Raw genomic sequence first — 115343 nt, forward strand, 5'->3', positions numbered from 1 at the left:
TGTCCGGTTTGGTGTTGTCAATGCCATTGGCCATCACCAAAAGGATGCGGGTGGCGGCATTGGACTGGAAAATGTAAGACGAAGGCTTGATTTGTTGTTTCCCGGTAAACACCGGCTGGAAATAAAGCAGACTACCGATATATTTGAGGTTGAACTGGAGATCAACAAATGACTACCGGAAAAACAATAGCATGTGTAGTGGTCGATGATGAGCCTTTGGCGCTAAAGCTCATAGCAGACTATGTGCAAAAGACCCCGTTCCTGCAGTTGCGGGAGCAAACGGGCAGTCCTATGCGGGCCATCGAGTTGGTGCAGCAGGGAGAAGCGGAACTGTTGTTTCTTGATATTCAAATGCCCGAACTTACCGGATTGCAGTTAATGAAGATCGTGGGGCATAAATGTAAAGTGATCATCACTACAGCCTATACCGACTATGCCATGGATGGATATGAATTTGATGTGGTGGATTACCTGCTGAAGCCAATAACATTCGATCGATTTCTCGTAGCCGCTCATAAGGTAAGGGAAAGAATGCTTAACGAACCGGTAGCCCCGCTTCAGGAGGCCACGCCTTCGCCGGCCCCTTCCTCTCCCGGCTATATTTTTGTAAAAACTGAGTATAAGATCCAGAAAATAGACCTTACCAGCATACTCTACCTCGAAGGATTACGGGATTATGTGGCCTTCTACACCCAGAGCGGTAAGGTACTCACGCTGCAAAGCTTGCGTAGCTTCCAGGACCAGTTGCCCGAACTTCAATTTATGCGGGTGCACAAATCGTATCTCATAGCACTCGATAAGATCGAGTTCATTGAACGCAACCGGATCATCATTGCCGGCAATTATATTCCCATTGGCGAAACTTACCAGGATGCTTTTCTCCAAAGGTTGAATATCCGTTGAGTGCAACTGCGACCAATGGGTGTTTAGGAGGCTCTTCGGCTTACAGCTATCAGCTGCCGGTTAAGCCAGCTCCCCCAGTACGCGTCTTTATTTCTTCTCCAATAACCACCAGCGGCGTTTACCGTTTCTGATCTTGTAATTCTTTTGAATATAAGTTTGAATGTGGTGCATGGCCTCATCGACACTATCAGTGAGCAGCACGAGGTTGAGGTCTTCCCGGGCTATGGTGCCCTGTGTGGCCATGTATTCAAGATAATCCCACAGTTCGGCATGGTATTCCTTTCCAAACAGCACAATGGGGAACTGGGTGATGGTCTTTGTTTGTACCAGGGTCAGGGTCTCAAAGAATTCATCGAGTGTGCCGAAGCCGCCTGGCATAATGATGAATGCATAAGAATACTTTACCAGGATAACCTTGCGTACGAAAAAGTATTCGAAGGTGATCGATTTGTGCAGGAAGGGATTGGCATTTTGTTCGAAAGGGAGGCGGATGTTGCAGCCGACAGAATTACCGCCTGTTTCAAAAGCGCCTCTGTTGGCTGCTTCCATGATGCCGGGGCCTCCCCCGGTCATGGTGGTAAAGCCCGTTGCGGCGATCCTTTGCCCAAATTCCCTTGCTTTTTCATAATAGATATGGTCTTCTTTGAACCTTGCCGAGCCAAAAACGGTTATACAAGGCCCCAGGAAATGGAGGTTGCGGAACCCCTTGATGAACTGGGTAAAGACTTTCCACGCAAAGGTCAATTCATAGGTACGTGGCTTCGGTCCGTCCAGGTACACATGTTCTTTGGGTGGGATGATAGGCTTAATGCCGGTTTTTGCTGATGATGCTTCCATATCAATACTGTAAATTGCTCTCTCAAAAGTAAAAATAAATACCCATGCGTATCGTCAGCTATAATGTAAATGGCATCCGCGCGGCCATGAACAAGGGACTTATCGACTGGTTAAAAACGAATCCTGCTGATATCATTTGCCTCCAGGAGACCAAAGCGCACAAGGATAATGTTGATCACAGACAATTCACCGACCTGAAGTACTACGACTACTGGTTCAGCGCCCAGAAGAAGGGATACAGCGGTGTAGCTGTTTTTACCAAGATCAAACCCGACAACGTGGTGTATGGAACGGGTCACCAGGTGAGTGATGACGAAGGACGTGTGATACAGCTTGATTTTGGTGACCTGCGCCTGATCAATGCTTATTTCCCTTCCGGCACCAGCGGCGATGAGCGGCAGACCTATAAATACCAATGGCTGGATGAATTCTATCAATATGTGCATGAGCTGCGCGCGAAGATCCCCCAGTTGATCCTGTGCGGAGATTATAATATTGCGCATAAAGAGATCGATATCCATGACCCGAAAGGCAACAAGAACTCCTCAGGATTTTTACCCGATGAGCGGGCCTGGATGGATAAGTTTCTCGGCAGTGGCTGGATCGATACTTTCCGCGAGTTGCATCCGGAGCCGCACCGCTATAGCTGGTGGAGCCAGCGTTTTCCATCGGTAAGAGCACAGAACAAAGGATGGCGCATCGACTATATCAATGCTACGGAACCCTTGCGCAAACGGGTGAAGGCATCTGACATTTATCCCGATGTTAAACACAGCGATCATTGCCCTGTGTACCTGGAATTAAAATAATTTAATGCCCATGTATATATACAACATCACTTCTTTCGTTCATTGGAGCATCCATGAATCGTGGTTACAATGGATGAAGGAAAAACGAATGCCGGCTTTTGTAGCGACTGGATGTTTCAATAGTTATCAGCTGGTAAAAGTGCTGGGTACGGACGAAACCGAAGGGCTTACTTATGCGGCGCAGTATTTTTGCGGTAGCAAAGACGACTATTTACGATTCACTGAAAACCATGAACCTTCTTTTCAACAGGAGGCACGAAACAAGTGGGGTGATTATTGTATGTCATTCAACACGTTGATGGAGGCTGTGAAATGAGTGTGGAAAAAAAATTTAACAGTTCTCCAATGGAAAAAGTAGTCCATTCGGCCGAAACCCTTTGCTGTACAGCATTTCAGGTCAAGCGGCGTGAAACATAGGCTGACACTGCGTTTCAGCGAATGACATTGCAAAAAGAAGTTTGTCCGAATGTACTGAGATGCCGTAAAATCCTTGCCCCAAGCGGATTATAGCTATTTGGCAATTGTTAATTTTAAGGGATAATAATTTTGTTTCATTGAAAAAGCGACTAAATTTGTCGTGCTTAAATTTTAAAACATTACACTATGAACAAAGCTGAATTAATCGCAAAGATTGCAGACGACGCTGGTATCACCAAGACCCAAGCTAATGCTACTTTGGATTCTTTTGTTGAAGCTGTTACCAAGACACTGAAAGGTGGTGGTAAAGTAACTTTAGTTGGTTTCGGTACTTTCTCTGTATCTAAGAGAGCTGCCCGTAATGGTCGTAATCCTCAAACTGGTGCGGTTATCAAGATCAAGGCTAAGAAAGTTGCCCGCTTTAAGGCTGGTAAAGAGCTGCAAGCTAAATTATAATTGCTGCACCCAACGCATTAAAGGCTCCGATACAACGCTCACCGTGGTGAGCCAGCCGTACCGGAGCTTTTTTTTACGCCATAGTTTCCCGGATGGGGCCGGGCGGCCGGCAGGCTACAATAAATAAAGCGTTTTGTTTGACCTGACCGAAGCCTTATTTTTGCACTTTATTTTACTTATTAAAAGCTAATAACATGGGCAGAGGTGATAAAAAAACCAAGAAGGGAAAGACTTTCAAAGGTTCTTATGGCAAAAGCAGGCCTGCAAGAACAAAGAAAGCTGCAGCTCCCAAGAAAGAAGGTAAATAGTTGATCCGTTGATTGGTTAATAAGTTAGGGCGGTTCCCGTTTTGGCTTATCAACCTTTCAACCCCTCAACTCTCCTCCCTGTTACGACATGGCGCAACCCTCCCCTGCGCCATTAATTATTTTTAGCCCGATCGTTACGTAACAGACCCGGTTAAAGCCAGGCAGGCTACCCGGCGTTCCCGGCTCGCCTTATCGTCTCCTATTTCTTTATTCTATTCTTATTATTTGTAGAGTGGTCCCCCCTATTATGGTGCCAGTCTCTCCATGATCCAGGTTCCCTGGCCATCTTTCGTGTAGGATAATCTATCGTGTAAGCGACTGGGACGCCCCTGCCAGAACTCTATATGGGTGGGCTTTATGCGATATCCACCCCAGTGGGCAGGGCGCAGGATTGGCTTTGAACGGAACACTTCGCGGTATTTAAGGTCTTCCGCATCGAGCCATTCGCGGCTTTCTATGACCTGGCTTTGGGGGGAGGCCCAGGCGCCGATGCGGCTTCCCTCGGGGCGACTATTGTAATATTCATCGCTTTCCGCATCGCTTACCCGCTCTACGATGCCGCCGATGCGCACCTGCCGCTCGAGCTCTTTCCAGAAGAATACGAGGGAGGCGTGGGGGTTTTCTTCGAGTTGATGCCCTTTTGCGCTGGTATAGTTGGTAAAGAACACAAATCCATTTACATCATATTCTTTCAGCAGCACTATCCGTGCATCGGGGATGCCATTGGCTGTGGCGGTAGCGAGGGTCATGGCATTTACCTCGTCTATTTCGGCAGCGATTGCTTCCTGCCACCATTGGCCGAACTGTTCGATGGGGTCTTTATTAGCTTCCTTTTCGGTGAAAGCTTTCAGTTTATAGTCTTTACGGATATCTGCAATGGATGACATGGCTATTGTATAGATTAGGCTACAAAATTAGTCGTTCGGAGGGAATGTGCAGTAGTTGGCCTGATCAGGTGGGGGTATGAGTTTGGTCAGGCGAGTGGTGAAATGATCAACCCTTCTTACGGTCTTCGTCTTTGTCGTTCGACAGCTTTGAGAGGAGCGTTTCGATCTCGCTGATGCGTTTAAGCTGGATATCGAGCTTTTTGTTGTGCTCGGCTACCTGCTGCAGGTCGGTATTGAGCTCTTCGAGGTAGTTGACCTTCTTCAACAATTGCTGGCGCTGAAAGTTCGATTCGCGGAGTTTATCTTCCGTATCGGCGAGCAGCCTGGCGAGGCGCTGGTGCTCTTCGAGCATGTTTACCTGTTTCATTTTGAGCTCGTCGAACTCGCGGGTAATCTTGAAATAGGCTTGTTGCAGCTCTTCGTATTCATAACCCTTGTGCTGCGGGGCGGTAGAGGATTCTATCTTATGCAGGCGATCCTGGAGCACGCTGAACTCTTCGTAGGCTTTTTCGAGGCGGCCTTTCACTTCGTTGCTCAGAATCAGCTGCTGACGCACCTGCTTCAATTCGGCCTCTCTGTCCATGAGCGCCCTGCGTGCATCGCGTAATTGGGTGCCGAGTTGATCATTGAGCTGCTGTACTTCCGCATGGCGTTGCTCCGACTCCTTCAGCATTTCGACCTGGCGCAGGAGGCGACCTATATCCTGGTTGTGCGCGAACAGGTTGTCCTGCGCATTTTTCAGCTGCGACATCAGGGTGCCGGTGGGAGAATTATCGGCTGGCTTTTCCTGCTTTTCGGCTTCGTCGGGTTGTGACGCTTCCAGGCGGGCGACTTCGGATTTTAGGTCTTCTATCTCCAGTTCGAGCAATTCACCGCTTTCTTTCGTGTCTCTGAGTTCGCGGGTAAGTTGTTCGCGCAGGTCAACTTCTTCGTAATATTTAAGGCGCCATTCATCAAGGCCACCAATGGGCTCATCGGCGAGCACAGGTCGTTCGATGGTTGCGGAGGGCAATATTTTTTTCTGGATGAGGTAGAAGTGAATGGCAAATCCGAGGATCAATGACACCAACATAAATACAATCATCTCAGTGAGACTGATGGAGTATTTAGCAGCCAGTAAAATGTTTAATAGGGTCATAGCAGTCGGAAATGTTTCCTTTACTCACAGGTTCTTACGGGATACCACATCTTTCAAGGGACTTGAACGGGAGGAAAGCATTGAAAAGACGCCGGGGTCAGGGCATAATTTCCCCGTTAAAGTAGTACGATCGCGTCAGATATACAAGCCTGCTGGCTTGATTAATTTTGCAAGGCTGGTTATCAGGATTTTACCAGTGTTCCCACCTTGTCTCCGCACACCACTTTGCGCAGGTTGCCGGCGGTATTCATGTCAAATACGATGATGGGCAGGTTGTTTTCCATGCAAAGGGTGAATGCCGTCATGTCCATTACCCGGAGGTTTTGGGAGATACATTCCTGGAAGGTAATGGTCTCGTACTTTTTGGCATTGGGATCCTTTTCGGGGTCGGCAGTATAGATACCGTCTACCCGGGTGCCTTTCAGGATCACATCAGCTTCTATTTCGATGGCCCTGAGTGAGCCGGCTGTATCGGTAGTAAAGTAAGGATTGCCGGTACCAGCACCGAAGATCACTACACGGCCTTTTTCCACGTGGCGGATAGCGCGGCGGCGGATATAAGGTTCGGCGATCTGTTCCATCTTAATAGCGCTCTGGAGGCGTGTAAATACGCCTACTTTCTCGAGCATGGCCTGCATAGCCATTCCGTTGATAACAGTCGCCAGCATGCCCATATAGTCTCCATGTGCCCGCTCGATGCCTGTTTCAGCTTCGTTCATGCCACGATAAATGTTGCCTCCACCAATTACTATGGCTACCTGTACGCCGAGGTCAACGATCTCTTTGATATCGCGTGCATAATGCTCCAGTACCGCGGGATCCATGCCGTAGCTTTTATCTCCCATCAATGATTCTCCACTCAGTTTTAACAGGATGCGTTTGTACTTGGGCAACATGTATTTATGTATATGATTAACAAAGGAAAGGGCCAGCTTTTGGCCAATTGCTGTGCAAAGAAAAGGTTTTTGGTGAATAGAAAAAAGGGGAATCGGCCAAACAAAAATGCGTCCCGGTTTGGGACGCACTTTTCCTGGTTACGGATCTTTTCTTAAATACAAACAAAACTAACTGCTGTGAGAAAAAACGCTCTTTAAGGCTATTGAGGCTGCTATTACAGGCATTTCGCAGCGGAATAAGGTTGATGGCCGGAGCAGCACCTACGGCCCGTGAAACGCCCGGAGAGATCACTTTCCCTGCTGGCTGATCCTTTGAGACTGCCATCGCCGATGCTTTTCGGGAAGCCTGTTGATGACTGGCTGCACTTTATCGATAAAAGGGTGCGATATCATAATCCGCCCGACAGGCTCACTCAATAAGTAACGCCCGGGAAATCGGTCTTTGCTTTGGAGAACTGGGTTTCCCAATCGGCGGGCCAGCCAAAGGCGATGGTTGCCTGCGCTTTAAGATTTGCGCCTGCGGCTCCGCTCCAGAAATGGATAAACTCGCCCCAGTTCAGATCGCGGCTATACCTACCCTCTCCGTTCTTTGGGAAATGGGCTGCCAGCAGGGAGAAGAACTTTGACAACACTTTGTTACCGCCGTACTTATCGTAGATGGGGTAGAACCAGTTCTTAAACCACTGCGTATTCGCCGCCGGAAAATTATCGGTAGTGCCCATCATCATGTTGAACCACCGGGTTGCGTCTGCTTCCATCTTCAAGCCTTTGTATATATCATAGATGTATATCTCCATCCACTTGCTGTCTTTCCAAAGACTAAAGGCTGGTGATCCCCTGGTGCCATGCGTGGTACTCTCTACGATGTGGCCAATTTCGTGGGCGGAGAGATCGAGATCATTTGCCGTGCCGGTTATCCAGCCATTGGCGGCATTAGAACCGCAATCGATCACGTTCTTGTTATCGTGGCCGGCATCGTAATAATAGGCCGGGTGCCCGCCCCCATACTTACCGGCATGATAGATGGCATACAGCCTTTTATCGCTACTGTATAGTTTTCCATAGGTGGCATTGCTGTACAGCCACACTTCTTTGAGAAAGGTAAAGGGCCAGGTGATGGTACGCGATACCTCGTTGTCGTAGTAAACGGCCAGCACCGTATCATAATAAACCCTGCTTACCAGTTGTTTGTGCTCGAACCAATGCTCCTGCCAGGTTTTGATGGGTGCATCGGGCGGGTCGGTTGCGGGTGGGTTTGCCGGAGGCGGGTTGTTATTACCACCACCACTCTTTTTACAGCCTGCAGCCAGCAGCAGTGGCAATAACAAAAGCCCGGTGTACAGATTGATCGGGAATCGTTTCACAGATTAAGTTAAATGGTTAATGGTATTCTCTCAGGTTGAATCTATTTTTCTTTTCCGCCAAGGGCAAAGTTGATCCCCAGCTCAAAACTTCCGTCTACATGTTCTTTGAGTCCATTGCCTGCAGAGGTATACATCGCACTGACGATGATCTTATCGGCAATCTTTAATCCAGCACCTGCAGTGATGTTCTTTGAAGTATGGTATACCCCAAATACATTAAGTTGCCTCAAAGTAAAGTTGGCGCCGGCGTCGATGATGTTATCGAAGCCCTGCATGCCACGGAAGCCTGCCCGTGGCTCTATCGTTATGTTACCATCGTTGACGATAAACTTATAACTGGCGGCTGCGAAGAAGGTGGGCCGGTTTACGATGTCTTCATTGTCTTTTTTAAAGTAGGTGACCATATTGGGGAAGGCAGCCTGCACGGTGATACGCTTATCGGTATAAGCCAATCCAACGCCCCCATCGAAGGAGATATCGTTGCCCTGGGTAAGCAGCATGTCGCCGGGATCTCCATTAAAGTTCTTTGGATCGATGCGGCGGTTGACGGCCCCCGCGGATACACCCAGGTGAACCCTTCCACCATCATTGGTTACAGGCAGGTAATAAGCATAAGTGGCCATGGCCATGCTGGTATTGATCATCCCTGCATTGTCGTTGTATACATTGATGCCGAGGTTCATCTTATTGCCGCTGCTATATTCGCCGGTGGCATACAAACTGTAGGGACTATTGGTGATGCCCGCCCATTGACGGCGATAACCTACTCCTGCTTTTATTTTGTCATCGCCTCCAACCATGGCCGGATTGGCAAGGTACTGGTTTTGAAAGAAGCTGGCCGCGAATGGGTTTTGCTGCGCGGCAGCCTTTTTGCCACTGAAGGTGATCAATGAAACCAGGATGATCACCAGGGCTGATTGTGTGTGGTTATATAGTTGTTTCATGTTCTGCATTATTTACGGTTACGAATGATGGTTAATACGCCCTGTGCAGGTGGTATGCCGGGGCCCAGCTTGATCACGTAGAGATAGGCGCCTTCGGGCAGGGGTGCGCCATTGTAGGTTCCTTCCCAGTCATTCATATAGTTCTTCTGCATGAAAACTACCCTTCCGGCGCGGTCCATGACCCGTACTTCATTATTGGGGAATGCGTTGATGTTCCAGATCACCCAGCGATCGTTCTTTCCATCGCCGTTGGGTGTGATGACATTTACCGGATCGAGGTTGTAGTTGCCTTTCAACTGGATCGTTATGGTGGCGGTGTCCTTACAACCACGGCTGTTTTTGCCCAACACCGTATAGGCGGTGTTGATGGTAGGCCTTACGGTGAGCACAGCCTGTTGCTGGCCGCTTTCGATGCCGTGTGCATTGGCCCAGGTGTAGTTTTCTGCACCCGATGCGGTGAGCTGGGCGGATTCGAGGCGGGGGATAACGACTCCTTTGTCGGACGCTATGTTCACGACGAGCGGGTTGACCACTATAGTGAAGGTACGCGTATAGGTATCGGCGCCTCCATTGTAGGTGGCTCCATTATCCTGCGCCCTTACGGTGATGGTGGCCGTGCCGCCTTTGGCTGCATTATAAGACAACTGAGCTTTCCCGTTCACGACCGGCGTAACCGACAGTTCATCGAAGAGTGTGGCATCTGAGCTGGTTACCGCAAGGGTTACCAATTGCCAGGCTTCGGCGCCGGTGGTGATGCCGGTGAGATCGAAGGTGAAAGTGGAATCGGTGGTACAGATGTCCTTGTTAGTGATGGCATCGAGTGTGGGGGCAATATTCTTACCCAGTGTGGTGACGGTTACCACGTTGCTGTAATAAGAGGTTCCGAATCCATTCTTTGCTCTTACCCGGTAATAGTAACGGGAGGCGAGGTTAAGGCCATTATCGGCATAGGTGACAATATTGGCGTTGACTGTATTGAGCGGTATGAAGTTGATGCCGTTGATGGAGCGTTCTATCTCGAAGCTGGTTTCGTTGCCCGATCTATCATCCCAGGTGAGGTTCACGGCTGTTTCGGAGAGAGCCACGCCGATGAGATTACGGGGCGTGAGTGGCAGGTTGGGATCGTAATCGGTGATGGTATCTACCACTTTGCTCCAGATGGACCTGGTACTGGCGTTGATGGCGCGTATGCGGAAATAGTATTTGAATCCGCCGAGCAGGTTGGTCACTTCGAAGGTGTTGCTGTTGGCTGGTGCCGTTCCGGCTGATTCGAAGTTGAGGCTGTCTTCGGACTTCTCGATCTCGAAGCCGGTTTCGTTGGAGGAATTGTCAGTCCATTTAAGTGTCGCTGTTATAAATGTTACAGCCGTTACATCTAAATCGGCGGGTACCTTAGGTGCGTTGGGACTCATACCCCAGATCTCGAGTTCGGATATCTGGCCCATGATATTTCCGCTGCCATTGTTTTGCAATACCAGGAGCCTGAAATAAGTATAGGCTGTGTTATTGGCGAATGCAAAGGTATAACCGGTATTGCGGCCGGCGAAGGTGACGCCGGTGCGGGAGTCGAGATCGGTCCAGCCGGCGGCCGTATCGTTGGTGCCCTGGAACTTCCAGGTTTTAGGATCGCGGCTTGCCGCATCGTTGGCGGTGGTAATGGTGTACTTGGTGACCATCCAGGGGTTCTGTGCGCGATAGCGTACCCAGTATCCATCAACAGTCATGGCACCGAAGACGAGGAACTTGGAATTGTAGTTGTTGTCAATCAATTTCAGCGACCCTTCACCAGAAGTAGGGCCACCATCGTTGTCTTTTGACACGGCGAGTACACCACCATCATCTGTTACATCGGTAAGTTGGCCGCTTTGGTTTAAGGTGGAGATGACGATCGTATTGGAATATGTTGAGTTGCCGTAGGTATTGATGGCCCGCACCCGGAACTGGTAGCTGGTATTTACCAGCAACCCGGTGGCCGCAAAGTTGAGGCGATTGGCTATCACCGAGCCTACTTTCACAAAGTCGGTACCGTTGGAGGAACGCTCTATTTCAAAGCCGCTTTCGTTGGAGGCATTGTCTTCCCAGGTCAGCAATATTTCGGAACCAGCGGTGGCGAGACCGGCAAGTACGGTGGGCGCGGCTGGTGGCAAGCCTTCGAGCAGGCGCCACTCGGACATCTGAAAATTGGTACCGCTTCCGATGGCAGAGATCGTAAGGCGATAATACTTATACACTGCCTGGTTGGCCATGGGAATATCGAAGGTCCTGGTTTCGTTGCGGCCTCCAAATGTTTCGTTGGTGCGGGTATCGATGGTGGTCCAGGCTGCGGCATCGTTGGAAGCGGCCAATATCCAGTTCTTTGGATCGCGGGTGGGGTCGTCGTTGCCCGAGGTCATGGTGTATTGTGCGGCTCGCGCGGGAGTAGTACAGGCCCACTGCATATACCAGGGAAGCTGTACGCCTCCGACGAATATCTTGGTATTGGGGTTGTTGTCGACGAGCTTGAGTGAGCCTTCGTTGGCATTGGGGCCGCCGCCGTTGTCTTGCGATACGGTGAAGGTTCCGCCGTAAGAGATAATATCCTGCGCTGCTGCCTGTAAGGAGAAAAAGATCAGTACTCCGAAGCAGGCTATTTTGATGATGCGACTAATCATGTTTGAAGGGTTTAATACTTTCTGATTGTTAGGAGATGCTGTGCTGCATCCATTTATTCCCATCCGGTATTTTGTACCAGCTTTTTGTCTACGTCTATTTCTCCCTGTGGTATGGGGAAGAGATAGTGCTTTTTCTCGAATACCCTTGTTTCGAATGGAACGACATTGTAGAAGCCTGTTCCATCGGCATTGATGTTAAGTCCATATATAGGCCCTTTATCGGTTTGATCGGCCACTTTCCAGCGGCGCGTATCGAAGTAGCGTACGTTTTCGAAAGCCAGTTCTACGCGGCGTTCTTTACGGATGGCGAGGCGCGTGGCCGCCTGATCGGCTGGTATAGGAAGCGGATCGGCGCCTACACCATATTGCGGTACACCTGCGCGTTCGCGGATGAGGTTGAGGTAATATAATGCGCGTGTATTGCCGGGCTCGGATTCGTTGAGTGCTTCCGCATAATCGAGGAATACCTGTGCCAGGCGATAGAATACGAGTGCACGGTTGCCGTTGCTCCAGTTGCCGAGGGCTACGTTCTTACGAACGATATACCCGGTGGGGCTATGATCACTGCCGGTGTTTTTGACGCCGGAGTTGCCGGAGTACTGTACGGTAGTCAGGATGGTGCCTGTATTGGTATTGAGCCAAACACTGTTGTCGTAGGTGATAGATACATAAAAACGGGGTTCGCGGTTGACCCACATGTTGTGGGTTTGGCGGGCCTGTGCATCATAAGGTGCTTTGAAGCTGCTGAAGCCTGTGGCGAGGTAACCGGAATTGGGATTGATGGTACCATCGTCATTGAAGGGGCTTTGTCCGTTGGCCATGAAGAAGGCATTGACCATGTTTTGTGTAGCTCCCAATCCGCCACCACCTTTTACTTCGTTGGCGGCGCCTGCGTGGTAGGGTGTTCTATCGTATTGTATGGTACCGATCGATGCTGAAGGACGGCCGAAGATCCATTCGTCGTTCCAGTCGTTCAACATTACGTTGCGGCATGACAGGTAGGGGCTTACTTTACCGGCTGCATCTTTATCGGTAAAGAGACTAAACTGTGAAGGAACGTATTTATCAATGAAGGCTTTTGCGGCGTCGGCTGCCAGTTTCCATTTGTTGGCGTCGTATTGGGCCGGCATGAGCGCTTTGCCATCGGCATTCTTCAGGCTGGCATAATCGGGATTGCCGTTGAAGAGCGGACTCGCCGCGAGCAACAGCGTTTGCATTTTGTAGATATGGGCTGTTGCCTGGTCGATGCGGCCTTTGTTATCGCCCTGGGTTTTGACAGGGAGATCGTTGACGGATTTGTCGAGTTCGGTGGTGATATAACTCACTACTTCATCAAATGTATTGCGTGCGAGCTGTACATCATCGAATGATGCATCGGGCGATATGGGATTTTCGCCGGTGATGGGTACGGGACCATACATACGGATGAGGTAAAAATAATAGATGGCGCGGAGGGCACGTGCTTCGGCCCCGTATTGTTTGATGAGTTGTGGGCCAAGCTCTACGCATTTGGCGACGTTGTTCATGAAATAGGAAGCATTCCGGATACCACGGTAGTAGCGCTGCCAGAAGGAGCCTACAAAGCCGGATGTGGCGTTCCAGGAGCCCAGGTTGATGTTGTTGCTGTTCACAAAATCCCAGGTGTATTTGGCTTCGTCGGAGGCGGCTGTCCAGGGGCCTGCGCCGCCGCTGGTGACGAATCGCTGGTTGCCCTCGTCGGGTATGTAGCTATACACGTTGGCCAGGAAGTCGAGGGTGGTGTTCTGACTTTCGAAAATATCGTCGGTAGTGAGGCGGTCGTCGGGCACCTGGTCGAGGAAGCCTTTCTTACAGGAGGCAATGGAGACCGCCGTTATGATCAATATATAGAGATAGAATGTCTTTTTCATAATGCAGTGTTGTTTGTATTAGAAGGTTGCCTGTAATCCAACTGAGATGGTCATCACATTGGGATAGGTGGTTCCGTTGGAGGTGTTGAGCTCGGGATCCCAGAGCTTGAATTTGCTGATGGTAAGCAGGTTGACGCCCTGTGCGAAGAAGGTGGCCGTTTTAATGCCGATCGCTTTGAGCTTGCTTACGTTGAGGCGGTATCCGAGCTCCACTGTCTTCAGGCGGAGAAAATCAATATCCTTAACCCACCAGGTGCTTGACTGAATATTGTTGGCGTTGACTGCGTTGCCGTATCCGAGGCGGGGATAGAAGGCGTTGGGGTTAGGGTTTTCTTCCGTCCAACGATCGGCAGCTACTGCGTACAGGTTGCTTCTATCGGCACCGGTGCTGTTGGAAAAGGGCAATACGCCATCGCCGGAGATGAGCCTATCGGCCTGTGATACGCCCTGGAAGAAGGTACTGAGGTATATGCGGCGATCCCACTCGAAGTTGAACCCGAAGCCGTACACGATGGCTGGTACATCACCGCGGCCGATACGTGTTTGGTCGTACGAGTCGATGATGTTATCGCCGTTGAGGTCTTTGTATTTGATATCACCTTTGCGTACGGGACCGTACGATGATTTGGGGCTTTTGGCAATCTCGTCGTCGCTTTGATAGAGGCCTTCTGCGATGAGTCCGAAGCGGGAGAGATAATTAAGCCCCCGGCGTTCCATCCACGGATATTTGGGCGTTGGGTTATCGTTCTCGATCACTTTATCCTTATTGTAGGTGAAATTGCCGCGCAGGGAGATGGAGAGGTCGCCTACATAGATGGGGGATGTTTCGATGGTCATATCGATCCCTTTGTTGTCTATGATGCCGAGGTTACCCCAGGGGCGGTTGGTGAGACCAACGAAGTTGGCGAGGCTACCGCGTTGCAGGAAGACGCCCGTTCTTCGTTCGCTGAAGAGATCGACTATAACTGATATTCTGTTGTTGAGTGTTTTGAATTCTACGCCAAGGTCCATCTTATGTGCTTCGGACCAGGTGATAGCGGTGCCATAATCGGAAATCTCCACGCCTGCCCTGCCGGCACGGTTGGTACCATAGGTATAACCTGTTGCACCGCTGTTGACGAAAGTGAGGTAACCGAAGCGCCGGCCGCCACTACCCGCTCCTACCAATCCATCGCTGAAGCGAATCTTGAGGAACTGGACTGCATTGCGCAGCGGTTTGAAGAATCTTTCGGACGACACGATCCATCCCAGACCGAATGAGGGGAAGAAGCCATATCGGTTGCTGGGCTCAAAGTTTTCGGAGCCATTGTAGCCGAAGTTGAACTCGGCGAAGTAGCGATCGCTCCAGTTGTAAGTGGCGCGACCTGCGAGACCGCGGTACCGTGATGGTATCGAGGATACGAGATCGCCTACCGATGCGTTGGTGGCATCGCTCTGGTTATATAAGAGCATACCGCTTACGTGGTGATCACCGAACTCGCGATCGTAGTTGACGCTGGTTTCGGTATAGAAACGCCTGTTGGCGGATGTCGCGTTACTAAAGGCCAGTGAATTGTTGCCCTGCCAGGTTTGGAGCAGGTTGAGCGAGCCATCGGGCTTGCGGGGGTTGACCTGATCTACATAATAGGTGTCTTCCCGTTTGGTACGGCTAAGGGTTTGGGAGTTATAGGCATCGAACGAATACATGGTGGTGACGGAGAGGCCTGGCACCCAGAAGTTGAGGTCTTGCGTGAGGCGTCCGTTGGTATACAGCTGGTTTCCGTAGGTTGACTGGAAGCCGCGTTTGGTGATATCGGCGTAGGGGTTGCGCTGATCGCCGTTGGAGCTTTGGCCGGGTACAAAATCGCCGGGGTACATGACGGGGAACAATACCGGGGTGATCTGCATGGCTTGTGCAAAGGCATCGGACGAGCTTACGCCGGGATAGTTTCCATTAGTGATATAACCTTGTATGCCGAGCTCAAAGCGGGTGGTGCTGGTGAGCTGGAGGTTAAGGTTGCTGGTGAAATTGTAGCGACGGAAGCGGGTATCGGTATTATAGCTTTCGAGGCCGTCTGTCTTCAGGAAGCCTTTCTCATCATAATAAGCGAGGGACACATAATAGTTAGCCTTCTCGGAACCACCACGTGCGCTTACGTTGAGGCGGCGGTTGTGGGACCATTTATCGAAGAGCACGTCCATCCAATCGACGTTGGGGTATACATAGGGGTCTTCGCCGGAGGCGGTTTTATCGATGTACTCCTGTGAATATTTTGGTTGAATATTGGATGCGATCATGGCTTCGTTGGTGAGCTTCATGTAGGTGACCCCGTCGGTGAGCTCGGGCTTGCGGGTAAAGGTCATGAAGCCTTCATTGTAGTTTACGTTGAAGGAGGTTTTACCGGCTCTGCCGCTTTTGGTCTTTATGAGGATCACGCCATTGGCTCCCTGCACGCCATACACGGCGGTGGCGGAGGCGTCTTTCAGGATGGTTACGGATTGAAGGTCTTCCGGGTCAAGGCTATTGATATCGCGCGGCACGCCATCGATCAATACGAGGGGGCGTGCGTCGTTGGAGGCGTTGAAGGTGGCGATGCCGCGTATCCAGATATCGGCGCCGTTGCGGCCGGGTTCGCCGCTTCGTTGTACGCCGACGACGCCGGCGATGCGTCCGGCGAGGGTTGTGCTGAGGTTGGCGACGGGTTGTTTGAGTTCTTCCACATCGACAGTAGACTGGGCACCTACGAGGCTGAGCTTTTTCTGCTTGCCGAAGCCTACTACCACTACTTCGTTGAGGCCACCCTGTGTGGCCTGCAGTACGACGTCGAGCACGATGCGCTCGCGGATGGGGATGACCTGCCGTTGGTAGCCTACATAGGTAAATTCGATCGAATCACCCTGGTTGGCCAGGATGCGAAAGAAGCCATTTACGTCGGTAATGGTGGATTTATTAGCGGGGAGGGCTGTAACTGTTACGCCCGCCAGCGACTGGTTCAGGGACTCGCTTTTAACGGTGCCGGTGATGGTGATCTCAACCGGCGTTGCTCTTTCGGGTGCGCCCGCTATCTTCTTCACGGTGCGAAGCTTAACGACTATCTGCGATTCGAGCTGAAAGAATTCGTACCGGGTGGTTGGGAATACCTGTGCCAGTACAGCTTTTAGTGGTGTGTTCTTTGCGTTGAGGGAGATGAGATCGCTACGGCCTTCGAGTATTTTCTGATCGAAGTAGAAGCTGGTTTGTGCAGCGGCTTCTATTTGTTTTACTGCGTCGGAGACAGGCGCTTTTGATAACTGGAGGGTGATCCGACGATCGAGCAGGTCCTGGTTACCGCGGGCGTTGGCGGTGAAGTTGCCGGTTAGGTATAAGAATACCGTAAGCATAAGTACCCGTTGACGTACGGGCATACGGAGGCCATGTACGTAATGTACAATTCTCTTCATAGCAGATAGTTTTTATGAAATTGTGATTGTGTACCGTGCCGCCTCACCGGCGGCAGGGATCTACCGGGTGGGGCTGGCTTTATAGTTCATGCTGTCGGCCTGCCTGATGTTGATATCGAGACTGGCTTCGAGTAGCGTTATGATCTTTTCCAGTGAAAGGTTATTGATCGTGGCGGTTACTCTTGTTTTTGCGAGTGTGGGCGCCATTGCTACATTGACTTCATATATCTGTTCCATGGTCGCCAGCACTTCGTGGAGGGGCGAGTCGTAGAACTTTACCTGTCCGGTTCGCCAGGCTAGCTGGTTGCTGCTTTCGACGACCCTGATGTTTTGACTGGCTTTGACGTAAGAGCCAGTAAGGCCTGGTGTCAGGATCGCTTCTGCTTTGTCCTTGATGGCCGTGAAGCCTACTTTACCGCTGGCTACTGCTACCGATACGGTGGTATCGGTTATGCGAACATCGAAGCTGGTTCCAAGCACCTCTACGGTGGAGCTATCCACGTGTACAATGAAAGGGTGGTCTTTGTCTTTGGCGATATCGAACCAGGCTTCGCCTTTTTCGAGCCAGACCTCTCTTTTATCTTTATCCATGCGTACGGTGTAGCGCAGCCGGGAGCTTCCGTGCAGGTATACTGTCGATCCGTCGGCCAATACCACGCTATCGCGCTGGAGCCTGGCTGTGTTTATTGTTTTAAAGGAATCTTTGTCGGGCAGCACCCATTTCCATAGTGCCAGGCCGGCGGTGATCAACAAAACAGCGGCTACCGATAATTTGGTGAAGCGGCCTATCCTTCTAACGGGGGCGGTTGGGGTTTCGGCGTCGATCCTGTCCCAGAATCTCTTTTTTTCGGTGTCGATATCATATTCCATATCTCCTGGTTCGTTGCCGGTAAACCAAATCCGCTTTACTTCTTCATAGTATGCCCTGTTTTCTTCGCTGACAGCCACCCACTGTTGTATTTCCAGTTGCAATACACTGTTGTCTGGCTGTTCTAACGAAGCCAGTATTTGTTCCAGTTTTTCGTGCTGCTCGTGCATGCTGTATATATAAGACAAATAAGGAAAGGGGTACAATTAGTGGTTGTTAAAAAAAAGTTTTTCTTTTTTTAACCGTTCCTTGATGATACGGATGGCCATGGTGAGATGGGTGTATACCGTATTGATGGAGATATTGAGGTGCTGGGCGATGTCGGGGGCGCTCATGTCGCTAAAGCGACTGAGGGTAAATACTTTGCGGCATTGGGGCGGGAGGGAATCGATGGCATGGTGTATATATTGTTCGAGTTCTTTTTCTTCGGCTTTATTCTCCAGGCGGGTATTGGTGTCCTGTATTTCGGGAAGGTGATCGGGCCTTACGATGCGGCTTTCTTTCCTGTACCGGTTGATGGCGATGTTGGCGGCTGTGCGGAAGAGATAGCTTTTGATGGAGGATTGGATGTCGATGGTGGCAGACTTTTCCCAGAGTTTGAGAAATGCTTCCTGTACGGTGTCGCGTGCGAGTTCGTGGTCGTTGAGTATATCCAGCGCTATGAGGTACATGGTATGTGAGTACCTGTCGAACAGCCAGGAAAATACGTCGCGGTCCCGGTTTCGGATGCCGTCGATGATGTTGGGCAAACAATATTCGCTCATTCAGCAGTAGTGTTGAGTCAGTTAGTTTAGTTCTATAGGAGCATGAGCAGCCATTAAATTTACTAATAAACTGTTAAGAGAAAAACGATTTAGCAAAGATTTTTCGGGAGGAATGCGGGTAGGGACGAGCTGAAGTGACGGCCCGTTTTGGGAATAAGCAGGAAGTGTGTGGGCGTGAAGGAGTTGGGGGAGGTGAGAAGGCGGCGAGTGGGAAGGCAACCCCGACATGCGTCGGGACAGCGAGGGAAGCAGTAGTTGCTGCGGAAGAAGAATGGCGGGAGGGAGATGCGTTGAGGGCTGATGACAAAAGGCAACGAGGCAGCGAGGTAGCGAGGTATCCCGACATGCGTCGGGACAACCAGGGGGAGGCAGGCTTATGATTAAGGCAGTGGTGCGTGTGATGCGAACAGGTAGGGGCAATAAAAAAGAGGCGCTATGGGCGCCCCTTTTTATATTATGTAAGAATAATGTTGGTGATTAACCCAGTGCTACTCTTTTGAATTCTGTAACCTGGAGGCCACCGTCTACGCTCTTCAGGTAGTCGCCTACGCTCTTGCCGCTGTCCTTTACGAATGGCTGGCTGGTGAGGGTGCTTTCCTTGAAGAAGGCGTTCAGTTTGCCTTCTGCGATCTTGTTGATCATTTCATCGGGCTTACCGGCCATTTTAGGATCGTTCTTGATCTGCTCGGTAACGATGGCTCTTTCCCTTTCTACAGTTGCAGCAGGCACTGAGCTTGCGTCAACAGCAACGGGGTTCATGGCAGCGATCTGCATAGCTACGTCTCTACCGGCATCGCCAGCGGCTTTGTTGAAGCCTACGAGTACACCGATACGGTTTGCACCGTGGATATAAGAAGCAACGTAGTCGGCGTCGATGCGCTCGAACTTGGTGATACCGATCTTTTCGCCGATAGAAGCGAGTTTATCGTTTACCAGGTCGGCGATCTTTGCTCCACCGATGGTTACGGTGTTGAGTTCGTCGATAGATTTTACGTTTGCGGCTACTGCTGCATCGATGATGGTTTGTGCGAAGGCAACGAAGTCGGCGTTCTTGCTCACGAAGTCGGTTTCGCAGCTAACGCAAAGGGAGATACCGGTTTTGTTGTCGGCAGTTGTTTTAGCCAGTACAACACCTTCTTTCGCTTCGCGGTCGCCACGGAGAGCGGCTACTTTTGCACCTTTTTTACGGAGCCAGTCGATGGCTGCTTCGAAATCGCCGTTGGTTTCAGTTAAGGCCTTACGACAATCCATCATACCCGCGCCAGTCATTTGGCGGAGCTTGTTAATATCAGCGGCTGTAATAGCAACAGTTGACATAAAATTTTGAAGGTTTGAGATCCCGCCAGGCGGGAATGTTTTGAAATAGGAAATGTGCCAGTGCAAATTGCTTCACAAACTTCCTGCGGCCCGTACATTTCCGGTTACTAAATTATTAAGATGGCTCAGTGTGTCCAGAATTGAGAATCCAGAAGACTGAAGGGAAATTCAGCGTTCTGGATCCTTTTATTATGGAAGGCTGATTTCCAATTATCTTCCACCACCTCTGCGGGCACCACCACCGGGTACACGACGTTTAGCGGCATGACCGCCGGGACCGCCTTGTCCACCACGGGGAGCTCCACCACGACCACCACGACCAGCTTCAGCTTCTGCTTCAGCCTGGATACGTGCTGCTTTCTTTTCCTTTTCGTCGTCTGCGTTCTCTTCTACTTCTTCGTCTTTAGCAGCCTGACGCTCGGCCAGACCTTCAGCGATTGCAGCAGTGATGTATTGTGTAATGATTGCGATAGACTTGGTTGCATCATCGTTGGAAGGGATAGCAAAGTCGACCTTGTTGGGATCGCAGTTGGTATCAACCATTCCGAAGGTGAGGATGCCAAGGCGTTTTGCCTCTGCGAGGGCGATGTGCTCATGACCGATGTCGATGATGAACAGGGCTGCAGGAACACGGCCGAGTTGTGCGATACCACCGAGAACCTTGTCCATCTTATCGCGGTCGCGACCGAGGGTGAGTTTCTCTTTTTTGGTAAGGCTTTCTGCGCTACCGTCGCCGAGCATCTTGTCGATGTTCTGCATCTTCTTCACGCTCTTACGAACGGTGTTGAAGTTGGTAAGCATACCACCCAGCCAACGTTCTGTAACGTAAGGCATGTTGATCTTCTTAGCGCACTCGGTTACGATTTCCTTGGCTTGTTTCTTAGTACCAACGAACATGATCTTCTTACCGCTACGAGCGATTTGCTTGAGGGCGGCTGCAGTTTCCTGCAGGTGTTCGGTAGTTTTATTGAGGTCGATGATGTGAATACCTTTCTTCTCAGCGAAGATGTAAGGCAACATCTTTGGGTTCCACTTCTTCCGCAGGTGTCCGAAGTGTACACCGGCCTCGAGGAGCTGCTGTTGCAATGAAGTGTTATTTTCCATTTTGATTTTTCAGCTTTTAGCTATCAGCTTACGGCCTTTAGCAATTTGATGATAATATTTCTTACAATGGCTGTTGCCGGAGGTTTGACACTTCCGGCAAGTAGCCAGGGTGTATTAACGTTTAGAGAACTGGTAGCTTCTACGCGCTTTCTTGTGACCGAATTTCTTACGTTCAACAGAACGGGGATCGCGTTTCAGAACACCTGCAGCTTTCAGCGCGGGGCGCAATTCTGCGTTCAGCTCAACGAGTGCACGGGCGATACCGAGCTTAGCGGCTTCGGCCTGACCTTTTACACCACCACCGGCTGCATTGATCTTAACATCAAATTTATCCAGGGATTGAACTGTTTTCAACGGCAGTTCTACCTGGTTTTGCAGGTATACCAGTGAAAAATATTCTTTGTAGTCTTTGTCGTTCACTGTGATCTTACCGGTTCCTTTGGTAAGGAAGATCCTTGTCACAGCTTCTTTACGACGGCCTACTGCGTTTTTCTGCTTTTCCATGTATTACGTACAATTAGAAAGTTAATGGTTGAGGTTTCTGTGCAGCGTGTTCGTGCTTGTCGCCCACGTACACAAACAATTTCTTGAACATTTTGCGACCGAGGCGGTTCTTAGGCAACATGCCTTTAACGGCGCGCTCAACCACTAATTCGGGCCTGCGTTTCAGCAGGTCTTTTGCTGTTTCGGCTTTTTGGCCACCGGGATAACCTGAGAATGTCAGGTATTCCTTGTCTTCCATTTTGTTACCGGTAAACTTTACCTTTTCGGCGTTAATAACGATAACATAATCTCCGCAATCAACATGTGGCGTATAATATGCCTTGTTCTTTCCACGAAGAACTGCAGCAATTTTAGCACACACGCGTCCCACGGTTTGATTGGTACCGTCCACAACATACCAGTTGTGTTTAACGGTAGCCGCATTCGCATGCTTGGTAGTGAAATGTAATTTGCTCATTGTAATTTGTTCTTTTTAAATGTTATCCTTCTTTTGGAAGGCCCACCGCCAACCCGGTGGAATGAAAATGGGGTGCAAAGGTAGGGAGAAGTAAAGCGTAAAACAATTATTTGGGAAGCATTTTTTTCAGCGCACCTCCCTAACTATATGATTTTCAATAAATATTTTGCATTCTTTTTTTCGAGGAGGGCTGAAAGGGGCGAAAATACTGGTGTTTTGCGAAATTGAATGGGCGAATTTCATGGGGAAAAAGGGTTGAGGGAGATGAGTTTCGAGCGGATTGGTCGGTTGGGACGTGTAGAAACCGGATGCGCTTGGTTTGCCAGAAAACCTGGACTAAGCATCCTGGTTGCGAAGATTGGAGTCTCCAACTGCCATTATTTCACTAACTTAGTTTCAGCTTCTTTAGCAGCTATTTTATGAGCCAATACAGTGCATATCCTTCTCTTCTAATCAATTCGGGCTCCCGGCTGGTGGGCATTTTAGCCCAAAAACACAGTTGCGGTTTACTCTAGCTTTACTTTAGGTTTACTCCAGGTTCACTTCAGGTTTACCCGAAACACTTAACATCCAGCTACCATCTACAAAGCGAATGGGGATCATCTATTCAGTATCTCCTCCGAGCCTCTCTTGGTTTCATCCCCTCTCCCGGACTCTTTTGCGTCAAATTGTCAGCCATGGAGATTATTATTAGTCCCTGAAACCATGTTCGTCTCAAACCCGTACATGGAGCTTTCGCCCTAATCTAATTTCTATAAAATGGCTAAGCAGATCGGCATTATTAAGCTATCGGGTATGATTGATGACCTGGTCTTTTACGAGCATCCGGAGGATGGCGCACTTGTGCGGGCGAAGGGATACAAAACGGGTGAACAGTTGGCGGCTAGGGAGAGCTTTAAACTGACCCTGGACAATGCCTCGGAATTCACGCATGCTATCAAATGCGGACAATTGCTGCGCCAGGCCTTTCATCCCCTATTATTTCCCATCGCGGACGGTAAGCTGAGCAGCCGCATGAATAAAGTGCTGCTCGAGATCATTCAACAGGACAAGGTGAGTAATGGCGGAGAGCGGGTAGCCTATGAAGGTGATCTAACCCAATTGGCCGGCTTCGAATTTAACCAGCACCTTTCGCTGAAAGACTCTCTGCTCGCGCCTTTTTCGATTGTTGAAGCTCCTGCAGAAAATATGATCCAGGTTGATATCCCCTCCTTTGTTCCACAAAAAGTGGTTCAAGCTGCGGAATATGTGAAAAATGCCAGGCTAATAAGTGGGTCGGCGATCATCGATTTCAAGCATATGCGTTATTCGAGAAACTATTGGACGACTGAAATGATCCAGCTGGATAAAGAACCAGTGAACCCGATCCGGTTTCCTTTTACGAATATCCTGGCTGCGGGGCAGGTTTTGTTTTTGGCACTCGGCCTACAGCATATTGTACACATCGATGAACTGCCCAAAAGCGATATCAGCAAACGGAAATACTGGCGGGTACGCAAGCGACGCAACGAAGACAAGCTCACTCCCTATACGGGGGCGCTTTCCATTGTGAAAGTGATTGTTGGAGATAAGCGATCATTGCCGCCCAATGAGGTAGAAGATATGGATGGGTTGGGGATTGCGTGACTCGATACACAACACAACTTTTTTGTTGTGTTTGGCTAATTTTGTAATTTACAGGGGAATTGCAAAATCAACCAATAAAAACGTGAACATATGAGGCAAAGAAATCTGAAAATAATTCGTCATAACGCAAGATGCCTTATGCGAAGTAATAAACTATCGGTCAATGGCAATTTCATTCAATTCTCAAGGAAATTTACATAAGACGATTGATTTTACGATTGAAGAAGTTTACCATCACTTTGTCACAAATTCAAGAAGAAAAAAACTACTGGATAACTCTATACCATTCTTTCGCCATTTCAGCCATTGTGGATGTACGACTGCCTATGTAGGGGGCAGCTTTGCCAGCATCAAACCAAAACCGGGGGACATTGATCTATGTTTTGATCTGAATCAGGTGGATCTGAAAAAGCTGGAATGTGTTTCCCTGACTTTTTCGACTTCAACAAACTTGGGCAGATCCGGAGAACGTTAGAGTGTCAAATCCTATACTTTGATCAGAAAAGCACTCAAATGTTTGACATGCTAAGGTTTGACAGGGACGGATTTCCTAAGGGGCTGATCAAACTAAACTTAAAAGAAATCACCACTGATGATCAAAAACGAAAAACAATATAAAATCTCTAAAAAGAAATTCACTGATACTGTTGCCGAGATAAAAAGAGTGAAAGAAGCCACAGATCAAGATCCTCTTAGAAACAAACTGTTGGTTGCAGCCTTAATGAATGTAAAGGAAAATCTTGACCATGAGATTACAGTTTATGAATCTCTAAAAAACACTCCTCCAAAAACGCTTGCAGAAAGGATGATTGCTGAATTACCTTCCATCCTCACTGAGTTCAAAATAATCACCGGGCTTACTCAAAAAGAATTCGCCGAAATCCTTGGCGTAAAGGAGCAACAACTTCAACGATACGAAGCAGACAACTTTAAAGGTGTTACCTTCAAAACTCTCCTGAAATTTCTTGATGTCCTCGGCCTCGAAATTACCATTAAGGAGACCCGCTTAAATAAAAGCAGAAAGAAGGTAGCAAGGCAAAGAAACACGCCGCAAAGACATTAAGCAGGAATCAGCAGATTCTGGTGATCTGTTCTACCCATTCAAGGTCAGCAAATAGCTTTTTTGGAAAGCTTTCCTTCCTTGCTTAATATTACAACATGTCTATCCTTCAGCTTGACAGAAATACGTTTGGCGATCCGGCGGATGCCGGTAAACTTATGTCTATCGAAGAAGCGCACCAGCTTTTAGCAGACTGGGTGCCCAACGAAAGATTGCGGCTGCACATGAAACAGGTGGCCGCCGTGATGAAAGCCTGGGCCCTCGAAAAAGAAGGCGCCGATGCCACCACCGCCCTCAAATGGGAACTGGCTGGTCTGCTACACGACGCCGATTGGGAAAAACACCCCAACGACCATTGCCGCATGATCATTGAAGAACTGGAGCGCCGACACATCGATCCCGAAGTAATTCACTGCATTGCCTCTCATGGTCCCCGGTATTTTGGCGTAGAACCCAACAATTCCATGGACAAGATGATCTATATGTTTGATGAGCTTTCCGGTTTCATCCATGCAGCTGCCCTTATTCGCCCCACGCGCTATGATGGCATGGACGCTAAGAGCATCCTGAAAAAACTCAAGACGCCGTCTTTTGCCGCCCAGGTGAACCGGGATGATATTACCGATGCCCTTTCACGGATCGACACCCCGTTGGAAGAGATCATTCAATTCATCATCGACCATCAAAAAGATGTTGCGTAATTTCGAGGCCCCAAGGCCAATCCAATTGAATTGCTTAAGCTAACGATATGAACAGACTGGTTATCGCCCTGATCATGGGTCTCATTATTTTCCTGGTACTCCCCTATCTCTATATCCCTTCCACCATCCGCAAATCGCTGATGGCCCTGGTGCCCGCGACTCCACAAGCAGCTCAACAAGCCTTACTGGATGAGAACAGGTGGAGCGCCTGGTGGCCCGACTCTGCCGGCGTAGGCAAGGGCGTTTTTACTTACAATGGCCACCAGTTTAAGCCCGGCAACAAACAGTTCTCAGCCATCGAGATCATTTCGGACCATGCCGGCGACAGCACCAAAAACATGATCGTCTTTTTCCCGTATGGCAAGGACTCCGTGCGTCTCAACTGGGAGCTAAGGGTAAAAGCGAGCCTCAACCCCGTTACCCGCATGTTGCAGGACAGGCGCGCTAAACAGCTTCAACAGGACATGAGCATTATTCTGCAACGCATCTCCTCCTATATCGGCAATCCGGACAACTTCTATGGCGTCAAGGTTGAAAAATCCAAGATCCCCGATTCACTGCTGGTGATGACGCGCAGCACTTTTGCCCAGCTACCCGATTTTCCCGCTATCTATGACCTGATCGGCAAACTGCAACAATATGCTGCCCAATCAGGTGCCATTGCCGTCAATTCACCGATGTTACACATCCGCCCATTGGATGATGGACAGGTGGAAGTGATGGTTGCACTGCCGGTCAATAAAGAGGTGAAGAGTTCTCCAACGATCGAGGCCAAGCGGATGTTTCCGGGGAATGCACTCGTAACTGAAGTGAAGGGTGGTCCCGCGACGGTTGCGCATGCTTTTAAACAACTGGAAGTTTACTTAACGGACCACCATTATACTTCTCCCGCCATTCCTTTCGAATCGCTCATTACCGACAGAATACAAGTAGCGGATACCAGCAAATGGGTGACTAAGATCTACTACCCTGTTTTTTGATGTAATGCAGGCACGGGCAGACCAGACCTGTCCGAAGTACAACGTGCATCCGATGACGGGATGTGCTGTTTGTGCAAGAAGTCGCAGGCTTTTTCTTCCCTTGTTTTATGGTGCAAAGCGCAGCACCAATGTGCTGTCGTTATTACGCGCCAGCACGTAGGCCTTTTTGCCCCCGATCATTATTTCACGGATGTGACGCACCTGCCCTTTGATGGGTTTGCCGTTGATGGGTTCGGCTGTGAAGGCGCCTTTTCCCATGTTGACAAGTACCGTACCTAAATCGGCATCATACCTTCCCATCTGGATATTGTTGTCGTAGAAATTGCCCCCTAATAAGATATCGGGCAAGGTGTCATTATTAGCTTGCAGAGCAATGGCATCTTTATACGGTGTGAGCTGCGCCTGCCAGGGCATGGCCTGCAAGTTGAATTTCAGGTTTCCCTCGTTGATCAATATCGCGTTGCTGAAATAGTCGGCCGAAAATACGGCGGCGCCTTTCAATTTTTCGGCCGTGAATATATCCTGCAGGGAAGCTTTCGCAAACTCTTCTGCATAGAGGTAACGTTTCTTCAATACCGGTATCTGGCGCTGGAGCTCGTCTTTATTGGCGAATGGGATTTCGCGCCCGCCAAGGTAATAGGTAACGACTGTCTCTTTTCTTCCGTTATCATCGAAGTCGTTGTAGTACATTCTTACCGGCTCCTGTTCTGTGGCTTTGAGACGGCTATTGAGACCGAGGTTGCCAGCGACGAGGTCGAGATCGCCATCCTGATCTACATCGACTGACTGTAAAAAATTCCACCAGCCTTTTCGTTGCGTGATCCACTGCCGGCTAAACTTCCCTTTATCATTGATGTAAGCACTGATACCATCCCATTCGAGTGACACCAGCAAATCCTGATCGCCATCATTATCGATATCGGCCCACTTTCCCTGTGTTACAAAACCTGGCTGCTGCAGGTCGGGCGCATAGGCGGCGGTTACATCTTTAAACTTACCAGTCTTATCATTTTCGAGCAGGTACGAGCGGGGCACTTTTCCAAACTCATAGGGATAAGCCCTGCCTCCAATAAACAAATCGGCATACCCATCTCCGGTGAAATCGAATGATGCTACACAGGATGCTGTGATGAAGATATCCGAAAACGCATCTGCCTTTTTGGAGAGCTGCCCCTTGCCATCATTAATGTATACCCTGGGCAGCAGGAATTCGTCTTTCCCATAATACTCATTTCCACCGCTGGCGACGACGAGGTCGGGGTATTTGTCGTTATTAACATCAACCCAGGTGGCGTCTACATCTTCAAATGTGCTATCGTTGTCGAGGGCAGGTTGGGCCGACCTAGCAAAGCGGCCTGCCTTTGTTTGCAGGAAAAGGGCATTCTTCCTGGCTTTGGATGCACCAAGGAATACATCTTCGAGCCCATCGCCATTTACATCACCTACTGCTATTGCAGGCCCTTCGGTGGACACCATGTGTGGCATCAGCGGCTCGCGGTCGAACTCTACAAAGTGATTCTCCTGGTGGCGATATTGCAATCCGGTGCTGGCAGTTACCTCTTCAGCAGGACGCAGTCCGCTGCGCTGCGCGGCGGTAAGGATGCTGTAATCAAATACCGGAAGGTTGGCGGGCTGATATGTCAGTGTGATGTGGTTCGTATCCGTCCAATGAACGGGCTGATAGCGGTTATCGGGCCAAATGACAAACATGGAGTCCACCTCTGTACTATCGAGCCCGATTTGCAGTGGTATTTCCATAGATGACAGAAAACCGCGTACCGGAAACTTCTCATAGGTGCGGATGCCTCCGTTGACGTACACGATGGCTTTGGCCCCGATGGCCTTCGTGTTGCCAGCAGCTCCTTTCAATTCTATGGACAGATAATGCTGTTGGTGTCGATCATTGCCGGTATTTCGATAGACCAGTGCGGGTTCGTCGATGTTATTGACTACGATATCAAGATCGCCGTCGTTATCAAGATCGGCGTAGAGAGCTCCATTGGAATAGGTGGGGCGGTCGTTGCTGATGCGTTTGCCTTCGTCTTCAAACGACAGCGCACCCTTATTGCGGAAGAAGCGATTGGGCAGCTTGATCTCCGGAAACTTATTGATGAGCGCCATGTCTTTTTCCTGCATTTCGCCAGCGCGGATCTTGCGCTGTATTTCGTCGTTGGAAATATAGTTGACATAGTCAATGTCGTTAAGGCGCTTGGGTATGCCGTTGGAAACAAAGAGGTCTTTGAGTCCGTCGTTGTCGAAGTCGAGCCAAAGGGGCGCCCATGACCAGTCGGTTGCATAGACGCCGGCATACAATCCTACTTCACTAAACTGTCCGTTGCAGCGGTTGTATTGCAGGGCATTGCGCGCATATTGATAATTGTACCCATGCTTGATCTTGGCATAAAATACATCGTACGCATCTTCACCGAGTGACCGCTTGAGTATGTAGGGATCAGATGGCAGCATATCGACCGAGATCACTTCTGGCCAGGCGTCGTTGTTGGCATCGGCCACATCTACGCCCATGGAAAACTGGCTGGTGTGCATGATGCTACCAGTAAGGGTATCCCGGAAGGTGCCATTGTGCTGGTTGATGTAGAGGTAATCGTTTTCGTGAAAGTCATTGCCGATATACAGGTCGGGCCAGCCATCGAGGTTGATGTCGGCCACCGCCACGCCGAGGCCATAACCAATGATGGAGCTATTGATACCAGCTTCTCGGGTAACGTTGGTGAAATGCCCATTGTCATTACGGAACATGCGATCGCCGGTGAGGGTTTCGTAGGTGCCTGCATAGGATGGGCGGGGCGCGAAGGTGCTGTTGTACCTGAGGGAGTGATTGAGGAGGTACATATCGAGATCCCCATCGAGGTCGTAGTCGAAAAACGTGGCTTGTGTGCTAAAACCGGAAAAGTCGAGTCCGTATTCCTTTGCCTGGTCTTTGTATTGCGGGATGCCATTCTCTATCTTCTGGCAAATAAGTAACTGATTGTGGCTTTGCAGGGTTTCGTAGTTGCCGACGCGGCATATGTATATATCGAGGAGTCCATCGCCATTGACATCGGCGATCGATACGCCGGTACTCCAGGCGGTATCGCGTGGAATTTTGGATTCGGCCGAGACATCTTTGAATTGAAGTTTGCCTTCGTTTAGGTATAGTTGATTGGGTTGCTGATTTGCGGCAAAAAAGAGGTCGATGCGCCCATCGTTGTTGAAATCGCCTGCGCCTACGCCGGCGCCATTGTAGAAGTACATATACTTCAACATATTAATTGCCCCTGACTGGGTGAGCTTGTTGGCGAAATGAAGGCCGGTGGTGCTGTGATCCAACACCTCGAACAGCGGGGCATTGACGCGATCTCCGGAACGGCAACCCGTTAACAGTAACAGGCAATAACCGAGGCAGGCTATCCAGGCTGTTCGAAGGTTGATCCGACTCATAGCAGCATTTATCGTTTAAACAAACATATGTGAAAAGATCGAGAATGGGAAGTGTGAGTTAATGGGGGAAAACAGGCGGTTTCAGGGAGGCGGGCAGGCTGTGCAGGACTGGCTTGCGGCGCCACTAACCAACACAAAGGCCGCCCTTTTGGAGCGGCCCTGTTATTTATCATCTGTTCTTAACGGAATTTATGCAATGAGGTGCGTGAGCAGGCCATCACGCAGCTTGGGCTCGAACCAGGTGCTTTTGGGCGGCATTACATTGCCACTGTCGGCTATATCGAACAGTTGCTGGATGGTAACGGGGTGCAGGCTGAATGCTACGGCCATTTCTCCGCTGTTGACCCTTTTTTCGAGTTCACCCAGTCCGCGGATGCCACCGACGAAGTCTATGCGCTTATCGGTACGCTGGTCTTTGATGCCAAGCCATTTGTCGAGCACATTGTTGGAGAGGATGGATACATCCAATACGCCAATGGGATCGGTGGTATAGGTTCCTTCTTTGGAAGTGAGCTTATACCACTGGCCTTTGAGGTACATGCCAAACTCGTGGAGATTGGCAGGCGCCAGGGCCGCGGACACTTTTTCTATTTTAAAATCGGCCTCGAGCTTTTGCAGGAGTTCGGCTTCTGTAAGTCCGTTGAGATCTTTCACTACCCTATTGTAGTCCATAATGTACAACTGGTTGGACGGGAACAGGGTGGTGAGGAAGTAATTCGCATCGTCGCTGGCTGCTGCGCCGAGGGCTTTGCGCACTTTAGCAGCCGAAGCTGCCCGGTGGTGACCATCGGCGATATAGGTAACCGGTACCAAGGAGGCGAAAATATCGGTGATGGCGGTGATGGTCTCATCTTTGTCGACTACCCAAATGGTATGACTGATGTTATCATCGGCTGTGAAGTTATATACGGGGTGGTTACCTGCTTTCCAATTGTCGATGATATTGTCGAGCTCTTTAACGTTGCGGTAGGCCAGGAACACATTGCCGGTTTGCGCGCCGGAGGTTTTGATGTGGTTAATGCGGTCCTGTTCTTTTTCGGGACGGGTGAACTCGTGTTTCTTAATGACGTCCTTTTCATAGTCATCCACAGAGCTGGCTGCTACGAGGCCTGTTTGGCTGCGGCCATTCATCACGAGCTGATAAATATAATAGCAGGGCTTTTCCTCCCTGAAGAGGATACCTTTCTGAATAAATGCATCGAGGTTCTCTTTTGCCTTTTCATACACCGCCGGTGTGTGGATGTCTATGTTTTCGGGAAGGTCGATCTCGGACTTGGTGATGTGCAGGAATGAACTGGCATTGCCGGCTGCTTCTTCGCGCGCTTCCTTACTGTTCAATACGTCGTAAGGGCGTGATGCTACCTGGCTGGCCTGTTCGGGTTGTGGTCTAACTGCTTTGAATGGTTGTATAGATGCCATATGGTTATCGTTGTGTTTATCCTTTACGTTGTGCAAAATCTTTCATGAGATCGGTCAATACCTTTACCCCTTCGAGTGGCATGGCATTGTAGAGTGATGCGCGGAAGCCGCCTACGGTGCGGTATCCTTTGATGCCGACCAGGTTGTTTTCCTTGCAGATGGCGAGGAACTCCTTTTCGAGGTCGGCATTGTCCATCACAAAGGTAGCATTCATTTTGCTGCGGTCTTCCTTGGCAGCGGTGCCTTTGAAGATGGGCAACTGATCGAGCGTGCTGTATAGTAATGATGCTTTTTGATCGTTGATCTTTTCGATGGCCGCTACTCCTCCCTGATCGCGCAACCAGCGCAGGGTGAGCATACATACGTACACTGCAAATACCGGTGGTGTGTTGAGCATGGACCCGTTCTCAATATGATTGCGGTAATCCATCATGACCGGCAGTTTGCGGTCTACTTTTCCCAATAGATTCTTATTGATCACTACCAGGTTTACGCCGGCTGCTCCGACATTCTTTTGTGCACCTGCATAAATAAGGTCGTATTTATTGAAATCGAGCGTGCGACTGAGGATATCACTGCTCATATCGGCTACGATGGGTACGCCCGCTTCGTAAAACGGCTGCATATCGTGCCATTGTGTACCATAGATGGTATTGTTGGTGGTGATGTGCAGGTATTTCGCTGTTTTGGGTATGATCATGTTCTTGGGCAGGTAGGAATAAGCGGCTTCTTTTGAGCTGCCCACTACTTCTACATGACCGAAGAGGCGTGCTTCCTTGATCGCTTTAGCGCCCCAGATATCGGTATCGGTATATGCGGCTATTTCGTTTTCGTTGAGCAGGTTCATGGGCACCTGGAAGAATTGGGTGGAGGCACCGCCATGCAGGAAGAGGACTTCGTGATCGGCATCGAGTTGCATCAGTTCTTTTACCAGGGAGATGGCTTCGTTCATGACTGCCTGGAATGCTTCGGTACGGTGGCCGAGTTCGAGGATGGACAATCCGGAGTTATTGAAGTTCAGGACTGCCTGTGCTGCTTGTTCAAAGACGGTTTTCGGCAATATGCTGGGGCCAGCATTGAAGTTGTAGATCGCTGATTTCACGGCTCTAATGATTTCGCTGATTAAAAAAGAAGGGCGAAGGTACTAATAGTTTCCGGTTTCCGGGTCCCCGAAAGGGGTTGTTTGGGTTCCCGGGACCATAATTCTCCATTATATACGTAGACTAATTGCCGGAAGGATGTGTCAATCGCAGCTCCGGGCAGGTGGGGCGCTGCTTTTCCATTGCAGGTTGAGGGTTTCGAACTCTTTTTCGTCGGCTTTCGTGTATTGCCTGTTGGAAAGGCGCCGCAGATCGGGCTGGCCAGCATTGACCCAGGCGGTGTACCAGCAGGAGGCTACTGCGAAGATGGACTGGCGCATACGTCGTTCGACCATTTTGTTGAGCCGCTGATCGTAATGGCGGCTGTAGGCAGCAGAATACTGGCGGGTGATGATTCCATTGCGGTCTTCGAAGGCAAACTTTTGATCGGTAGGGAATTCGTTGTTGAGCGCTTGCTCTATCCGTAATACGGTGTCGGCGGCGGCTGCACTTTCGAGGATACGGCTCCAGATGAAGTTAGCGGGTTGTTCAATGTAACTTGCTTTACCGATCCAGAGGTTCCACTCTTTTTCTGCAAACAATTCGGGGATGCGTGACTCCCAAAATCCGTGGATGCCATGTTGGCCCGTGTGCTGGCCATTGTGGTTGCTGCTCACGTGTAATGGTACATGTGCGTCGCCGATATAATGACCCAGGTCGGCCGAGAGCTTCAATATCCTTGCCTGGTCTTTTTCGCGGAATGCCTGTGTAAGACGGTGCATGTTGATCTGTATCCACCAGGGTACGATGCCGTATTTCAGGAGCGTATCCTGCGAGTATTTCTTTACGGCCGAATCCCAATTGCGGGGTAATGCCTCATAGGGCCAGGTGCCGTAGTAGTCGATATCGATATAGTGCCGCGGCCCTTCGGCTGGCAGGATGTAGCGCCGTTTATCGGGATCTACCGCGTGCTGACTGATGAAGGCACTATTGGGTTTATAAAGCACCATCATTTCGGGCGGGAGCAGGAAGATGGCGAGTTCATTGATCTTACGGTGGGCATAAAATCCCCAGCAATAACTATTATGCGCAAGGCACAACAGGAGGAGGACGCACATGGTTCTCTTCATAAGCAATATTGAATGTTGGTTTGACCTGCTGCTGTGTTTCAGTCAGGGTCTACTTCCATTTGCTACGGCCTTTGGCTTATGGGGTTATGGTGCCGAAACGGGTCTTGTTGCTTTGGGGTTATTTCTTCCCATCGTGCTCATCTTCTATGTGCGTTACCCCACCGGAGATGGCAAATTTCATGGCATCGGTAGAGCTGATATCGGTGAGCAGCCTGACGCGGTCGCGTTTTACAAAATACAGGCGGCCGGTAAAAGCATATGATTGCGGGATATACACGGCCACGTGCTCAATGAGCCCGAACTCGCTCAGTTCCTGCTGGGTTATGAAGCCTATCTGCCACACGTCGGCAGATTCTACACTTACGAGTACGGCCTGATCGAATTTACGCTTATCACCTGCAAAGGCTTCAAAGAAATCTTTCAGGGTGCTGTATATGAGCTTAATACCGGGAGTGCGCTCAAGTATTTTATCAAAAAGCTCTACGAGCCGACTGACTATGAATGATGAAGAGATGTAACCCACCAATATAACGATGAGCATTACGAGTGCAAAGCCAAGTCCGGGTATCTTAATGGTGTTACCCTCTTTATCGGCCTCTATGAGGTGCGGGAATATTTTTTGAATGAGGCTGGGCAGGATGCCATCAACAAAATTGAATAAGGCAGTTACCGCATAAATAGTGATGGCGATGGGTGCGAGGATGATCAGTCCCTGTAAGAAATACTGAAACATCTTCTTCAATACCTGCCTGGTCTTCATGTTACAATGGTGGTTTGGGGGCAAAATTACAGGCCCGGCACGAGCATCCGTGATATTATTTCATAAAAAAAGGGGGCGGAAACTTTCGTTACGTAAAAAGTTTCCATAGTTTTGATCCCGAATTTATGACTACAGAAACAAATACGAAGGTGCGGATACGCCAGAAGGCGGAGGAGCTATTTATGAAGTATGGTATTCGCAGTGTGAGCATGGATGACATTGCCAATGCATTGGGGATGAGCAAGAAAACGATCTATCAGTATTTCGTGGACAAGGACGAACTGGTGACGGCGGTAGTGGAAGCGGATGTGCAGGATATGCAGGGTGACTGTATCAAAATTCTCGAAGGTTCGAAAGATGCCATCCATGAGATCTTCCTAACGATCGATCGTCTGCTGGAGCAGTTCCGCAACATGAACCCGATGTTGATCTACGACCTGGAGAAGTTTCACATCCGTGGGTATCAAAAGTTTATGGATCATAAGAATAAGTTTTTGCTGCAGGTGATCAGGAAGAACCTGGAGCGCGGACTGGCCGAGGGTTTGTACCGCGATGACCTGAACGCAGACCTGGTGGCGAGGTTCCGGTTGGAATCGATGATGATCCCCTTCAATATTGACCTCTTCCCTCCTACCAAATTCAGCATGGCCGATGTATCGAAAGAGATCATGGAGCTGTATGTGCACGGCCTGGTTTCTCAAAAGGGCTACAAGCTAATCGTAAAATATAAAGAAGAACGTTTAAAACAAGCAAATCATGACACCTTATCGGGTAAGACGAAGTAAAAGCTTCCTGCTGCTGATGGCGACCTGCCTGTCGATGCATGCGCTGAAGGCGCAGGACAGTACCCACCTGGCGCTTTCGGCCAAAGAATGCGTGGACTACGCTATGAAGAATACTGTTCAGGTAAAGAATGCGTTGCTGGCGATCCAGATACAGCAACAAAGTAATAAAGAGATCACCTCGGCTGCGCTACCACAGGTGAGCGGCAGCGTTGATGCGAACTATTATCCCAAGGTTCCTGTACAGAGCTTTCCCAATTTCATTGCAGCCGCGACCTACGGCGTGTTGGAGCAGGAAGGTGTGAAGAACGGAACCGGAACGCCCATCATTTCGCCCAAGGATTTTGGTTTTATCCAGGCGCAATTTGGAACCAAGTATACCGGTTCGGTGGGAGTAGGTCTTTCGCAGCTGTTGTTTGACGGGCAAGTGTTTGTTGGATTACAGGCGCGGGAAGCTTCGATCAAATATGCTACCAAGACAGCCGAAGTAACGCAAGTGCAGATCAAGGCCAATGTCTACAAGGTTTATTACCAGCTGGTAGTTGGCAAGCGGCAAATAGGTACGGTCGATGCGAATATAGAACGGACCGAAAAACTCCTGCATGATACCAAGGCCTTTTACACCAATGGGTTTGCTGAAAAACTTGACGTAGACAAGGTAGAAGTAACCCTTGCCAACCTGCGCACCGAACGTGTAAAGCTTGATAATACGCTAAAGAATGGTTTACTGGGCCTTAAACTGCTGATTGGTATGCCGATCCGGAATGAGCTGACCTTAACCGATACCCTTTCGGAAGCCCAATTAAAAACAAATATCCTCGACACCTCTTACAATTATTCGGACAGGAAGGAATATGAGCAGGCAGAATGGCTGAAACGCCTGAACGAATACAATATCAAGCGTTATCAACTGAGCAAGTTGCCTACGGTGGCTTTGTTGGGCAGCTTCAGCAAGAATGCGCAGCGGAATAAGTTCAACTTTTTCGACTTCAATGAGGACTGGTTCACTACGGCCCTTATCGGGGTGAAAGTATCGGTACCCATTTTTGAGGGGCTGGCTAAGAACGCACGTATCAGCAAGGCCAGACTGGAATTGCAGCAAACGGAGAACATGATGGACGTGTTGAAACTATCGATCGACAATGAAGTTGAAACAGCAAGGACCAGCCTGCAAAGCGCTTTTGTATCGATGGATTTTCAGCAAAAGAATATGGTGCTGGCCGAGAATGTTTACAACCAGACCAAGCTGAAATATGAGCAGGGCCTGGGATCTAACCTCGAAATTACCAATGCGAATGCCGAGCTCAGAACGGCGCAGATCAACTATTACAGTGCTCTATACGACGCCATTATTGCGAAGGTGGATTTCCTGACGGCGACCGGCAAACTTTAAACCATTACAACCTCATTAATAGCTTTAAAAAACGAATCATGAAAACGATGTATAAATTATTTACGCTGGCTCTGGTGGTGTTGCTGGCTGCCTGCGGCGCCACTTCCGGCGATAAAGAGCTGGTGAAGAAAAAAGCCGAACTGGAGAAGCTAAAAGGCGAGCAAAAAGACCTGGCCAAACAGATCGACTCTTTAGAGGCTCAGATCAAAAGGATCGACCCAACCACGGTGAAAGAAGAAAAGACGAAACTGGTAGCGGTAGCAGTGATAACGCCCGCGCAATTCACACACTATATTGATCTGAAGGGTAAGATCGATGCGCAGAATATCGGCCTCGTTACGCCGCGCGGCCCTGGCGGGCTGGTGAAAGCCATTTTTGTAAAGCAAGGCGATCCGGTACGCAAGGGCCAATTGCTGATGAAACTGGATGACCCAATGACCCAACAACAGATAGAGCAGGCGAGGATCAACCTCAACCTGGCACAAACCACTTATGACCGCCGCAAGAATCTGTGGGATCAAAAGATCGGCACAGAGATCGAATTATTGAATGCCAAAGCCAATGTCGAAAATATCCAAAAACAGATCGACCTGCTGAAGGAGCAAGCTGACCTGGCCAATGTATACGCAGAAATGAGTGGTGTTGCAGATGAGGTGACCATCAAAGTAGGTGAAACATTCAGTGCAGCAACTGCCAGCATGCGTGGTATCACGATCGTGAATTCAAGCGAACTGAAAGTAGTGGCAGATGTTCCCGAAGCTTATCAGGGCCGCGTGAACACCGGCAGCAACCTGCTCATTACGCTTCCGGAACTGAATAATGATACCATCCGTACCAGGGTGAATGTTGCCGGCCGGATGATCAACCCCGATACCCGCAGCTTCCAGATCGAAGCTAAGATCTCCGCCAACAGCAAACTGCGCCCCAATCAACTGGCGATGGTACGCATCCAGGATTATCAGGCGCCCAGGGCGATCACTGTGCCCATCAGCACTTTGCAAAGTGACGAGAAAGGTAAGTTCGTGCTGGTTGCCGTGAAAGAAGGTACCAAACTGGTTGCCCGGAAGAAGAATGTAACCGTAGGAGAATTGTATGGCGACAGGCTGGAGATCAAGAGTGGATTGCAGGCAGGCGAACAGCTGATCACGGAAGGGTTCCAGGGCCTCTATGACGGTCAATTGATAACAACAGATGTGAAGTAAGCGTGGATGTGAGCGATGGACGATTCTACAATTCTTAAATCAATCTTATGAGTGTTCTGGAAAATATACAGGAGAAGTTCAAGCATTTCCGACCTACGACCTGGAGTATTAAAAATAAGACCTCTATTTACCTGGTGATGTTGATCGTAACGCTGATAGGTGTTTATCAGTTCGTGACATTACCGAAAGAGCAGTATCCCGATATCGTGATCCCTACCATTTACGTGCAAACCATACACGTTGGTAACTCACCCAAAGACATCGAGAACCTCGTAACCCAGCCCATTGAAAAGCAGATCAAGGGTATTACCGGGGCCAAGATCAATAAAGTAACGAGTACCTCCCTGCAGGATTACTCTGCCATCACCGTTGAGTTCGATACGGATGTTAAGACGGATGTTGCGTTGCGGAAAGTTAAGGATGCCGTTGATAAGGCCAAGCAGGACCTTCCTACGGATCTTACCGAAGAGCCCACGGTTATGGAGGTGAGCTTCTCGGACCAGCCCATCATGTATGTGAACGTGAGCGGCAACTTCGATGTGATGAAGCTGAAGGAATATGCCGACGATCTGCAGGACAGGCTGGAAGAGCTGCCCCAGATCAACCGCGTTGACCTGGTGGGTGCTCCTGAAAGGGAATTCCAGATCAATGTTGACAACTACCGGATGGATATTGCCGGCGTTACGTTTGACGACATTGCCAATGCGGTCTCCCGCGAGAACATGGATATTTCGGGTGGCTTGCTCGATGTAGGCGATACCAAGCGGAATCTGCAGTTGAAAGGTCAGTTCAAAACCAGCTTTGATATCGAAAAAGTGGTGGTGCGCAATTCGAAAGGCGCTCCTATCTACCTGAAAGATATTGCCACCATCAAGGATACAATCAAGGAAAAAGAAAGCTATGCCCGATTGAATGGTAAGAATGTAATCACCCTGAACATCATTAAACGTTCGGGTGAGAACCTGATCGAGACCTCGGATGATGTGAAGAAAGCCGTGAACCTAATGAAGGAGGAGCAATTTCCCAAAGAGCTGGATGTGGTGATCACGGGCGATATGAGTAAGGCTACCCGCACTTCGTTTGATGAGCTGGTGAACACGATCGTGATCGGCTTTATCCTGGTATTGCTGATCCTGATGTTCTTTATGGGTGTTACGAATGCCTTCTTCGTGGCTTTGTCGGTTCCATTGAGTATGTTCGTTGCTTTCATCTTTCTACCAGCGGCCGACCTGATCGTGGGCGCCAACGTGACCCTGAACTTCATGGTACTGTTCGCGCTGGTGTTTGGACTGGGGATCATCGTAGATGATGCCATTGTGGTGATCGAGAATACGCACCGGATCTTTGTGCAATCGAAAGGGAAGCTCACTGCCGAGAAGTCGGCCATGATGGCCGCCGGTGAAGTGTTCATTCCGGTACTCTCGGGTACAGTGACTACATTGGCTCCCTTCTTCCCCCTACTATTCTGGCCGGGTATCATTGGCAAGTTCATGATCTACCTGCCTACGATGCTGATCTTTACACTGACGGCTTCGCTGATCGTGGCATTTATCATGAACCCGGTTTTTGCCGTGGACTTCATGAACCATGACGATGATCATAAACGTCCGAAGACGGCTATCTTCAAGAGTCCGGCTTTGTGGATCGCGCTGGGCGTGGGTATCGCGCTGGATGTTTCGGGTTATACCTTCATGGGTAATCTGTTGATCTTCTTCGTGCTGATCGCCTTGCTGAATAAGTTTGTGCTGGAGGGGTTGATCCGCCGTTTCCAACACAGCTTTTTGCCCTGGCTGATGAATCACTATGAAAGCCTCTTACGTTGGGCTTTAAAAGGATGGCGCCCGGTGTGGCTGTTATTGGCCACCTTCGGCCTTTTCCTCTTCTCCTTGTTCCTGTTTGGAGCAGCGAAGGTTCCGGTAATCCTGTTCCCAACCGGTGACCCCAACCAGATCTATGTATATATGAAGTTGCCGGTAGGCACCAATGTAAATTATACCGACTCGGTGACGCGGGTATTGGAAGGCCGCGTATATAAGGTTTTGGGCATCGACAATGGTAAAACGAACCCCATTGTAGAAAGTGCCATCAGTAATGTGGCGGTGGGTGCGGGTGACCCAATGAGTGGTGACAGAAGTACGCGACCAGAGTTGGGACGTATTCAGATCTCCTTTGTAGAATATGAAAAAAGACATGGCCATTCTACGGCGCCTTATCTCGACTCTATCCGCAAGGTGGTGAAGGGCATTCCCGGCGCCGAATTGTCGGTAAGCCAGGAACAGGGCGGCCCTCCTACCGATCCACCGGTGAATATCGAGATCGCAGGTGACAATTTTGATGATATCATCAAAACAGCTGCTTCCCTGAAGAACTACCTGGATTCTATTGCCACCCCGGGCGTGGAAGAGTTAAAAATGGACGTTGACCTTACCAATCCGGAGATCACATTTACGGTTGATCGTGAGCGTGCGTTGATCGAGGGTGTTTCCTCGGCTCAGATCGGTATGGAACTGCGTACGGCATTATTTGGCCGGGAAGTTTCGAAGATCAAGGATGGTGAAGATGAGTATAAGATACAATTACGAAACCTGGAATTGCAACGGAAAAGTCTGGTCGACCTGCTGAACATGAAGATCAATTTCCGGGATATGGCGACCGGTGGTTACAAAAGTATTCCTATCAGTTCGCTGGTGAAGTTTGACCTAACCAGCACGCTGGGTAGTGTGAAACGGAAGAATCAGAAGCGCACCATTACGCTTATTTCGAATGTGCTGGAATCGCAGGGTTATAATCCGCAGGCGGTGAATGAAGAACTGGCTGTACATATTGCCGACTTCAAGAAGAAGCCTGACAATGTTACGATCCGGCAAACTGGGCAGGGTGAGCAGATGGCGGAGACCTTCAACTTCCTGACGCTTGCACTGGTAGTGGCATTAATGCTGATCCTCTTTATCCTCGTACTTCAATTCAATTCGATCAGTAAGGCGGTGATCATTTTGATGGAGATCATTTTCAGTGTGATCGGGGTTTTGATCGGCTTTGCGCTGACTGGTATGGAAGTGTCTATCGTTATGACAGGTATTGGTATCGTGGGATTGGCCGGTATTGTGGTGAAGAACGGTATCCTGGTGATCGAGTTTACGGAAGAGCTGCGCGGCCGGGGTATGAAAACCCGCGAAGCAGTGGTGGAAGCGGGTAAAACGCGTATCATCCCGGTTTTGCTGACGGCGATCGCCGCGATCCTTGGCCTGATCCCATTGGCGATTGGTTTCAATATCAACTTCCTGACATTATTCGCCGACCTCAATCCGAAGATCTTTTTCGGTGGTGACAATGCTGTGTTCTGGAAGCCGCTGGCCTGGACGATCATCTTTGGTTTGGCCTTTGCGTTCTTCATGACGCTGGTAATCGTACCGAGTATGTACCTGATTGCCGAGCGGTTGAGAAGGCCAATGCGGAAAATGTACGGCGGTAAGTGGATCTCTTTCCTGGGCATCCCTCCGTTTACCTTGCTCTTTATGCCTTTGATGCTCATTACGATGTTAAAGCATCGCTTCGACAAGGCACGCCGCAGGCGTAAACTTGCCGGAAAGAATGTAAATGAGGCATTTATCGGCAGTTGGTTTTAAGCGTCTGAGTTAATATGTGTTATAAAGGGCCCGCTTTGCTGCGGGCCCTTTTTTTGCGGCCATATTGTAATATTTCCCTGATTTTGCTACTTATATGGTATTAATCAAATGGGCAGGTTGCCCTAATTTTGAATCAAATAATTGACTTTGTATATGAAATCGAACCATGAAATAGATTACCGGATTTACGGTGAAGAGATGCAATATGTAGAAGTTGAACTGGATCCCAATGAAACGGCTATCGCTGAAAGCGGCGCTTTCATGATGATGGACGATGGCATCCAGATGCAAACCTTATTTGGCGACGGCTCTCAACCGCAGCAGGGTCTCCTTGGCAAACTGATGTCGGCGGGTAAGCGTATTTTAACGGGTGAAAGTTTGTTCATGACCGCGTTTACGAATGTGGGCCATGGCAAACGCCGTGTGAGCTTTGCCTCTCCTTACCCCGGTAAGATCATTCCATTGGACCTTTCCTTGCTGGAAGGCAAGATCGTAGCCCAAAAAGATTCGTTCCTGTGTGCTGCGAAAGGTGTTTCCATTGGCATTGAGTTGCAGAGAAAACTGGGTACCGGTTTATTTGGTGGCGAAGGCTTTATCATGCAAAAACTGGAAGGCGATGGCATGGCGTTCGTGCATGCCGGTGGTCACGTGTTTGAAAGAACATTGCAACCGGGAGAAACGCTGAAGATCGATACCGGTTGTATCGTTGCCTATACCCGCCATATCGACTACGACATCCAGTTTGTAGGTGGTATCAAGAACACCCTTTTTGGTGGTGAAGGTTTGTTCTTTGCGACTTTGCGCGGCCCCGGTAAAGTATGGCTGCAAACCTTGCCCATCAGCCGGCTGGCCGGCCGTATCCTCGCTTACGGTACTTATAAGCGTAAGGAAGAGGGAAGTATTTTGGGGGGCATCGGCAATATGCTGGATGGTGACGGTTGGAAATAATGCTTTTGGTATACATAAAGAGGCCCGGCTTGCGCATGCAAGCCGGGCCTCTTCTTATTCCTGACGGTGACTTAGTACTTGTTGCGAATATTGGTGAGAAACGCTTCTACACTTCTGCGGATATTAGCAGGACTTCCATTGTGGTTATTGACCAGCACAGAAAATACCAGCAGTTTATTCTTTTGGGTATACAGAAATCCACTCAGGGCAAGTACCCCCGACAGTGAGCCTGTTTTGGCATATATATAGCCGCTGTCCTTTTTATAATAAGCGCTGAGCGTGCCGGTACCACCGGTAGGAAAAATGCCCTTTATGCGATCCATTCCAAACTGCGTACGCATCTTATTGAGTATAGCCACAAAATCCTGTGGTGTAAACAGGTTGTAGCGGCTGAGGCCACTGCCATCCACCCAACGGGGCGCCTGTGGCAGATCGGCCAGGTCGGTTTTAAGCAGGGTGTCGATGATCTGCCGATCGCTCATGATACCGAGCTTGCGGTTGCTGACCATGAGCAGGGTTTGTTCGGCATAAAAATTATCGCTCCGGTGCATCATGGGGCGCAGCATGGAATCGGTGGGCTGCGAATGGATCACTGATGGCTGCATGCTTCTCAGCATGGGTTGCAGGCTACGGGTGGCCCTCCAATTTTTTGCCACTACTTCTTTGTGCAGGGTATCGGGCAGCAGTTCGATGGCCGATTGAATGCCATTGGTATAGAACGGTACTTCCTGTTCTTTCTTCTTTTCTACTCCCTGATTGATATGGTATACATTATCGGCCTGATCGCGCTCTACATAAAAACTTTTGTTGGCCGTATCACCACTGAAACGCACTTTCCATTCCACCTCGGGTATCGAGTAGATGGAAGGGCTGGGTGCGAACAGGGGATCGGCATTCTGCGTGGCTTCGCCGGCTTCCTGTACCCATTTTATGATATTGCCGAATACGGGCAGGGCGCTACGCTCGGCCATGTAATTTTCGTTGTAGTCGTTCCAGCTCCATCCGGAACCCAGGGCGCGTGCCTTCCAATCGGCATCGGTGATGTACAGGTTTTTGGGGCTCTTTTGCAGAAAATCAACGACTGGTTGTTTCTTAAATTCCGGATGCAGGAATGTGGGGTCGCCTGCCGGGAGAATGAATACAGCCGTATCGTTTTCGTAATAACGTATGCCGGTGAGGCTATCACCGAGGTATTTGAGCGCGGCGAAGCAGGTTACGATCTTGGTATTGGAGGCGGGTACAAAATATTTATCGGCCTGGTGGTTGTAGAGGTATTTGTTTTCCGCTACATCGTACAGGCTGATGCCAATGTGTGCCTTGCTGATGGTGGCATCCTGCAGGATCGTTTGATGCGCCTGTTTATTTATCGCCTTTTGGGTAGAACAGGCTGCAAGAAACAGCAGGGGGCCAACAATGAATCGGCTATTCTTTTTCATGGCCCCAATATACGGCAATGTGCGTTTGCTGCAGCAGGATTAATCTCTTTCCTGTGCACGCAGCCATCTTTCGGGAATCTCGTTGCGGCCGGCCAATAAATAATCTTTATATGAGCAGGGAATAAATTTCTTATCGGGTAACTGCATCCACCAGCGTCCTGTCTTTTTGCTTTGGAGGAACACGGATTCAATTTCAGCAAATGCCATGTGGAATTCATTGAAAGATTCCTTCTCCTCCACTTTGGCTTCGCGTTTGCCGCGGCTGCGGCCATCGATGAGGTACCAAAGCATATGGCTGATCTGCTTTGCCGTTAGGGATTCTTTGTCCTTTTGCGGTACATAGCCATAGATACCGATGGTATTGATGCTGGTACTCATACCAGCATATCGCATGAGGATACAGGCCTCTTCGCCATTGAGGCCGTTGGGGGTGATGGTATTGGAAGGCGCAAAGGCGTTGGCGATGGCTGATATATCGAAACTGAATAGTTGGCTGTTGCGGATAACGGGTTCCATTTCTTCGATCTGGTCTTTGACCATGCCCACGCGGAAGCAATCGAAGCGGAGTTTATCCATGGTCTCTAACATGTGCGGGTGCACATAGTAGCTTTGGAATCCGATGTGGTTGTAGTGACGGATGAAATTGGGCTCGCCGGTGAGCATCTCCATGAGGAAGTTCTTGTCGCGCTGGGGCGTATCCATGGAGAGGTCGATCAGGGCATCGACGCATGTGGCGTCGATCACCTTCTGCTGATCGGCGTACATGCCATACTGGGCGAGGGTAAGGTCGTGCGAACCGCCGAGGATGACAACGAGCTTACCCGCAGCGGTCAATTCGGCAAGTACCGTTTTAAGGGCCGCATAGGTATCCTTGAGCGATGCCCCTTTCTTAATGTTCCCTATGTCGGCAATGGAAATATCCTGGTGCCAGTAGAATAGCTGGTAGAACTCGGCCCGCACGCGGTCGGGCGCGGGTTGTGTACCCGGGGGGATAGCGGCTCCCCTGGTTTCGCCACAGCCTACCAAAACGATGTCTACGGTGGTTAAATCGGGCATTTCCTCTTCGTAAACCTGTAAAGTTTTCCCTAACTGTCCATCCTTATATGATTCATCCTGTGAAAGTACGGCCCGGTTGACGGGTTCCAGGAAATCAGCGATATTAAAAATATCCGACATGGGCGCAAGATAGAGCGAAAGTTGGAAAGTGAGAAAGCCGGTTTCCTTCATTATCTTTGCCGCCATGGAACAATTGTTACAACAGATAGCCACCTATAAGCAGGAGATTGAGGGCCTTACACATAATGGGGCCGAGGCCCTGGAAGCTTATCGTATCAAGTTTCTGGGAACGAAGGGCATCGTGAAGAACCTGTTTACGGAGATGAAGAATGTTGCTCCTGACAAGAAGAAGGAATTTGGTCTGATCCTGAATGATTTCAAGCAACTGGCGGAAGGCAAATATGAGGCGTGGAAGCTGGAAGTGGAAAGCGGTGTCAGCGCCAGTGGCCCGGCTATCGATGTAACCCTGCCGGGCGATCCGCTGCCTTTGGGTACCCGCCACCCGATCAACTTGTTCCTGAACCATGTTATCAGTATTTTCCAGCGCCTGGGATTTTCGGTTGCCGAAGGCCCAGAGATCGAAGACGACTGGCACAACTTTACCGCACTCAACCTTCCTGAGCATCACCCCGCGCGGGATATGCAGGATACCTTTTATATTCAGCAAAAGCCCGACTGGCTGCTGCGTACGCATACCAGCAATACCCAGATCAGGGCTATGGAGCAAAATCCTTTGCCCATCCGCATTATCTGTCCCGGCCGCGTATACCGGAATGAAACGGTGAGCGCCCGCAGCCATTGTTTCTTTCACCAGATCGAGGGCCTGTACATTGACGAAAATGTGTCTTTTGCCGATCTGAAGCAGACATTGTACTTCTTTGTACAGGAGATGTATGGCAAGGATATCAAGGTGCGTTTCCGCCCCAGCTATTTCCCTTTCACCGAACCCAGTGCCGAGATGGATATTCAATGCCAGATCTGCGGTGGCGAAGGCTGTGCTGTATGTAAACGTACGGGCTGGCTGGAGATACTTGGTTGCGGCATGGTACACCCGAAAGTGCTGGAAAATTGTAAGATCGACTCCAATAAATACACCGGTTTCGCTTTCGGTATGGGTATCGAGCGGCCTGCACTGTTGAAGTATGGCATCAATGATATCCGCCTGTTCAGCGAGAACGATGTCCGTTTTCTACGACAGTTTACGAGTGCGATTTGACGTTCCTATCCAATAAATCTACATGACGTTGGCTCATCCTATTCAGACTGTGTGCGTTTGTGGTGCCGGGACCATGGGTAGCGGTATCGCCCAGCTGACAGCTCAAAAAGGGTTTCATACGATATTGTATGACGTTAGCCGTGAGACGACCGACAAGGCCAGGAGTGGCCTGGAGCATTCATTGCTTCAGCTGGTGGAGAAAAAAAAGATCACAGACGAGGAAAAGACAGCTATTCTGGGCCGGCTGCGGTTTACCAATGATGTCAATGACTGTCTGGCAGATATTGTGATCGAGGCGATCGTAGAAAAAGCGCCGGTCAAAACGGCTCTCTTCAATCAATTGGCCGAGATCAACCACAGCGAGGTCATTTTCGCTACCAATACTTCTTCTCTTTCCGTGACAGACATTGCCAGTCAGGTGATGCGCCCCGAGCGGGTAGCAGGCATGCATTTTTTTAATCCTGCCCCGGTGATGAAGCTGGTGGAAGTGGTAGCTACTCCACATAGCAACGAAGCAACCTTACAATCGATCATGACGCTGGCGGAGCAACTGGGTAAAACGGCGGTACTGTGTAAGGATGCGCCGGGCTTTATCGTAAACCATGTGGCCCGCCCTTATTACCTGGAGGCATTGAAACTGGTAGAGATGGGTGTTGCGGATTTCGAGACCATTGACAATATGCTGGAAGCTACGGGTTTTAAAATGGGGCCTTTCCGCTTGATGGACCTGATCGGCAATGATATCAATTATGCCGTTAGCTGTTCGGTCTATGACCAATTGGGGCAACCGGCCCGACTGAAGCCTTCGGATATTCAGCGTGAGCGGGTAGAAAGACAGGAACTGGGCCGGAAAAGTGGGAAAGGGTATTATAATTACCCCTGACAGGGCAGGCTTTTAACGACGATCTATATTGTAATTAATTTATCGTTTTGATCAAGAAAGTATTTGTAACAGGCGGGACGGGTTTTCTTGGGGCTTATATCATCCAGGAGTTGGTTGAGCGCGGATTTGCGGTGCGAGGTCTGCGACGGAGCGCCAGGTTCCCTTTCTTTATACCGGTCAACATCATGGAGCAGGTGGAATGGGTGGAAGGCGATATTCTTGACGTGGTTTCACTGGATGAGGCCATGGAGGGCATAGACGCCGTTATTCACGCTGCTGCGAAGGTCTCTTTCGATCCCAAAGAAAAAGAGGAGCTTTTTCATATTAATATAGATGGCACTGCCAATGTGGTGAACATGGCCCTGGATAAGGGAGTGACCCGGTTTGTGCATATCAGTTCGGTGGCGGCCCTCGGCCGCACGGCCAATGGCGATCACGTTAACGAAACCAAAAAGTGGCAGGCCAGCAAACTGAATACACAATATGCCATCAGTAAATACCATGCCGAGCGTGAAGTGTGGCGTGGCATGGGTGAAGGCCTGGATGTGGTGGTGCTCAACCCCAGTACGATTTTAGGTTATGGAGACTGGAGCACTTCGAGCTGTGCCATTTTCAAGAACTCTTTCCGGGAGTTTCCGTGGTATACGAATGGCGTAAATGGTTTTGTAGATGTAAAGGATGTGGCCCGGGCAGCGGTGTTGCTGATGGAAAGCAATATCAGTACCGAGCGGTTTATCGTAAATGGCGATAACTGGTCGTTCCAGCAATTACTCAATACGATCGCCGATGGATTCGGCAAGAAAAAACCTACCCGCGAAGCGAGTCCGTTCATGGGAGAAATAGCCTGGCGGATGGAACGATTCAAATCTTTGTTCTCAGGAAAGAAACCTTTGCTTACTCAACAGAGTGCCCGGGTGGCGCAAAGTAAAACCTTCTTCGACCACCAGAAATTATTAAAGGCTTTACCCGGGTTTTCTTTCACCCCCCTGACGCAGAGCATTCAACACGCCTGTCAGCAATACCTGCAGCATCCTCAATCGCTATAACTGGCAAAGTAGTTGCATCCTTTACTTCCAACTGAGTGATTTTTATGCTATTTTAGGTTGCCCGGGCCTGTGCGCAGGTTCCATTTTTAATAGTATCCATATGAGAAAGTCCATTGCCGTTCTTCTTTTAACGTTTGTTTGTATGCTGTCTTTGGCCCAGCAAAAGGAATTTTCCGTGCTGGGCAAGGTGATCGATTCTGCTACCCGGCAGCCTTTGTTGGGCGCATCTGCCTTTTGCCAGAATACGACTCATGGTACCATTACCAATAATGAGGGCTTATTTTTCCTGCGGCTTCCCGGCGGCGGTTACGACCTTGTAATCTCTTACACAGGTTATGCCAAGTATGTTACCCGCATCAGCAGTAATCAGGTGCTGGCCGACACCCTGGTGATCGAACTTGTGAAAGAAGAAAAAACGATGACCGAGGTAGCTGTCGTAGCCAGCAATGAAGTAGCAGATGGTTTGACAAAGTATGGTTCGTTCTTTACCGACCACTTTATAGGAACAACGCCCAATGCCAGCCAGTGTGTGTTGCAGAATCCGGAAGCCCTGCGTTTTTTTTATACGAAAAAGCGCAACCGGTTAAAAGTGACTGCGAAGGAAGACCTGATCGTTAAGAACTATGCATTGGGTTATACGATCCGATATCAGCTCGACTCCTTTAGTTACGATTACAACACCAATATCAGCCAGTTTACCGGGTATCCCTTCTTTCAGGAGATGGACAGTACAGATGCTGTAGCTGAAAAGTGGATTAAGAGCCGTGCTAAAACCTACCTTGGATCGAGGCTTCATTTTATGCGGTCTATGTTTGACAGTTCGGCCAGTGAGGAGGGGTTTATTGTTGAAAAGCTGGATGATGATCCGAAAAGTGTGAAGGGAACGATCATTAAAGACCTTTATGACAGTACGGTTTATATTGCGGACAGCAATGATGTAACCATCAATTGGGCGGGCAGGTACAGAGTGAGCTATAAAACCGTGTACCCCGACAAACGATTTCTCGAAGAGCTCAAGTTGCCTGCCAATACGCGTATGCAGGTGACCCTGGTGGCAGTAACCGATGGCTTTGTGATCGAGGAGAACGGCTACTTCTATGAACAATACGATGTGATCAATACGGGCTACTGGGCCTGGAAAAAGCTGGCCGAGTTACTGCCCTACAATTACGAGTATGAGTAATTCTGTGCAACATATTAGTAAATTCTTAAGAATCCGCGACGTGTGGTTATGCGTTTTTTAGTTATCTTGGGCGTGTCATAACAGACCAAAATACTGAGCTTTAATGCCCGCTGCTGAACGCAAACCTGATCCGCATTGTACATTGAGATTGCCCGCTATTAAGGTGGCAACCAGGTACAGAATATCTATCGGGCATCAAGTTCTCCTCCTCTTCTTTATATCGCTGCCTTTCCGCTCTCTTTCGCAGGAATACAATTATGTGCATTATGATACGCGCGATGGTCTTGCGGGATCTACTGTATATGATATGTGCCAGGATAAGGATGGATTTATCTGGTTTGCTACGGAAGCCGGTCTGAGCCGGTTTGATGGTACGCGATTCAAGAACTTCACCACTGCAGATGGGCTGCCCGAGGTGGAGATCATCAAATTGTATGCTGATCATAAAGGGCGTGTATGGATTGCTCCTTTCAAGAATACGGTTTGTTACTATTATCAAGGAAAAATACATACGGCGGAAAACGATAGTTTACTACGGTTGGTGAAAATGAATGCTATTGCGCATGGTATTACGGGCGACGCAGACGGGAATATTTATTTTACGGGCAGCCAGTTTGGCTATATCCTGCAGACTCAGCCTGGCAGGGAAAAATTCTTTGACTTAAGTCAGTACAATAGGCACTTTAAATCTGGGATGAAGAATTTTGGCGATGGGAAAGGACTCCTTCTTAATAGCAATGACTCTAACTTCTTATTGAAGGACGGAACTCTTCAATATTTTATGGGTTCCCCAAATAAGAGAAAGGAGATCACCACCTATCTTACTCAAGACAAATCTTATTACAAAATCCCGTTTACAGAAACCGAGTATAACTCGCATCTCGAACGGATTGACAGTAATAAAGCATTTATGATGGTTTTGCTGGGTACCAATGATGGTGCCTTAATGATCGACACCGTTTCTCATTTGAAATTCACCGAAAAGTTTCTACCAGGCAAAAGGGTCAATATTCCACTTATTGATTTTGAGAAAAACATATGGTTTGGTACAGCAGGAGAAGGAGCTTACAAACTGGTTTCGAGAAACTTTAAAACGTACGCTTTCTCCAACAGTAAAACAGCTGAAATCTTTACCATTGAAAAACAGGGAAACAAAGTGCTGGCCGGGTCGGGTAATAACAAGTTGTATGAAGTTGAAGGAGCGAACATAAAGCCCTTTAATTTTTCAGCGTTACTCCAACATGCGGCCCGGGCAGATTCAGGTAACAGGTTACTGGCGATAAAAAAAACAAAAAAAGGAAATATCATCTTGTTGTTCGACCTGTTTACGATCAGGCGATCGCCTGCCGGCGACCGCGTAAACTATTTGTTTTCGGCCAAGAGTGTTGCAGAGGGCCCGGGCGATACCTTATTGATAGGTACGGGATCAAACGTTGTGCGGGTACGGGAAAGCGACCTGCAAATATTGGATACCATTTGGCAACGACGGTCTACTCTGGTGGCCTACTACGATGGACTTAACTACGTGGGAAATGTTGACGGGTTGTACACCGTTTCGAAAAACAAGTCTATCAATTACCTGGGCGACCGGTATCCGGCGTTGCGATACCGCATTGCAGCTTTTGCCCAACCTGCTGATGGCAGTTTGTGGGTTGCTACTTATGGCGGCGGCTTGTTGGGTTTCAAAGGAGGCCGGCTCATTTCGCACCTTACGGTAAAGCAAGGCTTATTAAGTGATATATGCCGTACGTTGTTTGCGCAGGATGAGTTTTTATGGTTAGGCACCGATAAAGGCATGAGCAAGATCAACCTCCGGCAGCCAGGCATTCGATTGCGCCATTATACCGTTGCAGACGGGTTGCCTTCGAATATGATCAATGCAATTTATGTGGACGGTAGTGAAGTTCATATAGGGTCGCCAGCCGGACTGACCACATTTGACGAAAGCCAGGTTACCAACTTTTCCCGTTCGGAACTTCGCTTGCTGGATGTTTCCTTTTCCGGAAAATCGATGCCATTGCAGCCATCTTATGAACTCGATCATAATGACAATAATTTAAGGGTAGAGTTTGCTGGTATCTCTTATAAATCAGGAGGTGATATGATGTACCGCTACCGGCTAAGTGGCCTTCGGGATGTATGGGATTCTACCCGACAAAATATCCTGGAGTATCCTTCATTACCTCCCGGTGATTATAAGCTGGAACTGATTGCGGTCAACAAATTTGGGATAGTCAGCCAGCCTATTGTTCTTTCCTTTTTGGTCAAGGCTGCTTTTTGGCAAACCTGGTGGTTCATATTCCTGATGGTGGGGCTTACCATCGGATTAACGACGGCGTTGGTGGCCTGGCGTTTCAACCTGGTGCGCCGGCGGGAGAAAGAAAAGGCGAGTTTACAGGAAAGGGTACATAAGCTGGAGCAGTTGGCCCTGTTATCGCAAATGAACCCACATTTCATCTTCAACTGCCTGAACTCCATTCAGAATTTCATTATCAAGAACGAACTGGAAACCACCAACCAATACCTTACCGAACTCGCACACCTCATCAGACAAACGATGGATTGTGCGGAGAAAGGATCTATTTCCATCCGCCAGGAGATCAAATACCTGACCCGTTATATTGAGCTGGAAAGAATGCGGTTTGGCAAATCTTTCGATTATTCTATTACCTGCGATGAGCAGGTGGATAAGGATTCGCTGCTGCTGCCGAGCATGATCCTCCAACCCTACGTGGAAAACAGCATACGGCATGGTATAAGACACAAAAAGGAGGGCCGTGGGATGATCGGCATAAAATTTAAGCAGTATGGCGCCCGACTTTTATGTATTGTGGACGATAATGGCATCGGTAGGGAGAGTGCCCGCCGACTCCGATCGCAGATCCATGTGGAGTACCAATCGAAAGGTATGACGCTGGCCGCAGAGCGGATCCAGGCTTTGAACCGTCAATATGGCGAAAAGGTCACCATCGATATTATTGACAAGGTGGATGAGCAGGGTAATCCGACAGGAACCAGGATAGAGATCAATTTTCCTTATCAAATGCTTTCTAAACTCAGTTAATTACTATGATCAGGACTGTTCTTATCGACGATGAGCCCAACAATATCGACACGTTACAGCATTTGCTGGACCGTTATTGTCCCCAGGTGCAAGTGGTTGGCCGGGCAGAAAGCGCCCAATCGGGCGTGGCGGTCATCCAATCGACACAACCCGACCTGGTATTTCTGGATATAGAAATGCCCTACGGGAATGCCTTTGACCTGCTCAACAGCCTCAACCCGATCCAGTTCGATGTCATCTTCGTTACGGCGTTCGACAACTATGCCATCAACGCCATCAGATACTCGGCCCTCGACTATTTATTAAAGCCTGTCAATATCAAAGAATTGCAGCTAGCGGTGCAAAAAGCCGCCGACCAGCTGTTGCAAAAGAATATGCATAAGCGGATCGACACTTTATTTTATAATCTGTCGACCCCCAAGAGTGCTTATCAACGGCTGGCACTCCCCACCCTTGACGGGTTGGTATTTGTGAACACAGAAGATGTTATCCGGATGGAGGCCAAGAGCAACTATACCGTTATCTATTTCAAGAATGGGTCGACCGTTACAGTGTCAAAGACCCTGAAGGAGTTTGAGGACATCCTTAGTGCAGACCAGTTCTCCAGGATCCACCATTCGCATATAATCAATCACCACTTTGTGAAAAAGTATCACCGGGGGCGGGGAGGCTATATCGAAATGGAAGATGGCACATCCATCGAGGTATCAATCCGTAAGCGGGATGAGTTCCTATCCAAGTTCGGTACTTAATAAGTGGTTACCTTATTTCAGGTTTTTGATCTTCTCCCATATTTCTGGAATGCGTTTGATCCATACAAATTCTCTTTTTTTCAGCGATGCATCTTCTGCCGGGGAACCGAAATACATTTTGCCGCCCTGCAGTGATGCCGGAACACCGCTTTGTGCGAATACAACAGCGTTGGCTCCGATCGTAAGGGTTTTGGATACACCTACCTGGCCCCACAGTATAACTCCGTCTTCGATGGTAGTGGCGCCTGCAATACCTACCTGACCAGCAAACAGGCAATTTTTGCCCACCACAGTATCGTGGCCTATGTGTATGAGGTTGTCCATTTTGGTACCTCGGCCTATGCGTGTGTCGTGACTAACGCCCCGGTCGATGGTACAGCCAGCTCCTATTTCAACGTCGTCCTCGATAACTACCCGTCCACCACTTTCCATGCGCTTGTACCAAACCTCCCTGTCTTTTTTGGTATTATAGTAAAAGGCGTCGGAACCGATGACAGTGCCTGCCTGTATAACGACATTATCACCGATAACACAATGGTCCATAATGGTGACATTGGGGAAGATGCGGCAGTTCTTACCTATGGTAACATGGTGACCGATAAAAGCGTTGGGAGCGATATAGGTTCCTTCACCAACCGTTGACTTATCACTGATCAATCCTGTGGCCGGCTGAAAGGGGCGGAAATGGCGTACAATGGTTTGATAAGCTTCGAACGGCTGGTCAACGATCAACAATGCTTTGCCATCCGGAAAACTGGTTTCCTTATTGATAATTATAAAGGTGGCTGCCGACTGAATACACTTATCATAATACTTGGGATGGTCAACGAATACCAGATCACCCTCCTCTACCTTATGAATTTCATTGATGCCTGTAACCAACCCGTTTACATTACCTACCAGTTGGGCGTTGATCAATTGTGCTATCTCTTTTACTGCTATCGGTGCCGGAAACTTCATAGTTGCTGATTTGCGCAAAGGTAGTATCGAATCCATGAAGTATAACAGGCTTGTTGAAACCTGCTTATACCAATGGTTTCATTGAGGTCGTTTGCAGCGTATGATGTTATCCATTCCAGCCAAAGGGAATCGATGGCCTATAAATTCGTTAACATACCAGGGAGCGGGGGAGGAAATCCACAGCATTAAAAAAAATGTGTATAAAATTTATGGTAAAATTTTTCCGTATAGAAGAAATTATTTTTAATATTGTGTAGGGAAATTTATTTCCCGGTACTTACTAACCCATCCACATAATAAATCTCCCGGCTCACCGGGAGATTTTTCTTTTAGTATGCTTCAGTATTTTATCATCTACAAACCATTCCAGGTACTTACCCAGTTCACATCGGAAGGCGCTAAGCGCACTTTAAAGGATTACTTCAATGTGCCGGCAGACGTGTATCCTGTTGGACGGCTCGATTACGATAGCGAGGGGTTATTGTTGCTTACCAATGATAAACAACTCAACCATCGGTTGCTGGATCCCAGGTATGCACATGAACGGGAATACTGGGTACAGGTGGAAGGTACCATAACTGTAAAGGCAACCCAGGTGCTTGCAGCTGGTGTCAGTATAACAGTTGATGGTAAGGCATACCGCACGAAGCCCTGTATCGCAAATGTCTTTGACCCGCCGCCGGCTGTGCCGGATCGTAACCCTCCTATCCGATACCGCAAATCGGTCCCGGACAGCTGGCTACGACTTATCCTTACCGAAGGAAAAAACAGGCAGGTTCGTAAAATGACTGCCCAGGCTGGCTTCCCGACCCTTAGGCTGATCCGTTACCGGATAGAGAGGCTAACGGCAGCAGGTTTACAACCTGGCGACATGCGCGAATTGACCCGCTCGGTCGTATATGAAGCCCTATTCTCTTAATTGCTCACTAACAACTATAAACTAATTCCTTACCTTGCTGTAAAATCCATAATATGCTGAAATCTATGACCGGTTTTGGAAGAGCAGAGCAAACTGTAGGTGATAAGACATTCCTTGTGGATATCAAATCACTGAATGGAAAGCAGTTTGAGCTTTCCTTAAAAATGCCTGCCTTTTTAAAGCCCTTTGAATTTGATATCCGTGCCTTGCTGTCTAAAAAGCTGGGGCGTGGTACTGTAGACTGTACCATCAGCTTGAAGGAAAGCGGTGCTGCCAAGCCAGTAAGCATCAATACTGATCTTGCCAAAGCATATTATAAACCAATCGCGGAACTTTCGAAAGAGCTGGCGCTTGACCCTGCTCATATTTTGAGTACGCTGATCAAGTTGCCGGAAGTAATTACCCCAACCGGCGAAACGTTAACACCCTCGGAATGGGAAGCTTTTGAAAAGGTGGTCGAGAGCGCCATCAACAACCTCAACACCCACAGACAGGAAGAAGGGAAGGTTCTCCAACAGGACCTGTTGCTACGCATTACCAATATCCGCAAACAGCAGGAGCAGGTGATACAGTTGGAGCCCTTACGAAAACAAAAGATCAAGGACGGCCTGGTCAAAGTGCTGGAAGAAAATGTGGGCAAGGAAAATTACGACCCCAACAGACTTGAGCAGGAACTGATCTATTATATTGAAAAGATCGACCTCACTGAAGAACAGGTTCGCCTTAAAAACCATTGCGACTATTTTGTTTCTATTCTGGAGGAACAGGATGAAAATAAGGGTAAGAAATTATCGTTCATATTGCAGGAAATTGGTCGCGAGATCAACACTACGGGTGCCAAGGCTTACGATTCCAGCATCCAAAAATGTGTGGTGATGATGAAAGACGAGATGGAAAAGGCTAAAGAACAGGTATTAAACGTACTTTAAGCTGGTGGTATGGGGGCAGCTGTCAGCCAAATCACCGGGCTGTCTCCCTTCCATCCCGACTCTTGCGACATATAGCCCGATATGTATATTTGTCTAAAATATTTTCCATTGAAAAGGACCCGCCAGTTTCGTATTCTGCCCTTTACCTTCCTCATTTCCGGCATGTTGTTGATTGCATCCTGTGCCACGGTAGATGTTTTTGAAAAGAATGTGGCTATTCCCAATCATGCCTGGAGCAGCCAGTTCACTCCCGAGATCAACTTCGACATCACCGATACAGTAAGCCTTTATAACATCTTCGTTGTGGTACGACATACCGATGCCTACCGTTATAAGAATATCTGGATGAACCTGACCATCCAGCAACCTGACAGTACCTCCAGGACAGAAAAGCTGGAGCTGCAACTGGCTACCGATAGTAAGGGCTGGCTGGGTACCGGAATGGACGACATCTACGAACACCGCATTGCCGTAACGTCCTTACAGCGCCCGGTACCTCTCAAAAGAGGCACTTATCGCTTTAAGCTTACCAATGTAATGCGCGAAGACCCATTGGAACACGTAATGAACGTGGGTATCCGGGTAGAGAAAGCGAAATAATCAACCATGGATGCCGCCTCCAAGAAAAGACTTTACTTCATCAGCTCCATTTACTGGTTCCTGCTCCTGTACGTTATAGCGGTATTGGTTTGGTGGTTCATCGCCCTCGAGATCCAGAACCGCAAAATGACGAGCTATAAACTCAATGAACTTAAACTGGACGATCCTGGTTACCAGGCCCGCTACGATCAGATCAACGAAGAGAAAAGGCGGAAAACAGCTTCCTATATCGGTGAGGGCATCACCTTCCTGGGGCTGACGCTGGTGGGGGCCTTTTTTGTTTACCGTACTTTCAGACGCCAACTTAATTTTCAGCAGCAGCAGCAGAACTTTATGATGACGGTGACCCACGAGCTGAAGACCCCGATCGCCGTAGCTAAACTAAACCTCGAAACGCTCCAAAAGCATTCTCTCGAAGAAAGCAAAAGACAAAAAGTGCTGCAGATGACGGTCACGGAAGTGAACCGCCTTAATACGCTCGTTAATAATATCCTCGTTTCGGCCCAGCTCGAAGCCGGCCGCCATCGGGTGTCGGACGAAGAACTTGACTTCTCGGACCTGGTTAAAACGAGTTTCTCCGACTTTCAACAGCGCTTTCCCGACAGAACATGGGAGCTGGATGTGGAAGCAGAGATCGACCTGAAAGGCGATCCCCTTTTATTGCAGATCCTCGTGAACAACCTGCTTGAGAATGCCATGAAGTATTCTCCCAAGGACAAGCGTATCTTCTGCAAACTTCATCAGCACGGAAAGCAGGTGATCCTGGAAGTGATCGACGAAGGACCTGGCATCCCGGATGCCGAAAAGAAAAAGGTGTTTGAAAAATTCTACCGCATCGGGAACGAAAATACCCGCACGGCAAAGGGCACCGGCCTGGGCCTGTACCTGTGTCATAAAATTGCAAAAGATCACCATGGGAATATCCGGTTGACTGATAATACTCCAACCGGCTGTACCTTTAGCGTTAGCTTTAATAAGTAAATTCCTACCATGAGTACAAGGCCGTCCATTTTGCTGGTTGAAGATGAAGAAAACCTTCATGAAGCGCTAAAACTTAACCTGGAGCTGGAAGGATATGAAGTAACCTCTGCCTTTACGGGTAGCGAAGCGCTGCAAAAGGTGCAGGATGAATACTTTGACCTGTTGATCCTCGACGTGATGTTGCCGGAGCTGGATGGCATTGCCGTTACCGAAACCATCAGGGTACAGAACAATGAAGTTCCCATCCTTATACTCAGCGCCAAGAACGCCAGCTCCGACAGGGTACTGGGGCTGAAGAAAGGAGCAGACGACTATCTGACCAAGCCCTTTAACCTGGAAGAACTGTTATTGCGTGTGCAAAAGCTGATCGATAAGAACAAGAAGATGCTGGACAAAGATTCGGTGGGTGACACTTACAGTTTTGGTGACAACGTGATCGACTTTAAAGCGCAGGAGGCGACGACCAAAGATGGGGAACGTATTCAGTTAAGCAAGAAGGAAGCTATGCTGCTGAAACTGCTGATCGAGAACAAGAACGAAGTGGTGCCCCGCGAAAAGATACTGCAAACGGTGTGGGGTTACAACGTATACCCTACTACCCGAACGATCGATAACTTCATCCTTAATTTCCGCAAATACTTCGAGGCAGACAGCCGCAATCCTGAATATTTCCACTCGGTAAGAGGGGTTGGCTATAAGTACACTGAATAGTTATGCCTGCTGCATTTGTTGCAGCAGCTCCCTGCTTTGGTAGAATATCCTTTTCATATCATCCACCTGCTCGCCCGGCGTATATAACGCCCATTCACATTCATTCAACACGGCTACAAGTCCCTGTATTGTTTCGGCAGGAATCCCTTTTGCCGATAATACCTGGGCAATATTTTGTTTATTCAAGGCCGAAGGCGTTACCAGGCATTTATCGGCTATTACCTTCCAGAGGGACTGCTGTATCTCCTGGCAAAACAATCGCTTGTTGCTTTGTTGTAAGGCATCACGAGCGGCAGACAACCTTTCGTCCGGGCTGAACTCCTTTGGCGCAGGAGGAGTCGTCTCTTCGGTTTTGGCAACGGGCGGTTTTGGCTGTCGCTTGATTTTCCGGATCTGCCACGACTGGTAAAATATCCAGCCGGCAATACCTAATACGATGGCCGCAAAGAAATACAGGTGTTTGGGAATACCTTTTTGATCGTTCATCGTAAGGCTGGTATTCCTTTCTTCCATTTCGGCTTTGCTGGCGCCTGGCAGTATCTCCATGGTTACAGGTTCGCTGGAGGCTGTTTTGTACTGTTTCAATTCCGGATCGTAGTAGGATAACTCAACAGCCGGGATGATACATTTCCCGGTGTCGGGCGCGGCAAAAGTGTATTCAAACTCTTTATTGCCTGTTAGTGGAAATACATACTTGTTCACATTTTCCCTAACGGCCGGATCGGCAGTGTCTACCCCCTTCGGCCATTGAACAGCCGGTGCCGTGAGCAGGTTAAGGTTACCAGTACCGGATATGACTACCTGTATCTTTACGAGATCACCCTGCCGGATGGGTGTTTTGGGCGCATTCACCGCCAGTGTAAATCTCCCAACTGCACCTGCGTAATGGGCAGGCTGACTATCGACAGGCACCGCCCTTATGGTCATCTCTACGGGGTCGGACTTTACAGATACCGGATAGTCAGCCGCCGTCCATCCCCCCGCTTCCGCATCCCTTTTCCGGAAATGGATCATGCCTTCCACTTCTGCGGGATCGAGGCTAAATGTTCCTTCCTGCAGCGGTATCAGTTGCACTTTACGTATTATGTTGACATAATAAGCCTTCCCTTTGTATACTTCCACCTCCTGCTTATTATCATATCCATCTACCATTTCGATCACACTGAAGCCGTTTAAGGAAGGCCGTTTGGTAACCTGCGCAGTGGTGCTCAGTCTTGAATAGGCCTTGTAAACAGCCATCACGGGCTCCCCTACGAAGCAGCTTGTTTTATTGACTTCTGTGCGCAAAAAGAAATTGCGGTGAATTTCTTCGGTTACATCCTCTCCTGGTTGCAGTTCGGTAGCCGATTCCATATCAACCTCTTCCGCAGGTGAGGGATTAGCGGATGAAAGACCGGTACGCTGTATCGTGATTTTTACTGCCTCCGACTTCATTTTCCTGCCATCTATAATGGCTACTGCTCCCGGAATGGTAAAACGTCCACTACGCCTGGGGGATAGAATGACGACTTTTGAGTAAGACTCCACCAGCTTCCTGGTTTGCCCCTGTATGAGGGTGGAGCTATGGTCTTCGAAAGAACCCTCCACCCGGAAGTCGGCAAACTCTGGTATCCGGAAATCCTGTACATTCCGGGCATTTTCAATTACGTATTGAACCTGAAATGTTTGAGGGAACTGGATGGTAGCTTCATTGACCTGGGTGTAGAATTTAACCTGCCCGTTTGCGATCTGCAATCCCAAGAGGCAAACCCACAATAGTAGAGTATGTAATTTTACGCTGATAGTGAACAGTTTTTGTGCCGGCAACTGGCCGGTAGACAAATATAAATTTTGCGGCCAAGGCTTTCCTGATTTGTTGACGTTAAATGTCAGTTAAAGGATGAGCGGTTGCAGCCGGTTATAAATCACCCAGTTGGGGCCGAAGGATGATATCCTCCACACAGGCCTGTGGTGAAAGTTGAGTAGCGGCGTAAACCATGGTAACGATATCCTTTGCTTCCATGATCCGCCTGGGGTCGACACCACTCCCAGCCCAGGAATCGGTATAGGCTGCTCCCGGATACACCGCGGTGACTTTAATACCATGAGGCTTCATTTCTTCCCGCAGGTTGCGGGAAAAACCGGCCAGCGCATATTTACTGATGCTATAAGCGCCCCCGTTGGCATAGGCCTGCAGGGATGCTATAGAACACATATTAAATATGTGACCGCTTTTCTGCTGCATCATTTGAGCGATCAGGGTGCGGGTTACATGGTAGGCGCTGAAAAGGTTTACATTCAGCATGTGTTCCAGCGTTCCTTCCGGCTCATTGTGCACGCTTCCGGGATCAAAAAGTCCGGCATTGTTGATCAATACATCTACGGGAACACCAAATCCCAGGACCCAATTACCGAAGGCCTTTGCCTGCTCTTTGACCGAGAGGTCAAAGGCATTTGCTTTTATTTGTACATCGGGATAAAACCGCATCAATTCCTCTACCGTTTTATACAGTTTCGTCTCATTACGCGAACAAATGAACAGGTTATGTCCCTGAGCAGCAAATTGTTCGGCCAATGACCTGCCAAATCCTTTGGAGGCGCCTGTGATCACTACATTCATACTTTGAAATTAGGTACACGAAGGTAGAAGATGGTCCCGAGACTTCTTATTTTTGCGAAATGAAATACCAGCACCTCTTCTTTGATCTTGATCATACCCTGTGGGACTTTGAAGCCAACAGCCGCAAAACGCTGGGTGATATTTACGAAGAACTCTCGCTGCACACGAGAGGTATTCAGGATTTTGAGCTTTTCCATAAGAATTACCTGGTACACAACGATAAATTATGGGCCCGTTACCGCAACGGGTATATCAAAGTAGATGAACTTCGGTGGAAAAGGATGTGGCTAACGTTGCTCGATTTCAAGATCGGCGATGAGAAGCTGGCGCGGCAAATGGGTGAGCGTTTCCTCGAATTGCTCCCCTCCCGTAATTTATTATTCCCGCATACGATCGAAATACTGGAGTACCTGCAAGGTAAAGGCTATCATCTGCACCTGATTACCAACGGCTTTGAAAATGTTCAACATAGCAAACTCAAGAATAGTGGTATTGATGGCTATTTTAAAGAAGTGATCACTTCTGAAGGCAGTAATAGTATCAAGCCCAATAAAGAGATTTTCGAGTATGCATTCAAACGGGCAAAAGCCCTGCCTGACCAGAGTATTATGCTGGGCGACAGCATCGAGGCCGATATCGAAGGCGCCATCAATGCCGGCATCGACCAGGTTTTTGTCAACCACCTTAATACCGAAACTACTTTACAACCCACCTATACTGTTTATCACTTGCGTGAACTGGAACAGATCTTTTAAATTAGAGATAACCCCAATAAAAAATCCCGGCCTAAGGCCGGGATCAATACATTTTTGGTAAGGGATTAAGCCTTTTTGGATTTGTTTTCCTTTTTGCAGCAGGCTTTAGCTTCTTTCTTAGAACATTTCTTGTCCTTCCCGCATTTTTTGCCACCACCTTCGTGGGCAAATGCAACACCGGATACCAGAAATGCTACCATGGCAAGCGTGATGATCTTCTTCATGTTAAGTATTTTAGACTTACTAAAGATAACAATTCGGGCCGTGACTTCCAATACCCGCGGCTTGACTATTATAAAGTGGCAAGCACTGTTACACCGCCTTTTACCACTTCATTCAGCTTTACATTCACTTTAGTGCCTACTGGCAACAACAGATCCACCCGGCTGCCGAATTTAATAAATCCATATTCGGCGCTTTGTTCTACTTTTTGCCCTACAGTGAGGTAGTTAATGATCCGTTTGGCGAGGGCGCCGGCTATTTGCTTCACGAGTATTTCGCCTTTGGTATTGCGGATCACCACGGAATGACGCTCATTTTCTGTAGAGGACTTCGGGTGCCAGGCCACCAGGTATTTCCCCTTGTGGTACTGGTTGTACACTACTTCACCAGCTACAGGATTCCTGTTCTGATGAACGTTGGCGGGGCTCATGAATACGGATATCTGCAGTCTTTTGTCTTTGAAATACTCTTCATCAAAAACCTCTTCGATAACCACCACTTTACCGTCGGCGGGGCAAATGACCAATCCCTCGCCTTTGGTGAGCTGGCGGTTCGGCACCCTGAAAAACGAAATGATGAACAACAACAGGCCCAGGGTGATAATGAAGATAAGCCAGCTGAGCCAGGGAAGGCTGTAACTGATTAGGTAAAATGAAAGGAGATTTATGACAGCAAAGATGATTGCAGTAATGAGTATGCTTTTGTATCCTTCCTTGTGTATGGTCATTGAGTATAGAGTTAAGATTGCAAATGTAATTAATTAGAAATTAAAGCCTTTTTGAAGGGCTATTTCATGAATATCATCACATAGAGCCACACAAAGGGTGTTGCGATGAGCAGCGAGTCGAACCGGTCGAGGAAGCCGCCATGGCCTGGCATCAGCGTTCCGCTGTCTTTCACATTGGCCATGCGTTTTAGTTTGCTTTCCAGGAGATCGCCGGCAGTACCTGCAATAGCCGCGATGGAAGCGATGGCGACCCAATCAATGACCCTGAAAACATCGGCCCACCAACCAATGAGAGAGATCACAATCACACAAAGGATAGCTCCGCCAATAGTTCCTTCCCAGGTTTTCTTAGGGGAAATGGCCGAGAAAGGTGTTTTGCCGATCAGGGAACCAACGATGTAAGCCATGGTATCGTTGATCCAGATGGAAAAGATGAGGCCACAAGGCAGAATGGCACCAAAATCAAGGATTCCGGGGCCTTTCCCGATCATCCCATAGCAACGAAGGTCCATCATGAGGCCCCAGCTGAGTGAAATATAAACAAGGCCGAGCCCTGAAAGCCAGATATTTTTCAACCGGATATTGCCGGCAAAAAGCAACTCGATGATAGGCAACATGAACACGCAGATAAGGCCGGCAAACCATCCAAAGGCATGAAAGGAAAAATCACCAATATTAAAGGCATTGTTGGTAAAGTATAGCATGATACACCAGCCTGCCATTCTTACGCCGTATTTGTGAAAGGGCGTTATATTGTTGTATTCAGGATCTATTTTCCCGACGAGTTTCTGGTATTCGCTCCAGCATCCAAAATGAACGATAGTAAAGAGGATAAAGAAACTCCAATGGCTCCACAGCAAACCGGCCAGCATAACCACCACGAAGATGACAGCCGTTAACGATCTTGTTTTTAGAGTAGCCAGGTTTAGTGCCATGGGTGCTAAGATAGTTAAGCTATAAATTGATTGGTAGGGGTGAGATCATCTACCCGGTACACTTTTGAAAAGGTAATGGAAGATTCGCGTTTGTAATACCAGAGGATGGCCCATACCGCTGTGCCGCTGGCGATGGCAGCCAGCAGGGGAATATCAGGATTGGTATTGACAAACTGGGGTACAAAAGAAACGGCAATGACCTGGGCGGCATTGTTTACAAAATGTGCGATGATAACGGTCCACAAACTGCCGCTATACCAGTAAAGCACTCCCAATACGACACCGAGAAACATACGGGGCAAGAATCCCTGGAACTGAAGATGCAATGCCGAAAATAGAAACCCGGTTATCAGGATGCCCACCAGGGGATTGCGGGTAAGCTCTATGAGTATACGCTGAAGGGCGCCCCGGAAGAACACTTCTTCACAAATTGCCGGCAGTAACCCAATGACAATTACATTGATCAACACATCGACGGGCTTTCTCGATTTGAAAAAGGCTTCCATTTGCCCCGAGGCCTTGTTTTCCAGTTCAACCATCGAAGAAGGCAGGCTGATCCGCTGATTCAATTCGCCGAGAAAGGACACGAATGGGAATGCCAGGATTACACACAATGCTGCCAATATGTACATATTGGTATGCTCGGCTTTCTTAAACCCTAAAAAGTACATTCGTTTGCCTGTAAAAGTGTAGACCGAATACAGAAAAGTGGGTAGAACGAACAGGATCACCGAAGAAAAGGCCTGGGCCCATTTGAGCCCGGCAACTACCTTAGGATCAGCAAGATCGATTTTATTGGCGGGAGCAGGAAAGAAGGCATTCGCTGCCACCAGTACAACGGGGAAAGCCAATAAAATAGCCAGCTGCTTCCAGGGTGATTTTATACGTAAATGGCCGATCATAAACTGGTATAAACGAATATTAGTATGTAAATTTGCCGCCGCTCCGGGCCGCAAGATACGGATACGAAGTTAATTGATCCAGAATCATATACGGTTATAGGGGCTCTTTTATTATGCCATCCATCGGTCAAATATCACTTCCGGATTTTCCATTACTCCTGGCTCCCATGGAGGATGTAAGTGATCCACCATTCCGCTTCGTATGTAAGCAGAATGGAGCCGATCTGATGTACAGCGAATTCATCTCGAGCGAGGGCCTTATCCGCGACGCTATCAAGAGCCGACAGAAGCTGGACTTTTCCGAATTTGAAAGGCCATTTGGTATTCAGATTTTTGGTGGAGATGAGGAAGCGATGGCCATGAGCGCCAGGATCGTCGATACCGTGCAGCCCGACCTGGTAGACATCAACTACGGATGCCCGGTTAAGAAGGTGGTGTGCAAAGGCGCCGGCGCAGGTGTATTAAAAGACATCGACCTGATGGTGCGCCTCACCAGTGCAGTAGTTAAATCGACCAGCCTTCCGGTGACCGTCAAGACCCGACTTGGCTGGGACGACAATTCAAAGAATATCGAAGAAGTTGCCGAACGTTTGCAGGATGTAGGCATTAAAGCGCTCACCATCCACGGACGTACCCGTGCGCAGCTGTATAAAGGAGAGGCCGACTGGTCGCTGATTGGCAAGATCAAGAACAATCCACGCATCAATATTCCCATATTCGGCAACGGAGATATCGATTCGCCTCAAAAGGCATTGGCCTATAAGAATCGATATGGAGTAGATGGCATCATGATCGGCCGGGCAGCCATCGGTTACCCATGGATCTTCCGTGAGATCAAACATTACCTTCAAACCGGAGAGATACTTCCTTTGCCGACCATTGAAGAAAGGGTAGAAGTATGTCGCACCCATTTGCAAAAATCCATTGAGTGGAAAGGCGACATCGTGGGTATATTCGAAATGCGCCGCCACTACACCAATTACCTTAAAGGACTTCCCCATATCAAAGAATACCGCACCCGCCTGGTGACCGTTAAAACCAAAGAAGAGGTGGAGGGTATTCTTGAGGAAGTGAAACAGGCATTTGCCGGCATGGTACCTGAAAGACAGGTAACAGGCTTTTCTGCCGGACAGCTGGAAGAATGCGCTTATTAATCTACGTTCCTTCCCTAACTTTATTCAAATTCTATCGTATGATGGCACGCTGCATTCGGGTGATGATTTTTTCATGCTGCATGACCTTGTTGGTGGTTTCCTGTAAACCCAGAGCAAGTAAAAATCCCGAACCCGCTAGAAGCTCCAAAACGATCGTACAGCTGGATAGCACTTCGCTTATCCATGATCTGGAATACCTGTCGTCGCCGGCTTTGGAAGGCCGGGAAACCGGATCGCCCGGCAATGCGCTGGCGCAGGCTTACATAACACGCATCTTCGACTCTTTGCAACTGCAACAGCCCAATAGCGGCAGAAAGCAGGAATTTCCGATGGGGAAGCGCGAAGAGCTTATTACCGGGACAAATCTGTTGGCCATCATTCAAGGCTCAGTTCACCCCGATCAATACCTGGTTATTTCCGCGCATTATGATCATTTGGGTGAAAAGGGAGGCAAGATCTATTTTGGCGCCGACGACAATGCTTCGGGTACGGCCTGCCTGCTGGCCCTGGCGCGGTATTTTAAACTGGTGCAGCCCCGCCACTCCATCATCCTGGCTTCTTTCGATGCGGAGGAAAAAGGGCTGGTAGGCTCTTCCTGGTTCGTACATCACCTGCCGGTTGACAGTTCACGGATCTTGCTGAATGTAAACATGGACATGGTAAGCCGCAGCGATAAGCATGAGATCTATGCCAGTGGCTTTTACCACTATCCCTTCCTGCAAAAATTCGTCGACAGCATCAAACCAATCACCCCAGTAACCGTTTCGTATGGCCACGACAAACCATCGGATGGCGCTGATGACTGGACCAATCAATCGGACCACTATCCCTTTCACAAAGCCGGGATCCCGTATATCTATTTTGGAGTGGAAGACCATCCCGATTACCACCAGCCTACGGATAGCTTTGAAAAGATCGATAAGGCATTTTACTACCAGGCATGTGAAATGATCCGGGAAACGATCACCCTGCTCGACAAGCAGCAATCATTGAAGTAGGGTAAAGCTGGAAGAGAGGCAGTACCCGCGACGTTCGTTTGCCTGCGGGTTATTTCCTGTGCGGGAGCTGTTATGCCTTGAAAGCCACCAGTTTGTCAATAAACGTTTTGGCCTTTTGCCGCGCATTGAATTCTGCGCCTGCCATAATGAGGCATTGAATCACGAGCGCAACACCCAGACCCAGCCACCAGGCTCTCTCGGGTTTTGACCGATACAGCACCACCACTATAAGCCCGGCCAACAATAATACCAGTTCGCCCGTGAGGAACGATGTGATCGTTTTATAGGCCTGCTGCATGCGAGGCAGTTCCTTTTCCTTCAACTCCTGAGGGTTCATATCAAAAGCATACACATTGCGGACGCGATGGGCATCACTTCTTTTCTGAAGTGAAATGCCGATATACAATTGAAACAATCCTATGATCAGCAAAGGCAAGGCAGCTCCTTTATAGAACTGCGTGCGAAGCAACAACCAGCAAAGAATGGCTGCTATTATCGCTACAATCCCGACAATAGCCAAAATCAGCCCAACTTGTTTTTCGGCGATAAAGTATCGTTCGATATCCGTTTTTGTGAGCATATACCAGCTTTGGTGAATTATTTGGTAATCGCTGATGTAACAACTGAACTTAACGGGGATATAGATGGGTCAAAATAATGGGTCAAAATGCCCCGCTCGTTGACGAGATATTTTGAAAAATTCCAGGACGGCGCCTGTTCATTCCAACCGTTTTGTGTTTTATGGGTCAACCAGGCAAACACGGGGTTTTGATCGGCACCTTTTACAACTATGCTTTTCTTCGCCAGTGGAAAGTTTACGCCAAAATTCACCTGGCAGAAACTGGCAATCTCTTCGTCGCTGCCTTTCTCCTGTTCCTGAAAATCATTGGCAGGGAAGCCGATGATCACCAACTTATCGCCAAACTGCTCGTGTAGCTTTTGCAGGTCGGCATACTGGTTGGTGTATCCGCAATCACTGGCAGTATTGACGAGGAGTATCTTTCTGCCCCGGAAGTTTGACAATGGCAGGGCGTTTCCACTGTTAAGCGTTACCGATAGGTCATACACAGACTGGGGGGCGGACGTACCAAATTCGTTGTGCATAGCTTTGTTGTTTTTTCCGAATAACCTCGTAATTCCCATGAAAAAAGGATATACGGCCTGAAGTATCTTTTGTCTGCCTGTCATAAAGTAGCATTCTTACTGCAAATTTACCGGATGATCCATTTAAAGAGCTTAAGTCTTCCCTTAAAAGGCGGATATTTTACATTCGGGTCGAACCAGGTAGGCGTTTTCATCACCGCTTTGCGGTGACTAAATATCTCGAAACTGCTGCGCCCATGGTAAGCGCCTGTGCCACTGGCACCACGCCCGCCAAACGGCAAATGGTGATTCGTAAGGTGCCAGCTACAATTATTGATGCAGGCCCCTCCGGAAGGCACCAGGGCCACCCAGGCCTTTTGCACGGCGCTGTTGCCTGCAAAAACATAAAAAGCCAGGGGGTTGGGATGCAGGTTGATGATAGCCCTGGCTTCGTCGCGATTGGTGAACGGGATCACAGGCAGGATGGGGCCAAAGATCTCTTCCTGCATTACAAGGGAATCGTGCGCAACGTCGGCGAGGACCGTAGGCGCCAGGAATAATTCGGCTTCGTTATAATCACCGCCCTGGATGATGCGCCCACTATTCATCAGGCTCAATAATCGCCGGAACTGTTTTGCGTTAATGATCCTGCCATAATTGTAACTATTGATCGGATCGTTGGTAAAGAATTCTACCGTCGTTTCGCGAAGTGCCTGTATGAACGGTTCATAGATTGATCTATGCACCAATACATAGTCCGGCGCCACGCACATTTGGCCTGCATTGGAGAATTTTGCCAACGCTATTCGCCGGGCTGCTACTTTAATATTTGCATCGTTTTCAACCACGCACGGACTTTTACCGCCCAGCTCCAGGGTTACAGGACTTAACTGTTCAGCCGCCATTTTGTAGATCAGTTTTCCGGTGGTAGTGCTACCCGTATAAAATACATGATCAAAGCGAAAATGCTGCATCAGCGCCGGAACGACGGATGCCCCTTCTCCCTCGGTATACAGTATATATTCTTTGGGATAGGTTTCCTCGATCATCGCTTTCATAACCGCCGAGGTAGCTGGCGCAAATTCACTGGCTTTTAACACGGTGCAATTCCCCGCTGCGATGGCCCCAACCAGGGGTGTGAGCAATAATTGCAACGGATAATTCCAGGGCCCGATGATCAATACCACACCCAGCGCCTCTCTTTGCACATAACTCGTAGAGGGCAGATTGACCAGATTGGTAGGTACCTGCTGAGGCTCCATCCATCGCCGCAGGTCTTTAAGGGTTGCATTGATCTCGCTGAGTAAAAAGCCCGTTTCCGTAACCCAGCTTTCCTCAGGGCTTTTGCGCAGGTCGGCCAATAGGGCGTCGTGCAATGCTTGCTCGTACTTAAGGAGCGCTCGTTTCAGGTGCAACAATTGTTCTTTCCGGAACTTGTAAGACCCGGTAACGCCACTTTCGAAGTAGTGGCGCATTCGAAACAGCGCTTCAGTTAACCGTTCATTACTCATGGTTATAGGTCCCTTGAAATTACTCATATTTTAAGACAAACCATGAAAAAGGGTAAACCGCCCGTGTACATGGAGGTGAGCAAGCCGGCAAGGAGTATCTCCGGTGCGGGGCATACATTAATCTGCCCGAACGGGTATTCTTAATTAAGTAGCATATAAATAGAGGAGTGTAATGGAAAAAATATGGTGAAAGCTTGGGGCCGTTTGCAGTCCCTCGCTTTCACCAACAGCATAAGTAGACTTATATATGCTTAAAAATAGTGCCAAAAATGAAAGGGCTTTTCTGCTAAATCAAACACAACGGGCGACAATGGGGAATTACTGCTACATTAGGAATGATGAAGGATTGATGGCCCAATAACAATCTTGTGATACTCAACCATTAATTGAAAAGGCACCAGATACATCACCGCAACGGCGAATGTTTTGCTTACACAGGAATAAACACTGAACATGAAAATAAAATCATTTTTATTAGCTATCATCCTGCTGATAACAGCCAGCACCCTGCAGGCCAATACCCTTACAAATGGATTTGACAAAGAAAGAATTGCCAGGATGACGGAAGAAGAAAAGAAAGCGAGAGCCGAAGAGATCAGGCTTCGGGTTGAAACGATCCGCGACATGGACCGTTCTTCTTTATCCCGGGCCGAGCGCAAAGCGTTACGTCATGAAGTGAGGGATTTGAACAAGGAAGCCCGTGCTATCGGCAGGGGTGGAATTTACATTTCACTAACAGGCATCCTGATCATCATCCTGATACTGATCCTCGTCCTTTAGAACGAAAGGCATTGGCTTTACTCAAACACAAAGGCGTCGATCGGTAGGATCACCGCCTTTGTGTCCACCATAATATAGAACCGCTGATCAACAGCACAGCGATGATGATGTATCCGGTATTGCCTCCGCCTTTGGACTTTTCCTTCGGGCTATTTCCCGTAACTGAGTCATCCAGCTTACTCACGCTATAACTTGAATTGTCTTCATATGTAGCATATTCCGCAAAGAATGATTTTGCCTCCGAAGGAAGTACGTGGTCTTTAAGGCTTTCGTACTCATATTTCAACTTCAGTTTTCGGCCACCATAAACTGCCTGGGCACGCATGGTAAAGGCGGCACATTTCATATCCTCCATCATTTCAGAAAAGTTCCAATCTTCGGGCAGGTTAACAATCACTTCCTCATGATACCTCGCAGGAAAAGCCACGTAAAAGGGCATTTTCCTTTCTTTATCCTTTGGTTGTTTAAGTACGCCGCTGATCACAAAGGGAGAAAAATACACCCTCTTTTGGCCATCTTCTTTCTGCCAGAAATCTTTGATCGTATAGTATTCCCAGGTGGTAAATTTGCCTGTTTGGTCATTATCGGTATAGGTAAGGCTATCGATCGTTGCCTTTTCAAAGAACCCGGTATAAAAAGTCTGAAATGTTTTACGCATCTCAAACAGGCTGTTGCTGTTAAAATCCTCCCTTACATCGTCGGCAAAAGAACCGGAATAAGTTGTGCGAACCACCAGGCGTGCGCCGCCCGACATATCTGGTATCGAAAACTCTTCTTTGATATCTACCAGCCCTTTATTGTTTTGAGGTGGGATTGCCGTTAGCCCGTTTGTACTGTCGGAGATCACCAGGCCAAATTGATAGTCGGGATAGGTAATATCTTTCAATTTCCCTCTTTGATAAGCTATTGTAGGATCAAACCAATAAGTCTGGCCATTAAACCGCATACATACCGTTGCATGGTCAAAGGCCTTCGGTGAAGGCAACCAGTCTTTGATCGACCTTCGGTAAGAGGCGTTGATCAATACAGGAAAGGCTTCCACACCCAAATCTCTTAACATGGTACACAACAAGTAGCTTTTGTCTTTGCAATCGCCAAAACGCTGCGCCATTACTTTATCTGGATGATGGGGTTTATGCGAGCGTTCACCCATTTCTATGCCGAGGTATCGCACATCATCCTGTACAAAACGCAGGGCAGCCAATATTCGCCGCTCCATAGAAGTATCGGTAAGCCTGATCTCTTCCATTTTCTTCCGTAAAGCAGGGGTTGCCTGTTTATCAAAAGGGAACAGTCTCTTTGCCCAGTCACTCACCTCCCGCCATTCTTTGTATTCGCTAACGATCACCATGGCATATGGATCATACCATACAGGCAGGTAATCTTCCAGACGCAGCGCAGCCAATTTCTCCTGCTTCCATTCGTAAATGGTTTCGCTGCCAACCTCAGTTTTGGCGTACTGAACATCAGACAAACTGTTCCTGATGTTCAGCTCCCGTCCTTTCGGCATTATTACCCGGTAATTAAGCTGATACATGGGAATGCTGAAGGCGGTAGCAAACATGTCGGCATACCTACCCTGGAATACCGGATTGAAACCCTGGATGGAATAGCTGTACTCGACTATGTCGCCTTTTCGCACATCCTCCAAAAAAAGGACTGCCGACAGACTACCATTGTAGAGGTAGCGGTTGAGTTCGGTTTCCTGTTGGATAGTTTTGATACGATCGATCTGCAATTTGTTGATCAATTCGCCTTTTCGGATGATCCGGATGGTGTGAAAGGCTAAGGCGCTATAGGATGGATCGAAATCAATATTGATCTCGGAGGCATTCTGGACGCCCGACTCGGATATGATGCGGTAGGCACGTTTAATGTAGGTGGTTTGGCGCGCTACGGATACTTGTTTATCGAACAGGAGGTTTACATAGCCGCCTTCAGCATCCTCATCAAGTTGTGTATTGGAATATACGGGAGTGTGTATGGCAACCCAAATTGGCTCCTTCTCTACATGTGGTTTCCTGGATTGCGCCAGGGTTCGGGTTACGGGTAACAGGCTGATCAACAAAATAGCCCTTAAAAACGGGTTCATGATTACGTGGGGTTAAATAGACCTCCAAAATAATCATTTCCCGGTACTTTCACGAGCGCCCACAAACTGACTTCCTGTTTTTGCGATCCAAGAGTCGCAAACAGAGATAAATTGAACGGAAACAGACAAAAAAAGACGGGGCAGCTGGCGCCACCCCGTTTGGGGGTCATCATAGAACTATTCGTTTATTACTTCTAAAATGGTGAAAGTTCGCTTACCCGCAGGCACCTGCCAACTAACCCGGTGTCCCTTCCGGAAACCGATCAATGCGGCGCCTACCGGCGCCACCACAGATATTTTCCGTTCTTTCATATCGGCTTTATCCGGCATTACGAGCATTAGCTCCATCACCTCCTCTCTCCCATCGGCTTTGATCTTGACCCTGGAGTTCAGGCGCACTGTATCGGAAGGAAATTCATCCTTATCAACCAGCCTCGCTCGTTTCAATTCAGCTTGCAGATCCAGCGCGCTTTTCCGCTCAACCTGGGTGTTGCCATACCAATTGTTTAAATAGGAGGTCAACAATTTATAGTCATCCAGCCGGAGCACCAGCTGAGTATTTGTCGTTTGCATGTATTTCTTTTTTGTCGTTCACAATTCAGGTAAACCTGTTGGCTTACCTGCCTTTCATAAAAATGCGATAGCGCACGTAGGCCGATCTATGGCGCTGTCCACGCCATTGTTCATCCAATTCCGGTTCAATCGAATAACGCGTTGAGCGCGGTACACGGGTTCGCACTGACGGAGCGCGATCCCTTCTTTTGGGAAGCTTGCTGATCACGCCCATCAACAAGGGAAGCGTGATCAATAAAAGCCAATAGTATTGAGCGCTGGATACAAATCCATATTTAATAATGACACCATTCAGTATCATCAGCAGTACGAGGTACAGGCTATCGCCTTCGCCCGACTTATTTTTCTTCGCCATAACTGGTAGTGTTTAAGTCAGCGTAACCCCGGCATGTATAGCATACACCAAACACCACCTATTATGATGGTTTGTTTTGTGGAATGCACCGGCTACTAACCCGGGCCGGTAACAGACATGCCAGCATTACCAATGAATGATGTGATACAGGTGTAAACTGATCACCGCCAATAAATAATCTTAGGAAGTACCTAACCCCAGCCTGGGTAGCAGAAAAGGCCGGGGACTAATTATGAAAGTCCTTACAGGTGGGAAAATAATTCGACTTCTTACCGAAATTAAAGCGCAGGCTCGCACAAAGCGTTTGTGCTTCAAGCAATTGCTGCTTGCAGAATTGAGCCGATATATGTTTCAATGCGCCTGACATGTTATAAAGATAACAAAAATAGATCAAAGGCGGCAGATAACCGGCACACCCGCTTCCATTGATGTTAAAATCACTATAAAAGACGATCGTTTCGTATCTTTTGCACATGAAACGCGTTTTTGCAACCTGCACCTTCCTACTGGCAATTATTTTCGCGACCGGCCAGCAAAAAACCGATCCCTGGCTTGAACAGCTTCTTCGGCAAAAGGCTTCTCCGGCCTTGCTCAATGTTTTAAATAAACCCGATAGCTTTCAATATCAACTCATCTATACCCGCATCGACCGCGATAAAAATAACCGCCCCCAACTCAAACATTTTTTTCTCCATGTCGATAAGGACCGGTATTTCAATCCTGCCTCTATGGTAAAAATGCCGACTGCTTTCTGTGCCCTGGAAAAGCTGAATGAAATGAGCAAGGCCGGCGTAAACAAGTATACCACCATGTTTATCGACAGCAGCTTCGATAAACAAAGCAAAGTTTGGAGCGACACTTCCGCTGTCAGCGGATTTCCATCGGTAGCTCAATACATCCGCAAGATCTTTCTCGTGAGCGACAATGATGCCTACAATCGCCTGTACGAATTCGTTGGCCAGCAAACACTCAATGAAAAATTATGGCAAAAGGGCTACAAAGACAGCCGCATCACCAGGCGTTTCGTATCGATGAATGAGGAGCAGAACCGGCACACGAACGCCATACGATTTATGGAGGACGGCCGGTTGCTGTATGAGCAGGCCGAAGCCTACAACTCCGTTCCATTCAACTTTAGCAAGCAGCTGCTCATAGGGCAGGGGCATCTAAACCGCAACGATAGCCTTATCAAGGCACCGATGGATTTTACTACTCATAACAATATGCCGCTTGAAGATCTTCAACAGATCGCGCAGTCGGTGTTGTTCCCCGAGACGGTGAAGCCCGAACAACGATTTAACCTAACGCCCGAAGATTACCAATTCCTGTACAGGTATATGTCCGAACTGCCATACGAAAGCAAACATCCCCGTTACGACACCACGGAGTTTTTTGAAAGCTATACAAAGTTCTTTTTCTTCAAAGCGGGCAGGGGCAGGATCCCTGCCAATATCAGGGCGTTCAACAAAACCGGCTGGTCGTACGGATTTCTCACCGATGTGAGTTATATCGTCGACTTCAAAAACCAGGTTGAGTTTATGCTGAGTGGAGTGATCTATACAAATAGCGATGGCATCCTTAATGATAATAAATACGAATATGAAGAGGTAGGCTATCCCTGGTTTAAAGAAACCGGACAGATATTATACCAGTACGAACTCGACCGTCCGAGAAAATACAAGCCCAACCTGAAGAAGTTTCAATTGAATTACGAGGACCAATAAATGAGCTACGCCATGATGAAGAAGTTCTATTCAAATAAACGCGTTGCACTGACTGCAATAGCCTGCATTGCCTTGCTCTCCTTTACATCGCCCGCAAGCGATGCCAGATCATGGATACGAATCAATTTATTGGGTTATTTGCCCGAAAACTCCAAAACAGCTATCTGGTGCGGTAAGCAGGATCAGATCATCACCTCCTTTTATGTAATCGAGGTCTCGACGGGCGCTACGGTTATGAAAGGTAATACGGGCCCGGCCTATGGCGCCTACGGCCCCTTTGCCCAAACCTATAGATTGAATTTCTCACGGCTAAAGCGGCCAGGTCGCTACATCATAAAAGCAGGCGACGCCATTTCTCCTGAGTTTGTCATTGGCGAAGATGTATACAAAGGGGCTGCCGATTTTTGCTTGCGGTATATGCGCCAGCAACGGAGCGGATTTAACCCCTTCCTGAAAGACTCCTGCCATACCCATGACGGCTATACCATGTATGGCCCCATGCCCGATAGCACACATATCGATGCATCCGGTGGCTGGCACGATGCCTCTGACTATTTACAATATGTTGCCACCTCAGCCAATGCAACCTGGCACTTGCTTGCCGCCTGGCGAGACTTCCCGGAGGTATTTGGAGATACTCATCAAGCTAATGGACTGGCCGGCAAAAACAACCGCGCAGATGTGCTGGATGAAGCCAAGTGGGGCCTCGATTGGCTACTGAAGATGCACCCGCGCGAGGACTGGATGTTCAACCAACTCGGCGACGACCGCGACCATGCGGGCATGCGCATACCCAAAGAAGACAGCTTTTACGGAAAGGGCTACGAGCGCCCCGTATATTTTGCTACCGGGCAACCACAAGGCCTGCTGAAGTATAAAAACAGGGCAACCGGCGTAGCATCAACGGCAGGCAAATTTGCCAGCGCTTTTGCCCTTGGCTATCAAACCATAACAAACGAAGACCAGGCCTACAAAGATCTCCTGTATCAAAGAGCCCTATCGGCCCACAAACTAGGCGTACAAAAACCCGGTGTTTGTCAAACCGCTCCGGGACGCTCCCCTTATTTCTATGAAGAGGATAACTGGACCGACGATATGGAACTTGCCACAGCCAGCCTCCATCAAATGCAACAAGCTAAAACCAGCCAGCCCGACGAGGCATTGCTGAAGACGGCCCTGCAATATGCCCGCGTAGAAAAATTAACTCCCTGGCTGGGGGGCGATACTGCCCGGCATTATCAATGGTACCCGTTTATCAACCTGGGTCATTTCGAATTGGCCAAACAATCGGAAGGCAGGCAGAAAAAAGAGTTGATCGGCTATTATAAACAGGGTATTGAAAAGGTATGGCAGAAGGCGGGCAAAAACGCCTTCCTGCGTGGCATTCCCTTTATCTGGTGCAGTAACAACCTCACCACCTCCTTTGCCATTCAATGCTATTGGTACAGGAACCTCACCGGCGACGATCAATACCTCCAGCTTGAACAGGCCAATTTCGATTGGTTATTAGGCTGCAACCCCTGGGGCACCAGCATGGTTTACGGATTGCCGGCAACCGGCGACACACCATCTGACCCACATTCGGCATTTACACACCTTAGGCAATACCCCATCGACGGCGGCCTCGTGGACGGCCCCGTATATGGAAACATTTACAAGAACCTGATCGGCATTACGCTCAACGAACCCGACGAATATGCGGCATTCCAAAGCGACCTGGTGGTTTACCATGACGACTACGGTGACTATAGCACCAATGAGCCCACTATGGATGGCACTGCTTCCCTGGTCTATTTATTCGCTGCCAAGGAACAACACAGGCCTACCCAGCCCCCGCAAACAGGTAAACCTGAAAAAAAAAAGTAAAGCCGACAAGTTACTCCGCTCCCGATAAAGGGTCCAGCATCGGTATCAGCGCTGCCCGGATTCCTACAAACAAGCCTATAACCCGGGGAGATACCAATAGTAAACAAATAGCCCTGGTATTTACCGGCGACGAGTTCGGAGACGGCGGACCCGCCATCATGAGCACCTTGGAGAAAAAAGGCATTAAGGCCTCCTTCTTTCTCACGGGGCGGTTCTATCGCAACGCCGCCCATGAATCAACCATTAAACAGTTAAAAGCAAATGGCCACTACCTTGGAGCCCATAGCGATCAACACTTATTATATTGCGATTGGAAACGAAGGGATAGTTTGCTCGTCAGCTATGAACAATTTGCAGACGACCTCAGACGCAATTATGAAGTCATGCAGGCATTTGGTGTCGGGGCGGCCGACGCCCATTACTTCCTGCCGCCCTACGAATGGTACAATGACAGCATCGTATCCTGGACAAAACAACAAGGTTTTCAACTCATTAACTACACACCCGGAACCGTTAGCCATGCCGACTACACCACTCCGGACCTTAAAAACTACCGCAGCAGCGACCAGATCCTCCAATCTATCTATTCCTATGACCAATCCTCTTCCAACGGTCTCAACGGCTTTATCCTGCTTATGCATATAGGTACCGCGCCGCAAAGGATCGACAAACTGTACAATCGCCTGAATGAATTAATTGAACACCTCACGGGTTCGGGATATCAACTGGTTCGCGTAGATCAACTCCTTGCCAAAAAGCAAACGCCCCCATAACTGCCTTGTTTCGCAAAGACAGGCCAAATTTTTTACCGTAAATCATTGAACAATATCAACCCGTTGTAGTTTTGCATTGACACCTGCCGTATACCTGCCCGGTCAGCACTTTTAACCCCAGCCCACTCAATTTGTAAGATTGGATTTGATTTAAAAGTGTAACATCATGGAAAAGGTATCTAGGCCTCAATACACGAAGAGTGGCCATGAAGCGATCTTTCACCAGTTGCGCCAGGAAGTAGGTACACTTGTAGCTCAACTGGAGCCAAAACGAAAGCCCGGTATAATGCTCAAGGCATTATTGTTCCCCATTTTGTATATACTTGTCTACACCTCCATCCTGCTCTGGGGGAATAATCCCGTGGTACTTTACGCCGGTTATATTGGCCTCGGCGTATTGCTGGTCGTTATATTCCTGAACATAATTCACGACGCCGTACACGGTACAGTATTCCGGAGCAAGCAACTCAACGAGTGGTATGTGTATCTCTTCGATCTGATGGGCGCCAACAGTTACACCTGGCGAATGCGACACGTCAGGTTTCATCATAACTACCCCAACGTAAGCGGATGGGATACCGACATCGAACAAAGCAAACTGGCCCGCATTTTTCCTTCAGATGAAAGTCTCCGGGTACACAGGTTTCAACATATTTACCTTCCATTGCTCTACCCCCTCTATTTGTTAAACTGGCTGCTGATACGGGATTTCCGGGATTTTTTTGACAAGAACAGGACCATCTGTAAACTAACCACCATCCCACGAAAGGAATACCTCAAATTATTCTTATTCAAAGGCCTCTTTCTTTTCTACCTGATTGTATTGCCCCTCTTATTATTGAATGTTGGCTGGGGCAGGACCCTGACCGGCTTTCTGCTAATGATGTTTACCGCCAGCATTTTCTCGCTGATCGTATTACTGAGTCCCCATGCTAATACCAGCTCGGAATTTCCTGAACCCGACCACAACAACCAGCTTCCTTACAACTGGATGATGCATATGTTGAAGACTACCAATGATGTGCAATCGGATAATTGGTTCACCCGGTCCTGCATGGGCTGCTTCAACTTTCACGTGGTGCACCACCTGTTCCCGAACGTAAACCATGTATATTATCCTGAAGTAACCAGCCTGTTGAAGCAATATGCGGCACGCTATGATCTACCCTACAGGTCATTTCCTTTGGGCTCATCGCTAAAGAAGCATTTTCTGCTCCTCAAGCGAAATGGAGAAGCGGAAGACATATTTGAAGAGACCATGTAACTGCAAGTCGGAGGAAACCCTAAAAAACCTTCAGGTAAGTGCGATGTAATTTATCCAGTTTGGCGCCGGTAGCAGCATGAATAGCAAGCATCTTGTCATTGAAATCGCCCACCCATGCCAGCTCAACGCCCTTCACGGTGTTTCGGGGCACCACCTCCAGTTGAAGAGATCGTATCAGAGCAGATTCAATACCATGATTTTGATACTTTTTCTTACACCCCATAATGATGATGCGTAAACGGTCGATCGTCATTGTTTTCTTGTACCATAGGAACTTAAGCTTACCCCAAAGATTAAGCTTTCCGTTTACATGTTTCAGCACCTGGTTAATATCGGGCAAGCAAAGAACACAAGCAATGGGCTCGTCGTTGTAGTAAGCAAACCAGATAATGCGCTCATCCATGATCGCCTTCATTTGCCGGAATGATTCCTTAATAACGCCCATTTCGATAGGGGTAAAATTGTCGAATGTGCTCCAGGCATCATTATAGATCTCCCGGAAGTCTTCCGCATATTTGGTAAAGTTGTTCTTATCGAAGTATCGGAATGAGTACCCGGGCTTCTTCATCACCCAGTCGGCAATTTTGGTAAAGCGCTCAGTGAAGGGTACCGTTATATCGAGGTAATTGGTCAATTGGTCATACTCTTTCTCAAATCCGTATGATTCAAAAAAGGTCTGATAATAAGGCGGGTTGTAGTTCATTCCCAGGCTGGGTGGCTTGAAGCCGTCTATCAGTAATCCCCAGAATTTGTCATTCTCCCCAAAATTGATAGGCCCTTCCATTGCTTCCATGCCGTTCGATTGCAGCCAGGCTTTGGCGGTATCCAGCAATAGGAACGCAGCCTTGGTATCATTGATGCATTCGAAGAAACCCACCCCACCGGTTGCCTGGGGGTGCTTGTAAGCCTTTTCATAATTGACGAAGGCAGCGACACGCCCGATGATCTGCCCCTGGTCATCTTGCAATAACCAACGGTTGCATACTCCATGCTCAAAATAAACATTCCGTAAAGGATCAAAAATAGCCTCCACTTCATTATCAAGCGGACTGATCCATAGGGGATCGTCTTTATAAAGCTTCTTTGGCAGATCAATGAATTGGCGGGCTGTACGGGGGCTGTTAACCTCAATCAAGTTCATTCGGCGAACTTAGCAATTATTCACCATTTTTCGTCATCGGGAATGTCCTTTGCCGACCGGTATAGCTCGCGGGTCCTGATCTTTTCCAGCTGACGCTCTACCATCAAAGCGGCAATCAGGGAGCCTGCATCGGAACCTGCCTGGTCACTCAGGGCGGCCCTGATCCGGGGCTCGCTCACATCGAGACGGTATAACAGGTTCACCAGTCCGGTAAAATCAGATAGGATCATCGCATTAATGCGGACGGCCAATTGATTCATCCATTCCTCCCAGGGCCCGTCCTCCTGAATATTAAATTCGGGCGATAGCTGTTGTTTGACCAGGAATATGTTGTCTGCTTCTGCCAAATTGAGTAAATTTAAGTAAGGTCCCAATTGCAATGGAATCAATCTTATCCGATAGAAAATGCGTTCTATTGCAGGCCTTATTGTGTTTACCTTGATCCTTATCTTCCAGGCACAGGCTCAACGCGACCATTATGCCAGCCTTAAAGGTACAGTTATTGATTCAGCCAGCCGCCAACCTGTAGAAGCCGCCACCGTTAGTGTTTTCCTCATCGCCGATTCCTCGCTCGTATCTTACGCCATTACTAATAAGAAAGGTGAATTTCTATTAAAGACAATACCGCAGGCCCGCCCCTGCCGTGTCCTCGTCTCCTACAGCGGACTTCACAGCTACGCCCAGGACTTTGTCATTGCCCCCGAAACCAAAGAACTAATCATCAATACTGTGCAGCTCCGAAAGTCGTACGCCGCCATGGAAGAAGTGATCGTTTCGGCGCAGCGCCCACCCGTCATGGTAAAAAAGGATACCCTTGAGTTCAATGCCGGATCTTTCAAAACACCCATAAACGGGGTGGTGGAAGACCTGTTGAAACAATTGCCGGGTGTTGAGGTGGATGCGGAAGGCAACATAACGGTAAACGGTAAAAAAGTAACAAAGATAACCGTTGATGGTAAGGACTTTTTTGGAAGCGATTTTAAAATTACCTCGAAGAACCTGCCACGCGATATTATCGACAAAATCCAGATCGTTGATTACAGAACAAGAGAAGCCCAATTCAATAAAACAACGACCGGCAATGAAGATAAAGCGATCAACCTCACCCTTAAAAAAGATAAAAAACGGGGATTATTTGGCCGCGCAAGTTCCGGCTATGGATCCAATGAACGGTACGAGGCAGGTGCCAGTTTAAACTATTACAAAGGTCCGATGCAACTGAGCTTTATCGGTTACGCCAATAATACCAATCGGATGAGCTTTTCTGGCGGCGATTTCTCCATGAGCAAACCGGTAAGCAGCTTCAATGGAGGGGGGAGCGGCCTGACAAAAACCAAAGCAGCCGGCCTCAACTTCAGCCAGGACATCAGCAAAAAACTGCGCATCACCGGAAGCTATTTTTTCAACAACAATGAGATAAAGAACCTAACTAATGCAAGGCGCCAGAACATACTGGCCGATAGCACCTTTTTTTATCGCTCTATCACCAATTCCAATACAGAAAATCGAAATCACCGCGTCAACATCAACCTTGAATACAAGCCCGATAGCCTCACCGACCTCTTTATCAACTCAGCGTACAACACCGGACAATCAATGGTTTCAACCGGCAATGAGGCAGCATCAACCAGCATCACAGGAGAGAAGATCAATAGTGCAGACAATGCTTTCACCAATAGTTTCAACGATCGTCAGGTATCACTCGACGCATTTGTGGGACGGCGGCTAAACAATAAGGGGAGAAGTGTTACTGTGGCTGTCAATTATAATCATGGAGCAAGAAGGCTTTTTGATACCAACAAAGGAATGACCGTTTATTATGGAGCCAATGGCGCCAATATCGAAGACACGGTCGATCAACAGGCTCCTGGAAATGCCAAAAGCAAACAAATGTCTTTGTCTACCACCTGGAATGAGCCAGTCTCACGAAAGCTGGACCTTATCCTTGGCTATAACTATATGGAAAGCCATGCTGCCTCCAACAGGGTCACTTACCTGTTCAACCCACAAACGAATGCTTATGACCTGCCCGACAGTTTGTATAGCAACGCAACAAGCACCCGCTTCATAGCGCATACACCCAATATCCGGATGGGGTATCGATCCGATAAACTAACGGCCTATCTTGGAGCAAACCTGCAGTGGCTCCAGCAGAGCAACCAGCCTGAAATATCAAAGCCCGCACGACTCCAGCGATATTCCAATATGCTTCCCAATGCCAACTTCAACTACCGCTACAGCAAAACAGGAAATATCAATTTCTCCTACAGTGGCTCAAGCCAGCAACCCTCCATCGAGCAATTACAACCGGTGCCCGACAATACCAATACGCTATATATAACACTCGGCAACCCCAACCTTAAGCCCTCTTTTTTCCACAACATGGGATTGAACTTTCAACAATACAATAGCAGTACTTACTGGAATGCAGGCGTAGGCTTTAACACAGCAAGCAATCAGATCGTGTATGAAACCTGGTTCGATAGTGTGCAATATACCCGGCCTATCAACAGCAATGGCAATTACAGCCTATCCTATAATCTGCATTTTAGCCGCAGCTGGAAGAAAAAGGACTGGTCGTTCAGGATTATTGCCGGCAGTAACGGCTTCTTTAACAGAAATGTTTCCTTTACAAACAAAGCTTTGAATATTACCCGTCTCTACCATTTTACGCAACGGATTGGCCTTACCTATACCTTTAAGGAATTGCTGACCCTGATGCCAGTCTTCATGATCCGCTACAACGACACTAAGTATTCGCAATCCCAATCGGCCGAAAACATGACCAAATCGATTACAGCCAACGCATTCCTCAACTGGCCCAAACGGTTGATCTTTGAAAACAATGTTCAATACCATTACAATAGTCGCACAGCACCGGGTTTTCCGAAGGCCGTTACCATGTGGAATATTGCGGCCAACTATCAGTTATTCAAAGACCGGCAGGGCTTGTTGCGATTCTCGGTCTACGATCTGCTGAAGCAAAGTACCAATATCTACCGCTCAACCACACCCACTTATATCGAAGACACACAGGTACAGGTGCTGCAGCAGTATTTTCTGGTCAGTTTCATCTACACCCTCAAACAGTTTCGCTGAGACCACCTCGTCAGTAAAAAGAGCCATTTAAACAAAAGGAAACATATTACTATAAATTAGTTTTGAATGATTTACGAATGGTTCGTAATATTACGGAAACTTCGTAAAGCAACATATGAGATATCTTGTACTCTCTTCCCTGTTAACTGTTCTTAGCCTCATGAGTATGGCACAGGATAAATGGACCGTCAAAGGAAAACTGGTCGATTCATCAGGCAAACAATCATTGTCGCTGGCCACGATCACCGTATTTAAAGCTAAAGACACTTCGATCATTACATACCGCCTTAGCGATCCGCAGGGCGCATTTCGGGTACCTGGGCTGCCCGGCAATATTCCCTGTCGGGTAGTGATATCGTTCTCGGGCTACCGGGTTGAGCGGAGAGAATTTGAATTAACCGATGCGAACCCGTCAATAGATCTCGGTACAATCAAAATGATCCCCAATGGACAATCGCTCGATGAAGTACTGGTTACAGCGGAGCGACCGCCGGTAACCGTGAAAAAGGATACCATAGAATTCAATGCCTCTGCTTTCAAAACTTTGCCTACCGCATTGGTCGAAGACCTGCTAAAGAAACTGCCGGGCGTAGACGTGGACGCAGAAGGCAACCTCAAAGTAAACGGCAGACCGGTAAACCGGATTTTGGTGGACGGTAAGGAATTCTTTGGCGGCGATCCCAAAGTGGCCACCCGCAACCTGCCAGCCAATGTTATCGACAAAGTACAGGTGAGCGATGACAAAGACCAACTCGACCAGGACCCGGATGTGAACAAAAGCCAGCTCGGACAGGTGATCAACCTTAAGTTGAAGAAAGCTATCAAAAAAGGATGGTTTGGTAAAGCCTATGCCGGCGCAGGAACCGATGATCGCTATGAGGCCGGTGGCATCGTAAACATGTTCCGCGATACCCTGCAGGTAAGTGTCCTGGGATTTACCAACAACCTCAACAAGGCGGGCTTCGGTTTTAAAGATATCATGTCGATGGGTGGTTTTCAACGAAATGGCGTGAATAGTATATCGATAAATTCCGATGGAGGTTTTGCGCTAAACGGAGTCAGCTTCGGAGGTATGGGCCAGGGCATCACCAAAACTACTGGCGGCGGCATTAATATCAACAACGAATTGGGCAAGAAGGTATCCCTCAACCTCCAATACTTTTATGGCCAAAACAATACCCAACTCGACCAGCTTTCCAACACACAACAGTTCATCAAAGACACAACACTTACTACCCGTAACACCACCCGTCAGGCGTCTGACGAATACACGCACAGGATTGGAGGAACCCTCCGGTGGAAATTAGACTCGCTCACCACCATCAGGTTCACTCCACAGGTTAACATCCGTAAAAACCAATCCAGCAGGCTGCTCGAATCCTGGGCAGGCAATAACTTCAGTGCACTGCTCAATGAAAGCAACAACAGGCAGCGCATCGATGGTAATGAAATAGGCTACTCACACAGCATCAACTTCAACAGGGCTTTTAAGAAAAAGGAAAGGTCCTTGTATATAGGTCAGGATCTGGCGATCGGCAACCGGACCGACGATCAGTACAATGATATCATCGATACCTTTTACCAGGCAGGCAATAAACGATCCCTTAATCAATTGCGCGACCGCGAAGCCAGCAACCTGCGGGCTTCGGTATCGTTCAACTACAACGAGCCCCTCACAAAGAAACTCGGACTTAAGTTCTCGGGCAGCGCAGAGTACTTTAAAGACAAGGATGGCCTCAACACATTTAACAAGAATGCAGCAAGCGAAGATTACAATGTGATCAATCCTGCTCTTTCCAATGAAGTAGATCGCAGCGGTACACGCACCACCATAACTACGCAACTCAACTGGAAAATAAAGAAATGGAGCATCCTGCCGGGCGTATCTTATAAAACGCTGGATATAGACAATAACTTCACGAAGAACCCGGCTATCGACCAGCAATTCAATTACCTGCTGCCGGCCCTCAATGTCAATTTCAAAGAATGGAGCTTTAGCTACAACGTCAATATCCGCGAGCCGCAGGCCACCGATCTGCAACCCGTTGTAGACAACACCAATACACTGTACCAGCAATTGGGTAATCCTTCGCTGGTGCCCACAAAAGCACACAATCTCTCGTTGTATTACAACAAATACGATCCCAAGACCTTTACATCCTACAATGTCTATTTCAACGGTAACATCAGCGATGATGCCGTGATCCGTGAACGCAGGGTAGATGAAAAAGGCGTGCAAACCACCCGCCCCATCAATACCAATGGCGTTTGGCGCATGTCGGGCAACCTGAGTGCCAACAGGCAATTCAAACTAAGAAGCGACTGGAAGCTCACCCTGAGCGCCTCGTTATGGGGCGACTATAGTCGTAATCCTGTAATTGTAAATGACAGCCGCAGTGAGGTGAAGAACTGGCGCATTCAGCCCAGTGGCAGTTGGGCATTCAACTTCAAAGACAAACTCGAATTCAATCAACGCTATTCGATCAACTGGAACAGGAGCACCTACGACAATCCGGTATTTCCTGACCTCGAAGTGGTAACGCACTACTCTTCTTCGGAAGTGGTGGTCCGCTTGCCAAAGCATTTCGTTTGGGAGAGCTCGATCGACTATACTTACAACCCGCAAACAGCGCCAGGCGTGCGTAAAAGCAATCTCCGCTGGAACGGTGGCATCAACTACCTGTTCCTCAAAGAAGAAAAAGGACAACTTAAATTATCGGTCTACGACCTCCTTAATCAAAACATCAGCGTGAGCCGCACTACCCGCGAAAACTATATTCAGGATAATCAAACCACTATCCTGCGCAGGTACTTCCTCCTCACCTTCACCTACAACATCCGCAACTTTGGAGCACCGGCGCCTCAAAAAGTAGGTGGCAGAAACAGTTTGTTTATGTTTTAACAGATAGATTTCTCATGTACCCAGGGGCCAGCCTTCCGGCTGGCCCTTTTTTATACCAGAAACCATTTCAACGTCGTTACTTTTTCGGAAGATAAGCGACCAGCTCAACCTCCAGCCTTGCTTCGTGCATAAACAGCCGGCTGATCTGTACCCAGGTAGCAGCGGGATAATCTCCTTTGTAGAATTGTTTACGGGCCGCATTATGCTGTTTCATCGCTTCGATATCGGTAGTGTACAGATTCTCTTTGACAACGTTTTGAAAAGTAGCCCCAAAGTGCTGTAAGGTTTTCTCCAAACCTGCGTACAATTGTTTTATGCCTTCGGGTGTCACCTGCCGGGCAACGGTACCTGATATATAGATCACGTTGTCGATCTTTACGGCCTGGGCATAGCCGGCAGCCGTATCCTGGGAATTGCTGCCCCAGTGAAATTTTTCCTTTACGATAGAATTGTCCTGCGCGCCGGCAGTTATCGAAATAAACAATAACGCCAGAAGGCCGGCGCCAGCCAGCTTAGAAAAATGATGCATGTTATATAGGTTTTAGAATTTCTCCATGACACCCAGCCCAAACAACGCAAAATCATACCTCGCCGGGTCGGTCTTATCCAGCTTTCGCAAATAGCTGGTCAGCTCAAGCGCTGCCAACCAATCAACCGGTTCCCGCTCCAACAGTCTGAACCGCTTGGCTACACGGGCTACATGCAAATCTATCGGACATACTAACTGAGCGGGAGAGATCCTGCGCCAAATGCCAAAATCAACTCCCCTTTCGTCGTTTCGTACCATCCACCTGAGGTACATGTTGAGCCGCTTACAGGAAGAGTTCTTTTCGGGAGATGCAATATGCTTACGGGTACGGGGAGGAACATGTTCGAGGGAGAAAAAGTAGTGATAGAACCCGATCAGGGCCTGCTCAACCGTAAGATCATCCGGTGACATCCATTTGGAAAAAGCAGTTTCCAGACTATCCTCCTGGGAATAGTGAAAATGCAGAAAGCTTACAAAATATAACAGGTCGGTGGCGTTGAAGGTCCTGTGCTTAAATGACTCGAGACGGCGTAGATCCTGTTCGGTGTGATGCAAAACGAAGTCGTGCGGGGCATTGTCCATCAGCTGCATCAGCTCTCTTGCCTTCTTAATGATCGTAGTCCGGTTACCCCAGGCAAACAGGGCGGCAAACAAACCGGCGATCTCGATATCCTGCTTTGTCGTAAACAGGTGGGGAATGCAGATCGGGTCGGCTTTGATAAAATCCGGCTGATTGTATTCGTCTGCCTTCTTATTGAAGAATACCGACAGGTCATTGGGTTTACCACTCATAGCGCAAATATCCGAAATCGTGCGTTGATTATCATTTGCCCTTATCCAACGCCATTTTCGCCGCTAATGCCGTCAGCACACTCGCCATGAACCACTTTTGCATACGTACCCAATGCGGTTTCCGGCCAAACCAAACAGCCACCCGGGCTGCCGACAACACGATCACGAAATTTACCGTAAAACTGATGAGCATCTGGGTAACACCCAATTGCAGGCTTTGGGTGAGCACACTGCCATAGGCCGGTTTAATGAACTGGGGAAAGAACGACAGGTAAAAGACCGCCACCTTGGGATTCAGGACATTGGTGAGAAAGCCCATGCGAAACAGCTTTGCAGGTTGATCAGGTGGCAGATCCTGTCGCATTTCAAATAATCCCTTGCTGCCAGGTTTAACAGCCTGCCAGGCCAGGTACAACAGGTAAACAACACCCATCGTCTTTAACACCGTGTACGCAAAGGGGATCGCAAACAGGATCGCTGTTAATCCAAACGACACGAGAATAATATGGAACAGGAAGCCGCAAACAACCCCGGCAAGGGAGATCAACCCGGCTTTCCGGCCTTGGGTGATGGAGCGCGAAATAAGATAGATCATGTTGGGGCCCGGACTGATCACCAAAACCAGGGCCGCCAATGCAAACAGCATCAGGTCATGAAAAGGTATCATAGCATAAGTTTTAGCGCCCGATCGCCTGCTCCAGGTCCAGCACCAGGTCTTCCATGTCCTCTATGCCCACACTCAACCTGATCAGGGAATCGCTCAAACCATTCTTGATCCGCTCTTCCCGCGGAATGGAAGCATGTGTCATCGAAGCAGGGTGATTGATCAGCGATTCTACGCCTCCAAGGCTCTCGGCCAGGGAGAAGATCTTTGTAGAAGTAAGCACTTTCATAGCAGTCTCCACACTATCATCTTTCAAAGTAAAACTCATCATACCACCAAAACCACGCATTTGCTTTTTGGCAATAGCATAACCAGGATGGTCTTCAAAACCACACCAGTAAACTTTACCTACCCGCGGGTGTTGCCGAAGGAACTGTGCAACCTTCTCTCCATTCTCGCAATGACGTTGCATCCTTACGTGTAATGTTTTGATGCCACGCAATACCAGGAAACAGTCCATTGGGCCGGGAACTGCTCCACAGCTTTTCTGGATAAAGTAAAGCTGCTCACGCAACGCCGGGTCATTCATCACCAACGCACCCTGAATAACATCGCTATGGCCCCCAAGATACTTTGTGGAGGAGTGCATAACAATGTCGGCACCAAAATCCAACGGATTTTGCAGGTAGGGCGAAGCGAACGTATTATCGACACACACCAACGCCTTATGTTTTTTGCCAATCGCTGTTACCGCCTCAATGTCCGTAATGTTCATCAGCGGGTTGGTTGGCGTTTCCGTCCAGATAAGCTTGGTTTTATCGGTCACTGCGGCTTCAATGGCTTTGACATCGGTCATGTCTACATAACGGAACCGGATACCGAACTTTTCAAACACTTTGGTAAACAACCGGTAAGTGCCTCCGTACAGGTCGTTGCCGGTAACCACTTCATCGCCGGGAGCCAGCAATTTCAAAACAGCATCGGTAGCAGCAACGCCGCTGCTGAAAGCAAGGCCAAACTTACCATTTTCTATCACGGCCAATGCTTCTTCGAGAGCCTTACGGGTGGGGTTTTGCGAGCGGGCATACTCAAACCCTTTGTTCTTACCAGGCGCTTCCTGTACATAGGTAGAAGTTTGGAAGATAGGCGTCATGATCGCACCGGTAGAAGGGTCCGGATGTGCACCGGCATGGATAAACTTGGTAGCTGGCTTCATAAAATCTTAATATTGGTAAAATTACGGATACAAAGATGCAGAATAATCCCTAACACGCACCAACACCACAGAATAACCTTTCAAGGCAACAAAATCTTCTCCTGTTATACCACCCGTAATTCCGGATTTCCAGTTTAACAGAAGCTTAACCTGAAACAAAAAATAAGCTGTAACATTTCTGAAACCCTCTACAGGCCTGCATTTCACCCACTACCAATAGCCTTATATCACCGACTCATCTGCGAAAATCTTCGTATTTCTTATCATGAACCTCCCGCCCCTACCAATTGGCTTGCCGTCTGTACCTGGTGCCATTACATTTGGGTTGTAATTCACAGTTACACAGTTCACCCAATAAAAATTATAGCCATGAAAAAAGTATTAATGATCATTTGCGCAGCATTTATAGGAGCTGCCGCTTATGCGTACGATCCCAACGAAAAAGTACTGAAATCCTTCCGCGAAACATTTACACAGGCAGAAGAAGTAAGGTGGGACGAATCCGACAATTATTACACAGTTAGCTTTTTAAGCGCTGGCATCCGTTCCAAAGTAAACTATGATAAAGAAGGCAATATGCTGAGCTCGATCCGTTACTATTCTCCGCAGCTGCTTCCTTTGAACATCTTCAATAAACTGAAAAAGGAAAACCCAAAAAAGAATCTCTTCGGCGTAACTGAACTCACTACCGGAAACGATGTTACCTACTACGTGAAAATGGAAGATGGTAAACATTGGTTCACACTGAAGGTAGACGAATCAGGCAATACGCAGGTGTTTGAAAAATACAGGAAAGGTTGATCAGGACCAGGTCGGCTCCCAGTCATGAAATAGTCTATCGTAGTAAGGAACCGGCCACCAGATACCTCCAATCAAAGTTTTCAGCCGCATGGGAATCCTGCGGCTGAATTTTTTTATCCAGTACGCCCCGTTTGAGAACACCCTTATTCACCAAAACGCGGCGGCCCTCCTGGATAAGTTCCATAACCTTCAAATTGCCCATCCAGGCAGCCTGCGGCGGCTCAAAGCCGATCTTAGTTTTGCTCCATACCCTGTCGGCAGGCAGCTGATCTTCCATCGCTTTCCGAAGGATCCATTTCAAATAGCCGTCTCGTATTTTATACCCTGCAGGCAGGGAAAACAAAAACACCGCCAGCTCATGAAACAGGAAAGGCAACCTTACTTCGCGTCCATGGGCCATACTATTACGGTCGGCATATTGTAGCAATTCTTCCAGTCCGTTGAGGAAAGTATTGTAGTAAAGCACACCATTCAAGGAGTGCTCGAGTGGTAGCGCATAATGCGACTGGCCAAAAGATTCAACAAAAGAGGCTGCAAGGTCTGGCAGGTGTCGCTGCTGCCTGCCTCGCTGGCGGATCAGCCATATATCGGCAAAATGAGGCAACTGCCCGGCCAGCTGCTGCTTCCACCCCCACTGCGCCGCCACGGCCGGTTGCGTAGCCTGTAGCTCATGCCGCAGCAGCTGCCTGTTACCCCGGTACAGTTCGCGCCAATACCAGGGAAAATATTTACTGTAACCGCCTATCAGCTCATCGGCCCCCTGGCCATCCAGCAATACGGTTACACCGTGTTCTTTTGCCAACCGGAAGACCCCGTATTGCGCCACCACACTGGCCGATTGAAACGGCTCCTCCTGGTGATAACAAACCCGCTCAAAATCATCAGCAAACATAGCAGCATCCGGGCTTACCGAATGGTTCAGTACACCCAGATGCCCGGCAATTCCACCAATAGCAGCCGACTCGTCGCGGGTAAAGCCGGGAAAGATAGCCGAAAAAGTATGCAGCCTGTCGGGTCCAACCCTGTTTCTGATACAGGCGATCACAGAAGCACTGTCGAGCCCTCCACTCAGGGAAGTACCTAACGGAACGTCACTGCGCAATCGTCGCTCCACAGAAAGTGACAGTAGCCCACGAAATTGCCGAATAGCCTCCGCCTCGTCCGTTACACGACTTTCGGTAGGTAAGTCGATGTCCCAATAACTATGTTCAGAAAGTTGATCTGCCCGACGATCATATATGAGGTAACACCGCGCAGGCAATTTACGGATGCCTTTATAGAACGTGGCCCCGCGATCGCCAGGGTCCTGGATATACCCTAGGGTGAGGTAGTTGAACAGCATAGCTTCATCCATCTGCCGCTCAACGCCAGCGGCCCATAACCCCTTCATTTCGCTGGCAAACACAAACTGCTGATCGCCGGTAAAATAATAGAAAGGTTTTTCGCCAAAACGGTCACGTGCCGCAAACAACTTTTGCTCCACTTCATCCCAAATGGCAAACGCAAACATGCCGTCGAACTGCTCCAGGCAGTCAGTGCCCCAGGTAGCATAGGCCGCCAGGATCACTTCTGTATCTGATTGTGATTGGAAGGTAGAACCGCTTTGTTGAAGCTTGTTTTTGATCTCGGGGTAGTTGTAAATTTCCCCGTTGAATACGATGGTATAGCGGTTAAGATAGTGCATTGGCTGTGCCCCCTGGTCGCTCAGGTCAATGACCGATAAACGGCGGTGCCCGAATCCGGCATGGCCGCCCGGCGATATCCAATACCGTTCGCCATCCGGACCACGGTGCGCAAGCACCTCGGTCATACGCATTACACGTTGTTCGGAAACCAATTCCGCACGGGAGGTTATAATACCGCTAATGCCACACATAATGGCCTAAGATACAACACTAATAGGTAAACGGAAGCTTTGCACGCACACTATCCCACTCCATGACCAGTTCGGCGCCTTCGCCCTGCTTTTCAAACTCCATGGTAAATACCTCAAAGGGATAGTTGGTTCTGTTGATGGGAATGTTGAATTTATAAGCGTCCTTGGTAGAATCGATCTTCAAACCCCAGGTGAAGAGGTCATTATTGAGCACCAGCGTCCATTTATCTTCATAGGGAATGCAATAGAGCACATACCTGCCCTTCTCTACCTTTTGCTGATCTATGACGACATCCTTGAAGAATTCGATCTCTGTAGCCTCATTCGCTCCCAGTCGCCATACACTGCCATACTTGAGCACATCGCCAAATATCGCCCTGCCACTTTTCTGCGGGCGACTGTAGATCACCCGGGCAATCAATGGCGGCTGGTTGTCTTTCGACATCTTCAGTTTTGGATAATCAACCGGGAAATAAGACATATCCATCGGCGATTTATCGACGCCCAGAGGAACCTGCTTGTCGGTTGGAGTGCCAATGACAGGATTGATCGTCACCTGATTTTTGCCCGGAGGCGGCTTCTGATCGCATCCGCCCAAAATACCCGAAAAACCTGCCAGGATAAGTAAGCCGTTGATGAAACTGGATCTGCGCATAGTAAGATTCAAAGGATCTAATTGTTCTGGAAATTAAAAGGAACAACCGCTTTCACATTATCCCATACGATAGCCAGGTTGATGCCCGTACTATCCTTTTCGAATTGCATGGTAAAAGCCTCGGCCGCCTCGGGAAGCTTCTGTGCCGGTACATCTACACGAAGCGCGTCTTTTTTGGGATCATACTGAAAAGCGCCCCAGCTGTCTGTTTCACGGTTGAAGATGATCGTCCACTTGTCCTGGTACGGAATGGCATACATCGTATACCGTCCCTTTTTCAGCCTGGTTTCCGTTCCGCACTTCACATCCTTGTAAAGCTCTATTTCTGTAGCCTCGTTGGCCCCCAAGCGCCAGATATGACCATATTCCACCAGCTCTCCAAATACCGAGCGGCCGTTTTTCAGCGGCCTGCTATAAATGATTCTCGCCATCAAAGGTTCCGATACCTTGTTCTGGATCTTGAGTACCGGATAGTTGATCGGGTAATAGATCATATCCATCGGCGACTTATCAATAGCCGGCACCTTATACTGGGCCATCGCGGCACAACACAACAACAACAGAACGGAGAGAACCTTCACATGCTTCATATCCATCATACTTTAAGCGACAAAAATAACAGATTACAGCGGAACCCCGAAGACCAATACCCCTGTTTCCGGTCAATTAAAAACGGATTAAACTATTATTTGTTATCAAAGGTTTCCAGCTGCAGCCGTACAAAGGATTTCACCTCCGGAAAAAAAGCATCATAACACACTTGAAACTCATCATAATGCCGTTCAAACAAACCGAAGGCAATCTTACTTTCGGTTAAATACGCAGACCGCCGAACCAGCCCTTCAAAACTACGGCCAATGCTTTCCGGCTCGCCGTAATGGTAGAGCCAATTGTGTTTTTTCATGTATGGAAACATCAACTGAAAGTCCCGGGGAAATATGCCAGCATATTGTTCGAGGGTACTATAGACTGTTTGCGAAAAATCAAACAGTCTGTCGTTAGAGAATTGGTTTACATCCCGCGCAAGAAAATGATCATAGACTACATCGACAAAAGCGCCACTGTACAACCGGTAATGGGGCCTGAAGACCTCTTTAGCCCTCGCAGTAGCCGGATGCTCGTCGGTAAACTGGTCAATAGCCCGGTGCAGCCGGATCCCTTGCTGAACATCCGGCGCAAAATCGAATTGCTTTTTACCCTTTACAAAATCACTGATCATGTTCCCCACCAGGATGGGAGGAATGTTGAAAGAAAGGTATGCATGCGCCAGGTAATTCACAACTGATGAATTTTGAATCGATTACATTACAATTTACTCGATTTTAACAAGCATCGGCCGACACATCTACTGTTAAAAGCGTTAAAATTTTGTGATGAATGGTAAAGCCGTCGTTTTTGTTGAAAAAACGATGATTCGATCACATCATCATGTGATCAAAGATCACCGCATTTGGGGATGCATGTGATGCATAGAATTACATGTTATTCTTTGTTAAGAAAAGAAGGCGCATACAACCGTAAAACCTGCCACCAACAGTGAACATGCTTACCATCAATGCATTCAATATGATTTAACGGAACCCGCCTGTCAACAAAACACAACATAGCTTAACCTTCCTTAACATTCACTGCCATTAATCACTATTCACTTTTCTTCGGCTATGGAGGCTTCTAATTTTGTGTTGCCTTTATCAAAAAGGCATCGATCATTAAACCAATTAAAAAAGTAAAGTCATGAAAAAGTTATTTGTTTCACTGTTGATGTTGATGAGTGTAGTAAGTTTTGCCAACACACCCGATCCCGGCGACAAAGTAAATGCACAGATAAAAGCAGCCCTGGCTAAAGAATTCGCAGGCGCACAGTATGTAGTATGGCAATCATTGAAAGACCACCAGCTGGTTCACGCCAAGTTCATTTATAACAATGAACAGATTAATGCTTTCTTCGAAGAGGATGGAAAACTGATCGCCACCGGCCGTTATATAGCATTGGGCAATCTTCCGCTAGCGATTACCAAACAACTCAATGCCGAGTATGGCAAATACGAGGTAAAGGACGCCATCGAATACAGCCGCCTTGGCGAAACCAGCTACGTGATCTCACTGGAAAATGAAAAAACAAGGATCGTGCTCGAAGCATACAGCAGCGGTTCCATGTATGTATTCAAAAAAGTAAAAAAGAATTTATCCGCCGGGCTGTAACATTTGCAAAAAGCCTGCGTCGTATATAGTGAAGGGCAAGCAACAAAGAGGAGATCGGAAAAACAAACAGTTAATCACAACATAATATTTAAGCCATGAAAAAGATGATGTTAGTATGGGCCTTGATGTTAACAGTCGGTATCAGCTCATCCTTTGCCAAATTCACCGAAACCGTAAGCCAGCAAGTGATCAATGCCTTTAAGAAAGACTTCACCAGCGCACAGGATGTAAGCTGGGAACAAGGCAAAACCTTCGCAAAGGCTACTTTCAAAATGAACGACCAGGTAATGTTCGCCTTTTACACCAACGATGGAGAACTGGCCGCAGTAACCCGTAATATCGTATCGGCACAATTGCCTATCAACCTGCAATCAACGCTGAAAAAGAACTACGGACAATACTGGATCTCCGACCTGTTCGAGATGGCTGCCAATAACAGCACCACCTACTACACCACACTCGAAGGAGAAGATTACAGATTGATACTGAAGTCGAACGGAAGTACCGGATGGGAAGTGTTCAAAAAAGAAAAGATCAAAGAATAAAACATAAGTTGGTTTTAGTTGGAAAGAAAAAGGTGGGTCACGGAAGTGACTCACCTTTGTTTTTTTATTAATAACAGTTATCTCCCAATTGTGCTAACTTTGCCGCCACAAAAATTCCGAATGACCATGGCTAAAGGACCTGTTTCACAGTTTATCCAACATCACTACCGGCACTTCAACGCAGCTGCATTGATCGATGCCGCTAAAGGTTATGAAACCCACCTGCTGGAAGGTGGAAAAATGATGGTTACCCTGGCAGGAGCCATGAGTACGGCAGAACTCGGTATATCGTTGGCCGAGATGATACGCCAGGACAAGATCCAGATCATTTCCTGTACCGGCGCCAACCTCGAAGAGGATGTCATGAACCTGGTAGCCCACAACAGCTACAAGCGCGTACCCAACTACCGCGACCTCACCCCCCAGGACGAATGGGACCTCCTCGAAAATCACTATAACCGCGTAACCGATACCTGCATACCGGAAGAAGAGGCATTCCGCCGCCTTCAAAAACACCTCGTTAACGTGTGGCAGGACGCAGAAGCCAAAGGCGAACGTTACTTCCCCCACGAGTTCCTGTATAAAGTGATCCTGAGCGGAGTATTGAAAGAACACTACGAGATCGATCCCAAAGACAGCTGGATCGTGGCTGCCGCCGAAAAGAATATCCCTATTGTAGTGCCAGGCTGGGAAGACAGCACCACCGGCAACATCTTTGCCAGCTACGTCATAAAGAACGAGCTGAAAGCCAGCACCGTGAAGAATGGTATTGAATACATGGTATTCCTGGCCGACTGGTACCGCCAAAACAGCGGCGGAAAAGGCGTAGGCTTCTTCCAGATCGGTGGAGGTATTGCCGGCGACTTCCCGATTTGCGTGGTCCCCATGATGTACCAGGATCTCGAATGGCACGATGTACCCTTTTGGAGCTACTTCTGTCAGATCTCGGACTCAACCACCTCCTACGGCTCTTACTCAGGCGCCGTTCCCAATGAAAAGATCACCTGGGGTAAGCTCGATATCAACACACCCAAGTTTATCGTGGAAAGCGACGCTACCATCGTAGCACCGCTCATCTTCGCTTACCTGCTGGGTTGGTAACTAATAGATCCGATCTCAATAAAAAAGCCGCAACAGGATCAATGTTGCGGCTTTTGCTATTTAAAATACTTGTTATTAGCTACAGGAGATCTTGTCCACACGCGTCTGGTGACGTCCGCCTTCGAAAGGGGTATTGATGAATAAGTCGACCATCTGCTTGGCATATTCCAGCGCCACAAAACGCGCAGGAATACAAATAACATTCGCATCATTGTGCTGGCGGATCAAGGAAGCTACTTCCGTTTGAAAAGCCAGTCCCGCCCGTATGCCCTGGTGCTTGTTGGCCGTAATTGCCACGCCGTTGGCACTGCCACAAAGCAGGATGCCAAAAGCCACTTCGCCTTTCTCCACCGCATCGGCTACCGGATGCGCATAATCGGGGTAGTCGACCGACTTGTTTTCATAAACACCCATATCGCTGATCTGGTATCCCTTTTCAATAAGCCATTTTACCAATGCCACTTTGTAGTCGAAACCTGCGTGGTCACTACCGATAGCAATGGGTTTGGAAAGATCGAATGAAGAAGCCATAAGTATGTTGTTGTGTTGAATGTCTGCTTTCCGGCCGGTACCGGCCCCCGGTTTACCAGTTCTTGTCTTTCTCCTGCTGGCGTTTGAACACCCGCACAGAAATTATGATGCTGAACTCATACAGGAAAGCCAGCGGCAGGAACACGATCATCTGGCTCATCCAGTCGGGTGAAGGCGTAATGATCGCCGCAATGACCAGGATGGCCACATAGGCGTATTTCCGGTAGGTTTTCAGGAAGCTGGGCGTGATCAACCCAATCCTGGTAAGCACATACGACACCACCGGCAATTGGAACGCCAGGGCCGAACCGATAATGATATCGACCAGGTTTTCCATATAGTCCGATAAGGTCGGCTTGGTCACCAGGATATTATTCAAACCAATCGTATAGTTGGCGAGGAAACTGAAAGTGAACGGCGCCAGGAGATAATACCCGAAAGCAACCCCCAGAAAAAAGAAGATCGAAACAAAGAAAATAGCCCCCCGGGTGCTTTTCAGTTCCTTGGGACTTAAAGCCGGCTTTACGAAACGCCAGAACTCCCAGAAAATATAGGGGAATGCTATAATAAATCCACCCACGAATGCAATGGAAATACTCGTCATGAACTGAGACCCAAAGGCGATCACCTGTAACTCCTTAACTTTTGGCGGCGGTAAACACAACGTATCACCCGCACCAATCCATTGGCTGAATTTGCACAGGGCCGAATACGTCAGAAAATCATCTTGCAGGGGGCCTGCAATGACTTTAGTGAACACCCAATCGATATTGATAAATATAACGATAGCCCCAACGATCACCGCAATAAGAGAGCGCATGATATGCCAGCGCAGCTCCTCCAGGTGGTCCACAAAGGTCATTTCCGGATTGTCGGTCTTTCTTCTATTAAATAACGATAAAGCCATTGACTGTTACAGGTATAAACTTGGTGAAAGCGGGGCAAATGTACGGGTTATCACGTTGGATTGGACAAGAAAGCTTGTTAATATGTGGTGATTGGCGCTTTGAAAGGATCGTGAAGCGCCCTCGGCGCTCCGGACGGGCTATACAGCTAAGCTTCACCCATTTAACTCTATCGGAGAATTTTCAGCCGCACCGTCTCGATACGGGTATCGCTAACCCCCATTACATCAAACTCATAATCTCCGATTATAATACGTTCCCGAAGCTTGGGAATGGTTTCGTGCTGTTGAATAATAAATCCCGACAAAGTTTCGGAATCATGGTCCGGGAATTCGAGCCCATATTTTTCCCGCAGGAAGTCCAACTCGAGCCTTCCGCTGAGGATAAATTCGTCTTCCGAAACACGCTTATCCTCAAACTCTTCCACGTCAAACTCGTCCTTGATCTCGCCAAAGATCTCTTCCAGCAGATCTTCCATGGTGACGATGCCCGCCGTGCCACCAAATTCATCCACCACCCAGGCAATGCTCTTCCGCTCCTTGCTGAACTTGCTGATCAGGTCGGTAGCACTCATACTTTCCGGAATGGCCGGAATGGGCAACAACATGTCCTTTATAGTGGCTGGCTGCTTGAACAGGTCAAGTTGGTGAACATAACCCAGGATATGATCGATGTCTCCGTCGTATACCACCAGCTTGCTCAGCTTTGTATCAACAAAGATTTTGCGCACATCTTCAACCGTCATCTTCATATCCACCGCCTCTATCTCTTTACGCGGAACCAGACATTCACGCACCTTGATCTTCGGCAGCGACAAAGCGTTTTCGAATAACTCAGCCTTCAGGTCCTGACTTTGATTATGGTGCTCGTTATTCTGACTTTCGAACAGGTCCAGGTCGGCACGCGAGAAGGGAGGCTTCTTCTTGTCGATCCGCATGTCGAAAATGATATTGAGAATGAAAATGGAGATCTTCACAAAACCAACACTGGCCCAGTTGAACATTTGATCGCTCAAGCCGAGTAAGCCCGTACGGGCCGAAAAAGAAAGCAGGCTATCGGCCTTCGCGCGGAAGATAGCTTTGGGAATGAACTCACCGAAAACGACGATCGCCAGCCAGGAAAGAAGGATCTCTCCAAACAACCGGAAAGGCACCAGGTAAGCCTCGGGGGTATTTACCATTTCGAAAGGGATCAGTTTGTTCCACGAAGCACTGCCCAGCAGAACAGCTACTACCAGGAAAAAAGTGTATCCCACGATATTTACACCGATAAACCGGGAAGGATTGTCAAACAGGCTGCTCAGCAATAAACTGCTGGCAGAGCCCTGCTTTTTCTTCAACTCGATGTTCAGACGGTTGGCCGAAGTAAAAGCCACCTCGATGCCGGAGAAATAGGCAATGAAAAAAAACGCTAATACTATGGCTATAATGACAACTAAACTCATACTTGGACTACGAATTTATAAAAAGAACGATGGATTACATAACTTATTGGGAAAGATTGGCATTTAAGGGGCGTTAAGCGCAAAAACGGGGCCGGACTGCCCCCTGATAAGCCGGACAGCCAAAAACAACCTGGCCGGCAGGAGAATCGGCCAACAGATTTGAAGCAGTAAAAGTTGTGTAAACTAGATTTCCAGAAAATCGCGCACGATCGTCATGGCTTCTTGTCTGGCTTTACCGAGCTCGGCATTCACTATAATCCGGTGAAAATGATGTTTGAAAGAGATTTCGTACGAAGCTTTGTTCACCCGGGCGGCCAGACTCTCGGCTGTTTCGGTGCCCCGCGATTCCAGGCGACGCTTTAATTCGTCTACAGAAGGAGGTTCAATAAACACAGAAAGAGTTGAGTTCGGATATTGCTGCTGTACATGGATAGCGCCTTTAACATCGATATCCAGCACGGGCACCTGTTTATTGTTCCAGATACGGTCCAGTTCAGACTTCAGGGTGCCGTAATATTTGCCCTCATAGACCATTTCCCACTCCACGAATGCCTGCTCCCGGATCTTTTGTTGAAAATCCTCCACGTCCATAAAATAATAATCCTGCCCGTTCCTTTCATTGCCACGGGCCTTCCGGGTAGCAGCCGAAACCGAAAAGGCAAGGTGGGGAATATGTTCCAGCAAATACCGGGTAATCGAAGTTTTGCCTGCACCAGAAGGCGCGGTAATGATCAGTATTTTATTTCCGGGATCAAAAGACATATAATAAAATAAGCTGCAAAGAAAACCAAAAACTCCGACTTTATATCTTCAGCCTGGCAAATACTTCTTCCCGGTAGGAAGCCCCGATGGGGATATCTCTGTCAGCAATTCTCACGTAATTCCCCTCTATGAAAACGATCTTGCTACGGGCGATGATATAGCTTTTATGCACGCGCATAAACTGCAACGCAGGTAATTCCTCCTGCAAGCCCTTCATGGTATCGTGCACCAGGTAATTTCCCTGATTGGTCACGATCCTGACATAATCATCCAGCGCTTCCACAAAAAGAATATCCGCGAGGTTTACCTTAAACACTTTCTTATCGGCTTTCACAAAAATGAAAGGCGACCCGCCCATTGCCGGTAGCTCCAGCTTCTCAATTTTTTCCAACGCCTTGTTCACCGCCTTGAGAAACCGCTCAAACGAAAAAGGCTTCACGAGGTAATCAACCGCATCCAGCTCGAAACCTTCCACGGCATATTCAGGATAAGCCGTCGTAAAGATCACCAGCGGCGGTCTCGACAAACTCTTCAGGAAGCTGATCCCCGACAGCGTTGGCAGGTTGATATCCAGGAACAGGATACCCGCCTGCTGTCGCGCAAGCCATTGCTGGGCCGCCGGCGCGTCATGACACACACCAGCCAGTTCCAACAGCGGATGGTCACCAATGTATTTCTTCAAAACGTTTTGCGCCAGTGGCTCATCTTCCACCACGAGGCAGCGATATAAAGTACTCATACCTGTATTTCAAGCTTAACAAAATAGTCATCCTCCAATTCCCGGATATCCAGCACATGCCTCGTGTCGTACAAAAGGGCCAGCCTTCTCTTTACATTGTCCAAACCTACACCCTTATGCTCGGCAACACCTGCAGCCGCCGCTTGCCCCTTCGTATTGCGAACCTCGAAACGAACAACCGAAGGCAATACCTCCAGCAGCACATCAATCTTCACATGGCCCGTATTTCCTTTGGCGCCGTGTTTAAATGCATTCTCAATAAAAGTCACCAGCAGCAGCGGAGCAATGCGTTGCTGGCCAATCTCTCCCTGCACCCGCACGTTAACAGCCACCCGGTCTGTCGATCGAAGTCGCTGCAAAGCAATAAACTCATTCACGATCTGCCACTCCCGCTCAAGTTCTACAAAATGCTCCCTCGACTCATACAGGAAGTACTTCATCAATTGCGAAAGTTGCAGGATCGTTTCCGGCAACCGTTCGTCTCTATCGAGCGTCATGGCATAGATACCGTTCAACGTATTCAGAAAAAAATGAGGGTTGATCTGCTCTTTCAAAGCACTCAATTCCATCTGCGCCCGGTCGGTCTCCAGTTGCAACAACTTTCGTTGTATGTCATTTACAGTAAACCACGATTTCGATAACTTCAGCAGCGAGGTAATACCAAGGTAGATTACAAAAAACAAACACACTTCCCATATACTGAAATAACTAATAAAAAAATAGTCCGGCAACAGGTATTTCGACCAGTCCTGGAAAAAGGAATAATTCAACCAGGAAAACAAACCGATCACTCCCAATACCGAAGCAAGGTACCAACCCCACCTCCTGAAGTTAGCCATTCGTGGCAACAACCAACCAAGGTTCACATATACGGCCGGGATGATCGTAAGGTGAAACAACCCCGCATACAGGTAGTCGATCTTTGCAGTCTCATCGCCCGATCTGAATAGCTTCACAAATACAATGAACGACAGCACCCAGAAAACCAGGTGCTGCATAATTCGGAAAAACGGATGATAAAACCAGCGTCTTTGCGTCATCATACTATGATCCTTTTTTGGTGAAAACAGTAGCCTGGTCGAAGAAACGCTCATCATGGCCATACTTTTCCAGGAACTGATGCAGCTCGAATGAAGAAGCAGTAACCAAAAAAGAATTGTACAAAGGTTCATACACGTGCTTCAGCATCATTCTGCCGCTCAATACTTGTTCTTTAATAAAGTCTCCCCGAAGAATTTGTAACGACATGCTGCCATTGCGATCCAAGCTGATTCTTGCGATGTTAAAAGTAGTCAGGTACTCCGGGCTAAAACCCAAACCTCCATCTTCCAGCTTGTCTTTGAATTTAATGCCCAAAGGCATAAGGTCCATGTACAATTGATTATTGATGCGGGTGAGCGAGCCTACTAATACATACGATGCGTTATTTTCCCGCAACGTAACAGCATAACACTTTTCCAGGAATGCCTGCTGTTCCCTGGTATCCCCCAACGGGAGCTGAGCATCGGTGCTGTCTTTGGGCTTCATTAAGTCGCTTTTGGGAAGCAGTTCGAACTTTATATCAATGGCGCCCGCATTCCAGGAACCCGCTAGCCGCTGGTCGGTGACAATCGTTCGAACCGTAGCAACAGGTTGCAGATTATTGATCCCATTGGAGTTTACCAACGACTGAAGCAGCCCCGAAAGCAAAAAGAATATCTTGAACATACAATATGATTGAAGCGATTATTTAATTCTGTTGAAGGTTTGTTTGTCAGTATAAGCGTCATTTACATCGCCATACTTTAACACATACTGCTGTAACTCTTCCGTAGGAGCGGTGATCACATACGAACCATCGATCCGCTTTTCGTGCCGGATGCGTATCTGTTTTTTATTGATCAGATCCTTCAGGTAACCTTCAGCAAAGCGCACCATGCTCATAGAATCCCGGTTACTTTCGGGGTTGAGGCGGTAAAAACTGTGCATACGCACAAAGCTTTTTCTGTAAATAGTCGCATACTCCTGCTGCGATTCTACAAACGCAGGATAATAATCCAGGTACAGGTGTTTTCCGATGCGCGCCAGGAAAACATAATACCTTTGTGCATCCTCATCGTACTTCGTGTCCGATACGGTTAAGAAATACGCTTTGGTCGAAAGTTTTCGCAGATCCGCAGGCAGTTCTTTGAATAATTCGGGCGTGCCTTGCTGAAAAGTATATATTTCGCCTTCCGAGTCTCCTTTCCACGCACCAAGTAGTTTAGGATCGAAGACGATTTCCTTTTCCGTAAACAGCGGGTACAGCGCCGAGAGGCACCCGCTCAACATGATCATGGCAACCAGTATGCTTGCCGTCAATAATTTTTTCATGACATGGGGTTTGAAGTAATTGAATAGGCCAAAACTACCGGCAACCCCACCCTGGGTAAAACCATTTCGGCAAATAGGTCGATCCGGGCGGTGAACCAGCATTTATAACCCTTCTACAAAGCGGTACAGGTTAAACCCATTATGTTTCAAGTGTTGTAAAATAGCCTGTTGCAGGAGATCTTTACGGATATCTTTCATCCGCTTTTGCTGAATGAGGTGGTAAGCTCTTTCCGTAAGCAACCAGGCCTTACGAACGTCATCATGGTGCTGGAGTAGCAGGTGGGAAATGGATTCAAAGAGTTCACCGATGCCCCGCTTTTGCGAAGCCACCGTTTTAACGACGGGCACGTCCCGTGTGTGTCCTCTGAAAGCTGGAGCCAGCATCAATCGCAGATTTTTTACAAATTGATCGGCATCGGGGCGGTCGGCCTTGTTAACCACAAAAATGTCGGCGATTTCCATAAGTCCCGCTTTCATGGTCTGCACCTCATCCCCGGCTTCGGGCACCAATACCACAACGGTAACGTCGGCCAGGCCGGCAATTTCGATCTCACTTTGACCAACCCCTACAGTCTCAACAATGATATAATCGAAAGTAGCCGCCTTCATCAGCTCGGTAATCTCGATGATCTTGGGATGCAGCCCCCCCAGCGAGCCCCTGGTCGCCAAAGAACGGATGAATACCTGCGGATCATTGTACCATGCACTCATGCGTATTCGATCGCCGAGGATGGCGCCCAGGTTGAAGGGCGAAGATGGATCGACACACAAAACGCCTACTTTGTTACCGGCGCCCGCAATAACGCCGATAAGAGCATCCACCAAAGTGCTTTTGCCGGCCCCGGGAGGGCCGGTAATACCGATGATCTTTGTATGGTGATTGACTGGCAGGGAAGCCAGGAGTTGCTCGTAGCCAGGTACCTCATTCTCAACCAGCGAAATTCCTCTGGCAATCTGCTTTACCGAATGCTGTTGAATGTCCACCAGTAATTGAGACCAGTTCGTGATTGCCATACCCTGCATACAATAAAACTATTACAAATATTGATCAATCCCTTTGTCGCAACGCGTTAATTTTTGCTGCATGGTCAATTCCATAACCTCGTCGTTCTTGAGCAAACGGCTACGGTCAAATTCCTTATGGTAGAGGTGATATACGATGCCTTGCAGTTTGAAAAACACTCTTTTGATCCCTAGATTATATAGACGGATCACCAGTTCAGTATCCTCGCGCCCCCACCCGCTGATCGCTTCATTGTAGCCGTTGACGGCAATAATGTCTTTTTTCCAGAACGACATATTGCACCCTCGCAAATTGAAAAGTCCCTTCTCTTTCTTAAAAACCTCAACCAGTCTGGCCAGTGCCGGAATGTGCAAAGCATTAAAACGATTGCGGATGCCCTGCTCAAAAAAAGAGAACAAAAGCTGCTTGTTGGCCAGTACTTCGTTCGAAAACTCCTCCGTGATCATGGCCCTGCTACCCCCAATAAAATAACCCTTCCGTGCAGCTTCCATATGATCCTTCACAAACAAAGGATGCAGAATAAGATCTCCATCGATCTGAATGAGGTAATCGCCCTTGGCCGCAGCCATCGCCTTGTTACGTATCATACCCAGTCTGAATCCATCGTCGGCATGCCATATATGTTGTAAGGGAACAGGGATAAGCGGGCGGTATTTTTCGATCAGCAGCCTGGTTTCCTCACCAGAACCGTCATCCGCAATCACGACCTCTGCTGGTAGCACTTGCTGTTGAATAACGCTCCGGAGGCAAAGCTCCAGAGCCGCGGGCCAGTTATAGGTGGCGATCAACAACGATATGGTGGGAGTGGAATTCATCAGGAATGGTTTATGCTTTTCAGCGCTATTTATTCAGCAATGTATAATTCTTGAACCCGCCTATTTGCCGGCCCCCCAAAAAGGTCTGCTCAAGAAAGGTCAGGATCCTGTATTTCAAACGGTCGTGTTTGTGGTCGCTGGGATGCGCGCGTTTTACGGTAAGCTCATCTTTCCAGTCAAACTTAGACATAAACGACCTCATCACCGCAGGATGGGTGCCTTTGAACAAAGTTCTTTTCGACAGGTCGCCATAATCAAAATCATCCTGCTGTGTTTTGAAATAAGCCTCGGCCGAAGCCTTGCCTTGCAGGTCGGCCACAAAAGAACGACGCTTCTTCTGCATCATACGTGGCGGTCTTACCCAACCATAATGATACACCGCGGCATGAGCCGGGGCTACTTTAAGCCGGAAGGTATCCGCTTTCTGAAAGTAATCCCTGCCATCGAATTGAGGAATACGTCGAAAGGACTGCGCATCGCGCCAGGAATGGATATCCGGCCTGTTCCGCACGATCCTGATCTCCTTCGGATACCAGACATGCGAAACAATATGATGATCATAATCGCCCCAAAAATGAACATAATCGAATACCAGCCCTTCTACTTCCTCATCGTGCAGCATTTCCTCACAGCGCGACCTGATCACAGGCAGGTATTTTTCATGTATCACTTCATCACTTTGCAGATAGAACAACCAGTCGCCGGTACACGCATTTTTGGCAATATCGGTTTGATGTGCATATTCACCACCGTGTGGATATTGCTCCAGGTCCCAAACAGTATGAACAATGCGTATTTTATCACTGTTAATAGATTCAATCTCCCGCTGCGTTTCATCATCAGCATCACAATTACCAAGTGCCACAACAAACTCATCTACGATTGGCAGGATAGACTCTATAGAGGCTTTCACCGGATAATAGAGTTTCGTTGCGTTCCTGACCATGGTAAATCCGCTAATCTTCATGAACTCATATTTTGATCACCGGCAGGCTTCGGCCTATTGCCTTCCACCCCGGGAAAAGGATAATGGTAATAAAATAGAAAAATAAAGAACCAGTAAAAAGTCAACTCCTGCTGGTACTCCATGGCCGTCTCCACCAGGCATACCAACATAAAATGTAAAATAACCAGCAGCAGTAAGGTCTTCTTTTGCCGGATGGCCGACCAGAGCGGTATGGCGATCAACGCCAGCAAGATCAGCAACCCAATCGCTCCCGACCGGATCGCCGTTTCCAGATATTGGTTGTGTGAATTGTAACGCTCGGGAACACCCAGCTGAAAATGCTTCTCTTCATACTTTTTTACCAGGGCATCACCGGCACCTTTCAATCCATAGCCAAGCACCGGCCTTTCCTTCCACAGTTCCAGGGCCGACTCCCAGGTAAGGCGCCGTACGGCCAACCCGTTCTGATCATCCACACTACCAGTGTATTTGTTCAATCTCAGCTCCGATAACCGCCAGCGCAGGTAGTAAAGATTGTCCGACAAAAAGAACACTACTCCCCCCATAACTATAATGACCAGCAAACTCTTTAACAAAGCCTTTTTGCGGTAACCGATATAAATCAGCAAAGACAGCATCACTAACAAAAATACGAAGATACCCATCTTCGACGCCAGCAGAAAAACCACCGTCAGCAGAAACGCACACACCGGCAGTACAACAAGCAGGGTTACCCTGATAGGTTTCTGGCCTTCGTAGAGGAAGTGGAAAAACAACAGCCAGGCAATGCTGGTCGTGCAGTAGTTAGAAAGGTAAACGGCATTCAGCCCCATCTGATACCCCAGGTAATGATAAAAAAAGAACCTGGAGTCTCCTGTATGACGGAAATCTATATAGGATTTTACAAGGCAGATAATACAGATCACCACAATCGTCGCCACAAACAGGTAACAGGCTCCGATCACTACACGAGCGGGCAGCCTGGGCATGGCAGTCATCACAAAGGGGAGGAAGAGAAAGATCGAATACGACTCCATATATTTGATCGAAAATCCCCCGCTCGAATCCCAGAACCAGGTAGCACATAACCAGAAAAAGAACAACAAACATAAAATCCAGTATTTATGCCGCCAGGCGATTTGCAACGACGTAGGAAATGGCGTATGAAAAAAGGAGATCACACAAAAAGCAACCATCGCCCAGCTATTGTAATTATTCTCGAGAGGAATCGTAATAATGACCAGGGCCAAAGCAAGGAATAATAAAGTATAGTTTTTTATAACCGGGGTGAATGTCATTTTTGGTACTATTATCGCCTGATTCAATACAATACGGTTGCAACAATCGGTCGGAAACCTGCCTGGGTCGTTTTTTTTGCGCCGTGAAAGTAACATAAAAATTGAAGAGCTTGGAGAACCACCAACTCTAAAAATTAGCATTCCGGAAGGGACAGGTTTGGCCCATAGCTCGTAATTTGCAGGTAACCACCAAAAACATGACCAATTTCATTCCCATATTCCCCCTTGGTATAGTGGTATATCCCGGCGAAAAAGTGCACCTGCATATTTTCGAACCCAGGTACAAACAACTAATCCAGGAATGCAGCGAAAGCAAGAAGCCATTTGGCATCCCCACTGTGGTAAATAATCGCTTGCAGGAAATGGGTACCCTGGTTCAATTAAGCGAGATCGTACAAACCTACGATAATGGCGAAATGGATGTAAAGACCCATGGACTGAAAGTATTTAGGGTGCTGGAGGTCATAAAACAGGTGCCCGATAAATTGTACAGCGGAGCCATCGTCAACTATCCCGACAACGACGAAGATGCCGGAAACCGCCTGCTCATGCAGAAGGTGATCTCCGGCGTTAAAGAACTTCACCGGCTCCTGAATATCAGCAAAGATTTCAAAAAGCCCGAAAACCTCCTGCAATCCTACGACGTAGCTCACCATGCAGGCCTCTCGCTCGAAGAAGAATACGAGGTACTGGGTCTGCTCAAAGAAGTCCAAAGGCAGGAATATATCAAACGCCACCTGCAGAAAGTATTGCCAATGCTCATGGAAATGGAACAATTGAAAGAAAAGGTGAAACTGAACGGCCATTTCCGGAACCTGTCGGCATTCGACCTCGATATCGACCTATAAATACCCCACCCCGCCTCGGGAAGGCAAGCCGGGATACCGCCGGTCCTTTCCTATATTCGTGCAAAATAAAATAAACCACTTGTCGCAAATAACCCTGTGCTTCGACTTTGGCAACACCCGGCTCAAGTGTGCCGTATTCGAAGGTGACCAGCTCAAAGAACTTATCGTCATGGAAAATGACCACGACGACACCATACAGGAACTCATCCGCCGGTACAGCCCTTCCAGGTCAATATTGTCATCGGTCATTGAACACAACCCAGCCATGGAAACGGCATTGGCAGCCACCACAAAGTTCCATAAACTGAACCACCAATCTAAATTGCCCATCACCACACCCGTTGGCAAACCGCAGGACATTGGGGCCGACAGGCTGGCAATGGTCGCCGCAGCCGTTCACCTGTTCCCCCAAAAGAACAACCTCGTGATAGGGCTCGGAACAGCCATCACCTATAATTTTATCAACAAATACCACGAATTCGTTGGCGGCAGCATATCACCAGGTATGGAAATGCGATTCAAATCGCTGCACCACTATACAGCAAAGCTGCCTCTGGTCGAAAAAGACTGGAATCTGAGCCTAATCGGCTACGATACCCGTACCAACATTTTGAGTGGAGTTATCCTTGGAATGGCGAAGGAAATCGACGGAATAATAGAATATTATGACGAAAAGTACACCAACTTTAACGTCATCTTAACCGGGGGTGATACACCCTTTTTTGTCTATCATCTGAAAAACAAGATATTTGCAGACCCTAATCTAATCTATAAAGGCCTTTATGCCATTAGTGAGCACAACAATGTATAAGAAAATCAATCTGTTAGGAATAGTCTGCTTATGTTGGCTCTCCTTTGCACAGGCACAAAACGAAAACTCACCGTACTCACGATACGGACTCGGCGACTATGTCCCCCAGCAGAATATCCTGAACCGTGGCATGGGTGGCGTTTCAGCTGCTTACTACGACTTCAATACCATCAACTTTATCAACCCGGCCTCCTATGGCAGGCTCCAGGCAACCACCCTCGATCTTGGTGTAGAGCTCGATAACCGCACCCTCAGGGCCAACAACCCTCCCCGGAAATATTCTAATTACAGTCCCAATATATCATACGTTCAGCTTGGCTTCCCCCTGAAAAAAGGCGGAGGTTGGGGTATGAACCTGGGTCTTAGGCCCCTCAGCCGGGTCAATTATCAGATCGGGCAGGCCGAAAGACTGAATCTCGGAGTACCCGGCGATACATTCGACATCAGCACTATTTATCAGGGAGACGGCGGATCCTATGAGGCTTACCTGGGAACCGGCGTAGCCATTACCAGAGATCTTACCGTCGGCGTGAACTTTGGCTATCTTTTTGGCAACAAGGACTACAGCACCAAAAAAGCCATCCTGGATACATTGGCTTATTATTATAAGTCCAACCACCAGACAACCACCAGCTACGGAGGTGTACTCCTCAATGCAGGTGTGCAATACACCGCCCGGCTCGATAAAAAACATTGGTTACGTTTCGGCGCATACGGCAACCTGAAACAAACCCTGAACGCAAAAAAGGATTACGTAGCCGAAACATTCGAATACAATTCCAACACCGGAGCGGCAGATACCATCGATGTGGCATACCGCGAAACGGCTGTGAAGGGAGACATTATCTATCCTTCCATGTTTGGAGCCGGCATACTCTTCGATCGCCTCGGAAAGTGGCAGATCGGGGTTGATTATGTGCAGCAAAAATGGTCGCAGTATAGCTATTACGGCGCCAAAGATTCTGTACAGGATGCCTGGCAGTTGAAGATCGGTGCCCAGCTTACCCCATCAGGAGGCAAAAACTATTGGAACTTTGTGAGCTACCGGGCTGGCTTCCAATTTGGCCAGGATTATATTAAGGTCGATCAGGACCTGCCCACCTGGACTTTTTCAATAGGAGCAGGTTTCCCCATGCGCAAACCCGCTTACACCAACCAGTTCTCGGTGATCAATACTGTATTTGAGGTTGGCCGTCGTGGCGACAACAAAAACCTGGTAAGAGAAAGCTTTTGGCGGATCGGCATAGGCCTTTCGTTGAGCGATATCTGGTTCCAGAAGTATAAGTACGACTAAAACATGCAAAGGCATACGATAACATATTTACTTCGCACAGCAGCTCTACTCCTGGGCTGCTTTTTTGTTTTGACCGCCTGCCAAAATGATCAACAGGAAGTAGACAAACTGTTTACGCGGAAGATCATGCTCGAAGAAGCCCGGCAGATCGAAAGCTTCCTCAGCGAAAAAGGAGTGGTGAAAGCCCGCCTCACAGCGCCCTTCATGCAACGCCGCGCCATCGACTCCGCATATATGGAATTTCCCAAAACCCTGCACGTCGATTTCTACGACTCCACCACAAAGATCGAAAGCACACTCGACGCCCGTTACGCCAAATACTTTCAATATGAAAGCAAGATATTGCTGCGCGACAGCGTGGTCGTCATCAACGTAGCCAATGGAGATACCCTGCGTACCTCCGAACTCTGGTGGGATCAGAATAAGCAGGAATTCTATACCACCGCCCCCGCACGGATCCATCAGCGAACCCAAACGATGTTTGCGCGCCAGGGCCTCAGGGCAGCCCAAAACCTGACCTGGAAAGAATTCAACCAGGCCTCCGGTACTTTCCTTACGTCCGACTCGACCTTCATGCAATAGATCCTGGTTTTTCCGTAAACAAACCTGTGAACAATTCCGCTATTGGCCCACATCCCCGCGCCAAAAAATCCCTGGCAAAAGATGTCTTTGTGCCTGCCTTTTTGCGTAAATTCAGGGAACAATAGACCTCCTCCCCACGCCACCAGCGGCGCTTCAAAAACTCGCAATTTCGACATCCATACTCCCACACCTTGTCGAGACCTTAACGAGACCTTGTCGAGACCTTATCGAGACCTTATCGAGACCCGCTCCCGTATCGGCCCAATACCGGCCAGTACCCGGCCAGCATCCAGCCATTACCGCAAATCATACTTACGATCACACCCCCCACCGATAACTCCCCGCCAGGCCCAATCCTTCAATCGCACCGGTTTCCATACGTGTACCAAAGATCGAGCGTCTCCACAATCAGTTTATTATCAACAAAATACACGCCAACAAGGCTCAACCCTACCCAGTATGCGCAGCCAGCACCAAATCCGCTACCTTGTGGCTGGAAAAAATAATTCAATCTACATTCCAACCTTTTATTAAGCGGCTGCTCTTATTAATAGCACGGCATTGGAAAACATAGCACACATACTAACGGCAATAGTGAGAAAAGCAACCCAGGGCGACGACGAAGCCCGGAGCCTGCTCTATCAGCAATTCGCTCAAAAAATGTTCAGTATCTGTGTACGTATGACCGGCAACCGGCCCGATGCAGAAGACATATTGCAGGAGTCATTCATCACCGCCTTCAACAGTTTGCACCAGCTCCGGGAGCAGCACCTGTTCGAACCATGGCTCCGCCGCATCATCGTCAACGAATGTATCCGCCACGTAAAGAAGGTGATCCGCTGGCAACCCGTCGAAGAAATTGACCTGCATGATGCCTGGTTGGATGCAGACAACTGGCTGCAGGGCATCAGCTTCGAACAGATACACCAGGAAATAAAAAGCCTGCCCGGTGGCTGCCGCGAAGTGTTCAACCTCTATGTGGTCGAGAATTACTCGCATCAGCAAATCGCCGAAGCCCTCGAAATAACCGTATCGACCTCCAAAAGTCAATACCACCGGGCAAGGCAACTTTTAAAAGAAAGGCTCTTAAAACAATTGTTACGTCATGGATGAAATTAAAAAATACCTCTTCGAGAACCGGGACGAACTGGACCTGGAGCGAGCGCCACGCCCGCAGGTATGGAAGTACGTCCAGCGCGAAACAAGTGTAGTGAAAAAGCCAGTGGTGCCCCTTTACCTTAAATGGGCAGCTGCAGCAGCTATCCTGGTGGCCGTATCTACAATGACCTGGTGGTGGGTGCGTCCGGCAGCACCGCAGACAACGGAGCCAGAATTGTCGGTCGTTACGCCCAAAATCAACAACATCCCGGAGCCGGCTCGCCGGGTGGGCTCATCTACTGGTACATCCTCTCAGCCGGAGATTGATGTAACCAACCCCGAACTGCCCGGCGACGCCATCACAGCAGGGGAAACAAGAAAACGGGAAAACCGCAAACGCAACCATAAGGAAAAACAAGCTGCGCCACAACAACCAGCTTCCCCCTTGGATTTGATCGAGGACAACTACGCCTCCATCATCAATTACCAGGTAAAAAAACTCGAGAAAACACCGATCTACATAGAAAGCGCCGGCTATTTCCACCTATTCAAAAAGCAATGGCTCGACCTGGAGCGTGATGAGAAAAAAGTTAAGCAGGACGTACGCCTGTATGGACTTAATGACAACCTCGTCAATCAACTCATCCAGCTCTATCAGCAAAAGTTATGGCTTTTGAAAGAACTGCAAACAGAGATCAACAAAATGAATGTACGGGCCTCACAACACCCGGACATTAAAAGAACCGCTCCGGCTTTTTTAAAACTGTAAAAAACAAGACATGAATAACAAGCAACTTATTCCGGCCGCACTGCTGGCAGCCTCCTGTTTCCTCGCAGGCACAACAGCCACACAGGCCCAGAAAACACTCACCAAAGAAGTTACTCAGGAGGTAGCTTCTCAAAAAGGATCCCTGATCCGCATCGTAGCATCATCACGCAAGGTCGTTATCAAAACATGGGACCAGCCCAAGGTAAAAGTAACCATGGAGCTCAATTACGACACCAGCTACCCACGCAAGAACAACACCGATGCAGAGTGGTTCGAAGCCCTGGGCGTAAATATTAAACCCTTCAGCAATCGCGTTGATATCCTTACTTCAGCCAGCGCCATCACTTCCGGTACCTATGCCGCCACACCCCGTAAAGGTGATGTTTACTATTCCGGTGACGACCACGTCATTGTTAAAGGCAAAGCAACAACGATCCCCGGACAGGTTTATCAGTCTGGCAGATTACAGGAAGTAGTAGTATCCGGATATGCCAAGGGTATGGCCAGGCCCAGCGTTTCTATCATGAATATCCTGGTACCGGCAGGCGTAAAACTTGATATTGAGAATAAGTACGGCGACGTGGTGATTGGAATGAATGTAGACGAAGCCAAACTGAAAGTAACCAACGGTGCACTCGATGCGCAGGATGTTAAAGACCTCAAACTGGAAGGCTCTTTTTGCAACGCCAACCTCGGCAATGTCGACAAGGCAGAGATAGAATTCGCCAACGGAACATTCAGGGCGCAAAACATCAACGACCTCGACCTTGATGCCCGCTCATCTACCTTCGAATATGAAAAAGGCAACTACCTGTATCTCCGCAGCCAGGCCGATAACATCACCATCGATGCCATCGACAAAATAGATGGCCGCAAAGTATACGGAAGCATCCGCGTCGATCAGCTCAACAACAGCTTTGACCTCGAAGGCAACAATGTGGATATCAAGTTCCGCAACATCGCACCTGAAGCGTCGCTCATCAAGATCAACAACAAATATGGTGATGTACGCCTGCCCGTGAAAAGCCTGAAGAATTATTATGTTGACTTCATCGGCAATTATTCAACGGTGTTCGCTCCATTCCAGAAAGAAGTGGTAAAGGAAGAAGAAAAGAAACCAACAGAAGGAGAAACTACCGGAACTGGCACTGCATCCAACAAGCTCGAAGAAGTGAAAGTGATAGGGTATGCCCGCAAAGTAGGCCCAACTAATTCGGTAGGAGAAGTAGCGCCCAGGCACTTTACCAGCGCAGTGGGAGACACCAAAGGAAAACACACCCGCATCGAACTGACCTGCCATTCGTGCACCGTCGACTTCAAATAATCACCGCTCGCTTTCCGCCATAACCAATAGCAACAAACAACAGGGAGCGGCTAACAACCGCTCCTTATTTCACCACCCTTTGGAAACAATTGCTTACCCGCTTACTGACCAGCCCAAAGAAATTCGTCAAGGATCCACACCCATTGATCAAGATTACAGCAATAGCCAGCATACAGCAACTAAATTAGCAGGCAGAAAGGATTAGCAGTAAGCACAGTAACAACTCCGGCAGCAGCAGTCCCCGGTCTCAGCAACATTCAAACAATCAAAAGTATAGCCATGATTTTTACAAAGAGAGCTTTGTACGGGAGTACTATATCACTCCTGTTGAGCTTCCTCACTCATCAAACATGGGGTCAAAACCAGGCAACTATCAAAGGAACAGTACAGGATAGCACACAAGCCAGGCCCCTGCCCTATGCAACAGTTGGCTTATACCAACTGAATAACCAGCAAAAACCCCTTCGCAATATATTCACTGACAGTAAAGGCAGGTACACATTCAGCAAAGTAGATACCGGTCGTTACATCATATTCGCCACCAACAGTGGATTCGGAGAAAAAGGCTCCCTCCCCATCCATATCACTGGCAGCAGCGCCGAAATAGAGATCCCCGCACTACAGTTAGGTATTGCCAGCACAACGTTGGCAGCCTTCACCCTAACCGCCCGCAAACCACTTATCGAACACAATGAAGATAAACTTACCTACAACGTAGAAGCCGATCCGTCCAATGCAGCACAAACAGCAACCGACGTGATGCGCAAAACACCCTTTCTATCGGTTGATGGAGAAGGCAATGTCCAGCTCAACGGACAAAGCAATTTCAAAGTCCTGCTCAACGGAAAGGAAACAGCCATGTTCAGCCGCAACGTCAAAGAGGCCCTTCAATCATTTCCGGCAAACCTCATCAAGAGCATCGAAGTGATCACCACCCCTTCTGCGAAATACGATGGCGAAGGAGTTGGCGGCATCATCAACATCATCACCAAAAAGAAGATAGTTGGCTACAATGGGAACATCGGAGTATTTAGAACAACCCTCGGCAATACAAACCTGAATAGCAACGCTAGCTTTAAGTTTGGGAAATTCGGCATCAGTGGCTACTATGGCATCAACCAGGTAAATGGCATTAAATTCAGGAACGCAGCAGTAACGGAATCCTTTAATCCGGTAGCCTATTCAAAGCGCATCTCCAAAGGCAACCGCACCATGAATAACTTCTACAACTACGGCAACCTCGAATTGAGCTGGGATGTCGATAGCCTCAATACCCTCAGCGGATATGGTTCGCTTACCGGAGGCTCCAACAAGAACCACAACGACCGCTACTTCGACGTAGTATCGCCCAACGGACAAGACACCGCCCGCACCCTCTTCGACGACCAGTTCAACTATAGTTACCCCTCCAGGAACTGGGGCACCGATTTCATTCACAAGTTCCGTCGAAACAAGGAGCAGGAGCTTACCATCAAAATGTTTCACGACTACAGCAACGACAAAAACCTGCAAAACAGCGATCAGCAAAGCCCCAATGGCCGGCGGTCTGTCATCAACGACAACAAATCGATTAACCGGCAAAGTACCTACCAGCTCGATTACATACACCCATTTAAGAATAAGATCAAACTGGAAACAGGACTCAAAGCCATCCTCCGTCATGCAGAAGCCGATTACGTAAGTCAGCAACGTTTTTCGCCCGATGAGAAGTTTGTTATCGACACCACCAACTCCGACAACTTCAACTATCGCCAGAACGTATTCGGAGGCTATGCCACACTTCGGTTTGCCATCAAGAAATTTAACTTCCGCATAGGCGCCCGTATCGAGCAAACGGTAGTAGACGGCGACTTTGTAAAATCGCACACTACCGTCAACCAGGATTACATTACGCTCATGCCCTCCTTCTTCGTATCAAGAAAGTTCGGCACCATGCACACCCTTTCATTATCTTATTCTAAACGGCTTAGCCGACCTTATATCTGGGACCTCAACCCATTCGTGAACAATACCGATTCACTGAGCCTCAACTTTGGCAATCCCAACCTTAGTCCGGAGTTATATCATAGTGTAGAATTGGGTTGGACCGTCCTCAAAGGGAAAACCAATATCAATATCCGCCTCTCGGAGAATTTTAGCAATACCCAAATAGCGCGGTATTCCTACTTCAACGATCAAACCGGCGTCACTTATTATACATCCGACAACA

107 protein-coding genes (2 of these 107 cut by a window edge) are annotated in these 115343 nt (G+C 48.4%); 49 read left to right on the top strand and 58 right to left on the bottom strand.

The annotated features are described in order from the left end of the window. Together P2H89_RS19870 and P2H89_RS19875 are read left to right on the top strand one after the other, a co-directional pair. Nucleotides 1-172: the 3' portion of a histidine kinase gene (locus P2H89_RS19870; RefSeq protein WP_275830096.1), read on the top strand. It extends 854 nt beyond the left edge of the window; 172 of the gene's 1026 nt are visible here — the last part of the coding sequence; the start codon falls outside the window, past its left edge; its stop codon occupies nt 170-172. Beyond that, on the top strand, nt 169-903 hold the full coding sequence (locus P2H89_RS19875; protein WP_275830098.1) for a LytTR family DNA-binding domain-containing protein: 735 nt from the start codon (nt 169-171) through the stop codon (nt 901-903). Before P2H89_RS19870 ends, P2H89_RS19875 begins: the two co-directional genes overlap by 4 nt. An 87-nt stretch (nt 904-990) precedes the next feature. Here the strand turns inward: P2H89_RS19875 and P2H89_RS19880 are convergent, their stop codons facing one another. Further along, nucleotides 991-1740, bottom strand: a complete 750-nt coding sequence (locus P2H89_RS19880) for a TIGR00730 family Rossman fold protein (RefSeq protein WP_275830100.1) — start codon at nt 1738-1740, stop codon at nt 991-993. A gap of 44 nt (nt 1741-1784) precedes the next feature. Between P2H89_RS19880 and P2H89_RS19885 the strand changes: the two genes are divergently transcribed. From P2H89_RS19885 to P2H89_RS19900, 4 genes are all read left to right on the top strand, one after another. Continuing rightward, nucleotides 1785-2549 (top strand): exodeoxyribonuclease III, encoded by a 765-nt coding sequence (locus tag P2H89_RS19885; protein WP_275830102.1) that lies wholly within the window; start codon nt 1785-1787, stop codon nt 2547-2549. Nucleotides 2550-2559: 10 nt separating this feature from the next. Beyond that, the gene (locus P2H89_RS19890) at nt 2560-2865 is read left to right on the top strand and encodes a DUF4286 family protein (RefSeq protein ID WP_275830104.1); all 306 of its coding nucleotides are present in this window, start codon (nt 2560-2562) and stop codon (nt 2863-2865) included. Nucleotides 2866-3152: 287 nt separating this feature from the next. Next, entirely contained in the window at nt 3153-3422 is a 270-nt protein-coding gene (locus tag P2H89_RS19895; RefSeq protein WP_119052270.1) for an HU family DNA-binding protein, read from the top strand. A gap of 194 nt (nt 3423-3616) precedes the next feature. Beyond that, nucleotides 3617-3730 (top strand): 30S ribosomal protein THX, encoded by a 114-nt coding sequence (locus tag P2H89_RS19900; protein WP_275830108.1) that lies wholly within the window; start codon nt 3617-3619, stop codon nt 3728-3730. Between the two features lie 245 nt (nt 3731-3975). Here the strand turns inward: P2H89_RS19900 and pdxH are convergent, their stop codons facing one another. The 14 genes from pdxH to rplM form a co-directional block, all read right to left on the bottom strand. After that, nucleotides 3976-4617: a pyridoxamine 5'-phosphate oxidase gene (gene pdxH / locus P2H89_RS19905; RefSeq protein ID WP_275830111.1), complete on the bottom strand. Its 642-nt coding sequence runs from the start codon at nt 4615-4617 to the stop codon at nt 3976-3978. A gap of 106 nt (nt 4618-4723) precedes the next feature. Then, on the bottom strand, nt 4724-5755 hold the full coding sequence (locus P2H89_RS19910) for a hypothetical protein (protein WP_275830112.1): 1032 nt from the start codon (nt 5753-5755) through the stop codon (nt 4724-4726). Nucleotides 5756-5937: 182 nt separating this feature from the next. Further along, on the bottom strand, nt 5938-6651 hold the full coding sequence (pyrH, locus tag P2H89_RS19915) for a UMP kinase (protein ID WP_345799371.1): 714 nt from the start codon (nt 6649-6651) through the stop codon (nt 5938-5940). A gap of 413 nt (nt 6652-7064) precedes the next feature. Beyond that, complete coding sequence (locus P2H89_RS19920; protein ID WP_275830114.1) at nt 7065-8015, bottom strand: hypothetical protein; 951 nt, start codon at nt 8013-8015, stop codon at nt 7065-7067. A gap of 41 nt (nt 8016-8056) precedes the next feature. After that, nucleotides 8057-8959 (bottom strand): PorP/SprF family type IX secretion system membrane protein, encoded by a 903-nt coding sequence (locus P2H89_RS19925; RefSeq protein ID WP_275830116.1) that lies wholly within the window; start codon nt 8957-8959, stop codon nt 8057-8059. Nucleotides 8960-8967: 8 nt separating this feature from the next. Continuing rightward, nucleotides 8968-11610 (bottom strand): gliding motility-associated C-terminal domain-containing protein, encoded by a 2643-nt coding sequence (locus tag P2H89_RS19930; protein WP_275830118.1) that lies wholly within the window; start codon nt 11608-11610, stop codon nt 8968-8970. Nucleotides 11611-11663: 53 nt separating this feature from the next. Beyond that, complete coding sequence (locus P2H89_RS19935) at nt 11664-13499, bottom strand: RagB/SusD family nutrient uptake outer membrane protein (RefSeq protein WP_275830120.1); 1836 nt, start codon at nt 13497-13499, stop codon at nt 11664-11666. An 18-nt stretch (nt 13500-13517) separates the two neighbouring features. Further along, nucleotides 13518-16919, bottom strand: coding sequence for a TonB-dependent receptor (locus P2H89_RS19940; RefSeq protein WP_275830122.1), 3402 nt, complete (start codon nt 16917-16919; stop codon nt 13518-13520). Between the two features lie 60 nt (nt 16920-16979). Beyond that, a complete protein-coding gene (locus P2H89_RS19945; protein ID WP_275830124.1) occupies nt 16980-17957 on the bottom strand; it encodes a FecR domain-containing protein in 978 nt (325 codons plus the stop codon). 36 nt (nt 17958-17993) lie between these two features. Further along, nucleotides 17994-18551, bottom strand: coding sequence for an RNA polymerase sigma-70 factor (locus tag P2H89_RS19950; protein WP_275830125.1), 558 nt, complete (start codon nt 18549-18551; stop codon nt 17994-17996). 477 nt (nt 18552-19028) lie between these two features. Continuing rightward, on the bottom strand, nt 19029-19868 hold the full coding sequence (tsf, locus tag P2H89_RS19955) for a translation elongation factor Ts (RefSeq protein ID WP_275830127.1): 840 nt from the start codon (nt 19866-19868) through the stop codon (nt 19029-19031). A 210-nt stretch (nt 19869-20078) separates the two neighbouring features. Next, nucleotides 20079-20972: a 30S ribosomal protein S2 gene (rpsB, locus tag P2H89_RS19960; RefSeq protein WP_275830129.1), complete on the bottom strand. Its 894-nt coding sequence runs from the start codon at nt 20970-20972 to the stop codon at nt 20079-20081. A gap of 114 nt (nt 20973-21086) precedes the next feature. After that, nucleotides 21087-21476 (bottom strand): 30S ribosomal protein S9, encoded by a 390-nt coding sequence (rpsI, locus tag P2H89_RS19965; protein WP_275830131.1) that lies wholly within the window; start codon nt 21474-21476, stop codon nt 21087-21089. A gap of 13 nt (nt 21477-21489) precedes the next feature. Then, entirely contained in the window at nt 21490-21933 is a 444-nt protein-coding gene (rplM, locus tag P2H89_RS19970) for a 50S ribosomal protein L13 (protein ID WP_275830133.1), read from the bottom strand. Nucleotides 21934-22692: 759 nt separating this feature from the next. Here rplM and P2H89_RS19975 point away from each other — a divergent pair. The 5 genes from P2H89_RS19975 (at nt 22693) to P2H89_RS19995 (ending at nt 26300) form a co-directional block, all read left to right on the top strand. Further along, nucleotides 22693-23559 carry a hypothetical protein gene (locus tag P2H89_RS19975; protein ID WP_275830135.1) on the top strand — a complete coding sequence of 289 codons (867 nt, stop codon included), beginning with the start codon at nt 22693-22695 and terminating at the stop codon, nt 23557-23559. Nucleotides 23560-23722: 163 nt separating this feature from the next. After that, on the top strand, nt 23723-24034 hold the full coding sequence (locus tag P2H89_RS19980) for a hypothetical protein (protein WP_275830137.1): 312 nt from the start codon (nt 23723-23725) through the stop codon (nt 24032-24034). 117 nt (nt 24035-24151) lie between these two features. Next, nucleotides 24152-24622, top strand: coding sequence for a helix-turn-helix transcriptional regulator (locus tag P2H89_RS19985; RefSeq protein ID WP_275830139.1), 471 nt, complete (start codon nt 24152-24154; stop codon nt 24620-24622). Between the two features lie 95 nt (nt 24623-24717). Continuing rightward, the gene (locus P2H89_RS19990) at nt 24718-25320 is read left to right on the top strand and encodes a hydrolase (RefSeq protein WP_275830141.1); all 603 of its coding nucleotides are present in this window, start codon (nt 24718-24720) and stop codon (nt 25318-25320) included. Nucleotides 25321-25367: 47 nt separating this feature from the next. Continuing rightward, complete coding sequence (locus P2H89_RS19995; RefSeq protein ID WP_275830143.1) at nt 25368-26300, top strand: GyrI-like domain-containing protein; 933 nt, start codon at nt 25368-25370, stop codon at nt 26298-26300. A gap of 105 nt (nt 26301-26405) precedes the next feature. On the opposite strand, the gene P2H89_RS20000 is transcribed toward P2H89_RS19995, so the two are convergent. From P2H89_RS20000 to P2H89_RS20020, 5 genes are all read right to left on the bottom strand, one after another. Then, nucleotides 26406-29741, bottom strand: coding sequence for a VCBS repeat-containing protein (locus P2H89_RS20000; RefSeq protein WP_275830145.1), 3336 nt, complete (start codon nt 29739-29741; stop codon nt 26406-26408). 189 nt (nt 29742-29930) lie between these two features. After that, a complete protein-coding gene (locus P2H89_RS20005) occupies nt 29931-31160 on the bottom strand; it encodes a DUF1015 family protein (RefSeq protein WP_275830147.1) in 1230 nt (409 codons plus the stop codon). A gap of 16 nt (nt 31161-31176) precedes the next feature. Beyond that, nucleotides 31177-32262: a 3-phosphoserine/phosphohydroxythreonine transaminase gene (serC, locus tag P2H89_RS20010; protein WP_275830149.1), complete on the bottom strand. Its 1086-nt coding sequence runs from the start codon at nt 32260-32262 to the stop codon at nt 31177-31179. Nucleotides 32263-32403: 141 nt separating this feature from the next. After that, nucleotides 32404-33369 (bottom strand): zinc dependent phospholipase C family protein, encoded by a 966-nt coding sequence (locus tag P2H89_RS20015; protein ID WP_275830151.1) that lies wholly within the window; start codon nt 33367-33369, stop codon nt 32404-32406. 118 nt (nt 33370-33487) lie between these two features. Continuing rightward, the gene (locus P2H89_RS20020; protein ID WP_275830153.1) at nt 33488-34129 is read right to left on the bottom strand and encodes a DUF502 domain-containing protein; all 642 of its coding nucleotides are present in this window, start codon (nt 34127-34129) and stop codon (nt 33488-33490) included. A gap of 125 nt (nt 34130-34254) precedes the next feature. Here P2H89_RS20020 and P2H89_RS20025 point away from each other — a divergent pair, with 125 nt between their 5' ends. The 5 genes from P2H89_RS20025 to P2H89_RS20045 all read left to right on the top strand — a co-directional run bounded on the left by P2H89_RS20025 (nt 34255) and on the right by P2H89_RS20045 (nt 42080). Continuing rightward, nucleotides 34255-34914 carry a TetR/AcrR family transcriptional regulator gene (locus P2H89_RS20025; RefSeq protein WP_275830155.1) on the top strand — a complete coding sequence of 220 codons (660 nt, stop codon included), beginning with the start codon at nt 34255-34257 and terminating at the stop codon, nt 34912-34914. After that, nucleotides 34886-36304, top strand: a complete 1419-nt coding sequence (locus tag P2H89_RS20030) for a TolC family protein (protein WP_275830157.1) — start codon at nt 34886-34888, stop codon at nt 36302-36304. The genes P2H89_RS20025 and P2H89_RS20030 overlap by 29 nt, the downstream gene beginning before the upstream one ends. A gap of 38 nt (nt 36305-36342) precedes the next feature. Further along, nucleotides 36343-37506, top strand: coding sequence for an efflux RND transporter periplasmic adaptor subunit (locus P2H89_RS20035; protein ID WP_275830159.1), 1164 nt, complete (start codon nt 36343-36345; stop codon nt 37504-37506). A gap of 47 nt (nt 37507-37553) precedes the next feature. Then, a complete protein-coding gene (locus P2H89_RS20040) occupies nt 37554-41132 on the top strand; it encodes an efflux RND transporter permease subunit (RefSeq protein WP_275830161.1) in 3579 nt (1192 codons plus the stop codon). A 153-nt stretch (nt 41133-41285) separates the two neighbouring features. Then, nucleotides 41286-42080: a TIGR00266 family protein gene (locus P2H89_RS20045; RefSeq protein ID WP_275830163.1), complete on the top strand. Its 795-nt coding sequence runs from the start codon at nt 41286-41288 to the stop codon at nt 42078-42080. Nucleotides 42081-42151: 71 nt separating this feature from the next. Here the strand turns inward: P2H89_RS20045 and dacB are convergent, their stop codons facing one another. Then, nucleotides 42152-43516, bottom strand: a complete 1365-nt coding sequence (dacB, locus tag P2H89_RS20050; protein ID WP_275830165.1) for a D-alanyl-D-alanine carboxypeptidase/D-alanyl-D-alanine-endopeptidase — start codon at nt 43514-43516, stop codon at nt 42152-42154. Between the two features lie 39 nt (nt 43517-43555). After that, nucleotides 43556-44758, bottom strand: coding sequence for a formimidoylglutamase (locus P2H89_RS20055; RefSeq protein ID WP_275830166.1), 1203 nt, complete (start codon nt 44756-44758; stop codon nt 43556-43558). On the opposite strand from P2H89_RS20055, the gene P2H89_RS20060 reads away from it, so the two are divergent. From P2H89_RS20060 to P2H89_RS20085, 6 genes are all read left to right on the top strand, one after another. Continuing rightward, nucleotides 44757-45788, top strand: a complete 1032-nt coding sequence (locus P2H89_RS20060) for a phenylalanine--tRNA ligase subunit alpha (protein WP_275830168.1) — start codon at nt 44757-44759, stop codon at nt 45786-45788. The two genes, P2H89_RS20055 and P2H89_RS20060, sit on opposite strands and share 2 nt — an antisense overlap. A gap of 22 nt (nt 45789-45810) precedes the next feature. Further along, nucleotides 45811-46671 carry a 3-hydroxyacyl-CoA dehydrogenase NAD-binding domain-containing protein gene (locus P2H89_RS20065; RefSeq protein WP_275830170.1) on the top strand — a complete coding sequence of 287 codons (861 nt, stop codon included), beginning with the start codon at nt 45811-45813 and terminating at the stop codon, nt 46669-46671. 47 nt (nt 46672-46718) lie between these two features. After that, nucleotides 46719-47717 (top strand): NAD-dependent epimerase/dehydratase family protein, encoded by a 999-nt coding sequence (locus P2H89_RS20070; RefSeq protein ID WP_275830172.1) that lies wholly within the window; start codon nt 46719-46721, stop codon nt 47715-47717. A 100-nt stretch (nt 47718-47817) separates the two neighbouring features. Next, entirely contained in the window at nt 47818-48900 is a 1083-nt protein-coding gene (locus P2H89_RS20075; protein ID WP_275830174.1) for a carboxypeptidase-like regulatory domain-containing protein, read from the top strand. Nucleotides 48901-49003: 103 nt separating this feature from the next. Then, a complete protein-coding gene (locus P2H89_RS20080) occupies nt 49004-51964 on the top strand; it encodes a sensor histidine kinase (protein ID WP_275830176.1) in 2961 nt (986 codons plus the stop codon). A gap of 5 nt (nt 51965-51969) precedes the next feature. Next, nucleotides 51970-52716 (top strand): response regulator transcription factor, encoded by a 747-nt coding sequence (locus tag P2H89_RS20085; protein WP_275830178.1) that lies wholly within the window; start codon nt 51970-51972, stop codon nt 52714-52716. A 12-nt stretch (nt 52717-52728) separates the two neighbouring features. On the opposite strand, the gene P2H89_RS20090 is transcribed toward P2H89_RS20085, so the two are convergent. Then, nucleotides 52729-53676 carry a UDP-3-O-(3-hydroxymyristoyl)glucosamine N-acyltransferase gene (locus P2H89_RS20090; RefSeq protein WP_275830180.1) on the bottom strand — a complete coding sequence of 316 codons (948 nt, stop codon included), beginning with the start codon at nt 53674-53676 and terminating at the stop codon, nt 52729-52731. Between the two features lie 334 nt (nt 53677-54010). On the opposite strand from P2H89_RS20090, the gene P2H89_RS20095 reads away from it, so the two are divergent. The 5 genes from P2H89_RS20095 (at nt 54011) to P2H89_RS20115 (ending at nt 57816) form a co-directional block, all read left to right on the top strand. Further along, a complete protein-coding gene (locus tag P2H89_RS20095) occupies nt 54011-54595 on the top strand; it encodes a pseudouridine synthase (RefSeq protein ID WP_275830183.1) in 585 nt (194 codons plus the stop codon). Nucleotides 54596-54648: 53 nt separating this feature from the next. Beyond that, nucleotides 54649-55524, top strand: coding sequence for a YicC/YloC family endoribonuclease (locus tag P2H89_RS20100; RefSeq protein WP_275830186.1), 876 nt, complete (start codon nt 54649-54651; stop codon nt 55522-55524). A 108-nt stretch (nt 55525-55632) separates the two neighbouring features. Beyond that, nucleotides 55633-56124, top strand: coding sequence for a gliding motility lipoprotein GldH (locus P2H89_RS20105; protein ID WP_275830187.1), 492 nt, complete (start codon nt 55633-55635; stop codon nt 56122-56124). Nucleotides 56125-56130: 6 nt separating this feature from the next. After that, on the top strand, nt 56131-57105 hold the full coding sequence (locus P2H89_RS20110; protein WP_275830189.1) for an ATP-binding protein: 975 nt from the start codon (nt 56131-56133) through the stop codon (nt 57103-57105). A 9-nt stretch (nt 57106-57114) separates the two neighbouring features. Beyond that, nucleotides 57115-57816: a response regulator transcription factor gene (locus tag P2H89_RS20115; protein WP_275830191.1), complete on the top strand. Its 702-nt coding sequence runs from the start codon at nt 57115-57117 to the stop codon at nt 57814-57816. On the opposite strand, the gene P2H89_RS20120 is transcribed toward P2H89_RS20115, so the two are convergent. After that, entirely contained in the window at nt 57817-59571 is a 1755-nt protein-coding gene (locus P2H89_RS20120) for a BatD family protein (RefSeq protein ID WP_275830192.1), read from the bottom strand. Between the two features lie 142 nt (nt 59572-59713). After that, a complete protein-coding gene (locus P2H89_RS20125; protein ID WP_275830194.1) occupies nt 59714-60415 on the bottom strand; it encodes an SDR family oxidoreductase in 702 nt (233 codons plus the stop codon). Nucleotides 60416-60474: 59 nt separating this feature from the next. On the opposite strand from P2H89_RS20125, the gene P2H89_RS20130 reads away from it, so the two are divergent. Then, on the top strand, nt 60475-61170 hold the full coding sequence (locus P2H89_RS20130; RefSeq protein WP_275830196.1) for a YjjG family noncanonical pyrimidine nucleotidase: 696 nt from the start codon (nt 60475-60477) through the stop codon (nt 61168-61170). Between the two features lie 65 nt (nt 61171-61235). On the opposite strand, the gene P2H89_RS20135 is transcribed toward P2H89_RS20130, so the two are convergent. The 4 genes from P2H89_RS20135 to P2H89_RS20150 all read right to left on the bottom strand — a co-directional run bounded on the left by P2H89_RS20135 (nt 61236) and on the right by P2H89_RS20150 (nt 63956). Further along, a complete protein-coding gene (locus P2H89_RS20135; RefSeq protein WP_275830197.1) occupies nt 61236-61394 on the bottom strand; it encodes a hypothetical protein in 159 nt (52 codons plus the stop codon). A 68-nt stretch (nt 61395-61462) separates the two neighbouring features. Then, nucleotides 61463-62119, bottom strand: a complete 657-nt coding sequence (locus P2H89_RS20140; protein ID WP_275830199.1) for a phosphatidylserine decarboxylase family protein — start codon at nt 62117-62119, stop codon at nt 61463-61465. A gap of 59 nt (nt 62120-62178) precedes the next feature. Then, a complete protein-coding gene (locus P2H89_RS20145) occupies nt 62179-63054 on the bottom strand; it encodes a phosphatidate cytidylyltransferase (protein WP_275830201.1) in 876 nt (291 codons plus the stop codon). 14 nt (nt 63055-63068) lie between these two features. After that, nucleotides 63069-63956: a CPBP family intramembrane glutamic endopeptidase gene (locus P2H89_RS20150; protein WP_275830202.1), complete on the bottom strand. Its 888-nt coding sequence runs from the start codon at nt 63954-63956 to the stop codon at nt 63069-63071. Nucleotides 63957-64069: 113 nt separating this feature from the next. Between P2H89_RS20150 and dusB the strand changes: the two genes are divergently transcribed. Continuing rightward, nucleotides 64070-65110 (top strand): tRNA dihydrouridine synthase DusB, encoded by a 1041-nt coding sequence (gene dusB / locus P2H89_RS20155; protein WP_275830205.1) that lies wholly within the window; start codon nt 64070-64072, stop codon nt 65108-65110. A gap of 38 nt (nt 65111-65148) precedes the next feature. Beyond that, nucleotides 65149-66108: a M28 family peptidase gene (locus tag P2H89_RS20160; RefSeq protein ID WP_275830207.1), complete on the top strand. Its 960-nt coding sequence runs from the start codon at nt 65149-65151 to the stop codon at nt 66106-66108. A gap of 70 nt (nt 66109-66178) precedes the next feature. Here P2H89_RS20160 and P2H89_RS20165 read toward each other — a convergent pair whose 3' ends face one another. The 3 genes from P2H89_RS20165 to P2H89_RS20175 all read right to left on the bottom strand — a co-directional run bounded on the left by P2H89_RS20165 (nt 66179) and on the right by P2H89_RS20175 (nt 68729). Next, nucleotides 66179-66688 carry a hypothetical protein gene (locus P2H89_RS20165; RefSeq protein WP_275830209.1) on the bottom strand — a complete coding sequence of 170 codons (510 nt, stop codon included), beginning with the start codon at nt 66686-66688 and terminating at the stop codon, nt 66179-66181. 17 nt (nt 66689-66705) lie between these two features. Beyond that, on the bottom strand, nt 66706-67212 hold the full coding sequence (locus P2H89_RS20170) for a glutathione peroxidase (protein WP_275830211.1): 507 nt from the start codon (nt 67210-67212) through the stop codon (nt 66706-66708). 107 nt (nt 67213-67319) lie between these two features. Then, nucleotides 67320-68729 carry an aldehyde dehydrogenase gene (locus P2H89_RS20175; protein WP_275830213.1) on the bottom strand — a complete coding sequence of 470 codons (1410 nt, stop codon included), beginning with the start codon at nt 68727-68729 and terminating at the stop codon, nt 67320-67322. Nucleotides 68730-69155: 426 nt separating this feature from the next. Here P2H89_RS20175 and P2H89_RS20180 point away from each other — a divergent pair, with 426 nt between their 5' ends. Further along, nucleotides 69156-69482 (top strand): hypothetical protein, encoded by a 327-nt coding sequence (locus P2H89_RS20180; protein ID WP_275830215.1) that lies wholly within the window; start codon nt 69156-69158, stop codon nt 69480-69482. A gap of 49 nt (nt 69483-69531) precedes the next feature. Here P2H89_RS20180 and P2H89_RS20185 read toward each other — a convergent pair whose 3' ends face one another. From P2H89_RS20185 to P2H89_RS20200, 4 genes are all read right to left on the bottom strand, one after another. Then, a complete protein-coding gene (locus P2H89_RS20185) occupies nt 69532-71574 on the bottom strand; it encodes a DUF3857 domain-containing protein (protein ID WP_275830217.1) in 2043 nt (680 codons plus the stop codon). 177 nt (nt 71575-71751) lie between these two features. After that, complete coding sequence (locus P2H89_RS20190) at nt 71752-72147, bottom strand: GreA/GreB family elongation factor (protein WP_275830219.1); 396 nt, start codon at nt 72145-72147, stop codon at nt 71752-71754. Between the two features lie 43 nt (nt 72148-72190). Then, nucleotides 72191-72502, bottom strand: coding sequence for a hypothetical protein (locus P2H89_RS20195; RefSeq protein WP_275830221.1), 312 nt, complete (start codon nt 72500-72502; stop codon nt 72191-72193). A 226-nt stretch (nt 72503-72728) separates the two neighbouring features. After that, nucleotides 72729-72977: a hypothetical protein gene (locus tag P2H89_RS20200; RefSeq protein ID WP_275830223.1), complete on the bottom strand. Its 249-nt coding sequence runs from the start codon at nt 72975-72977 to the stop codon at nt 72729-72731. Between P2H89_RS20200 and P2H89_RS20205 the strand changes: the two genes are divergently transcribed. The 4 genes from P2H89_RS20205 to P2H89_RS20220 all read left to right on the top strand — a co-directional run bounded on the left by P2H89_RS20205 (nt 72976) and on the right by P2H89_RS20220 (nt 78129). Then, the gene (locus P2H89_RS20205) at nt 72976-74226 is read left to right on the top strand and encodes a serine hydrolase (RefSeq protein WP_275830225.1); all 1251 of its coding nucleotides are present in this window, start codon (nt 72976-72978) and stop codon (nt 74224-74226) included. The genes P2H89_RS20200 and P2H89_RS20205 overlap by 2 nt on opposite strands. A gap of 12 nt (nt 74227-74238) precedes the next feature. Next, nucleotides 74239-76092 carry a glycoside hydrolase family 9 protein gene (locus P2H89_RS20210; protein WP_275830227.1) on the top strand — a complete coding sequence of 618 codons (1854 nt, stop codon included), beginning with the start codon at nt 74239-74241 and terminating at the stop codon, nt 76090-76092. A gap of 77 nt (nt 76093-76169) precedes the next feature. Then, nucleotides 76170-76865, top strand: a complete 696-nt coding sequence (locus P2H89_RS20215; protein ID WP_275831083.1) for a polysaccharide deacetylase family protein — start codon at nt 76170-76172, stop codon at nt 76863-76865. 166 nt (nt 76866-77031) lie between these two features. After that, the gene (locus P2H89_RS20220; RefSeq protein ID WP_275830229.1) at nt 77032-78129 is read left to right on the top strand and encodes a fatty acid desaturase; all 1098 of its coding nucleotides are present in this window, start codon (nt 77032-77034) and stop codon (nt 78127-78129) included. 19 nt (nt 78130-78148) lie between these two features. On the opposite strand, the gene P2H89_RS20225 is transcribed toward P2H89_RS20220, so the two are convergent. Then, entirely contained in the window at nt 78149-79270 is a 1122-nt protein-coding gene (locus tag P2H89_RS20225) for a GNAT family N-acetyltransferase (RefSeq protein WP_275830231.1), read from the bottom strand. Between the two features lie 20 nt (nt 79271-79290). Next, the gene (locus P2H89_RS20230; protein ID WP_275830232.1) at nt 79291-79617 is read right to left on the bottom strand and encodes a hypothetical protein; all 327 of its coding nucleotides are present in this window, start codon (nt 79615-79617) and stop codon (nt 79291-79293) included. A gap of 58 nt (nt 79618-79675) precedes the next feature. Between P2H89_RS20230 and P2H89_RS20235 the strand changes: the two genes are divergently transcribed. Next, nucleotides 79676-82369, top strand: a complete 2694-nt coding sequence (locus P2H89_RS20235) for an outer membrane beta-barrel protein (protein WP_275830234.1) — start codon at nt 79676-79678, stop codon at nt 82367-82369. Between the two features lie 115 nt (nt 82370-82484). Continuing rightward, on the top strand, nt 82485-85271 hold the full coding sequence (locus tag P2H89_RS20240) for an outer membrane beta-barrel protein (RefSeq protein ID WP_275830236.1): 2787 nt from the start codon (nt 82485-82487) through the stop codon (nt 85269-85271). Between the two features lie 76 nt (nt 85272-85347). Here the strand turns inward: P2H89_RS20240 and P2H89_RS20245 are convergent, their stop codons facing one another. Genes P2H89_RS20245 through P2H89_RS20260 form a run of 4 tightly spaced genes read right to left on the bottom strand, consistent with a single transcriptional unit; the run spans nt 85348 to nt 88412 of the window. Next, the gene (locus tag P2H89_RS20245) at nt 85348-85800 is read right to left on the bottom strand and encodes a RidA family protein (RefSeq protein ID WP_275830238.1); all 453 of its coding nucleotides are present in this window, start codon (nt 85798-85800) and stop codon (nt 85348-85350) included. A 12-nt stretch (nt 85801-85812) separates the two neighbouring features. After that, entirely contained in the window at nt 85813-86592 is a 780-nt protein-coding gene (locus P2H89_RS20250; RefSeq protein WP_275830240.1) for a TIGR02757 family protein, read from the bottom strand. Nucleotides 86593-86623: 31 nt separating this feature from the next. Beyond that, complete coding sequence (locus P2H89_RS20255; RefSeq protein WP_275830242.1) at nt 86624-87259, bottom strand: LysE family translocator; 636 nt, start codon at nt 87257-87259, stop codon at nt 86624-86626. A gap of 10 nt (nt 87260-87269) precedes the next feature. Beyond that, complete coding sequence (locus P2H89_RS20260; RefSeq protein ID WP_275830244.1) at nt 87270-88412, bottom strand: cystathionine gamma-synthase; 1143 nt, start codon at nt 88410-88412, stop codon at nt 87270-87272. 369 nt (nt 88413-88781) lie between these two features. Here P2H89_RS20260 and P2H89_RS20265 point away from each other — a divergent pair, with 369 nt between their 5' ends. Then, nucleotides 88782-89213, top strand: a complete 432-nt coding sequence (locus P2H89_RS20265; protein WP_275830246.1) for a hypothetical protein — start codon at nt 88782-88784, stop codon at nt 89211-89213. Between the two features lie 34 nt (nt 89214-89247). Here P2H89_RS20265 and asnB read toward each other — a convergent pair whose 3' ends face one another. The 4 genes from asnB to P2H89_RS20285 form a co-directional block, all read right to left on the bottom strand. Beyond that, nucleotides 89248-91089 carry an asparagine synthase (glutamine-hydrolyzing) gene (asnB, locus tag P2H89_RS20270; RefSeq protein ID WP_275830248.1) on the bottom strand — a complete coding sequence of 614 codons (1842 nt, stop codon included), beginning with the start codon at nt 91087-91089 and terminating at the stop codon, nt 89248-89250. Between the two features lie 19 nt (nt 91090-91108). Further along, entirely contained in the window at nt 91109-91744 is a 636-nt protein-coding gene (locus P2H89_RS20275) for a DUF2911 domain-containing protein (protein WP_275830250.1), read from the bottom strand. Between the two features lie 17 nt (nt 91745-91761). After that, nucleotides 91762-92334: a DUF2911 domain-containing protein gene (locus P2H89_RS20280; RefSeq protein ID WP_275830252.1), complete on the bottom strand. Its 573-nt coding sequence runs from the start codon at nt 92332-92334 to the stop codon at nt 91762-91764. Nucleotides 92335-92429: 95 nt separating this feature from the next. Continuing rightward, the gene (locus tag P2H89_RS20285) at nt 92430-93023 is read right to left on the bottom strand and encodes an ACP phosphodiesterase (RefSeq protein ID WP_275830254.1); all 594 of its coding nucleotides are present in this window, start codon (nt 93021-93023) and stop codon (nt 92430-92432) included. Nucleotides 93024-93478: 455 nt separating this feature from the next. Here P2H89_RS20285 and P2H89_RS20290 point away from each other — a divergent pair, with 455 nt between their 5' ends. The 3 genes from P2H89_RS20290 (at nt 93479) to P2H89_RS20300 (ending at nt 95592) form a co-directional block, all read left to right on the top strand. Beyond that, entirely contained in the window at nt 93479-93946 is a 468-nt protein-coding gene (locus tag P2H89_RS20290) for a hypothetical protein (RefSeq protein ID WP_275830256.1), read from the top strand. Nucleotides 93947-94041: 95 nt separating this feature from the next. Then, on the top strand, nt 94042-94491 hold the full coding sequence (locus tag P2H89_RS20295) for a hypothetical protein (protein ID WP_275830258.1): 450 nt from the start codon (nt 94042-94044) through the stop codon (nt 94489-94491). Nucleotides 94492-94611: 120 nt separating this feature from the next. Continuing rightward, nucleotides 94612-95592: a deoxyhypusine synthase family protein gene (locus P2H89_RS20300; RefSeq protein ID WP_275830260.1), complete on the top strand. Its 981-nt coding sequence runs from the start codon at nt 94612-94614 to the stop codon at nt 95590-95592. A gap of 75 nt (nt 95593-95667) precedes the next feature. Here P2H89_RS20300 and rpiB read toward each other — a convergent pair whose 3' ends face one another. From rpiB to P2H89_RS20360, 12 genes are all read right to left on the bottom strand, one after another. Further along, a complete protein-coding gene (rpiB, locus tag P2H89_RS20305) occupies nt 95668-96123 on the bottom strand; it encodes a ribose 5-phosphate isomerase B (RefSeq protein ID WP_275830262.1) in 456 nt (151 codons plus the stop codon). 52 nt (nt 96124-96175) lie between these two features. Continuing rightward, nucleotides 96176-97030 carry a twin-arginine translocase subunit TatC gene (tatC, locus tag P2H89_RS20310; RefSeq protein WP_275830264.1) on the bottom strand — a complete coding sequence of 285 codons (855 nt, stop codon included), beginning with the start codon at nt 97028-97030 and terminating at the stop codon, nt 96176-96178. Between the two features lie 167 nt (nt 97031-97197). Continuing rightward, nucleotides 97198-98472: a hemolysin family protein gene (locus P2H89_RS20315; protein WP_275830266.1), complete on the bottom strand. Its 1275-nt coding sequence runs from the start codon at nt 98470-98472 to the stop codon at nt 97198-97200. 183 nt (nt 98473-98655) lie between these two features. Beyond that, nucleotides 98656-99234 carry a guanylate kinase gene (gmk, locus tag P2H89_RS20320; RefSeq protein ID WP_275830268.1) on the bottom strand — a complete coding sequence of 193 codons (579 nt, stop codon included), beginning with the start codon at nt 99232-99234 and terminating at the stop codon, nt 98656-98658. A gap of 40 nt (nt 99235-99274) precedes the next feature. Continuing rightward, nucleotides 99275-99973: a LytTR family DNA-binding domain-containing protein gene (locus tag P2H89_RS20325; protein WP_275830270.1), complete on the bottom strand. Its 699-nt coding sequence runs from the start codon at nt 99971-99973 to the stop codon at nt 99275-99277. Next, nucleotides 99970-101016, bottom strand: coding sequence for a histidine kinase (locus tag P2H89_RS20330; RefSeq protein WP_275830272.1), 1047 nt, complete (start codon nt 101014-101016; stop codon nt 99970-99972). Before P2H89_RS20330 ends, P2H89_RS20325 begins: the two co-directional genes overlap by 4 nt. Before the next feature lies 1 nt (nt 101017). Then, complete coding sequence (locus tag P2H89_RS20335) at nt 101018-101680, bottom strand: hypothetical protein (RefSeq protein WP_275830274.1); 663 nt, start codon at nt 101678-101680, stop codon at nt 101018-101020. A gap of 18 nt (nt 101681-101698) precedes the next feature. Continuing rightward, nucleotides 101699-102325 carry a hypothetical protein gene (locus tag P2H89_RS20340; RefSeq protein ID WP_275830276.1) on the bottom strand — a complete coding sequence of 209 codons (627 nt, stop codon included), beginning with the start codon at nt 102323-102325 and terminating at the stop codon, nt 101699-101701. A gap of 102 nt (nt 102326-102427) precedes the next feature. Further along, nucleotides 102428-103339: a methylmalonyl Co-A mutase-associated GTPase MeaB gene (meaB, locus tag P2H89_RS20345; RefSeq protein WP_275830278.1), complete on the bottom strand. Its 912-nt coding sequence runs from the start codon at nt 103337-103339 to the stop codon at nt 102428-102430. A gap of 21 nt (nt 103340-103360) precedes the next feature. Beyond that, nucleotides 103361-104164 (bottom strand): glycosyltransferase family 2 protein, encoded by an 804-nt coding sequence (locus tag P2H89_RS20350; protein WP_275830280.1) that lies wholly within the window; start codon nt 104162-104164, stop codon nt 103361-103363. 25 nt (nt 104165-104189) lie between these two features. Beyond that, the gene (locus tag P2H89_RS20355) at nt 104190-105131 is read right to left on the bottom strand and encodes a hypothetical protein (RefSeq protein WP_275830282.1); all 942 of its coding nucleotides are present in this window, start codon (nt 105129-105131) and stop codon (nt 104190-104192) included. Beyond that, nucleotides 105128-106408, bottom strand: a complete 1281-nt coding sequence (locus P2H89_RS20360; RefSeq protein WP_275830284.1) for an O-antigen ligase family protein — start codon at nt 106406-106408, stop codon at nt 105128-105130. Before P2H89_RS20360 ends, P2H89_RS20355 begins: the two co-directional genes overlap by 4 nt. 197 nt (nt 106409-106605) lie before the next feature. Here P2H89_RS20360 and P2H89_RS20365 point away from each other — a divergent pair, with 197 nt between their 5' ends. The 8 genes from P2H89_RS20365 to P2H89_RS20400 form a co-directional block, all read left to right on the top strand. Then, nucleotides 106606-107256: an LON peptidase substrate-binding domain-containing protein gene (locus tag P2H89_RS20365; RefSeq protein ID WP_275830285.1), complete on the top strand. Its 651-nt coding sequence runs from the start codon at nt 106606-106608 to the stop codon at nt 107254-107256. 79 nt (nt 107257-107335) lie between these two features. After that, nucleotides 107336-108067, top strand: a complete 732-nt coding sequence (locus P2H89_RS20370; RefSeq protein WP_275830287.1) for a type III pantothenate kinase — start codon at nt 107336-107338, stop codon at nt 108065-108067. Continuing rightward, the gene (locus P2H89_RS20375; RefSeq protein WP_275830289.1) at nt 108060-109361 is read left to right on the top strand and encodes a hypothetical protein; all 1302 of its coding nucleotides are present in this window, start codon (nt 108060-108062) and stop codon (nt 109359-109361) included. Before P2H89_RS20370 ends, P2H89_RS20375 begins: the two co-directional genes overlap by 8 nt. Before the next feature lie 3 nt (nt 109362-109364). Beyond that, on the top strand, nt 109365-109943 hold the full coding sequence (lptC, locus tag P2H89_RS20380; protein ID WP_275830291.1) for an LPS export ABC transporter periplasmic protein LptC: 579 nt from the start codon (nt 109365-109367) through the stop codon (nt 109941-109943). 594 nt (nt 109944-110537) lie between these two features. Beyond that, the gene (locus tag P2H89_RS20385) at nt 110538-111056 is read left to right on the top strand and encodes an RNA polymerase sigma factor (protein ID WP_275830293.1); all 519 of its coding nucleotides are present in this window, start codon (nt 110538-110540) and stop codon (nt 111054-111056) included. Then, the gene (locus tag P2H89_RS20390) at nt 111049-111810 is read left to right on the top strand and encodes a hypothetical protein (RefSeq protein WP_275830295.1); all 762 of its coding nucleotides are present in this window, start codon (nt 111049-111051) and stop codon (nt 111808-111810) included. Before P2H89_RS20385 ends, P2H89_RS20390 begins: the two co-directional genes overlap by 8 nt. A gap of 10 nt (nt 111811-111820) precedes the next feature. Beyond that, nucleotides 111821-113134, top strand: coding sequence for a DUF4097 family beta strand repeat-containing protein (locus P2H89_RS20395; RefSeq protein ID WP_275830297.1), 1314 nt, complete (start codon nt 111821-111823; stop codon nt 113132-113134). A 279-nt stretch (nt 113135-113413) separates the two neighbouring features. Continuing rightward, on the top strand, nt 113414-115343 hold the 5' portion of the coding sequence (locus P2H89_RS20400) for a TonB-dependent receptor (protein ID WP_275830299.1). Its footprint extends 512 nt past the window's final position; 1930 of the gene's 2442 nt are visible here — the first part of the coding sequence; its start codon is at nt 113414-113416; its stop codon lies beyond the right edge, outside the window.

This window comes from Paraflavitalea sp. CAU 1676 (assembly GCF_029223285.1).
Classification (GTDB): domain Bacteria; phylum Bacteroidota; class Bacteroidia; order Chitinophagales; family Chitinophagaceae; genus Paraflavitalea.

Coding starts and splice junctions, on each gene's coding strand:
- P2H89_RS19875 (WP_275830098.1), top strand. CDS start 169: ATGACTACCGGAAAAACAATAGCATGTGTAGTGGTCGATGATGAGCCT.
- P2H89_RS19880 (WP_275830100.1), bottom strand. CDS start 1,740: ATGGAAGCATCATCAGCAAAAACCGGCATTAAGCCTATCATCCCACCC.
- P2H89_RS19885 (WP_275830102.1), top strand. CDS start 1,785: ATGCGTATCGTCAGCTATAATGTAAATGGCATCCGCGCGGCCATGAAC.
- P2H89_RS19890 (WP_275830104.1), top strand. CDS start 2,560: ATGTATATATACAACATCACTTCTTTCGTTCATTGGAGCATCCATGAA.
- P2H89_RS19895 (WP_119052270.1), top strand. CDS start 3,153: ATGAACAAAGCTGAATTAATCGCAAAGATTGCAGACGACGCTGGTATC.
- P2H89_RS19900 (WP_275830108.1), top strand. CDS start 3,617: ATGGGCAGAGGTGATAAAAAAACCAAGAAGGGAAAGACTTTCAAAGGT.
- pdxH (WP_275830111.1), bottom strand. CDS start 4,617: ATGTCATCCATTGCAGATATCCGTAAAGACTATAAACTGAAAGCTTTC.
- P2H89_RS19910 (WP_275830112.1), bottom strand. CDS start 5,755: ATGACCCTATTAAACATTTTACTGGCTGCTAAATACTCCATCAGTCTC.
- pyrH (WP_345799371.1), bottom strand. CDS start 6,651: ATGTTGCCCAAGTACAAACGCATCCTGTTAAAACTGAGTGGAGAATCA.
- P2H89_RS19925 (WP_275830116.1), bottom strand. CDS start 8,959: ATGAAACAACTATATAACCACACACAATCAGCCCTGGTGATCATCCTG.
- P2H89_RS19930 (WP_275830118.1), bottom strand. CDS start 11,610: ATGATTAGTCGCATCATCAAAATAGCCTGCTTCGGAGTACTGATCTTT.
- P2H89_RS19935 (WP_275830120.1), bottom strand. CDS start 13,499: ATGAAAAAGACATTCTATCTCTATATATTGATCATAACGGCGGTCTCC.
- P2H89_RS19940 (WP_275830122.1), bottom strand. CDS start 16,919: ATGAAGAGAATTGTACATTACGTACATGGCCTCCGTATGCCCGTACGT.
- P2H89_RS19945 (WP_275830124.1), bottom strand. CDS start 17,957: ATGCACGAGCAGCACGAAAAACTGGAACAAATACTGGCTTCGTTAGAA.
- P2H89_RS19950 (WP_275830125.1), bottom strand. CDS start 18,551: ATGAGCGAATATTGTTTGCCCAACATCATCGACGGCATCCGAAACCGG.
- tsf (WP_275830127.1), bottom strand. CDS start 19,868: ATGTCAACTGTTGCTATTACAGCCGCTGATATTAACAAGCTCCGCCAA.
- rpsB (WP_275830129.1), bottom strand. CDS start 20,972: ATGGAAAATAACACTTCATTGCAACAGCAGCTCCTCGAGGCCGGTGTA.
- rpsI (WP_275830131.1), bottom strand. CDS start 21,476: ATGGAAAAGCAGAAAAACGCAGTAGGCCGTCGTAAAGAAGCTGTGACA.
- rplM (WP_275830133.1), bottom strand. CDS start 21,933: ATGAGCAAATTACATTTCACTACCAAGCATGCGAATGCGGCTACCGTT.
- P2H89_RS19975 (WP_275830135.1), top strand. CDS start 22,693: ATGGCTAAGCAGATCGGCATTATTAAGCTATCGGGTATGATTGATGAC.
- P2H89_RS19980 (WP_275830137.1), top strand. CDS start 23,723: ATGGCAATTTCATTCAATTCTCAAGGAAATTTACATAAGACGATTGAT.
- P2H89_RS19985 (WP_275830139.1), top strand. CDS start 24,152: ATGATCAAAAACGAAAAACAATATAAAATCTCTAAAAAGAAATTCACT.
- P2H89_RS19990 (WP_275830141.1), top strand. CDS start 24,718: ATGTCTATCCTTCAGCTTGACAGAAATACGTTTGGCGATCCGGCGGAT.
- P2H89_RS19995 (WP_275830143.1), top strand. CDS start 25,368: ATGAACAGACTGGTTATCGCCCTGATCATGGGTCTCATTATTTTCCTG.
- P2H89_RS20000 (WP_275830145.1), bottom strand. CDS start 29,741: ATGAGTCGGATCAACCTTCGAACAGCCTGGATAGCCTGCCTCGGTTAT.
- P2H89_RS20005 (WP_275830147.1), bottom strand. CDS start 31,160: ATGGCATCTATACAACCATTCAAAGCAGTTAGACCACAACCCGAACAG.
- P2H89_RS20015 (WP_275830151.1), bottom strand. CDS start 33,369: ATGAAGAGAACCATGTGCGTCCTCCTCCTGTTGTGCCTTGCGCATAAT.
- P2H89_RS20020 (WP_275830153.1), bottom strand. CDS start 34,129: ATGAAGACCAGGCAGGTATTGAAGAAGATGTTTCAGTATTTCTTACAG.
- P2H89_RS20025 (WP_275830155.1), top strand. CDS start 34,255: ATGACTACAGAAACAAATACGAAGGTGCGGATACGCCAGAAGGCGGAG.
- P2H89_RS20030 (WP_275830157.1), top strand. CDS start 34,886: ATGACACCTTATCGGGTAAGACGAAGTAAAAGCTTCCTGCTGCTGATG.
- P2H89_RS20035 (WP_275830159.1), top strand. CDS start 36,343: ATGAAAACGATGTATAAATTATTTACGCTGGCTCTGGTGGTGTTGCTG.
- P2H89_RS20040 (WP_275830161.1), top strand. CDS start 37,554: ATGAGTGTTCTGGAAAATATACAGGAGAAGTTCAAGCATTTCCGACCT.
- P2H89_RS20045 (WP_275830163.1), top strand. CDS start 41,286: ATGAAATCGAACCATGAAATAGATTACCGGATTTACGGTGAAGAGATG.
- dacB (WP_275830165.1), bottom strand. CDS start 43,516: ATGAAAAAGAATAGCCGATTCATTGTTGGCCCCCTGCTGTTTCTTGCA.
- P2H89_RS20060 (WP_275830168.1), top strand. CDS start 44,757: ATGGAACAATTGTTACAACAGATAGCCACCTATAAGCAGGAGATTGAG.
- P2H89_RS20055 (WP_275830166.1), bottom strand. CDS start 44,758: ATGGCGGCAAAGATAATGAAGGAAACCGGCTTTCTCACTTTCCAACTT.
- P2H89_RS20065 (WP_275830170.1), top strand. CDS start 45,811: ATGACGTTGGCTCATCCTATTCAGACTGTGTGCGTTTGTGGTGCCGGG.
- P2H89_RS20075 (WP_275830174.1), top strand. CDS start 47,818: ATGAGAAAGTCCATTGCCGTTCTTCTTTTAACGTTTGTTTGTATGCTG.
- P2H89_RS20080 (WP_275830176.1), top strand. CDS start 49,004: ATGCCCGCTGCTGAACGCAAACCTGATCCGCATTGTACATTGAGATTG.
- P2H89_RS20085 (WP_275830178.1), top strand. CDS start 51,970: ATGATCAGGACTGTTCTTATCGACGATGAGCCCAACAATATCGACACG.
- P2H89_RS20090 (WP_275830180.1), bottom strand. CDS start 53,676: ATGAAGTTTCCGGCACCGATAGCAGTAAAAGAGATAGCACAATTGATC.
- P2H89_RS20095 (WP_275830183.1), top strand. CDS start 54,011: ATGCTTCAGTATTTTATCATCTACAAACCATTCCAGGTACTTACCCAG.
- P2H89_RS20100 (WP_275830186.1), top strand. CDS start 54,649: ATGCTGAAATCTATGACCGGTTTTGGAAGAGCAGAGCAAACTGTAGGT.
- P2H89_RS20110 (WP_275830189.1), top strand. CDS start 56,131: ATGGATGCCGCCTCCAAGAAAAGACTTTACTTCATCAGCTCCATTTAC.
- P2H89_RS20115 (WP_275830191.1), top strand. CDS start 57,115: ATGAGTACAAGGCCGTCCATTTTGCTGGTTGAAGATGAAGAAAACCTT.
- P2H89_RS20125 (WP_275830194.1), bottom strand. CDS start 60,415: ATGAATGTAGTGATCACAGGCGCCTCCAAAGGATTTGGCAGGTCATTG.
- P2H89_RS20130 (WP_275830196.1), top strand. CDS start 60,475: ATGAAATACCAGCACCTCTTCTTTGATCTTGATCATACCCTGTGGGAC.
- P2H89_RS20135 (WP_275830197.1), bottom strand. CDS start 61,394: ATGAAGAAGATCATCACGCTTGCCATGGTAGCATTTCTGGTATCCGGT.
- P2H89_RS20140 (WP_275830199.1), bottom strand. CDS start 62,119: ATGACCATACACAAGGAAGGATACAAAAGCATACTCATTACTGCAATC.
- P2H89_RS20145 (WP_275830201.1), bottom strand. CDS start 63,054: ATGGCACTAAACCTGGCTACTCTAAAAACAAGATCGTTAACGGCTGTC.
- P2H89_RS20150 (WP_275830202.1), bottom strand. CDS start 63,956: ATGATCGGCCATTTACGTATAAAATCACCCTGGAAGCAGCTGGCTATT.
- dusB (WP_275830205.1), top strand. CDS start 64,070: ATGCCATCCATCGGTCAAATATCACTTCCGGATTTTCCATTACTCCTG.
- P2H89_RS20160 (WP_275830207.1), top strand. CDS start 65,149: ATGATGGCACGCTGCATTCGGGTGATGATTTTTTCATGCTGCATGACC.
- P2H89_RS20165 (WP_275830209.1), bottom strand. CDS start 66,688: ATGCTCACAAAAACGGATATCGAACGATACTTTATCGCCGAAAAACAA.
- P2H89_RS20170 (WP_275830211.1), bottom strand. CDS start 67,212: ATGCACAACGAATTTGGTACGTCCGCCCCCCAGTCTGTGTATGACCTA.
- P2H89_RS20175 (WP_275830213.1), bottom strand. CDS start 68,729: ATGAGTAATTTCAAGGGACCTATAACCATGAGTAATGAACGGTTAACT.
- P2H89_RS20180 (WP_275830215.1), top strand. CDS start 69,156: ATGAAAATAAAATCATTTTTATTAGCTATCATCCTGCTGATAACAGCC.
- P2H89_RS20185 (WP_275830217.1), bottom strand. CDS start 71,574: ATGAACCCGTTTTTAAGGGCTATTTTGTTGATCAGCCTGTTACCCGTA.
- P2H89_RS20190 (WP_275830219.1), bottom strand. CDS start 72,147: ATGCAAACGACAAATACTCAGCTGGTGCTCCGGCTGGATGACTATAAA.
- P2H89_RS20195 (WP_275830221.1), bottom strand. CDS start 72,502: ATGGCGAAGAAAAATAAGTCGGGCGAAGGCGATAGCCTGTACCTCGTA.
- P2H89_RS20205 (WP_275830225.1), top strand. CDS start 72,976: ATGAAACGCGTTTTTGCAACCTGCACCTTCCTACTGGCAATTATTTTC.
- P2H89_RS20200 (WP_275830223.1), bottom strand. CDS start 72,977: ATGTGCAAAAGATACGAAACGATCGTCTTTTATAGTGATTTTAACATC.
- P2H89_RS20210 (WP_275830227.1), top strand. CDS start 74,239: ATGATGAAGAAGTTCTATTCAAATAAACGCGTTGCACTGACTGCAATA.
- P2H89_RS20220 (WP_275830229.1), top strand. CDS start 77,032: ATGGAAAAGGTATCTAGGCCTCAATACACGAAGAGTGGCCATGAAGCG.
- P2H89_RS20225 (WP_275830231.1), bottom strand. CDS start 79,270: ATGAACTTGATTGAGGTTAACAGCCCCCGTACAGCCCGCCAATTCATT.
- P2H89_RS20235 (WP_275830234.1), top strand. CDS start 79,676: ATGCGTTCTATTGCAGGCCTTATTGTGTTTACCTTGATCCTTATCTTC.
- P2H89_RS20240 (WP_275830236.1), top strand. CDS start 82,485: ATGAGATATCTTGTACTCTCTTCCCTGTTAACTGTTCTTAGCCTCATG.
- P2H89_RS20245 (WP_275830238.1), bottom strand. CDS start 85,800: ATGCATCATTTTTCTAAGCTGGCTGGCGCCGGCCTTCTGGCGTTATTG.
- P2H89_RS20250 (WP_275830240.1), bottom strand. CDS start 86,592: ATGAGTGGTAAACCCAATGACCTGTCGGTATTCTTCAATAAGAAGGCA.
- P2H89_RS20255 (WP_275830242.1), bottom strand. CDS start 87,259: ATGATACCTTTTCATGACCTGATGCTGTTTGCATTGGCGGCCCTGGTT.
- P2H89_RS20260 (WP_275830244.1), bottom strand. CDS start 88,412: ATGAAGCCAGCTACCAAGTTTATCCATGCCGGTGCACATCCGGACCCT.
- P2H89_RS20265 (WP_275830246.1), top strand. CDS start 88,782: ATGAAAAAAGTATTAATGATCATTTGCGCAGCATTTATAGGAGCTGCC.
- asnB (WP_275830248.1), bottom strand. CDS start 91,089: ATGTGTGGCATTAGCGGTATTATAACCTCCCGTGCGGAATTGGTTTCC.
- P2H89_RS20275 (WP_275830250.1), bottom strand. CDS start 91,744: ATGCGCAGATCCAGTTTCATCAACGGCTTACTTATCCTGGCAGGTTTT.
- P2H89_RS20280 (WP_275830252.1), bottom strand. CDS start 92,334: ATGAAGCATGTGAAGGTTCTCTCCGTTCTGTTGTTGTTGTGTTGTGCC.
- P2H89_RS20290 (WP_275830256.1), top strand. CDS start 93,479: ATGAAAAAGTTATTTGTTTCACTGTTGATGTTGATGAGTGTAGTAAGT.
- P2H89_RS20295 (WP_275830258.1), top strand. CDS start 94,042: ATGAAAAAGATGATGTTAGTATGGGCCTTGATGTTAACAGTCGGTATC.
- P2H89_RS20300 (WP_275830260.1), top strand. CDS start 94,612: ATGACCATGGCTAAAGGACCTGTTTCACAGTTTATCCAACATCACTAC.
- rpiB (WP_275830262.1), bottom strand. CDS start 96,123: ATGGCTTCTTCATTCGATCTTTCCAAACCCATTGCTATCGGTAGTGAC.
- tatC (WP_275830264.1), bottom strand. CDS start 97,030: ATGGCTTTATCGTTATTTAATAGAAGAAAGACCGACAATCCGGAAATG.
- P2H89_RS20315 (WP_275830266.1), bottom strand. CDS start 98,472: ATGAGTTTAGTTGTCATTATAGCCATAGTATTAGCGTTTTTTTTCATT.
- gmk (WP_275830268.1), bottom strand. CDS start 99,234: ATGTCTTTTGATCCCGGAAATAAAATACTGATCATTACCGCGCCTTCT.
- P2H89_RS20325 (WP_275830270.1), bottom strand. CDS start 99,973: ATGAGTACTTTATATCGCTGCCTCGTGGTGGAAGATGAGCCACTGGCG.
- P2H89_RS20330 (WP_275830272.1), bottom strand. CDS start 101,016: ATGATGACGCAAAGACGCTGGTTTTATCATCCGTTTTTCCGAATTATG.
- P2H89_RS20335 (WP_275830274.1), bottom strand. CDS start 101,680: ATGTTCAAGATATTCTTTTTGCTTTCGGGGCTGCTTCAGTCGTTGGTA.
- P2H89_RS20340 (WP_275830276.1), bottom strand. CDS start 102,325: ATGAAAAAATTATTGACGGCAAGCATACTGGTTGCCATGATCATGTTG.
- meaB (WP_275830278.1), bottom strand. CDS start 103,339: ATGGCAATCACGAACTGGTCTCAATTACTGGTGGACATTCAACAGCAT.
- P2H89_RS20350 (WP_275830280.1), bottom strand. CDS start 104,164: ATGAATTCCACTCCCACCATATCGTTGTTGATCGCCACCTATAACTGG.
- P2H89_RS20355 (WP_275830282.1), bottom strand. CDS start 105,131: ATGAAGATTAGCGGATTTACCATGGTCAGGAACGCAACGAAACTCTAT.
- P2H89_RS20360 (WP_275830284.1), bottom strand. CDS start 106,408: ATGACATTCACCCCGGTTATAAAAAACTATACTTTATTATTCCTTGCT.
- P2H89_RS20365 (WP_275830285.1), top strand. CDS start 106,606: ATGACCAATTTCATTCCCATATTCCCCCTTGGTATAGTGGTATATCCC.
- P2H89_RS20375 (WP_275830289.1), top strand. CDS start 108,060: ATGTATAAGAAAATCAATCTGTTAGGAATAGTCTGCTTATGTTGGCTC.
- lptC (WP_275830291.1), top strand. CDS start 109,365: ATGCAAAGGCATACGATAACATATTTACTTCGCACAGCAGCTCTACTC.
- P2H89_RS20390 (WP_275830295.1), top strand. CDS start 111,049: ATGGATGAAATTAAAAAATACCTCTTCGAGAACCGGGACGAACTGGAC.
- P2H89_RS20395 (WP_275830297.1), top strand. CDS start 111,821: ATGAATAACAAGCAACTTATTCCGGCCGCACTGCTGGCAGCCTCCTGT.